Annotated in this window: 102 protein-coding genes and 3 tRNA genes (2 of these 105 cut by a window edge); 42 read left to right on the forward strand and 63 right to left on the reverse strand. The window is 69.8% G+C overall.

All coding sequences use genetic code 11. The features are described 5' to 3' along the window. From SB754_RS13160 to SB754_RS13170, 3 genes are all read right to left on the reverse strand, one after another. Positions 1-47 carry the beginning of an amino-acid N-acetyltransferase gene (locus tag SB754_RS13160; RefSeq protein ID WP_410782753.1) on the reverse strand. It extends 469 nt beyond the left edge of the window, so the window shows 47 of its 516 coding nt (coding positions 1-47); the start codon lies at positions 45-47; its stop codon lies off the left edge, out of view. 113 nt (positions 48-160) lie between these two features. Next, entirely contained in the window at positions 161-2,683 is a 2,523-nt protein-coding gene (locus SB754_RS13165; RefSeq protein WP_410782754.1) for an ATP-dependent Clp protease ATP-binding subunit, read from the reverse strand. Between the two features lie 131 nt (positions 2,684-2,814). Beyond that, positions 2,815-3,237 carry a hypothetical protein gene (locus tag SB754_RS13170; RefSeq protein WP_410782755.1) on the reverse strand — a complete coding sequence of 141 codons (423 nt, stop codon included), beginning with the start codon at positions 3,235-3,237 and terminating at the stop codon, positions 2,815-2,817. Between the two features lie 76 nt (positions 3,238-3,313). Between SB754_RS13170 and SB754_RS13175 the strand changes: the two genes are divergently transcribed. The 3 genes from SB754_RS13175 to SB754_RS13185 all read left to right on the forward strand — a co-directional run bounded on the left by SB754_RS13175 (position 3,314) and on the right by SB754_RS13185 (position 5,122). Next, a complete protein-coding gene (locus SB754_RS13175) occupies positions 3,314-4,288 on the forward strand; it encodes a pirin family protein (protein WP_410782756.1) in 975 nt (324 codons plus the stop codon). A gap of 145 nt (positions 4,289-4,433) precedes the next feature. Further along, a complete protein-coding gene (locus SB754_RS13180) occupies positions 4,434-4,712 on the forward strand; it encodes a hypothetical protein (protein WP_410782757.1) in 279 nt (92 codons plus the stop codon). Next, positions 4,709-5,122, forward strand: coding sequence for a type II toxin-antitoxin system VapC family toxin (locus SB754_RS13185; protein WP_410782758.1), 414 nt, complete (start codon positions 4,709-4,711; stop codon positions 5,120-5,122). The genes SB754_RS13180 and SB754_RS13185 overlap by 4 nt, the downstream gene beginning before the upstream one ends. A gap of 7 nt (positions 5,123-5,129) precedes the next feature. Here SB754_RS13185 and cls read toward each other — a convergent pair whose 3' ends face one another. The 15 genes from cls to tilS form a co-directional block, all read right to left on the reverse strand. Then, on the reverse strand, positions 5,130-6,593 hold the full coding sequence (gene cls, locus SB754_RS13190) for a cardiolipin synthase (protein ID WP_410782759.1): 1,464 nt from the start codon (positions 6,591-6,593) through the stop codon (positions 5,130-5,132). Positions 6,594-6,686: 93 nt separating this feature from the next. Then, a complete protein-coding gene (locus SB754_RS13195) occupies positions 6,687-6,860 on the reverse strand; it encodes a hypothetical protein (RefSeq protein WP_410782760.1) in 174 nt (57 codons plus the stop codon). A gap of 42 nt (positions 6,861-6,902) precedes the next feature. Further along, complete coding sequence (lysS, locus tag SB754_RS13200) at positions 6,903-8,462, reverse strand: lysine--tRNA ligase (protein ID WP_410782761.1); 1,560 nt, start codon at positions 8,460-8,462, stop codon at positions 6,903-6,905. Between the two features lie 42 nt (positions 8,463-8,504). Then, positions 8,505-9,377, reverse strand: coding sequence for a pantoate--beta-alanine ligase (gene panC, locus SB754_RS13205; protein ID WP_410782762.1), 873 nt, complete (start codon positions 9,375-9,377; stop codon positions 8,505-8,507). 39 nt (positions 9,378-9,416) lie between these two features. Next, a complete protein-coding gene (locus tag SB754_RS13210; protein WP_410782763.1) occupies positions 9,417-10,223 on the reverse strand; it encodes a Rossmann-like and DUF2520 domain-containing protein in 807 nt (268 codons plus the stop codon). Beyond that, positions 10,223-11,944: a PH domain-containing protein gene (locus tag SB754_RS13215; RefSeq protein WP_410782764.1), complete on the reverse strand. Its 1,722-nt coding sequence runs from the start codon at positions 11,942-11,944 to the stop codon at positions 10,223-10,225. Before SB754_RS13215 ends, SB754_RS13210 begins: the two co-directional genes overlap by 1 nt. Then, positions 11,941-12,426 (reverse strand): PH domain-containing protein, encoded by a 486-nt coding sequence (locus SB754_RS13220; RefSeq protein WP_410782765.1) that lies wholly within the window; start codon positions 12,424-12,426, stop codon positions 11,941-11,943. Before SB754_RS13220 ends, SB754_RS13215 begins: the two co-directional genes overlap by 4 nt. Next, complete coding sequence (locus tag SB754_RS13225) at positions 12,410-12,889, reverse strand: DUF3180 domain-containing protein (RefSeq protein WP_410782766.1); 480 nt, start codon at positions 12,887-12,889, stop codon at positions 12,410-12,412. Before SB754_RS13225 ends, SB754_RS13220 begins: the two co-directional genes overlap by 17 nt. Beyond that, on the reverse strand, positions 12,886-13,428 hold the full coding sequence (gene folK, locus SB754_RS13230) for a 2-amino-4-hydroxy-6-hydroxymethyldihydropteridine diphosphokinase (RefSeq protein ID WP_410782767.1): 543 nt from the start codon (positions 13,426-13,428) through the stop codon (positions 12,886-12,888). The genes SB754_RS13225 and folK overlap by 4 nt, the downstream gene beginning before the upstream one ends. Next, positions 13,425-13,808, reverse strand: a complete 384-nt coding sequence (gene folB / locus SB754_RS13235) for a dihydroneopterin aldolase (RefSeq protein ID WP_410782768.1) — start codon at positions 13,806-13,808, stop codon at positions 13,425-13,427. Before folB ends, folK begins: the two co-directional genes overlap by 4 nt. Continuing rightward, positions 13,801-14,592 carry a dihydropteroate synthase gene (folP, locus tag SB754_RS13240; RefSeq protein ID WP_410782769.1) on the reverse strand — a complete coding sequence of 264 codons (792 nt, stop codon included), beginning with the start codon at positions 14,590-14,592 and terminating at the stop codon, positions 13,801-13,803. Before folP ends, folB begins: the two co-directional genes overlap by 8 nt. An 8-nt stretch (positions 14,593-14,600) precedes the next feature. Continuing rightward, positions 14,601-15,179, reverse strand: coding sequence for a GTP cyclohydrolase I FolE (gene folE, locus SB754_RS13245; protein ID WP_410782770.1), 579 nt, complete (start codon positions 15,177-15,179; stop codon positions 14,601-14,603). A 13-nt stretch (positions 15,180-15,192) separates the two neighbouring features. Further along, positions 15,193-17,196, reverse strand: coding sequence for an ATP-dependent zinc metalloprotease FtsH (gene ftsH / locus SB754_RS13250; RefSeq protein ID WP_410782771.1), 2,004 nt, complete (start codon positions 17,194-17,196; stop codon positions 15,193-15,195). A 79-nt stretch (positions 17,197-17,275) separates the two neighbouring features. Continuing rightward, entirely contained in the window at positions 17,276-17,827 is a 552-nt protein-coding gene (gene hpt, locus SB754_RS13255; RefSeq protein ID WP_410782772.1) for a hypoxanthine phosphoribosyltransferase, read from the reverse strand. 16 nt (positions 17,828-17,843) lie between these two features. Further along, a complete protein-coding gene (gene tilS, locus SB754_RS13260; RefSeq protein ID WP_410782773.1) occupies positions 17,844-18,917 on the reverse strand; it encodes a tRNA lysidine(34) synthetase TilS in 1,074 nt (357 codons plus the stop codon). A 44-nt stretch (positions 18,918-18,961) separates the two neighbouring features. Here tilS and SB754_RS13265 point away from each other — a divergent pair, with 44 nt between their 5' ends. Next, positions 18,962-19,450 carry an inorganic diphosphatase gene (locus SB754_RS13265; protein ID WP_410782774.1) on the forward strand — a complete coding sequence of 163 codons (489 nt, stop codon included), beginning with the start codon at positions 18,962-18,964 and terminating at the stop codon, positions 19,448-19,450. Between the two features lie 102 nt (positions 19,451-19,552). Here the strand turns inward: SB754_RS13265 and SB754_RS13270 are convergent, their stop codons facing one another. Both SB754_RS13270 and SB754_RS13275 read right to left on the reverse strand, forming a co-directional pair. Next, positions 19,553-20,869 (reverse strand): NlpC/P60 family protein, encoded by a 1,317-nt coding sequence (locus SB754_RS13270; RefSeq protein WP_410782775.1) that lies wholly within the window; start codon positions 20,867-20,869, stop codon positions 19,553-19,555. Then, a complete protein-coding gene (locus tag SB754_RS13275) occupies positions 20,862-22,187 on the reverse strand; it encodes a peptidoglycan DD-metalloendopeptidase family protein (RefSeq protein ID WP_410782776.1) in 1,326 nt (441 codons plus the stop codon). Before SB754_RS13275 ends, SB754_RS13270 begins: the two co-directional genes overlap by 8 nt. Before the next feature lie 301 nt (positions 22,188-22,488). Between SB754_RS13275 and SB754_RS13280 the strand changes: the two genes are divergently transcribed. The 4 genes from SB754_RS13280 (at position 22,489) to SB754_RS13295 (ending at position 23,711) form a co-directional block, all read left to right on the forward strand. Further along, a tRNA-Glu gene (locus SB754_RS13280) sits at positions 22,489-22,561 on the forward strand. Between the two features lie 42 nt (positions 22,562-22,603). Continuing rightward, positions 22,604-22,680: transfer RNA gene (locus tag SB754_RS13285), tRNA-Asp, on the forward strand. A 74-nt stretch (positions 22,681-22,754) separates the two neighbouring features. Continuing rightward, positions 22,755-22,830, forward strand: a tRNA-Phe gene (locus tag SB754_RS13290). A 281-nt stretch (positions 22,831-23,111) separates the two neighbouring features. Beyond that, entirely contained in the window at positions 23,112-23,711 is a 600-nt protein-coding gene (locus SB754_RS13295) for an RNA polymerase sigma factor (protein WP_410782777.1), read from the forward strand. Between the two features lie 32 nt (positions 23,712-23,743). Here SB754_RS13295 and SB754_RS13300 read toward each other — a convergent pair whose 3' ends face one another. The 7 genes from SB754_RS13300 to SB754_RS13330 form a co-directional block, all read right to left on the reverse strand. Further along, positions 23,744-24,223 carry a GNAT family N-acetyltransferase gene (locus tag SB754_RS13300; protein WP_410782778.1) on the reverse strand — a complete coding sequence of 160 codons (480 nt, stop codon included), beginning with the start codon at positions 24,221-24,223 and terminating at the stop codon, positions 23,744-23,746. A 17-nt stretch (positions 24,224-24,240) separates the two neighbouring features. Next, positions 24,241-25,359 carry a glycoside hydrolase family 5 protein gene (locus tag SB754_RS13305; RefSeq protein ID WP_410782779.1) on the reverse strand — a complete coding sequence of 373 codons (1,119 nt, stop codon included), beginning with the start codon at positions 25,357-25,359 and terminating at the stop codon, positions 24,241-24,243. Then, the gene (locus SB754_RS13310; protein ID WP_410782780.1) at positions 25,356-26,627 is read right to left on the reverse strand and encodes an enolase C-terminal domain-like protein; all 1,272 of its coding nucleotides are present in this window, start codon (positions 26,625-26,627) and stop codon (positions 25,356-25,358) included. The genes SB754_RS13305 and SB754_RS13310 overlap by 4 nt, the downstream gene beginning before the upstream one ends. Then, a complete protein-coding gene (locus SB754_RS13315) occupies positions 26,620-27,516 on the reverse strand; it encodes an NAD-dependent epimerase/dehydratase family protein (RefSeq protein WP_410782781.1) in 897 nt (298 codons plus the stop codon). The genes SB754_RS13310 and SB754_RS13315 overlap by 8 nt, the downstream gene beginning before the upstream one ends. Positions 27,517-27,524: 8 nt before the next feature. Further along, positions 27,525-28,505, reverse strand: coding sequence for a carbohydrate ABC transporter permease (locus tag SB754_RS13320; protein ID WP_410782782.1), 981 nt, complete (start codon positions 28,503-28,505; stop codon positions 27,525-27,527). After that, a complete protein-coding gene (locus SB754_RS13325; protein WP_410782783.1) occupies positions 28,505-29,467 on the reverse strand; it encodes a carbohydrate ABC transporter permease in 963 nt (320 codons plus the stop codon). Before SB754_RS13325 ends, SB754_RS13320 begins: the two co-directional genes overlap by 1 nt. Before the next feature lie 67 nt (positions 29,468-29,534). Continuing rightward, complete coding sequence (locus SB754_RS13330; RefSeq protein WP_410782784.1) at positions 29,535-30,896, reverse strand: extracellular solute-binding protein; 1,362 nt, start codon at positions 30,894-30,896, stop codon at positions 29,535-29,537. Positions 30,897-31,231: 335 nt separating this feature from the next. Here SB754_RS13330 and SB754_RS13335 point away from each other — a divergent pair, with 335 nt between their 5' ends. Then, complete coding sequence (locus tag SB754_RS13335) at positions 31,232-32,263, forward strand: LacI family DNA-binding transcriptional regulator (protein WP_410782785.1); 1,032 nt, start codon at positions 31,232-31,234, stop codon at positions 32,261-32,263. 57 nt (positions 32,264-32,320) lie between these two features. On the opposite strand, the gene SB754_RS13340 is transcribed toward SB754_RS13335, so the two are convergent. Both SB754_RS13340 and SB754_RS13345 read right to left on the reverse strand, forming a co-directional pair. Then, complete coding sequence (locus tag SB754_RS13340; protein ID WP_410782786.1) at positions 32,321-32,854, reverse strand: AAA family ATPase; 534 nt, start codon at positions 32,852-32,854, stop codon at positions 32,321-32,323. A gap of 138 nt (positions 32,855-32,992) precedes the next feature. Then, a complete protein-coding gene (locus SB754_RS13345; RefSeq protein WP_410782787.1) occupies positions 32,993-34,750 on the reverse strand; it encodes a fascin domain-containing protein in 1,758 nt (585 codons plus the stop codon). A 404-nt stretch (positions 34,751-35,154) separates the two neighbouring features. On the opposite strand from SB754_RS13345, the gene SB754_RS13350 reads away from it, so the two are divergent. The 4 genes from SB754_RS13350 to SB754_RS13365 are packed head-to-tail and all read left to right on the forward strand — an operon-like array spanning position 35,155 to position 41,131. Next, positions 35,155-37,302: a chitobiase/beta-hexosaminidase C-terminal domain-containing protein gene (locus SB754_RS13350; RefSeq protein ID WP_410782788.1), complete on the forward strand. Its 2,148-nt coding sequence runs from the start codon at positions 35,155-35,157 to the stop codon at positions 37,300-37,302. A gap of 2 nt (positions 37,303-37,304) precedes the next feature. After that, positions 37,305-37,967 (forward strand): bifunctional 4-hydroxy-2-oxoglutarate aldolase/2-dehydro-3-deoxy-phosphogluconate aldolase, encoded by a 663-nt coding sequence (locus SB754_RS13355; protein WP_410782789.1) that lies wholly within the window; start codon positions 37,305-37,307, stop codon positions 37,965-37,967. Continuing rightward, entirely contained in the window at positions 37,964-39,028 is a 1,065-nt protein-coding gene (locus SB754_RS13360) for a sugar kinase (protein WP_410782790.1), read from the forward strand. The genes SB754_RS13355 and SB754_RS13360 overlap by 4 nt, the downstream gene beginning before the upstream one ends. A 6-nt stretch (positions 39,029-39,034) precedes the next feature. Then, positions 39,035-41,131, forward strand: coding sequence for a DUF6259 domain-containing protein (locus tag SB754_RS13365; RefSeq protein WP_410782791.1), 2,097 nt, complete (start codon positions 39,035-39,037; stop codon positions 41,129-41,131). Between the two features lie 53 nt (positions 41,132-41,184). On the opposite strand, the gene SB754_RS13370 is transcribed toward SB754_RS13365, so the two are convergent. Further along, positions 41,185-41,727 (reverse strand): putative immunity protein, encoded by a 543-nt coding sequence (locus SB754_RS13370; RefSeq protein ID WP_410782792.1) that lies wholly within the window; start codon positions 41,725-41,727, stop codon positions 41,185-41,187. Between the two features lie 4 nt (positions 41,728-41,731). Then, the gene (locus tag SB754_RS13375; RefSeq protein WP_410782793.1) at positions 41,732-42,172 is read right to left on the reverse strand and encodes a DUF6194 family protein; all 441 of its coding nucleotides are present in this window, start codon (positions 42,170-42,172) and stop codon (positions 41,732-41,734) included. A gap of 61 nt (positions 42,173-42,233) precedes the next feature. Here SB754_RS13375 and SB754_RS13380 point away from each other — a divergent pair, with 61 nt between their 5' ends. Beyond that, positions 42,234-42,971: a MerR family transcriptional regulator gene (locus SB754_RS13380; RefSeq protein WP_410782794.1), complete on the forward strand. Its 738-nt coding sequence runs from the start codon at positions 42,234-42,236 to the stop codon at positions 42,969-42,971. Positions 42,972-42,989: 18 nt separating this feature from the next. On the opposite strand, the gene SB754_RS13385 is transcribed toward SB754_RS13380, so the two are convergent. Further along, a complete protein-coding gene (locus tag SB754_RS13385; protein ID WP_410782795.1) occupies positions 42,990-43,577 on the reverse strand; it encodes a GNAT family N-acetyltransferase in 588 nt (195 codons plus the stop codon). 208 nt (positions 43,578-43,785) lie between these two features. On the opposite strand from SB754_RS13385, the gene SB754_RS13390 reads away from it, so the two are divergent. Beyond that, complete coding sequence (locus SB754_RS13390; RefSeq protein ID WP_410782796.1) at positions 43,786-44,541, forward strand: class I SAM-dependent methyltransferase; 756 nt, start codon at positions 43,786-43,788, stop codon at positions 44,539-44,541. A 95-nt stretch (positions 44,542-44,636) separates the two neighbouring features. Here the strand turns inward: SB754_RS13390 and SB754_RS13395 are convergent, their stop codons facing one another. Continuing rightward, the gene (locus SB754_RS13395; RefSeq protein WP_410782797.1) at positions 44,637-45,527 is read right to left on the reverse strand and encodes an NAD(P)H-binding protein; all 891 of its coding nucleotides are present in this window, start codon (positions 45,525-45,527) and stop codon (positions 44,637-44,639) included. An 85-nt stretch (positions 45,528-45,612) separates the two neighbouring features. Here SB754_RS13395 and SB754_RS13400 point away from each other — a divergent pair, with 85 nt between their 5' ends. Further along, the gene (locus SB754_RS13400; RefSeq protein ID WP_410782798.1) at positions 45,613-46,239 is read left to right on the forward strand and encodes a TetR/AcrR family transcriptional regulator; all 627 of its coding nucleotides are present in this window, start codon (positions 45,613-45,615) and stop codon (positions 46,237-46,239) included. A 1-nt stretch (position 46,240) separates the two neighbouring features. Here the strand turns inward: SB754_RS13400 and SB754_RS13405 are convergent, their stop codons facing one another. Next, positions 46,241-46,819: a TetR/AcrR family transcriptional regulator gene (locus tag SB754_RS13405; RefSeq protein WP_410782799.1), complete on the reverse strand. Its 579-nt coding sequence runs from the start codon at positions 46,817-46,819 to the stop codon at positions 46,241-46,243. 79 nt (positions 46,820-46,898) lie between these two features. Between SB754_RS13405 and SB754_RS13410 the strand changes: the two genes are divergently transcribed. Next, positions 46,899-47,873 carry a zinc-binding dehydrogenase gene (locus SB754_RS13410; RefSeq protein WP_410782800.1) on the forward strand — a complete coding sequence of 325 codons (975 nt, stop codon included), beginning with the start codon at positions 46,899-46,901 and terminating at the stop codon, positions 47,871-47,873. On the opposite strand, the gene SB754_RS13415 is transcribed toward SB754_RS13410, so the two are convergent. From SB754_RS13415 to SB754_RS13430, 4 genes are read right to left on the reverse strand one after another with little or no spacing between them, the layout of a single operon-like run. Further along, a complete protein-coding gene (locus SB754_RS13415) occupies positions 47,813-49,924 on the reverse strand; it encodes a beta-galactosidase (RefSeq protein ID WP_410782801.1) in 2,112 nt (703 codons plus the stop codon). The two genes, SB754_RS13410 and SB754_RS13415, sit on opposite strands and share 61 nt — an antisense overlap. Positions 49,925-49,945: 21 nt before the next feature. Next, positions 49,946-50,842 (reverse strand): carbohydrate ABC transporter permease, encoded by an 897-nt coding sequence (locus SB754_RS13420; RefSeq protein ID WP_410782802.1) that lies wholly within the window; start codon positions 50,840-50,842, stop codon positions 49,946-49,948. Positions 50,843-50,860: 18 nt separating this feature from the next. Next, entirely contained in the window at positions 50,861-51,799 is a 939-nt protein-coding gene (locus tag SB754_RS13425; protein ID WP_410782803.1) for a carbohydrate ABC transporter permease, read from the reverse strand. Then, positions 51,799-53,130, reverse strand: a complete 1,332-nt coding sequence (locus SB754_RS13430) for an extracellular solute-binding protein (protein ID WP_410782804.1) — start codon at positions 53,128-53,130, stop codon at positions 51,799-51,801. Before SB754_RS13430 ends, SB754_RS13425 begins: the two co-directional genes overlap by 1 nt. A gap of 166 nt (positions 53,131-53,296) precedes the next feature. On the opposite strand from SB754_RS13430, the gene SB754_RS13435 reads away from it, so the two are divergent. Next, complete coding sequence (locus SB754_RS13435) at positions 53,297-53,914, forward strand: TetR family transcriptional regulator (protein ID WP_410782805.1); 618 nt, start codon at positions 53,297-53,299, stop codon at positions 53,912-53,914. A 45-nt stretch (positions 53,915-53,959) separates the two neighbouring features. Here SB754_RS13435 and SB754_RS13440 read toward each other — a convergent pair whose 3' ends face one another. From SB754_RS13440 to uidA, 6 genes are read right to left on the reverse strand one after another with little or no spacing between them, the layout of a single operon-like run. Then, the gene (locus tag SB754_RS13440) at positions 53,960-54,793 is read right to left on the reverse strand and encodes an SDR family NAD(P)-dependent oxidoreductase (RefSeq protein WP_410782806.1); all 834 of its coding nucleotides are present in this window, start codon (positions 54,791-54,793) and stop codon (positions 53,960-53,962) included. 49 nt (positions 54,794-54,842) lie between these two features. Continuing rightward, positions 54,843-56,456, reverse strand: a complete 1,614-nt coding sequence (locus SB754_RS13445; RefSeq protein WP_410782807.1) for a hypothetical protein — start codon at positions 56,454-56,456, stop codon at positions 54,843-54,845. Next, complete coding sequence (locus SB754_RS13450) at positions 56,453-56,998, reverse strand: gluconokinase (protein WP_410782808.1); 546 nt, start codon at positions 56,996-56,998, stop codon at positions 56,453-56,455. The genes SB754_RS13445 and SB754_RS13450 overlap by 4 nt, the downstream gene beginning before the upstream one ends. Then, positions 56,988-58,361: an MFS transporter gene (locus SB754_RS13455; RefSeq protein ID WP_410782809.1), complete on the reverse strand. Its 1,374-nt coding sequence runs from the start codon at positions 58,359-58,361 to the stop codon at positions 56,988-56,990. Before SB754_RS13455 ends, SB754_RS13450 begins: the two co-directional genes overlap by 11 nt. 53 nt (positions 58,362-58,414) lie before the next feature. Beyond that, entirely contained in the window at positions 58,415-59,653 is a 1,239-nt protein-coding gene (manD, locus tag SB754_RS13460) for a D-mannonate dehydratase ManD (protein ID WP_410782810.1), read from the reverse strand. Then, a complete protein-coding gene (gene uidA / locus SB754_RS13465) occupies positions 59,650-61,500 on the reverse strand; it encodes a beta-glucuronidase (RefSeq protein WP_410782811.1) in 1,851 nt (616 codons plus the stop codon). Before uidA ends, manD begins: the two co-directional genes overlap by 4 nt. Positions 61,501-61,626: 126 nt before the next feature. Between uidA and SB754_RS13470 the strand changes: the two genes are divergently transcribed. Next, on the forward strand, positions 61,627-64,260 hold the full coding sequence (locus tag SB754_RS13470) for a family 78 glycoside hydrolase catalytic domain (RefSeq protein WP_410782812.1): 2,634 nt from the start codon (positions 61,627-61,629) through the stop codon (positions 64,258-64,260). Here the strand turns inward: SB754_RS13470 and SB754_RS13475 are convergent. The 4 genes from SB754_RS13475 to uxaC form a co-directional block, all read right to left on the reverse strand. Then, entirely contained in the window at positions 64,238-65,038 is an 801-nt protein-coding gene (locus SB754_RS13475; protein ID WP_410782813.1) for an SDR family oxidoreductase, read from the reverse strand. The two genes, SB754_RS13470 and SB754_RS13475, sit on opposite strands and share 23 nt — an antisense overlap. Before the next feature lie 424 nt (positions 65,039-65,462). Next, entirely contained in the window at positions 65,463-66,680 is a 1,218-nt protein-coding gene (locus SB754_RS13480; RefSeq protein WP_410782814.1) for a glycoside hydrolase family 1 protein, read from the reverse strand. Further along, positions 66,677-68,113, reverse strand: coding sequence for a mannitol dehydrogenase family protein (locus tag SB754_RS13485; RefSeq protein WP_410782815.1), 1,437 nt, complete (start codon positions 68,111-68,113; stop codon positions 66,677-66,679). Before SB754_RS13485 ends, SB754_RS13480 begins: the two co-directional genes overlap by 4 nt. After that, on the reverse strand, positions 68,110-69,540 hold the full coding sequence (gene uxaC, locus SB754_RS13490; RefSeq protein ID WP_410782816.1) for a glucuronate isomerase: 1,431 nt from the start codon (positions 69,538-69,540) through the stop codon (positions 68,110-68,112). The genes SB754_RS13485 and uxaC overlap by 4 nt, the downstream gene beginning before the upstream one ends. A 182-nt stretch (positions 69,541-69,722) precedes the next feature. On the opposite strand from uxaC, the gene SB754_RS13495 reads away from it, so the two are divergent. Then, on the forward strand, positions 69,723-70,760 hold the full coding sequence (locus tag SB754_RS13495; protein WP_410782817.1) for a LacI family DNA-binding transcriptional regulator: 1,038 nt from the start codon (positions 69,723-69,725) through the stop codon (positions 70,758-70,760). Here SB754_RS13495 and SB754_RS13500 read toward each other — a convergent pair. The 3 genes from SB754_RS13500 to SB754_RS13510 form a co-directional block, all read right to left on the reverse strand. After that, positions 70,717-71,547, reverse strand: a complete 831-nt coding sequence (locus tag SB754_RS13500; RefSeq protein WP_410782818.1) for a GNAT family N-acetyltransferase — start codon at positions 71,545-71,547, stop codon at positions 70,717-70,719. The two genes, SB754_RS13495 and SB754_RS13500, sit on opposite strands and share 44 nt — an antisense overlap. Beyond that, complete coding sequence (locus SB754_RS13505; protein ID WP_410782819.1) at positions 71,544-72,506, reverse strand: NAD-dependent epimerase/dehydratase family protein; 963 nt, start codon at positions 72,504-72,506, stop codon at positions 71,544-71,546. Before SB754_RS13505 ends, SB754_RS13500 begins: the two co-directional genes overlap by 4 nt. A 573-nt stretch (positions 72,507-73,079) precedes the next feature. Next, on the reverse strand, positions 73,080-73,955 hold the full coding sequence (locus SB754_RS13510; protein ID WP_410782820.1) for a helix-turn-helix transcriptional regulator: 876 nt from the start codon (positions 73,953-73,955) through the stop codon (positions 73,080-73,082). A 193-nt stretch (positions 73,956-74,148) separates the two neighbouring features. On the opposite strand from SB754_RS13510, the gene SB754_RS13515 reads away from it, so the two are divergent. Next, positions 74,149-75,456: an O-acetylhomoserine aminocarboxypropyltransferase/cysteine synthase family protein gene (locus tag SB754_RS13515; protein ID WP_410782821.1), complete on the forward strand. Its 1,308-nt coding sequence runs from the start codon at positions 74,149-74,151 to the stop codon at positions 75,454-75,456. A 156-nt stretch (positions 75,457-75,612) separates the two neighbouring features. Here the strand turns inward: SB754_RS13515 and SB754_RS13520 are convergent, their stop codons facing one another. The 3 genes from SB754_RS13520 to SB754_RS13530 form a co-directional block, all read right to left on the reverse strand. After that, positions 75,613-76,791, reverse strand: a complete 1,179-nt coding sequence (locus SB754_RS13520) for a MalY/PatB family protein (protein ID WP_410782822.1) — start codon at positions 76,789-76,791, stop codon at positions 75,613-75,615. Positions 76,792-76,873: 82 nt separating this feature from the next. Then, entirely contained in the window at positions 76,874-77,500 is a 627-nt protein-coding gene (locus SB754_RS13525; protein ID WP_410782823.1) for a TMEM175 family protein, read from the reverse strand. An 81-nt stretch (positions 77,501-77,581) separates the two neighbouring features. After that, positions 77,582-78,004, reverse strand: a complete 423-nt coding sequence (locus tag SB754_RS13530) for a hypothetical protein (RefSeq protein ID WP_410782824.1) — start codon at positions 78,002-78,004, stop codon at positions 77,582-77,584. A gap of 268 nt (positions 78,005-78,272) precedes the next feature. Between SB754_RS13530 and SB754_RS13535 the strand changes: the two genes are divergently transcribed. From SB754_RS13535 to SB754_RS13565, 7 genes are all read left to right on the forward strand, one after another. Beyond that, positions 78,273-79,502 (forward strand): ROK family protein, encoded by a 1,230-nt coding sequence (locus SB754_RS13535; protein WP_410782825.1) that lies wholly within the window; start codon positions 78,273-78,275, stop codon positions 79,500-79,502. A gap of 320 nt (positions 79,503-79,822) precedes the next feature. Further along, positions 79,823-80,758: an N-acetylglucosamine kinase gene (locus SB754_RS13540; RefSeq protein WP_410782826.1), complete on the forward strand. Its 936-nt coding sequence runs from the start codon at positions 79,823-79,825 to the stop codon at positions 80,756-80,758. After that, positions 80,755-82,053 (forward strand): extracellular solute-binding protein, encoded by a 1,299-nt coding sequence (locus SB754_RS13545; protein ID WP_410782827.1) that lies wholly within the window; start codon positions 80,755-80,757, stop codon positions 82,051-82,053. The genes SB754_RS13540 and SB754_RS13545 overlap by 4 nt, the downstream gene beginning before the upstream one ends. After that, positions 82,050-83,027: a carbohydrate ABC transporter permease gene (locus tag SB754_RS13550; protein WP_410782828.1), complete on the forward strand. Its 978-nt coding sequence runs from the start codon at positions 82,050-82,052 to the stop codon at positions 83,025-83,027. The genes SB754_RS13545 and SB754_RS13550 overlap by 4 nt, the downstream gene beginning before the upstream one ends. Next, positions 83,024-83,872 carry a carbohydrate ABC transporter permease gene (locus SB754_RS13555; RefSeq protein WP_410782829.1) on the forward strand — a complete coding sequence of 283 codons (849 nt, stop codon included), beginning with the start codon at positions 83,024-83,026 and terminating at the stop codon, positions 83,870-83,872. Before SB754_RS13550 ends, SB754_RS13555 begins: the two co-directional genes overlap by 4 nt. 39 nt (positions 83,873-83,911) lie before the next feature. Beyond that, positions 83,912-84,943, forward strand: coding sequence for an SIS domain-containing protein (locus SB754_RS13560; protein ID WP_410782830.1), 1,032 nt, complete (start codon positions 83,912-83,914; stop codon positions 84,941-84,943). 61 nt (positions 84,944-85,004) lie between these two features. Then, on the forward strand, positions 85,005-85,163 hold the full coding sequence (locus tag SB754_RS13565; RefSeq protein ID WP_285115406.1) for a hypothetical protein: 159 nt from the start codon (positions 85,005-85,007) through the stop codon (positions 85,161-85,163). Positions 85,164-85,324: 161 nt separating this feature from the next. On the opposite strand, the gene SB754_RS13570 is transcribed toward SB754_RS13565, so the two are convergent. Next, complete coding sequence (locus SB754_RS13570) at positions 85,325-85,663, reverse strand: hypothetical protein (RefSeq protein ID WP_410782831.1); 339 nt, start codon at positions 85,661-85,663, stop codon at positions 85,325-85,327. Continuing rightward, positions 85,660-85,881: a hypothetical protein gene (locus tag SB754_RS13575; protein ID WP_410782832.1), complete on the reverse strand. Its 222-nt coding sequence runs from the start codon at positions 85,879-85,881 to the stop codon at positions 85,660-85,662. Before SB754_RS13575 ends, SB754_RS13570 begins: the two co-directional genes overlap by 4 nt. Before the next feature lie 171 nt (positions 85,882-86,052). Between SB754_RS13575 and mgrA the strand changes: the two genes are divergently transcribed. Continuing rightward, positions 86,053-87,090 (forward strand): L-glyceraldehyde 3-phosphate reductase, encoded by a 1,038-nt coding sequence (gene mgrA / locus SB754_RS13580; RefSeq protein WP_410782833.1) that lies wholly within the window; start codon positions 86,053-86,055, stop codon positions 87,088-87,090. A gap of 214 nt (positions 87,091-87,304) precedes the next feature. Then, positions 87,305-88,867: a hypothetical protein gene (locus SB754_RS13585; RefSeq protein WP_410782834.1), complete on the forward strand. Its 1,563-nt coding sequence runs from the start codon at positions 87,305-87,307 to the stop codon at positions 88,865-88,867. A 53-nt stretch (positions 88,868-88,920) separates the two neighbouring features. On the opposite strand, the gene SB754_RS13590 is transcribed toward SB754_RS13585, so the two are convergent. Next, positions 88,921-89,640, reverse strand: coding sequence for an SOS response-associated peptidase (locus SB754_RS13590; RefSeq protein ID WP_410782835.1), 720 nt, complete (start codon positions 89,638-89,640; stop codon positions 88,921-88,923). A 396-nt stretch (positions 89,641-90,036) separates the two neighbouring features. On the opposite strand from SB754_RS13590, the gene SB754_RS13595 reads away from it, so the two are divergent. The 3 genes from SB754_RS13595 (at position 90,037) to SB754_RS13605 (ending at position 95,531) form a co-directional block, all read left to right on the forward strand. Continuing rightward, positions 90,037-91,554 (forward strand): sugar transferase, encoded by a 1,518-nt coding sequence (locus SB754_RS13595; RefSeq protein WP_410782836.1) that lies wholly within the window; start codon positions 90,037-90,039, stop codon positions 91,552-91,554. A gap of 23 nt (positions 91,555-91,577) precedes the next feature. Beyond that, positions 91,578-92,759, forward strand: coding sequence for a DUF1972 domain-containing protein (locus SB754_RS13600; protein ID WP_410782837.1), 1,182 nt, complete (start codon positions 91,578-91,580; stop codon positions 92,757-92,759). Between the two features lie 228 nt (positions 92,760-92,987). After that, positions 92,988-95,531, forward strand: a complete 2,544-nt coding sequence (locus tag SB754_RS13605) for a right-handed parallel beta-helix repeat-containing protein (RefSeq protein WP_410782838.1) — start codon at positions 92,988-92,990, stop codon at positions 95,529-95,531. Positions 95,532-95,600: 69 nt separating this feature from the next. Here SB754_RS13605 and SB754_RS13610 read toward each other — a convergent pair whose 3' ends face one another. Beyond that, the gene (locus SB754_RS13610; protein ID WP_410782839.1) at positions 95,601-96,227 is read right to left on the reverse strand and encodes a hypothetical protein; all 627 of its coding nucleotides are present in this window, start codon (positions 96,225-96,227) and stop codon (positions 95,601-95,603) included. Positions 96,228-96,336: 109 nt separating this feature from the next. Here SB754_RS13610 and SB754_RS13615 point away from each other — a divergent pair, with 109 nt between their 5' ends. The 6 genes from SB754_RS13615 (at position 96,337) to SB754_RS13640 (ending at position 103,991) form a co-directional block, all read left to right on the forward strand. Then, complete coding sequence (locus SB754_RS13615; RefSeq protein WP_410782840.1) at positions 96,337-97,512, forward strand: glycosyltransferase family 4 protein; 1,176 nt, start codon at positions 96,337-96,339, stop codon at positions 97,510-97,512. Between the two features lie 62 nt (positions 97,513-97,574). Next, positions 97,575-99,119 carry a polysaccharide biosynthesis tyrosine autokinase gene (locus tag SB754_RS13620; RefSeq protein WP_410782841.1) on the forward strand — a complete coding sequence of 515 codons (1,545 nt, stop codon included), beginning with the start codon at positions 97,575-97,577 and terminating at the stop codon, positions 99,117-99,119. Between the two features lie 47 nt (positions 99,120-99,166). After that, positions 99,167-100,225: a glycosyltransferase family 4 protein gene (locus tag SB754_RS13625; RefSeq protein ID WP_410782842.1), complete on the forward strand. Its 1,059-nt coding sequence runs from the start codon at positions 99,167-99,169 to the stop codon at positions 100,223-100,225. Continuing rightward, positions 100,222-101,583 carry an oligosaccharide flippase family protein gene (locus SB754_RS13630; protein WP_410782843.1) on the forward strand — a complete coding sequence of 454 codons (1,362 nt, stop codon included), beginning with the start codon at positions 100,222-100,224 and terminating at the stop codon, positions 101,581-101,583. Before SB754_RS13625 ends, SB754_RS13630 begins: the two co-directional genes overlap by 4 nt. Positions 101,584-101,637: 54 nt before the next feature. Next, positions 101,638-102,939, forward strand: coding sequence for a hypothetical protein (locus SB754_RS13635; RefSeq protein ID WP_410782844.1), 1,302 nt, complete (start codon positions 101,638-101,640; stop codon positions 102,937-102,939). Further along, positions 102,936-103,991: a glycosyl transferase gene (locus SB754_RS13640; protein ID WP_410782845.1), complete on the forward strand. Its 1,056-nt coding sequence runs from the start codon at positions 102,936-102,938 to the stop codon at positions 103,989-103,991. Before SB754_RS13635 ends, SB754_RS13640 begins: the two co-directional genes overlap by 4 nt. Here the strand turns inward: SB754_RS13640 and SB754_RS13645 are convergent. Further along, complete coding sequence (locus SB754_RS13645; protein ID WP_410782846.1) at positions 103,967-104,914, reverse strand: glycosyltransferase family 2 protein; 948 nt, start codon at positions 104,912-104,914, stop codon at positions 103,967-103,969. The genes SB754_RS13640 and SB754_RS13645 overlap by 25 nt on opposite strands. Here SB754_RS13645 and SB754_RS13650 point away from each other — a divergent pair. After that, the gene (locus SB754_RS13650) at positions 104,913-105,863 is read left to right on the forward strand and encodes a glycosyltransferase family 2 protein (protein WP_410782847.1); all 951 of its coding nucleotides are present in this window, start codon (positions 104,913-104,915) and stop codon (positions 105,861-105,863) included. The two genes, SB754_RS13645 and SB754_RS13650, sit on opposite strands and share 2 nt — an antisense overlap. Here the strand turns inward: SB754_RS13650 and SB754_RS13655 are convergent. The 3 genes from SB754_RS13655 to SB754_RS13665 all read right to left on the reverse strand — a co-directional run bounded on the left by SB754_RS13655 (position 105,857) and on the right by SB754_RS13665 (position 112,198). Beyond that, on the reverse strand, positions 105,857-110,611 hold the full coding sequence (locus SB754_RS13655) for a PKD domain-containing protein (protein WP_410782848.1): 4,755 nt from the start codon (positions 110,609-110,611) through the stop codon (positions 105,857-105,859). The genes SB754_RS13650 and SB754_RS13655 overlap by 7 nt on opposite strands. A 148-nt stretch (positions 110,612-110,759) precedes the next feature. Beyond that, entirely contained in the window at positions 110,760-111,449 is a 690-nt protein-coding gene (locus tag SB754_RS13660; RefSeq protein WP_410782849.1) for a hypothetical protein, read from the reverse strand. Then, a complete protein-coding gene (locus SB754_RS13665) occupies positions 111,449-112,198 on the reverse strand; it encodes a CDP-alcohol phosphatidyltransferase family protein (RefSeq protein WP_410782850.1) in 750 nt (249 codons plus the stop codon). Before SB754_RS13665 ends, SB754_RS13660 begins: the two co-directional genes overlap by 1 nt. 230 nt (positions 112,199-112,428) lie before the next feature. Between SB754_RS13665 and SB754_RS13670 the strand changes: the two genes are divergently transcribed. Continuing rightward, positions 112,429-112,851, forward strand: a complete 423-nt coding sequence (locus tag SB754_RS13670; RefSeq protein ID WP_410782851.1) for an adenylyltransferase/cytidyltransferase family protein — start codon at positions 112,429-112,431, stop codon at positions 112,849-112,851. A gap of 1 nt (position 112,852) precedes the next feature. Here the strand turns inward: SB754_RS13670 and pip are convergent, their stop codons facing one another. Next, on the reverse strand, positions 112,853-113,839 hold the full coding sequence (gene pip, locus SB754_RS13675; RefSeq protein WP_410782852.1) for a prolyl aminopeptidase: 987 nt from the start codon (positions 113,837-113,839) through the stop codon (positions 112,853-112,855). Between the two features lie 83 nt (positions 113,840-113,922). Between pip and SB754_RS13680 the strand changes: the two genes are divergently transcribed. Further along, positions 113,923-114,400: the start of a malate dehydrogenase gene (locus tag SB754_RS13680; protein WP_410782853.1), read on the forward strand. Its footprint extends 551 nt past the window's final position; 478 of the gene's 1,029 nt are visible here — the first part of the coding sequence; its start codon is at positions 113,923-113,925; the stop codon falls past the right edge of the window.

Below are 114,400 nucleotides of genomic sequence, written 5' to 3' on the forward strand. Positions count from 1 at the left end.
CCGGTACGCGCCCGCCGGATGGTGAACCCTTGTTCGTTCTCGCCCACGCAACAACCCTACCGAGTGCGCGGAGGTCGTCCTGTCCGGGTGGACATGCGCGGACGCCGAGAGGGCCGGCCCCCGAAGGAGCCGGCCCTCTCGCGCTGATCAGGATAGAGCGTCAGTCGTTCGCCGCCAGGTCCGGCGTCGCCGGACCGGTGCCGATGGCGGCTGCCGAGTTGATGCCGGCGCCGATCGGCTCCTTGCGGGCGGTCGTCGTGAACACGAAGTCGCCGTCGGCGAAGTCGACGTGGACGTGGTCGCCCGCGTTCAGCTCGCCGTGCAGGATCTTCTCGCTCAGCCGGTCCTCGATCTCGTGCTGCACCGCGCGGCGGAGCGGGCGGGCGCCGAGCGTCGGGTCGAACCCGACCTCGATCAGCCGCTCCTTCGCCGGGACGGCCAGCTCGATGGTCATGTCTCGGTCGAGCAGGCGGGTCGACAGGCGCTTGATGAACAGGTCGACGATCTGCAGGAGCTCGCTCTTGTCCAGCTGCGGGAAGACGATGATCTCGTCGACGCGGTTCAGGAACTCGGGCTTGAAGTTCTTCTTCAGCTCCTCGTACACCTTGCCGCGCATCCGGTCGTACCCGGTCTGCGGGTCGCCTTCGATCACGAACCCGACGGGGCCGCCGGAGATGTCCTTCGTCCCGAGGTTGGTGGTCATGATGATCACCGTGTTCTTGAAGTCGACCACGCGACCCTGGCCATCCGTCAGGCGTCCCTCCTCCAGGATCTGGAGCAGCGAGTTGAAGATGTCCGGGTGCGCCTTCTCGATCTCATCGAAGAGCACGACGCTGAACGGCTTGCGGCGGACCTTCTCGGTCAACTGGCCGCCCTCCTCGAAGCCGACGAACCCGGGAGGGGCGCCGAACAGCCGCGAGACGGTGTGCTTCTCTCCGTACTCCGACATGTCGAGCGAGATCATCGCCGACTCGTCGTCGAACAGGAACTCGGCGAGCGCCTTGGCCAGCTCGGTCTTACCGACACCGGTGGGGCCGGCGAAGATGAACGAGCCGGAGGGACGCTTCGGGTCCTTCAGGCCGGCGCGGGTGCGGCGGATGGTCTTAGAGAGGGCCGAGATGGCCTCCTCCTGACCGATGACCCGCTGGTGCAGCGCCTGCTCCATGTAGACGAGTCGAGCCGACTCCTCCTCGGTGAGCTTGAACACCGGGATGCCGGTCGCCTGGGCCAGCACCTCGGCGATGAGGCCCTCGTCGACCTCCGCGGTGGTCTTCACCTCGCCGGAACGCCACTGCTTCTCGAGCCGCAGCCGCTCGCCGAGGAGGTTCTTCTCCTCGTCGCGCAGGGAGGCGGCCTTCTCGAAGTCCTGGTCCTCGATCGCGGCCTCCTTCTGGGAGCGGACGGCGGCGATCTTGTCGTCGAACTCGCGCAGCTCCGGCGGGGCAGAGAGGATCGACAGGCGCAGGCGGGCGCCGGCCTCGTCGATCAGGTCGATGGCCTTGTCCGGCAAGAAGCGGTCCTGGATGTAGCGGTCGGCCAGGTTCGCAGCCGCGACGATCGCACCGTCGGTGATGGACACCTTGTGGTGCGCCTCGTAGCGGTCGCGCAGCCCCTTGAGGATGTTGATCGCGTGGGGCAGCGACGGCTCGGCCACCTGGATGGGCTGGAACCGGCGCTCGAGGGCGGCATCCTTCTCGAAGTGCTTGCGGTACTCGTCGAGCGTGGTCGCACCGATGGTCTGCAGCTCACCGCGGGCGAGCAGCGGCTTCAGGATGCTGGCCGCGTCGATCGCGCCCTCGGCAGCGCCCGCACCCACCAGGGTGTGGATCTCGTCGATGAAGGTGATGATGTCGCCGCGGGTGCGGATCTCCTTGGTGACCTTCTTCAGGCGCTCCTCGAAGTCTCCGCGGTAACGGGAACCGGCGATGAGGGAGCCGAGGTCGAGCGTGTAGAGCTGCTTGTCCTTCAGCGTCTCCGGCACGTCGCCGCGGACGATCGCCTGGGCGAGGCCCTCGACGACGGCGGTCTTGCCGACGCCGGGCTCACCGATCAGAACAGGGTTGTTCTTGGAGCGGCGCGACAGGATCTGCATCACGCGCTCGATCTCCTTCTCGCGCCCGATGACCGGGTCGAGCTTGTTGTCGCGCGCGGCCTGGGTGAGGTTGCGGCCGAACTGGTCGAGGATCTGGCTACCGGCCTGCGCGGTGGTCTGATCGTTGCCGCCGACCTGGACCTGCTCCTTGCCCTGGTAGCCGGACAGGAGCTGGATGACCTGCTGGCGCACGCGGTTGAGGTCGGCGCCCAGCTTCACGAGCACCTGGGCGGCGACGCCCTCGCCCTCGCGGATGAGGCCGAGCAGGATGTGCTCGGTGCCGATGTAGTTGTGGCCGAGCTGAAGGGCCTCGCGGAGGCTGAGCTCCAGGACCTTCTTGGCGCGCGGCGTGAAGGGGATGTGGCCGGTCGGCTGCTGCTGGCCCTGGCCGATGATGTCCTGCACCTGCTCGCGCACGGCGTCGAGCGAGATGCCGAGCGACTCGAGCGCTTTGGCAGCGACGCCCTCGCCCTCGTGGATCAGGCCGAGCAGGATGTGCTCCGTCCCGATGTAGTTGTGGTTGAGCATCTTGGCCTCTTCCTGGGCCAGGACGACGACACGGCGGGCGCGGTCGGTGAATCTCTCGAACATGTCTACTCCTCGGCGACACCGTTGCAGGTTCGGCGTCGATACAAAGAGAGTAACCACCGCTTCCCCGCCTGCGTGGCCCTGTTCGCCGTCGGCGTGACGCGTCGTGGCGGGACCGGGCGGATTGCGCCCGATCAGCCCCGGCCGGCAGGCAGCGTGAGCGTCGCGTCGGGCAGGACGACCTTCACTTCGGAGGTCGTGCTCAGCTTCTCGGGGGTGGTGAAGACCGTGGTGTGGGGGACGTAGTCGCGCGTGCAGATGCCCCCGGGGGCCGGCGCGAGCGTCGCCGTGATGGTGTCGTCCTTGGTGAGCGAGACGTTCTGCACCTTCGGCGGGCATGAGGAGCTGCCGTAGAGGACGATGGCGAACTGGCTGCCGTCCTCCAGCCACGCCGCCCAGGAAGCCCCTCCTGCGCTGCTGGCGGGTGCCGGGACGCCCTTCGGTTCACCGGCGTAGTCCTCGACCGGCTTACCGGGGGATGCGCTGCATCCTGCGAGGCCCGCGACGATCGCCAGCGCGGCGAGGACGGCGACGGGGCGGGCGGCGGTCTGGGGCACGAGACCATTGTAGGAAGCGCACCTGCGTGGGATCTGCCGGGGCGCGGGAAGGCGCGCCGCCGCTTAGGATGCCGCTATGAGCAACCTGGAGCGCGACCCGGTCGAACTGGTGGCCGGCTCCACGGCGCTCGCGGACGCGGATGTCGAGATCCTGGAGCCGCGGGACGTACCGCTCGGCGGACCGCGGGCGATGACCGTGCGGCGCACCCTCCCGCAGCGCCGCCGCTCGCTCATCGGCGGCTGGTGCTTCATCGACCACTACGGACCGGACGACGTGTCGGAGAGCGGCGGGATGCGCGTCCCGCCGCATCCGCACACGGGCCTGCAGACGGTCAGCTGGCTCTTCGAAGGGGAGATCGACCACCGCGACAGCGTCGGCAGCCACGCTCTGGTCCGACCGGGCGAACTCAACCTGATGACGGCGGGTCGCGGGATCAGTCACTCGGAGGTGTCGACAGGCCGTACCTCCCGCCTGCACGGCGTGCAGCTCTGGGTGGCGCTGCCGTCGGAGTCGCGGGACATCGCCCCGTTCTTCGAGCACCACACTCCCGTCGCCGGCCGGATCGGCGCTGCGACGGTGAAGACCTTCGTCGGGTCGCTAGCGGGAAGCGGCACGGAGGCGACCGTGTTCTCGCCGCTCGTCGGAGCCGAGCTCCTCGTCCCGGCGGGAGCGAGCATCGAGGTGCCGGTCGATCCGGCATTCGAGCACGGGATCCTGGTGGACACGGGTTCTGTAACGGTCGCCGGGGCGGGTGTCCCGGTGTCGCACCTCGCCTACCTCGACACGGGGAGGGCGAGCGTCGTCATCGAGGCGGCATCCGATGCCCGGCTGGTCCTGCTCGGCGGCGAGCCGTTGGGAGAGCAGATCGTCATGTGGTGGAACTTCATCGGGCGCAGCCACGACGAGGTGATCGCGTTCCGCGCCGCGTGGCAGGGCGAGGTGATCGCCGGCGGCGATCCCTTCGGCCGCTTCGGCTCCGTGGACGGGTACGGCGGCGCGCCGCTCCCGGCACCTGAACTGCCCACGGTACGGCTGCGGCCGCGCGGCTGACGCCTATCCGTCCACAGCGCCGCTTCTCCGCCGGTTCTCCACAGATTCCGAACGATCCTGACGCATCGTCCCCCCGCCGCGAGAATAGGCGAGAGATGCATGCAGATACCTTGTATCTGCATGCACGACCATCTACCCTCGACGTATGGGAGTCACCGTGCAAGTTAGAGACCTGGATCCGGCCGTCAATGAGCGCCTGAAGGGTGCAGCGGCAGCCAAGGGGCTGTCCTATTCGGAGTACCTCCGGCGTGAACTGACGCGCATCGCCGAGAAGCTGCGCATCGAAGAGCGCTGGCGTGATCTGACGGCCGAGCACAACGAACGGTCGCAGGCTCAGCTGGAGGGCGCGCCCGTCCTGCCCCGTCTACCGGTCCGCACCGAAGAGATCGTGCGCGGCATCCGCGAAGACCGGAACAGCCGATGATCGCCGCGGTGATGGACTGCAGTGCACTGGTCGCCCTCCTGGTCGACGGCGGCGCCGAGGCGGTGCAGCAGAACGCCGAGCTGGCCGATTGCCTCCTGATCGCGCCGCACCTGGTCGATCCCGAGTTCCTCAGCGCGATGCGCCGTCTCGCGCGGCTCCATCCCGACTACGAGAACGCGTGCGAGCGTGTGATCCTCGATTACTACCGCCTGCAGATCATGCGGGTGGAGCACGAGCCGCTCTGGCCTGAGGCCTGGCGATGGCGCGACAACCTGAGTGCGTACGACGCCATGTACGTGGCGCTGGCGAGGCTCATGGAGCTTCCACTCGTCACGGCAGACGATCGACTCGCCTCAGCCGCCGAGCCGTGGTGCGAGGTCCGGCGGCTCAGCGAGCTGCAACCCGCCTGAGGGGCGGTTACTGCAACGCCGAGGTGAGGCGCGCCAGGTTGTCCAGCACGGTGCCGCGCAACGGCTGCTTCATCCACTCCGCGAGAGTGAGCTCGCGGCTGTCACGCCGATAGCCGGCCTCCACCCTGCGCATCTCCTCGACGAAGGAGCGGCCTCGGACCATGAGCGAGACCTCCATGTTCAGCTGGAAGGAGCGCATATCCATGTTGCTCGAACCGATCACGGCCACGTCGTCGTCGATGGTGAAATGCTTCGCATGAAGGATGTACGGAGCCTTGTACATCCAGATGCGCACGCCGGCTCGCAACAACGCCTCGTAGTACGACCGCTGCGCGTGATACACGAGCGCCTGGTCGCCGATCTCCGAGACGAAGAGCTCGACCTCGATACCGCGCTGGACGGCGGACGTGATGGCCATGAGCATCGACTCGTCGGGAACGAAGTACGGGGACGTGATGACGATGCGCTCCTGCGCGTAATAGAGCAGGGCGAGGAAGAGCCGGAGGTTGTTCTCGCCGGCGAACCCGGGTCCCGAAGGGACGACCTGAGCATCGAGCTCGTTCTCCTCGATCTCGTCCGTGATCGGCTCGGTCTCCCGGCGGAGCAGCTCGTCCGTCTCGCTGTACCAGTCCGTGATGAAGATTGCGTTCAGACCGGCGACGATGGGGCCTTCCAGACGAACGATCAGTTCCTTCCACTTCAGGCCGCGACGAATGTTCGACCTCTTGTTGTAGCTGCGGTCGATCACGTTCTGCGACCCCATGAAGGCCGCACGCCCGTCCACGATGAGGAGCTTGCGGTGATTGCGCAGGTCCGGCCGCTGATAGCGGCCGCGGAACGGCTGGATCGGCAGCATCAGCTGCCATTTCGCACCCATGGCCGTCAGCCGTTTGATGGTTCGCCTGTAGTCGGGAGTGCGCAGCGACGCGATGTGATCCAGCAGCACTCGGACCGTGACTCCGCGCTTCACGGCGTCCTCGAGCGCGTCGAAGAACGGTGCGGTCGTCTTGTCGAGGGTCAAAATGTAAAACTCGACGTGCACGTAGCGGTGGGCCTTGCGGATCTCATCGGCCATCGAGGTGAGCGAACCCTGGTAGTCGCCGTTCAAGGTCGCACGGTTGCCGCCCACGAGCGGCATGGCGCCGAGCTTCCGGTTCAGCTCGACGACACCCTCGAGCCAGGGCGGCCAGGGGTGATCGCGGCGGACGCGCTCGATGCCCTCGGTGCTGTCGATGATGAACCGGTTGATCTCCTCCTGCTTCCGCCGACGCCGCTTCGGGAGCTTGTAGCTGCCGATGAGCAAGAAGAAGAGGATGCCGATGTACGGGATGAGGAAGATCGCGAGCAGCCAGGCGGTGGCCGACGTCGGCTTCCGGTTCCGCGGAACGATGATGATGGCGAGCACACGGATGACGAAGTCGACGAGCAGAGCGAGCACGATGGAGAACGAGACCCAGAACCCCGTCTCCATCTACACGTCCCTCCGGTGATCGCAGAGGGACGCTGCGGCGTCCCCAGAGCTACCGTAGCGGAGAGCTACCGTGGCGCAGGCCAGAAGGCCGGGTCAAGACTTGGGTGCGAGTCCGCGCCGAGCCCGCTCCTCGGCCTCCATACGGGTGTACGCCTTGCGCTCGTTGCGATCGGCACGCACGATCGCGCGCATGATCGCCCAGAAGAGCAGCCCGACCAGGACGGTCGGAGCGAGAGCCCAGACGATACCGCTGATGACGTCGTTCATATCGCCACCATGCTAACCCGCTCCCCTGGGAGGCGGCGCACGCTACTTGACCAGCGGGAACAGGATCGTCTCGCGGATCCCGAGCCCGGTCAGCGCCATGAGCAGCCGGTCGATGCCCATGCCCATGCCGCCGGTCGGCGGCATGCCGAACTCGAGGGCCCGCAGGAACTCCTCGTCGAGGCGCATCGCCTCATTGTCCCCAGCGGCGGCGAGCTTCGCCTGCTCGACGAAGCGTTCGCGCTGGACGACCGGGTCGACCAGCTCGGAGTAGCCGGTGGCGAGCTCGAAGCCGCGCGTGTACAGGTCCCACTTCTCGACGACGCCCTCGCGCGAGCGGTGCGCTCGGACGAGCGGGCTGGTGTCGACAGGGAAGTCCATGACGAAGGTCGGACGCACGAGGTCGGTCTTGACGTAGTGCTCCCACAGCTCCTCGACGTACTTGCCCGCCAGCGGGTGCTCGATCTCGATGCCCGCGTCTGCGGCGAGCGCACGCAGCCGCTCGATCGGGGTCGCCGGGGTGATCTCCTCCCCGATCGCCTCCGACAGGCTGTCGTACATGCGGATGCGATCCCAGTCGCCGCCGAGGTCGTACTCCGTGCCGTCGGCCCACGTGACGACGCGCGATCCGGAGATCGCGACCGCGGCATCCTGGATGAGCTTCTGGGTGAGGTCGGCGATCGAGTTGTAGTCGCCATACGCCTGGTAGGCCTCGAGCATCGCGAACTCCGGCGAGTGCGTCGAGTCGGCGCCCTCGTTCCGGAAGTTGCGGTTGATCTCGAACACGCGGTCGATTCCGCCGACGACGGCGCGCTTCAGGTAGAGCTCCGGCGCGATGCGGAGGTACAGCTCCGTGTCGAACGCGTTCGAGTGGGTCACGAACGGCCGCGCCGAGGCCCCGCCGTGGATGACCTGCAGCATCGGCGTCTCGACCTCGACGAAGTCGCGCTCGGCGAAGGTGCGGCGCAGACTGGCCACCGCCTTCGCGCGATCGATGACCGTCTTGCGGGCCTGCTCGCGGGCGATCAGGTCGAGGTAGCGGGCGCGGACCCGGGTCTCCTCGCTCAGCTCGTTGTGGAGGTTCGGCAGCGGGAGCAGAGCCTTCGCTGCGATGCGCCACTCCTGCGCCATGACCGACAGCTCGCCGCGGCGACTGGAGACAACCTCGCCGGAGACGAACACGTGGTCGCCGAGGTCGACGAGCTCCTTCCAGGCGACCAGCGACTCCTCGCCGACAGCCGCCAGCGACACCATGACCTGGATGCGCGAACCGTCCCCGGCCTGGAGGACCGCGAAACAGAGCTTGCCGGTGTTCCGGAGGTGCACGACCCGGCCGGCGATGCCGACGATCTCGCCGGAGCCCTCGTCGGGCTGCAGCTCATTCCACTTCGCCCGCACCGCGGGGATCGTCGTGGTGACCGGAACCTGCACCGGGTACGCCCCGCCACCGGCGTCGGTCGACTCGGCCAGCAGCCGGTCGCGCTTGCTCAGCCGGACCGCCTTCTGCTCGCTGATCTCGTCCTCGCCGAGCTGGCCGTCGCCCAGCTGGCTGGTGCCGAGCTGGTCGGTGCCGGAGTCGGCCGCGGTGGTCTGCGCGTCGGTCATCGGTGTCTTTCCGTTCGAGGTGGCGTCGTGTGGTCGCTCAGGTCACACGGCGAGGCGCTGATTGTCGATCAGCCGAGTCGTTCCGACCCGTGCGGCGATCAGCATCAGGGCCGGACCGTGGTGGTCGGGCGGCGTCTCACGGAAGGTCTCCGGGTCGACGATCGCCAGATAGTCAAGCTTAACCGCAGGGTCGGCGTCGATGCGCGCCTGCGCCGCCTTCAGCGCAGCGGCGACACCGCCCGCAGCGTCCTCCGCCGCAGCGCGCAGTGCGCGCGACAGCGTGACGGCCGCGAGCCGGTCGTCCGTACCGAGGTAGCGGTTGCGGCTGGACAGCGCCAGGCCGTCCTCCTCCCGGACGGTGTCCACAGCGACGATCGACACGGGCAGGTTCAGGTCGTCCACCATCCGGCCGATCACGTGCACCTGCTGAGCGTCCTTCTGACCGAAGACGGCCACGTCCGGCTGCACGATGTGGAAGAGCTTGCTCACGACGGTGAGCACGCCGTCGAAGTGGCCGGGACGCGACGCGCCCTCGAAGAGCGTCCCGGACTCCCCCGCCGTCACCCGCGTCTCCGAAGCGCCGTACGGGTACATCTCGGCGGCGGTCGGGGCGAAGACCACGTCGGCGAACCCCTCCAGGGCCGCCACGTCGGCGTCCAGCGTGCGCGGGTACCGGTCCAGGTCCTCCCCCGGGCCGAACTGCAGCGGGTTGACGAAGATCGAGACCACGACGAATCCGCCGAGGTCACGTGCGCTCGACACGAGTCTCAGATGGCCCTCGTGCAGTGCACCCATCGTCGGCACGAGGACGACGCGCCCGACCGGGGCGTCGGAGGAGCCGTCCTGCCGGGCCGCAACCCGGGCCTGCCCGACACGGGCCCGCAGCTCGGCGATGGTGGTGATGATCTCTGGCATGCCCGTCCCTCCGGCCGCTCGGTGGCGGCCGCATCCAGGCTACTCGCCGTGGAGGAACCAGCCCCGCCCGTCGTCACCGGGATCGGCATCCGGCTCACTCCCCAGGGCGTCGATGACATCCTCGACCTCGAGGCGCGTCGGTGCGCCGGCCCGCGTGAGGGCGTTGTCGACCGTCGAACGGATCAGCGAGCTGAGGTACGAACCAGGGTTCTCGACGCCGATGGTTCGCAGGAGACCGGTCGACTGCTCCACGATCGAGCGCGAGAACGAGGTGGCGGTCGCGATCGCCTCGGCGTACGCCGGTCGATCGGCCTCGGCGACGACCACCGGCTCACCGCCCATCTCCACCACGAGGGCCTGCGCGATCGGCAGAACCGGAGCGGGCGCGGTGACGGCGAAGTAACTCTCGGCCAGACGGGTCAAGTCGAGGCTCGTCCCGGTGAACTCGAGCGCTGGATGCACCGCCAGCGGAATGGCCCCGGCCGCGGCGGCAGGCTGCAGCACGTCGATCCCGAAGCCGGGGGCGGTGTGGAGGACGATCTGGCCCGGCTGCCAGGTCCCCGTGGCGGCGAGGCCGGCCACCAGTCCGGGGAGCTCGGCGTCCGGAACGGCCAGAACGACCAGCTCGCTGCGCTCCACCACCGTCGGCACGTCGAGGATCGGCACGTGGGGCAGCATGCCCTGGGCGCGCTCACGGCTCCGCTCCGACACCGCAGAGACACCGACGATCGCGTGGCCTGCTCCGGCGAGCGCCAAGCCCAGAATCGGGCCGACGCGGCCGGCGCCCACGATTCCGAGGCCGAGACGTCCGGAACGCTGCGACGGCGGGCGGGCGGACGGGAGCATCAGTGTTCCTCCTCGATGGGGGTGGACGGTGCCGGTGAAGGTGCCGGTGAAGGTGCCGGTGCCGGTGCCGGCGTGGGCCCAGAATCGGTCCCCGGTTCCGGATGGCTGCCCCAGCGATGGCTGCGGTCGGCAGCGGCGGCGGCGACGGCTCGCGCGGACACCTCCTGGAACAGCGTCACGGCGGTCGGCCCGTCGATCGCGCCCAGGCGCGGCCGGACCGGGCCGGACACGGTGTGGAACCGGGCCTTCGCCAGCGTCAGGGCTGCGTCCAGCGGTCCCTGCTGCACCTCCAGGCTCTGCAGACGCGCCAGCGGAACGATGGCCAGACTGCGCCACACGAAACCACGACGAAGGAGGATGACATCGCCATCCAGCCGGAAGCCGGTGCGCTTCCACGAGAACGGGCGGATCCACACGGCCCGGTGCGGGCTGCCGGTGAAGTCGTCATGACCGCCCGAGACCATGCCGGCCTCGATGATCGCGCGGTGCTCGTCCGTCGCGAACCCGGGCAGGACCAGCGAGAGCACGCGGGAGACATCCGCCGCGTCGCCGACGGGCAGCATCGTGGTGTTCGGCTGCCCCGCGGCGCCCTTCTCGCGCGAGTGCCCGGCGGTGTCGATCCGGATCTGCCACCAGCCGAACGGCCGCCACAGCAGCGGCTGCAGCACCTCGACGGCGTGGATGCGGCCAGGCGGCAGGGTCTCGTTGCTCGTGCTCAGGAGACCGAACCCGACACGCACCCCGTCGGGAGTGCCGGCGACAGAGTAGCGGAGCGACTTCGTGAAGCGGCGGATGTAGAAGCTGGCGGAGCCGATCAGCCCCGGCAGCACGACGATCAGGAGCCACAACGCCCCGCTCGCCGCGCCCCACATCAGGAACGCGACGACGACGAGCACGAAGACGGTGAACCCGCTGAGCACGAGCGAACCGAACAGACGCAGCGGCGGGATCTTCACGACCGACTCCGGGGGCGCCGCGTTCGGGTCGAGTTCGGGGGCGAGGAACTCGTTCACCCGTCGCCCCACCAACTCGCCCACAGCTGCGGAGCGCGACGCGGCACCTGGCCCGGTGGCGGCCACCCCGGCCGCCCCGTCCACCCCGGCCGCCACCGCACTACTGCCGCCGGCCGCGGCCTCCGCCGCACGGACCCCCGACGCCAGCCGCAGCACGTCACCGCGCAGTCCGTCGGCCAGGGTCGACCCGAGGTAGGCGAGCTGCACGTTCGCGTCATGACCGGCCACCGAGATGTCCAGCTTGGCCGCGCCGACCAGTCGGGCCAGCAGCGGGCGGACCACGTTGATGCCCTGGATCCTGTCCAATCGAGCCTTGCGCTGGGTACGGAACAGGATGCCGCTGCGCACCTCGACCGCGTCGCCGGTGATCCGGAAGCTGTGCATCCTCCACGACAGGTAGAACGCGCCGAGGCAGAGCAGCAGCACGACCGCGACGCCGAGGAGCGCCCAGCCCTCCCAGCCGTGGTTGTAGATCGCGTCAAGCGGGTCTCCGCCGTACTGCGGCGCACCGACGAAGAAGTTGATCAGCCGCTCACGCAGGTTGGACAGCACGAACCCGAACACGGCGATGAACACGATGCCGCCGCGCAGCAACGGTGTCGCCGGATGCAGCCGGTGCCACTCGCCGTCGGTGTACCGCTCGGCCGCGCGCTCCGCCGACGACAGGCTCGACGCCGGCCCCTGCGCCGACGGCTGCGGCGCGCTCACAGTCCCGCCCGTCTGCTCTCCGCCAGCTCGACCAGACGGTCGCGCAGCTCGGCCGCGTCCGGCTCGGGCAGCCCGGGAACCATGACACCGGTGGACGCCGCCGCGGTGACGAACTTCAGGTCCGCCAGGCCGAGCATCCGGCTGACCGGGCCGCGGTTGATGTCGATCAGCTGCATCCGCCCGTACGGCACCGAGACGAAGCGCTGGAACATGATGCCGCGGCGGAACAGCAGGTCGTCGTCGCGCAGCAGGTACCCGATCGACCGCGCCCGGCGCGGCGCGATCACGAGCGCGATCACGCTCACCACGACGACTGCAGCGAGGAGCACCCAGCCGAACGTCCACCCGCCGACCAGCCACAGGAAGAGACAGCCGGCGGACAGCACCAGTCCGCTGATGATGGTGCTCGCGATGACCACGAGCACGTACTTCGGCGAGACGCGACGCCAGTCGCCGACGCCGAGGTCAATCCGATCGGACATGGACGTTCTCCGTGCGCTCGTCGTCATCACCGGGAGGGAGGGTGCAGAACAGCTCCGCGACCAGCCCGGCCACGAGGAGGATGACCGCGCCTGCCGTCGCAAGGGCCGTCAGCAGGATCGCGTTGCCACCGGGGAGCACATCCCTGCTCAGCAGATAGGCGCCGACGCCGATGCCCGCTCCGACCAGCAGCGCTCCGCTCAGGCTGCAGGCCTTCGCCAGCACCACGATCCGCGTCGCCTGGAACGGGTCGATCCGCCGCACACTGCGACCGCGGACCGCCCGGCGGATGGGCACCGCGAACGCCACGACGATGACGGCGACGGCCACCAGCGTGATCGGGAGGGTCAGCGGTGGGATGAAGACGGCGACGCCCATCCCGGCCGCTGCCAGTTCGGCGAGGAACCCGATCGCCAGGCCGGCGACGCCGAGTCCGATGAGCGCGGTGGGGCCGGTGCGCTTCACGAGCGGTCCTCCCAGAGCTGTACCGGATCGGTCGCACGGGCCGCCAGGTCGGCGACCGCCCCACGGCCCGCGAGCCGCGCGCCAGGGTCGACGTCGAGCCAGGGGACGAGCACGAACGCGCGCTCGTGCACGCGAGGATGCGGGAGCACGATGCGCGGGTCGTCATCCGACATGATCCCGTCGAAGTCGACGATGTCGATGTCGATCGTGCGGTCGCCCCAGCGCTCCTCGCGCACGCGGCCCAGGTCGTCCTCGACGGCGTTCACGACGCCGAGGAGCCCCAGCGGCTCCAGCAGCGTCCGGACCAGCGCAACGGCGTTGAGATATGCGGGCGCCTCCTCGTCGATCCCCGCGGGCTTGAGCGCCGGCGTCTCGTACAAGCGCGACACGGCCCGCACGTCGATCCCGGGCTCCTCGTTCAGAGCCGCCACGGCGGCGCGGATGGTGGCCGCCCTGTCCCCCAGGTTGCTGCCGAAGGCCAGCACGGCGGGAACACCGACGCGCATCCGCACCGGCTTGCCGATCGGCGCCGCGTTCACGGCCGGCTCCGGACGATCCGCACGGCCACATCACCGAACGGCACGCTGATGGGAGCCTGCGGTTTGTGCACTGTCACCTCGACGGCATCGACGGGCTCGTGAGCGAGCACCGTCGCGGCGACCCGCTCGGCGACCGTCTCGATGAGGTCCACCGGGTCCCGCTGCACCGCGGCCGCGACCTCCTCTGCCAGCTCGCCGTAATGGACCGTCGCCGCCAGGTCGTCCCCCGCCGCCGCCGGAGACAGGTCGAGCCACGCCGTCACGTCGACCACGAAGTCCTGCCCCTCCGACCGCTCGAACTCGAAGACACCGTGGTTGGCGCGCACGCGCAACCCGGTCAGGACGATCGAATCGGTCGGCCGCGAGTGGATGCTAGTCATCGCGTCCAGCTTGCCACGCCCGGGTCACGTCGAGCGCGAGCCGCGTCGACGGCACGTCGTGGACGCGCACCGCCCACGCCCCCGCCTGCGCGGCCAGCGCGGAGATCACCGCGGTCGGCGCGTCGCGGTCCTCGGCCGGCGCACCCTCCGGGAGGAGCGCTCCGAGGAACCGCTTTCGCGACGCACCGATGAGCACCGGGTAGCCGAGCGTCTCGATCTGCGGCAGGCCGGCGAGCACCTGCCAGTTGTGCCGGGCGTTCTTGGAGAACCCCAGACCCGGATCCAGGATGAGCTTGGCCGGGTCGACGCCGCGCTGCAGGAGGTCGGTGATACGTGCCGACAGCTCCGTCCGCACCTCGGCGACCGTGTGGCTGTAGACGGCACGCGAGTCCGCGGCGTCGAGGCGTCCACGCCAGTGCATGACGACGTACTGGGCACCTGTGTCGATGACGGCATCCGGCATCCCGGGGTCGCCGAGGCCTCCAGACACGTCGTTGATGATCGCGGCTCCCGCTTCGACGGCTGCGCGTGCGGTGGAGGCGTTCAGCGTGTCAACGCTCACGGTCACACCGTTCGCCGCCAGCTCGCGGATGACCGGGACGACGCGGTTCTGCTCCTCGACCGGATCGACGCGCACCGCCCCCGGTCGCGTCGACTCTCCGCCGACATCCACCAGGTCGGCGCCCTGCGCGACCAGCTCCAGACCGTGCTCGATCGCCGCCCCGGGCTCCAGCCAGAGCCCGCCGTCGCTGAACGAGTCCGGCGTCACATTCAGGACGCCCATGATGAGGGTCACTCGGAGCCACGCCCGATCAGCGCCATGAGCTCCGCGCGGGCGGTCGGGTCGGTGTAGGCGCCCCGCGCGGCGACCGTGACCGTGGTGCTCCCCGTCTGGCGCGGCCCCCGCGTCGTCACGCAGGAGTGCGAAGCGTCGAGGACGACCAGCACGCCGCGCGCGTCGGCGCCGCGTTCGATGGTGTCCGCGATCTGCTCGGTCAGCCGCTCCTGCACCTGCGGGCGCGCGGCGAGCGTCTCGATGACCCGAGGGATGCGCCCCAGGCCGATCACGGTCTCGCCCGGCAGGTAGGCGATGTGCGCCACGCCGACGAACGGGAGGAGGTGGTGCTCGCAGACGGAGCGGAACTCGATGTCGCGCAGCAGCACGGTCTCGGCTTGCCGGTCTCCCTCCAGCGGAACAGGCTCACCGAGGTCGTCCGCCGCATCCCGGCCGAGACCGGCGAAGAACTCGGCGTAGGCGTCGGCGACACGCGACGGCGTCTGCGCCAGCCCCGGACGCGCCGGATCCTCGCCGATGGCGGCGAGGATCTCGGCGACGGCCGCTTCGATGCGCGGACGGTCGATGCCGGTCATGCGCGCGGCGGCCCTATGCGGTGGCCGGCCGCGGCTTGATGGCGGGCGCGCGCTTCGGCTTCGCCGCGGGCGGCTCGGAGTCCACTCCACCGTCGACCGCGCCGGCGTCGATCGGCGCCTTGGGGAACGGGATCGGGGGCACATCCGAGATCGGACGCTTGTCACTGGACAGCCACTGCGGGCGCTCCGGGAGCTTCTTCACGTCGGCGAAGATCTCGGCGATCTGGTTGTGGTCGAGCGTCTCCTGCTCGAGCAGAGCAGCCGCGAGGCGGTCGAGCACCGCGCGGTTGTCGTTGAGTACCTCCCACGCCTCGTCGTGCGCCTTCTCGATGAGGGCGCGCACTTCGGCGTCGACGCGCTCGGCGATCCGCTCCGAGTAGTCCCGCTGGTGGCCCATGTCGCGGCCGAGGAACATCTCGCCGTTCGCCTGGCCCAGCTTGACCGACCCGATGTCGGCGCTCATGCCGTACTCGGTGACCATCTTGCGGGCGATGGAGGTCGCCTTCTCGATGTCGTTCGACGCACCGGTCGTCGGGTCGTGGAACACGATCTCCTCGGCGACACGGCCGCCCATGGCATAGGCGAGCTGGTCGAGCAGCTCGTTGCGGGTGACGGAGTACTTGTCCTCCAGCGGCATCACCATCGTGTAGCCGAGGGCACGGCCGCGCGGCAGGATGGTGATCTTCGTGACCGGATCGGTGTGACGCATCGCCGCGGCGGCGAGCGCGTGGCCGCCCTCGTGGTACGCCGTGATCAGCTTCTCCTGGTCCTTCATGACCCGGGTGCGCTTCTGCGGACCCGCGATCACGCGGTCCACGGCCTCGTCGAGGGCGCGGTTGTCGATCAGCTGCGCGTTCGAGCGCGCGGTCAGCAGTGCGGCCTCGTTGAGGACGTTGGCCAGGTCGGCGCCGGTGAAACCGGGCGTCTTGCGTGCCAGCACCTCGAGGTCGACGGAGGCCGCCAGCGGCTTGCCGCGGCCGTGCACCTCGAGGATCTTCTTGCGGCCGAGCATGTCGGGCGCATCCACGCCGATCTGACGGTCGAACCGGCCCGGGCGCAGCAGCGCGGGGTCGAGGATGTCGGGACGGTTGGTCGCGGCGATCAGGATGACATTGGTCTTCGGGTCGAAGCCGTCCATCTCGACCAGCAACTGGTTGAGGGTCTGCTCGCGCTCGTCGTGACCGCCGCCCAGGCCGGCGCCGCGGTGGCGGCCGACGGCGTCGATCTCGTCGATGAAGATGATGGCGGGGGAGTTCTCCTTGGCCTGCTGGAACAGGTCGCGGACGCGGCTGGCGCCGACGCCGACGAACATCTCGACGAAGTCCGAACCCGAGATCGAGTAGAACGGGACGCCCGCCTCACCCGCGACAGCGCGGGCCAGCAGCGTCTTGCCGGTGCCAGGAGGGCCGTACAGCAGCACGCCCTTCGGGATGCGGGCGCCGACCGCCTGGAACTTGGCCGGCTCCTTCAGGAAGTCCTTGATCTCCTGCAGCTCCTCGATGGCCTCGTCCGACCCCGCCACGTCGTCGAAGGTGACCTTGGGGGTCTCCTTCGTGACGAGCTTCGCCCGCGACTTGCCGAACTGCATGACCTTGTTGCCGCCGCCCTGCATGCCCGAGATCATGATCCAGAAGAACACGCCGATGAGCAGCGCAGGGATGAGGAAGCCGAGGATGTTGACGAACCAGTTCGGCTGCGGGACCTCGTCGTCGTAGCCCTTGGGGAGGTTCGCGTCGTCGACCGCCTTGACGACATCCTGGCCGCGCGGCGTCACGTAGTAGAACTGCACCTGGTTGCCCAGATTGCCGTCCGCCTCTTTCAGCGTCAGGTCGACGCGGTTCTCACCGTCGACGATCTTCGCGCTCGACACCTTGTCCTGGGAGAGGTACTCCAGGCCCTTCTGGGTGGAGACGCTCTTGAATCCCGACATCGTGATCAGGCTGGAGCCGATCCACACCGCGATGATCGCGAGCACGACGTACAGGATCGGGCCGCGGAAGATCTTCTTGACGTTCATGGTGCGACCACAGTACCGCCTCGGCGCTGTGGGCCTCCTGCGTGTTCGCTCTGGGCGCTCTGCGTGCGCGAGGGCTGCGTCAGCTGTACACGGCGGGGGCCAGGATGCCCACTCCGCGGAGGGTGCGGTAGCGCTCGTCGTAGTCGAGGCCGTAGCCGACGACGAACTGGTTGGGGATGTCGAAACCGACGTACTGGACGTCGATCTCGACCCGCGCGGCGTCCGGCTTGCGCAGCAGGGTGAAGATCTCGATCGACTCGGGGCCGCGGCTGCGGAGGTTCGACAGCAGCCACGACAGCGTCAGGCCGGAGTCGATGATGTCTTCGACGATCAGGACCGTCTTGCCGCTGAGGTCGGTGTCCAGGTCTTTCAGGATGCGCACGACCCCGCTGGACTGCGTGCCGCTTCCGTAGGAGCTGACGGCCATCCAGTCCATCGTGACGGGGATGCGGAGCTCGCGGGACAGGTCGGCCATGACCATGACCGCCCCCTTGAGCACGCCGATCAGGAGCACGTCCTTGCCTGCGTAGTCGCGCTCCACCTCCCGGGCCAACTCGGCGATGCGGGAGCGGATCTGCTCCTCGGTGATCAGAATCTCTGTGAGGTCGTCCTGAACGTCCGTGAGTTCCATGGGGGAGGCGCTGTCCTTACGTGGTGGGGTGAAACCTGAGCAGGCCGTTCTGCCTGACAACTCTAACGCCTGGCAGATCGACCGGACCCTGCCCGTGCCAGTCGGTGATCAGCGACGTGACGGCCAGCGTGTGGGCGCGCGTCAGGGACACGCCGAACTCGGCGGAGACCACCAGCCGGACGATCCGCTGGCGGAGCGCGGCGGGATCCGCGGCGAGGCCGCGGACGTCCAGCTCGACCGCTCCGTCGTCAGCCTGGCCGACCAGCTCCTGCGCCCACTCGAGGGCGAGGCCGTCAAGCGCCTCGTCGTCCTCGCGCACCTGTTCCGCGGTGCGCGCGAGCGCCTCCGCGACGCCCGGGCCCAGCTCGTGCTCGAGCATGGGGAGGACGGCCTGCCTCACGCGCACGCGCGTGTAAGAGGGGTCGTCGTTGTGCGGGTCGTCCCACGGCTCCAGGCGGCTGTCGGCGCAGAAGGCGCGCGTCTCCGCCCGGCGCAGGCCGAGGAACGGGCGGAGGAGGCGGCCGGTGTCCGGCAGCATCCCCTGCAGGCTGGACGGGCCAGAGCCGCGGGCGAGGCCGAGCAGGACGGTCTCGGCCTGGTCGTCGAGGGTGTGGGCGAGCAGGATGCGCTCGGCGCCGGTCTCCGCACGGGCGCGATCGAAGGCGGCGTGCCGCGCGGCGCGCGCGGCAGCCTCCGGGCCGCCCGTCGCGGCGACCTCCACCCGGTCGATCCGCACGGGGTCGAGCTCGAGGGAGCGCGCCTGCTCTGCAGCCCGTGCGGCCACCGCCTCCGAACCGGGCTGGAGGCCATGGTCGACGATCACCGCGCCCGCCCGGAAACCGGCGCGAGGCGCTTCGAAGGCGGTCGCCGCCGCGAGCGCGAGCGAGTCCGCTCCCCCACTCAGGCCGACGAGGACGAGGGCGCCAGCCGTCAATGGTGCAGGGCGGGCGGGACCGTGGTCGTCGTGCGGGTCGACGCCCGGAAGCGCGGCGGCGGCGGCGAGGGCCGTCCGGACCGCACGGCGCGCGTCCGCGATCGCGGGAGTCAGGCGCGGGCGGCGCTCCGGGGCGGGGGAACCGTTGAGGGGCACCTAGTAACGTTAGTGCGGAATCACGACCACAAAGGAGCACCGGCATGGCCGAATACGACGTCGTCATCGAGATCCCCAAGGGGAGCCGCAACAAGTACGAGGTGGACCACGAGACCGGTCGCGTGTACCTCGACCGCGTGCTGTTCACCAGCTTCGTCTACCCGACGGACTACGGCTTCTTCGAGAACACCCTCGGCGACGACGGCGACCCTCTGGACGCGCTCGTCCTGCTCGAGTACCCGGTCTTCCCGGGTGTCGGCGTGAAGGTGCGCCCGGTCGCCGTCCTCAACATGAGCGACGAGGCCGGCGGCGACGCGAAGATCATCGCCGTGCCGTACAAGGACCCGCGCTGGCTGCACATCCAGGACGTCGACGACATTCCGGAGCAGACCCGCAAGGAGATCGAGCACTTCTTCGCCCGCTACAAGGACCTCGAGCCGGGCAAGTTCGTCAACATCGAGGGCTGGGGCGACGCCACGGAGGCCGAGACCATCATCCAGAAGGCGATCGCCAAGCTAGCCGACGAGCACTAACCCCCTCCCTCCCCACCGTCGAGTACACGAAAACTGCACGGATTCGGCGCGAATCCGTGCAGTTTTCGTGTACTCGACGGTGGGGAGGTCGGGCGGTGGGGGTCAGGCGCTGGGGCGCGCGACCAGGCGGTAGGGGGAGCCCCAGACGGACTGGATCTTGACGACGTCGCCCTCGGTGGGCGCCGCGATCATCATGCCGCCGCCGATGTAGATGCCGACGTGGTAGAAGTCGCCGGGGCCGGAGCCCCAGAAGATCAGGTCGCCCGCTTGCTTGGCGCTGTACGACACGAGCTGACCGCGGCCGGCCGCCGTGTAGTACTGGTTGTTCACGGAGTGGGAGCCGATGTAGAGGCCGGCGTACGCGTACGCCTTCATGGTGAGGCCCGAGCAGTCGTAGCCGGTCGGGCCCTCGCCGCCGAAGATGTACGGCTTGCCGAGTTGGGCTCGGGCGTACGCGATCGCGGTCTGCACGACGTTGCCGTTGGGGGCCGCGGGAGCGGCCGGAGCAGCAGGGGCAGCGCCGCCGCCTCCCCCACCACCGGACGACGCCGGAGGCCGCGCCGCCTGCTGCTGCTGTTGCTGCTGCGCCGCCTGCTGACGCCGCTGCTCCTCCTCGGCCGCCTTGCGGGCCGCCTCCTGCTGCGCCTTGATCTGCTCGCCCTGGAGGTACGCGGCCTCGGTCTGCGCCGACGTGTTCTTCAGCGTCGCGAGCTGCGCGACGAGCTCCGTCGACTTCTGCTGCTGCGTGGCCAGGGCCGCCTGCGCCTGGCTCTGCGCTGCCTGCGCCGCCGCGAGCGCCTTGTCGGCCTCGGCCGCGAGCGCCTCACGCTCGGTCTTGGCGGCCTTCGCCTGGGCGGTCAACGCGTCTGCGGTGTTCTTGTCCTTGGTCGCCTGATCGTAGACGGCCTTCGACTGCTCGGTCAGCTTGCTCATCGTTCCGAGCTGGAACAGGAGCTTGTCCGCGGCCGAACCCGAGCCTCCGCCCTTGAGCATGAGGTCGGTCGTCACGTCTCCGCCGCCGGACTTCGCCAGGTGGGAGGCGAGGAGACCGGCGCGCATCTTCGACGTCTTGGCCTTGTCCGCCGCGTCGGACGCCTGCTTCTGCAGGTCGTCGGCCTTGGCCGTCGCCGCTGTCAGCGCGTCCTTCGCCTGGAAGTACGCCTCCGCCGCCTTCTCGGAGGCGACACGGGCCGCATCCACACTCGACTGCAGCCCCGAGATCAGGGAGGTGATGTTGTCGATCATCGCCTGCTGGTTGGCCACGTTGTTCTTGGCCTGCTGCACGTCGTTCCACGACGGGTAGTCGACCGCCTGCGCGGGGGTCACGATGCCGATGGAGGCGGTGACCGCTCCCATGACGCCCGCGCCGATGGCGAGGCCCGGGCGGATGCGGCTGCTCTTCTCGTTCTCGTTAGCCAAGGGGTGCCTGCCTGTCTCTCATGAACGGGATGCCGTCGATCTTCGTGTCGTTGATGCGCACCTCGTAGTGGAGGTGGCAGCCGGTGGACGCCCCCGTCGTTCCGACGCGCGCGATGGGCTGACCGGCGCTGACGTGCTGCCCGATTCCGACGAGGATGCCGCCGTCGCGGATGTGCGCGTAACCGGTCTTGACCGCGCTGCCGTTGTCGAGGAGGACGAAGTTGCCGTACGAGCCGTTCGGGCCGGCGTAGATGACCGTGCCGTCGTGGGCCGCGTAGATGGGCGAGTTGCACGAGGCGCCGATGTCGATGCCCAGGTGGTACGTGCTTCCGACGCCTCCCGGGGAGGGACGGGCGCCGAAGCCGTCGGTGATCGGTCCGGCGGCCGGAACCGCCCACCCCTGTGGACCGACGTAGCCGCCCGGCAGTCCGCCCGAGCCGCGGGCTGCCGCCGCTGCAGCGGCCGCGGCGACGCCGGCTTCGTAGCCGGCGACGGTCTTGGCGGTGGCGTCCTTGAGGGCGGCGACCTGCGCCTGCATGATCACGATCTGCTTCTGCTGCTCGGCCAGCTTGTCCTGCGCGGCCTTCGCCGCTTCGATGGCCGCCTGCATCGCGGCCTCGGCGACGACCCGGAGTCGCTCGCGCTCGGCCTTGGCCTGGTCCGCCTGCAGGGAGAGCGACCTGGCCGTGTTCTGCGCGGTCTTCGCGTCGGTGTAGACCTTGTTCGACTGCTCCACCAGCTTCGACATGCTGCCGAGGCCGGAGAGCAGCTTGTCCGGGCTCGTAGAACTCGCGTTGTTGCCGCTGAGGAAGAGGTTCGCGGTCAGATTGCGGCCACCGGTGCGGTAGAGCTGGGCGGCGAGCTTGCCCGCCTGCTCGCTCGCGTCGTCCGCCTTCTTCTTGCTCGCGGCCGCCTGCGACTCGAGGTCGAGCGCCTTCATCGTCGCCGTGTCGAAGTTCGCCTGCGCGACCTCCAGCTCTTCGCCGCGCTTCACGGCAGCGGCCTGCGTGTCGGCGACCTCCTGCTTGAGGGAGGAGATGAGGCCGTTGATCCGGTCGACCTGGGCAGTGGCGGCGGACTCGTTCGCCTTGGCGTTCTGGACGTCCTGCCAGGACGGGTAGTTGTCCGCATATGCCGGAGCAGCGACAGCGCCGACCGCTGTCACGGCGGCGACGGCGAGGCCGGCGAGGGCAGCGCGGACCGCCCGGCGGCGGGGGCCGCTGGGCCTGTTCGTGGGAACCTCTCGGCTCGACGTCTGGCTTCTCATCGTGTTCTCGACCCGCTCACTTCTCGCGTCGACATCGGTCACATGCGTCACAGATGAACCGCAGTCAACATGCGCAACTTTAGCAACACGGGGTCTGCGGGCCAGGGTCGGATGGCCGTAATGCCGGATCGGGGGCGTGCGTCCGCACGGGCGGCCGGGGGGACCGCCTGGCTCGCAGACTATGCGTCCGCATACGGCGGTCGGGGGATTTCCGCGTGGCGTTGCGCGAACCGAGGCCGCGCGCGACCGCTCGACCCGCCCGGGATCCGGGCGCGATTCGCATTCTCGACGACACTTCCGTATGCTTATGCGTCGGTGGTCATCGGAAAGCGAAAGCGATTCGGGACGATCCGGCCCCATCGTTTAGCGGCCTAGGACGCCGCCCTTTCACGGCGGTAGCACGGGTTCGAATCCCGTTGGGGTCACGTCCAACGGCGTCCACTACAATTCAAAAAGCACCACAATAAGGCCCTGTAGCGCAGTTGGTTAGCGTGCCGCCCTGTCACGGCGGAGGTCGCGGGTTCAAGTCCCGTCAGGGTCGCCACGGCGACAAGCCCTTCCACTCGGAAGGGCTTCCGTCTACGTGGACGAGGGCGCCTCGGGCGCCGCGAGTCCCACGGCTCTGTAGCTCAGTTGGTAGAGCGTTCGACTGAAAATCGAAAGGTCACCGGATCGATGCCGGTCGGAGCCACCAAGAAAGCCCCCGGTCCCGAACGGAGTCCGGGGGTTTTTCGTTGACGCTACCGGCTGGTGAACCGGCGGTACGCCCACACGAGGACGGCGGTCAACGCTGCCACGACGATGAGCCCGACGGCGAACAGCGCAGTCCAGAGCGCGACCGGTGCCACGATTCCTCCTTGTCTGTGCGCTTGTCCGGTGCCGCGTGGGCGTGCGTCGCGATGGCGTCTCACTCGCCCGCGGAGCCCGTCAGTGCCTCGTGTTAGCCTCTGTCCGACCAGATTCGGGGGTGTCGGCGTGGGGGAACCGGACACCGATGCTGCACTGTGGCTGGAGGTCACCTCCGGCACCGAAGGTTCGTTCGCTGTCTTGCTCGATCGTCATCGGACGAGTGTGTTCGGCACGGCGTACGCGCACCTGAAGAGCGCGCACGATGCGGACGACGTCGTCGCAATGGTCTTCCTGGAGGCGTGGAAGAACCGCGACACGGTGTGTATCGTCGACGGTTCCGTCCTCCCCTGGCTCCTGAGTGTCACCGACGACGTGTTGCTCAAACGCACCCACAGCACGAGAAGGTGGCGTCGCCTGCTCGCAGACCTCCCCGAATCGGAGGAGCATGCCGACCACTCCGCCGACGTTCGCACCGACGCGGTCCGTGACACCCTGCTGACCCAGGTGCGCACCGAATCGAGCCGGCAGCGCCACGCGGTGCGGCGACGGTCCGCGATCTGGGGCGGCATCGGGCTGCTGGTCATCGGAGGTGCCGCAACCCCCGCCACCGCTATCGTCCGAACGCAGCCCGTGACCGACTCCGACATCGTCTACTGCCTCGCTTCGCCCCACCGGGGCGCGGACGGCAGTTCAGCTATGCCGCGGCCACACAGCCGATCGACATGACCCAGCTCATCGATCGGGCCCCTCACGCAGCGTCAGTAGACGCCGCCCGAATCAACTTCAGGGGCGACGCGTCGGGAGAAGAAGACCCGCTCGAATCCGTTGTCGGTGCGACGGCCGGTCTCCACGAATCCACGGCGCGGGTAGTACGCGAGATTCTCGACCATCGTGACGTGGGTGTAGAGCCGCACCTCGCCGACGCCGGCCGCGCGGGCATGCTCGTCCGCGATGGCGAGAAGCCGTGACCCGAGGCCGGCGCCGCGGTCCGACGCGGCGACAGCGACGTTCTCGACGAGCACATGGTCCGCATGCACCGAGAGAATCAGCAGCCCGACGATCACCCCGCCTCGCCGAGCCACAAGCGCCCGGCCATCGGCGACGATCGCACTGTAGTCGTCCAGCAGCGGGCCGGGCTTGCTGCCGATGCGCTCCACGTACGGCTCATACGCGTCACGGACGAGCTGCTCGATCGCAGGGACATCCGCTTCGACGGCTGGGGTGACCTCCACATCCATGCGGCCCAGGGTAGGGGTCAGCCGAGGGGTAGGCCACCGCGGACGCCCACCGACTTGGTGGACCCCGCGTCGGCCACGACGACGGCGAGCAGGTCCCGCTCGAAGCGCGGCGGCCCCATCGGATCAGCCGAGTAGGTCCCCCGCTCAGTGTCCGCAAGCCCGAAGGGGCCGCGCAGGTTCCAGAGGGCCCAACCGATCCCGTGCTCGCCCAGGACGCCCAGCGTCGCCTCCAGCCATGCCACCCGCACGGCGAGCGGAGCGCCGGAGTACGCGCCCATCTCGCCGACGTGCACCGCACCGCCGGCGTCGACGATGTCGATCCACGGCTGCAGAAGTCGCTCGATCGCCGCCGCGTCCCACGTGGCGGTCGTCTCGCCCGGGAGCGGAACGTAGCCGTCCCGGAGCGCGGAGGCGAGGTCCGTGCGCAGCGGCCACACGGGCTCCGCCGCCGTCGGCGCCACCCAGGGCGCTCCGTGGTGGGTGATGTCGAACGGCTTGTAGAGGTGCAGCGACGTCACGACCTGCGGGTGCAGCGTCCACTCCCGGGGCGGAGGGCGGAGGCCGGCGTCCCAGCCTTCGAGCACGACCAGCCGCTCCGGGGTGACCCGCCAGATGTCCTCCGCCGCCCGGCCGAACACGGTCCCGAAGGCCGCGTCGTCGATCTCCGGAGGCTCGTTGAGCAGGTCGAAGCTGAGCTGCTCGGGCGGCACGTCGGCGTAGCGCTCGGCCAGCGCCGTCCAGTATTCGCGGAACAGCGCCTGACAGGAGGGATCCGAGAACAGGTCTCCCTGCTCTGCGATGTCGAAATGCGAGCGCGAGTTCACGCAGTAGCCGGGCGCCCGGTGGAGGTTGAGGCTGACGTGGATGCCGTACGCGCGCCCCAGCTCCACCGCGCGATCGACCAGGGCGAAGCGGCTGTGGTCGATGGTGCGGCCGTATGGTCCGATGCCGAACCAGAGGTACGAGAGCGGGATGCGCGCATACGTCAGACCGAGTTCGGCGAGCGCCGCGAAGTCGGACTCCTGGATGCCCTGCCCCAGCCGGATGGGGAACTCCTCCGCCCAGCGGACGCTCGTCGAGAACAACTCGATCAGGTTGACGCCGCGCCAGTGCGCGGTCGAGGGCCCATCGGTCACGGCGCGAAGAGCCCGCCGTCGAGCCCGCGCACCCCGGCGGCCCACTCGTCGTGGCCGGACAGGCCTGCCGGGAAACGCGCAGCGGCAGCCTCGTCGATGTCGATGCCCCAGCCGGGCGCCTCGTTCGGGGTGAGCCAGCCGTCGACGATGCTCAACGTCCCCGGGAAGACCTCGTGCGTGGCGTCGTTGTAGACGTGGCCCTCCTGGATGCCGAAGGCGCTGGTGGTCACATCCACGGCGACGTTCGCCGCAGCCCCGACCGGGGAGGTGTCGCCCGGCGCGTGCCACGCTGTCCGTACGCCGAAGAACTCGGCCAGCGTGGCCAGCTTCTTCGCGGGCGTCAGCCCGCCGATGGCCGAGATGTGCGCGCGGATGAGGTCGACGCCGCCTCCGGTGATGAGCCGCGCGGCGTCGGTCACCGACGTCGCCAGCTCTCCGACCGCGATCGGAACCGGCGACTGCGAGCGCACCTCGGGGAGGCGGTCCCAGTGCTCGGGGGCGATCACGTCCTCCAGGAAGAACAGGCGGTACGGCTCGAGCGACCGTGCCAGCACCACGGCCTCCTTCGGCGTGAGCCGCGAGTGGACGTCGTGCAGCAGCTCCACGCCGTCACCGAGCCGGACCCGCGCCTCCTCGAACAGCTCGGGCGTCGCGGCGAGGTACGCCCGCGCGTCCCAGCCGTGAGGGTAGGGCGCTCCTGCCCGCGCCGGACCATCGACCGGCGGGGCGCCGTACGTGCCGATGCCGGCCTGGCCGGTCTGCAGCCGGATGTGCCGCCAGCCCTGCGCGACGAACTCCTCGGCCTGATCGAGGGTGCTCCGGATGTCCGGCCCACCCGCGTGGATGTAGGTGTCGGCCGCCGCGCGCACCTTGCCGCCGAGCAGCTCGTGCACCGGGAGGCCGGCCCGCTTGCCCGCGATGTCCCACAGGGCCATGTCGAGCCCGGAGAGCGCGTTGTTCCCGACCGGGCCCTCCCGCCAGTAGCCGGAGTACCGCGCGAGCCGCGTGAGGTCGCCGATGTCGCCCGGGTACCTGCCGACCACCAGCGGAGCGAGGTGCTGCTCCACGAACGCGACGACGGCGTGCCAGCGCTGCGTGAACGTCGCGCAGCCGAGACCGTACAGACCGTCCACGTCCGTGTCGACGCGCACGACGACGAGCGGCGTGCCCTCCGGCGCGGTGACGATCGTCCGGATGCCGGTGATGCGCACATCGTCCGGGGCCGTCCACGGTTGATCGAAGGTGCGAAACGTGGCGGTGTCACGCATGGAGCGCTCCCAACTCGAGTTCGTCGCCGGCGGGCTCCGGCCGGTGGATGGAGTACAGCGGTTCGAAACCGAGCAGGTCGCGGGCGCGGCTGGTGTCGACGAGCGGTCCGTGCTCGCCGACAGGCGACCGGAGTGGCACCGTCGGCGCGTAGGTGCGCAGCAGCTCCTCGGCCGGGCGGTCGATCAGCAGGTCGGCCGCGCTGAGGCTCACGACGTGCGCCCCGCTCAGCGGCGCGATCAGCGAGCGCTCGATCGCCCGGACGCCGTCCCGGATGTCCAGGTAGGCCCAGCCTTCGCGCGCCATGGAGGCGGGATCGCGCTCCACGGACGCCGCCGAACGCCGCAGGGTGTCGCTGTCCTTGATCAGCGGGAACCGGAGCGCCACCACGTCGATGCCCCACCGGCGCCACGCCATCCTCGCCGACGCCTCGTCGGTCTGCTTCGAGAGGGAGTACGCGTCGTCGATGTCGGCGGGGGTCTCCTCGTCGAGCGGATAGTAGGCAGGCTGCACGTCGTGGCTGTTCATCGGGACGCCGAACGCGTTCACGCTGCTGGCGATGACGGCCCGGCGCACCCCCGCCTGGCCGGCCTGCGCGAGCACGGTGAAGGTCGCGACGACGTTCGTCGCGAATACGGTCGCCGGCGTGCCGAGCGACGGATGCGGGATGGCGGCGAGGTGCACGACCGCGTCCGCGCCGTCCAGTGCGCGGGCGACGACGCCCTCGTCGCGTGCGTCGCCCTCGATCGTCCGGTCGGCCCGGCTGTCGTCGTCGAACACGAGAGACAGGGCCGTGACGTCGACGCCCAGCTCGACCAGCCTCCCGGTGATCGCGCGGCCGATGGACCCGTCTGCGCCCGTCACCAGGACACGTTTCGGAAGGTCGCTCATCCTGTCGCTCATCCCTTCACCCCTCCCGACATCCCCACTCCGCGCAGGAACGACCGCTGGAACACGATGAACAGCGCGACCGGGATCAGCAGCGCGAGGAACAACCCGGCCAGCTGGATGTTCAGCTCGCTCTTGGCCGCCAGCTTGGGCAGGGCGACCGACACCGGCTGGAGGTCCGGGTTCGGCAGCACCAGGAGCGGCCACAGGTAGTCCTTCCACGACGCGATCACGGCGAGCAGCGCGACGACGCCGAGGATCGGACGGGAGAGCGGCAGCACGACCGTCGTGAAGACGCGGAGGTGGCCGGCGCCGTCGATACGCGCCGCCTCGAAGTACTCCCGCGGGATCGCGTCGAAGAACCGCTTGATCACCAGCACGTTGAACGCGCTGGCGGCTGCGGGCAGCCACACCGCCCAGTAGGTGTTGGTGATGTCCGCTCCGATGACCGGCAGCTTCAGCACGGTGAGATAAAGAGGTACGAGCGACACGATGCTCGGGATGAACAGCGTGGCGAGGATCGCACCGGAGAGGAGCGGTCCCCACTTCGGCCGCAGCACGCTCAGCACGTACGCACCGGTGGTGCAGACGAACAGGTTGGCGATCATCGAGCCGAGGGCGAGCACCGCCGTGTTGCCCAGGTAGAAGCCGATGTGGCCCTGGTTCCACGCCGTCGCCAGGTTGTCCCACTCGACGACGCCCGACGGGAAGAGCGCCAGGGGGTCGCGGAGGGTGTCCTGCGTCGGCGAGATGGCCGCCTTCAGCAGCCACAGCAGCGGACCGAGCCCGGCGATCAGCAAGCCGATCAGGATCAGGATCTGCACGAGCGTCAGCGGGACGCGCACGCCCCGCCGCTTGCGGTCGGCGGCGGAGATGACGCTCCGCTCGCCGGTGTCGCGCGCGCGGCGCGTGCGGTGCCCGCGTTCCGCGACCTCGGGGAGGATCGGTTCGTCCAGCCGGGCCTGCTGGTCGGCCGGCAGCAGTGTGCTCATCAGTCGGAGCTCCATTTCCGTGTCGCCAGCTGGTACACCGCGGACAGGATGCACAGCCCGAGCGCCAGCAGGACGCTCAGGGCGGTCGCCGCCCCGTAGTCGCCGCTGACGAACGCGTAGTTGTAGATGAGGAGGAGGATCGTGGTGGTCGAGCCCTGCGGGCCTCCCCCGGTGAACAGGAACGGCTCGGTGAACAGCTGGGTCGTGCCGATCACCTGCAGCAGCAGCATCACGAGGATGATGCCGCGGATCTGCGGGAGGGTGATGTGCCAGACCCGCGACCAGATGCCCGAGCCGTCGAGCTCCGCGGCCTCGTAGAGCTCTGCCCTGACGGATGTCAGCGCGGCCAGGTAGATGATCACCGCGCTCCCCGCCCCGGCCCAGGTCGCCTCCAGGACGATGGAGGGCATGGCCGTCGCGGGCGAGTCGAGCCAGGGCTGCGGCGGGATGCCGACCAGACCGAGGATCGAGTTGAACAGCCCGCTGGGCGACGAGTCGTAGAACACCTTCCACAGCAGGATCGCGACCACCGGCGGCACGATCACGGGGAGGTAGGCGAGCGTCGTGTAGAGCCAGGAGCGGCCCTTGAGCTCCGCCATGAACACCGCGAGGAAGATCGGCAGCGGGAAGCCGAACACGATCGCCAGCAGCGTGAAGTAGAGGGTGTTGAGCGTCGCCTGCCCCAGCGACGGGTCGGCGAGCACGTAGGTGAAGTTGCTCAGCCCGACCCACTGCGCGGGGTCGACGAGATTGGTCTTCTGGAGGCTCATCACGAGCCCGTTGACGATCGGCCCCCACGAGAAGTAGAGGAAGATCAGAACGATCGGCACCGCGAACAGGACGACGGTGAGGCCGCCCTGCCGGTACCAGACGATCAGCCGGTGGGGACGCCGGGTCTGCGGCCGCGCCGGCCGCGCCGGCCGGGCATCGGGGATGGTGGGGGCCTGCTCCCTGATCACCATGGTCACTCCTTACGGGACTTCGCGGCCCGGCGCCCACGGCTGACCGTGAGCGCCGGACCGCCGGCGATCAACGGCCGAGTTTCGCTTGGACCGTGCTCGCCGCCTTCTTCAGCAGCGACGGGATGTCGGCGTTCTGATCCGTGAGCACAGCCTGCACCACCGGGTCGAGGGCAGCGTAGACCTCCTGTGCCTGGGCAGCCGGCTCCGGGATGATCTTCTGGTCAGCGGCGACCTTCACGTACGGCGCGAAGTTGTCGATCGGCACGTTCACGTACGGCTTGATCCACGCGTCGTACTTCGCCTGCTGTCCTGCGCTGAGGACGGGCAGTCCGGGGAGGCCGACCGGCTGCTTGTCGGCCGCGGAGGCCTTGGCCGTCGCCACGGCGGTGTCCTCGTCGCGGTACTTGTTCAGGTAGTAGAACTCGATCCACTTGAGCGCTGCGACCTTCTCCTGCTCCGTCGCCTTGGGGCTGACGACCTGCACCGAGCCTCCGGAGAGTGTGCCGTGCTCGCCGCCGCTCTGCGGGAGCCCGCCGACGCCGAGCAGCTTCGGGTCCATCCCGTTGGTCACGACCGAGGCCGAGTACTGGTCGGGCGCCGACATGAACATACCGACCTTGCCTGCCGCGAACTGCTGGGCCATGCTGTCGAGGTCCCAGAGGGACGTCGTTCCCATCGACTGGTCGGTCCACCGCATGTCGTGCACCGTCTTCAGCGCGTTCTGCGAGGGCGTGTCATCGAAGGTCACCTTCGTGCCGTCCGCGTTCTCGACCGTGCCGCCGAAGGCGTACGTCTGGGTGGTGAACATCCAGCCGCCCTGGCCCTTGGTGCTGAGCTGGGCGTAGCCGACGGCGCCGGTCTTCTCGGCGATCTGCTTCGCGTCGGTGCGCACCTCGTCCCACGTCGTCGGCGGCTTGTCGGGGTCGAGCCCGGCCTTGGTGAACAGGTCGCGGTTGTAGATGAGGCCGACCGAGTAGGCCGACGTGGGGACGCCATAGGTCTTGCCACTGCTGTCCTGGGCGACCTTGAGGACGGTCGGGTTGAGCTGACTGATCAGCTTGGTCTCCTTGAGCGCGTCGGAGAGGTCGGCGACCTGCTTGCGGGCGATCAGCCCCTGCGGCTCGGTGAACGGCACGCTCTGAACGTCGGGCAGGTTGCCGCCGGCGACCAGGGCCTGGAACGTCTGGGCGTCCCAGGCGGTCTCCGTGGGCTTGAGGTCGATGGTGGGGTTGGCCTTCTCGAAGGCCTTCACCTGGCTGTCGTAGTAGGCGCGGTTGTCCTTGTCGGAGGACGGGGGCCGGTCGCCGATCGTGATCGAGACCTTGCCGTTGTCGCTGCTCGACGGCGAACTCGAGCATCCGACCAGCGCGGCGAGCACGGCGACGCCGGTCACTACGGCGACGGTCGCCTGACGTGATGGTTTCATCATTGAAACTCCTTGATTGCTGCGGCGTGAGCGGCCGCGATTCTCCGGGTGTGAAATGGATGGCGCAAATGCTTTCGCATCCGCAGTCTGCCTCATCCCGACGCCGCAAGCAAGCGAAAATCTGAATTGCGCAATCAATTGCGCAATTCGGCGTCTTTGCGCTGCTGGATTGGCTGAGGCCCGATGGAAGAGTTTGCGCTGGGCCGCGCCGTTGGGTCCACATCCGCCTCGCGCGGCCGGGCCCTCCGCGGGCCACCTCGCGGAATCGCTTACACTCGGGTGACGCGCATTTGCCCGTGCCACTAGCGTAGGGTGAGCGCCGTTCTCGAGGAGGATGCATGACCAAGCGGGCCAGCATGAGCGACGTCGCTCGCGCGGCGGGCGTCTCGCTGACCACGGCGTCCCGCGCCCTCGGGGGGGTCGGCCGCGTGTCGCCCGAGACGCGGGCCAAGGTGATCGCGACCGCGGAGCGCCTCCAGTTCCAGCCGGACATGATCGCCCGGTCGTTCGTGACGGGCCGCAGCTTCATCGTCGGCGTCCTCGCCGAGCACGGGCAGGGCCGCTTCAGCATGCCGCTCATCGTCGGCGCCACCGACCTGCTCGGTCGAGAGAACATCGCGGCGGTCACGCTCGACGCGCACGGCACGCCGCGCGTCCTCACCGACTACCTCAAGCGGCTGCGGTCGCGCCGCATCGACGGCATCCTCGTCGTCGGCGACGACCCCAACCGGGCGAGCCTCGTCCTGTCCGATGACTTCGCGGTCCCCGTCGTGTTCGCCTCCTCGTCCGCCACGCCCGAGACCGACTACGTCGTCGCGCCGGACAACCGCGGCGCCGGCCGGATCGCCGCCGAGCACCTGATCGGCCTCGGCCGCCGGCACGTCGCGCACGTGACGGCTGCCGTCCACGAGCCGGCCGTCGATGCCCGCGCCGCCGGCTTCGCCGACGCGATGGAGTCCGCAGGGATGCGGCCGGCTCTGGGCGGCCCCCTCTACGGCAGCTACCTCCAGCGCTGGGGCACGGACGCGGCCGAGCGGATCATCGCGAGCGGCGAGCCCGTCGACGCGATCTTCGCCGCGAACGACGAGATCGCCATCGGACTGTTCGCGACCTTCCACCGTCACGGCATCCGAGTGCCCGATGACATCGCGATCGTCGGCTACGACAACCGTCTCGCCGGGGTCGCCCGCCCCGACGACCCGCTCACCACCTTCGACCCGCAGCTGACCAAGGTCGGCGAGAGAGCTGCCGAGCGCCTGCTCGCGGCGATCGGTGGAGACGGCGAGCCGGGCATCGAGTACGTGGAGCCGAAGTTCATCGCGGGGCGCTCCACGGTCGGCCCGACGCTCGAGCCCTACGACGTGCTCTGAGCGCTCACGCGCTCGTCCTCGGTGAGCCAGCCGGATCCCTTGCGTGCGACGGCACCGTCAGTTGGTGAGTCGGTCCGCGATCCTCACGGCGATATCCGTGGCGGCAAGACTGGTGGTGTCGAGAACCAGCTCTTCCGCGAACTGCGCGCGTTCGAGGATCCCGGCCAGTTCCGGATGTCGTCTTTCATGCCACTCAAGGTCTCGTGCGTTCTCGCCGTGCCGAATCCCGAGCCGAGCCAATGCCACGTCGGTGTCCAAAACCAGTCGCACCAGCAGCGGGTTCCCGGATCCGAGTGCCGCCACGCAGCGGTCGAACTGCTCGGCTGTCTCCACCACGCCGGCAGCCACGATCACCTGCGCGCCACGAGCACGCAACTGCGCGGCGACGGCCCTCATGTTCGCCACGGCCAGTTCGAACTGGAACGGGTCTTCTCGTGGAGCTGGCCAGGCGCGGCGGAGCCAGTCGACGTCGATCACCGCACCCGGAACGCCGCGCTTCTCAAGCTCTTCACCCAGCTGGTCCGCGGCCGTGGTTTTGCCCGCGCCGACGCTTCCGTTGATCCACACGGCGTCGTAAGCAAGACGGGTCATACGCGAAACCATACCGAACGCACTCGAGCCGAGCCGTGGTGGCCGGGTTCGGCAGTCCCGCGGCTCGAGTGGTGAGTGGGTGCCCGAATTCGGGGCGAGTGGTGACGTGATGTCGCTACTCGGCCGACGGCGGGAGGCTCACGCGGTCGCCCACTGGAACGTCTCCCAGCCCAGCAGCCGGGGCGCGCTCGCCTGCACCGGAACACCTGCCGTGTTCTCCTGCGCGCTCGCGAAGTCGCCGGCGGCGAGCGAGAGGAGGCCGACGCCGCCGTCGCCCGTCGGGACCCAGCGGAAGGTCTCCCAGTCGTCGAGCACGGTGACGCCGGCGATCAGCGGCGAGCCGGCGGTCGCCAGCCACGCGCTGACGTAGCCGTCGTTCGCCTCGGCGCGCAGGCCGATCATCCCGTCAGCTGCATCGACGACCGTGAAACGCTCCCAGGAGTCGACGACGGTGGCGACAGCGGCCAGCGGTGCGGTGCCGTCGTCCTGCTTGCGTGCGCTGACGTACAGACCGTTGGACGCCTTCAACGAGATCGTCGAGCCGATCGGAGCCGGGTTCGCGACGCCGTCCGGGTGGGCGAACACGTAGTCCTGATAGGCGGAGTAGGGCGGGTCGAGCGGAGTGCCGTCCCCCTCTGTCACTCCCCACTTGGTGCCCTCGTCGAGGTCGTAGTACATCGCCGATTGGAGCCCGACGGTGGTCCGGGCGGTCCGGAACTCGTCGAGCTGCGTCGGGATGTAGGACGCACGGTGAGCAAGTGTCTGATTCGGGTCCGAGTTCCACTCCGTCACCATGAACGGCGTGCCGTACCGCGCCTTGGCGTAGACGGGGAGGTTGAACGACGGGCCGGCTCCGTCGGTGCCGATGCGGAAGAGGTCACCATCCCCCTCGTAGTTGTGCCACGTGGTGATGTCCCAGCGCACCGGGGTGTAGCCTCCAGAGCCGTCCGGCTGCAGACCATCCCAGAGGGCGTCCGCGGCGCCGATGTCCGACCGGCAGAAGTTGATGCCGCACAGCGCCGAGGGCTGCACCTGCTTGACCCCGTCGATGAGGCCCAGCATGAAGCCGCGCATGATCGGCCAGGTGCCGTTGTCCCAGTCGACGGCCTTCGTACCCGCGTCGTTGGTGTGATCCGCGGCGACGACGTACGGGTCGCGGGTGAGCTCGTTCCCGCACTCGTACATGGTGACGCCGAGCGGGGCCATGGCCGTCGCCACCCGCACGGCGACATCCTTCGCGGCCGCGTACGCCTGGGACTCGGAACTGAAGAGGAGGTTGTGGTTCTGGTCCTGGAGTCCGGCGTCGATCACCGGGAGCACCGTCTTCCCCGCGGCGATCACCCGTTGAGCGATCGCTGCCGCGTCGGCGATCGTGCCGGCGTCGGCCCCGGTGTTGACGCGCAGCATCGTAGCTCCGAGCGCGCCCAATGCGGCGGCGATGTCCGTCGGCGAGAGCGCAGTGTCGTGGTGGGTGTTGATGCCGTACATCAGGCCGGCCGGGGCGGACAGCGGGATCCGCGGGTCGGTGACCTTCAGCCAGACGCCGTTGGGGCAGACGTACCACTGGCCGCCGGTGCCGCGGTGGTAGACCATCCCGCCGTACCAGAGCACCACGGTCACGTTGTAGGTGTTGCCGACCGTGGCGCCGTTCCGGTAGACGACGCCGTTGGAGAGCGTCCACGTGTTGCCGCCGTTGTCGATGATCGACGTCGCCGAGGGGATGGTCGTGCCGTCCGGCGACGCGTTCGGGGAGTCGGTCAGCGGGCGCACGCCGAGTGGTCCCGCCGATGCCCTGAGCGGCGGTCCGCCGGCCGCGAGGGCGAGGGAGGCGGTCGCCGCAGCAGCAGCGGCTGCGCCGAGGAAGGTCCGCCGCGGGATGGGCGCAGGTTCGTTCATGTTCGTGACTCCCGAATTCGTCACGGCGCGCACACGTCGTCGTGAGGCTGTTGCAGCGCAATCGCTTGCACAGCACAGGATGGGGCAATCCGGCCATCCGCGCAAGTCCCCCGCACTGAGATCCGTGCGGCGCGAATCCGCGATTGACACTCCCATCGCCGCGGGCCTAACCTGGCCGGGCCGCGCGATTCCGCGCCTCGGCATCCCATTTCGAACGATGGAGTTCACAGGTGAAGATTCGATCGTTATCGATCGCGACCGCGCTGGTCATGCTTGGCGTCGTCGCGATTCCGACCTCCGCGCAAGCATTTGCGCAGAATGGTTCGCGCGGAGGGGGCGCATCAGCCGCCGCGAAGCCGCCGGCGGACTGCCCCGCCGCCACGGCCAACCCCACGACCGACAACGTGACCGACTACCGCCTCGACTCCAACGTCGTGGGCGCCGGACGCTGGTCCTACGAATCCATCGACGGCGACGCGGTCGGCCTGCTTCAGAAGGGCGGAACCGGAGCCTTCGCTGCGGACGAGTGGGCGGCCGACACCAACAAGCCGGAGCACGCCTGGTTCGTGAAGGCCGACGGCTCGATCGGCACCGACTACCGGTCGATCGCCGAGACGTACACCGTTCCTGCGGTCGCCGACGGCAAGAACGTGCACATCTCCGGTTCGTTCACCTCCCCGGGCGGTCGCTTCCGCGTACTGCTCTCGCACGACGGAGACCCGGACACCATCGGCAGCCCGAGTGCCTTCACCCAGCTCTTCACCTACACGGGCACCTCGACGACCTTCGACCTGAACGTCACGGCGGCGGCCGGCGATGACATCCTCTTCGTGGACGACTCCGTGTCGACCTGGTGGGTTCCCGGCACGCTGAAGGCGTCGGTCACGACGCAGCTCTCCACGCCACCCGCGGTGGTGAAGGCCACCCCGGGGGCCGGTGCCATTCAGGCCGGGGATGCGGTGAAGCTGTCGAGCGCGACGGCCGGTGCGTGCATCGCCTACACGACCGACGGCTCAGACCCGACGACGTCCGCTACGGCGAAGACGTACACCAAGCCGATCACCATCACGGCCGACACGGACGTCAAGGCGGTCGCGATCTCGTCGACCGGCGCGCCGAGCGCGGTCTCCGACCTCCCGTACGTCCTCACCGAGCCGTTCCGCGCGTTCGCCGGCATCAACCAGGCCGGCACCACCGGTCTGACGGCCGGCGTGCAGTGGTCGCGTCAGGACTTCGACTGGGGCACCGTCGAGCCGGCCAAGGGCCAGATCGACAAGGCCGCTCTGGCCGAGTACGTCCGGCAGTTCACCGAGGCGAAGGCGCACGGCGAGACGATCCTGCCCGTGCTCGACTACACCGCGGGCTGGGCAGCCAACCGCACCGGCTACACGTACGACTTCCACGGGAAGACGTACGTCTACGGCCCCGTGATTTCGGAGCAGAACGGCAACTTCACGCGCCAGCTCGTCACCAAGGACGCGAAGGGCGTCGTGCTCTCGACGGAGAACGTCCAGACGAACATCGGCCGCACTCCCCCGCAGGACCCGGCCGACTGGACCGCCTTCGTGAAGCTCGCCGTGGACACGCTCAAGCCGCTCGGGATCACCTACTTCCAGGTGTGGAACGAGGCCTACCCGGGCTCCGGCTTCTGGGAGGGCGGCATGGACCAGTACATGCAGGACATCCAGCTCCCCGCGGCCAAGGTCATCCACGCGGCCGGAGTGAAGCTGGTCTACGGCGGCTGGATCTGCGGCGCACCGCTCAGCGAGTACATCGCGCTGCTGGACAAGTGGAACGCCTGGAAGAGCATCGACGTCTACGACATGCACTACATGCCGATCGGGACGATGCAGACGATCTACGCGGCGGCTCAGAAGCGCGGCATCAAGAATCCGTCTGTCTGGCAGACGGAGATCGGCTTCACGACCGAGGACAAGTTCATCGCCGACATCTATCCGCGGGTCTTCCAGTGGGAGCTGTCGAAGGGCGGGACGAACATCGACCAGACCAAGCTGATCTACTTCGCCGACTGGTCGCCCAACGATCCCGCAGCCTTCGGCTACAACCGCACGATCCGCAGCGGTGACGGCCTGAGCACCAAGGGCAAGACGCTGGTGACGCTCGCCAACCTCCTCCGCGGCAGCAAGGCGGAGGTCTACGACGACTTCACCACGACGCCCGGGCTGAAGCCGGAGCTGAACGAGGCACTGTCGACGGCGAACGGCTTCCGGCTCGATGGCAACCGCGTCGTGCTGGCGATCGACCTGAAGCGGCAGAACCAGGCGGACATCTTCGAGGACCAGAACACGGGTGACACCATCCACCTGAACTTCGGTGACCCGACGATGACCGTGACCCTGCGCAACGTCCACGACCTGAAGTCCCTCAACCGCGTCGACCTGTTCGGCAACACCACGCCGCTCACCTGGAAGAGCACCGGCAAGAACACCATCCAGGTGGAGGTGCCGATCATCGACGCCGACCCGACGGTGCACGACCTCAACCAGACGGAGAACGAGGACGTGTTCTACCTGTCGCTGCAGCAGGGCTGAGCATGCTGATCGACACGCTCCACCAGGACCGGGCGCTCGCCGTCATCCGCGCGCCGAGGATCGACGACCCTGTCGCCCTCTGCCGGGCCCTCTCGCACGGGGGGATCCGGACGGTCGAGTTCACGTTCACGACCCCCGGGGTGGAGCGTGTCATCAGCGAGGCGACCGCCGGCGCCCACGATGCCCTCGTGGGCGCCGGGACGGTCACCGATCAGGGCGCCGCCGAGCGGGCGATCGCGGCAGGCGCGCGGTTCCTGGTCACTCCCGGCCTGCAGGAGCGGGTGGCCGCCGTCGCGCGCGAGGCGGGCATCCCGCTCCTGCTCGGTGCGCTGAGTCCCAGCGAGGTGATGCGGGCGGTGGAGCTGGGCGCGGATGCCGTCAAGATCTTCCCCGCCTCGCTCGTCGGCCCGGGGTATCTGCGCGACCTGCGCGGTCCGTTCCCCACCGTGCCGTTCGTCCCGTCCGGCGGGCTGGATGCGTCGAACGCCGGCGCATGGACGGCGGCCGGAGCGCTCGCGGCGACCGCCGGATCGAGCGTCGTGAGCGCCTCCGACATCGAAGCCGGCGATTGGGACGCCGTGACGGAGCGGGCGCGTCTCTTCGCCGCCGCGGCCGCCGCAGCCGCCGGCGGCGAGCTCGCCGGACGAGCACGAGCGATCCGATGATCCATTCGGGAGGCGAACCCGCGGTGGTCACCGTCGGCGAGGCGATGGTCGTTCTCTACCCGCACGACCACGCGCCGCTCGCGACCGCGGACACGTTCGACTCGGACGTCGGCGGCGCGGAGCTGAACGTCGCGACGACAGTGGCGCGCCTCGGCGTCCGCTCGTCCTGGATCTCCCGGCTGGGCGCGGACGGGTTCGGCGACCGCATCCTGGCCACGGCATCCCGAGCGGGCGTCGACACGTCCGCGGTCGAGCGCGACCCGTCCCGCCCCACCGGGATCTACGTGAAGGAGACGACGGTCGGCGACGCCGGGGCGCGGACCAGGATGCACTACTACCGCCGCGAATCCGCGGCCTCCGCCCTCGCGCCCGAGGACCTGCGCGCACCCGAAGCCGTCCGGCTTCTGCGGGGCGCCTCAGCGGTGCACACCACCGGCATCACCGCCGCGCTCTCCCCCACCGCCGCTGCCGCCGCGGCCGGCCTCCGCGGCCTCCTCCGGCCAGGGGCCACGTTCAGCGTCGACCTCAACTACCGCCCGCAACTGTGGCGGGACCGGGATGCCGAACCGCTCCGCGCGCTGATCGCCCAGGCCGACCTCCTCTTCACCGGACGCGACGAGGCCGAGGAGTTCTTCGGCCACGGCGACCCGTGGCGGTTGCTCGAGGAGCATCCTCGCCTGCACACCGTCGTCGTCAAGGACGACGCGCTCCGCGCCTCCGCCTACACCCGCACCGGGACCGAGACGCACGTGCCGTGCCTCCGGGTCGACGTGGTGGAGCCGGTCGGCGCCGGTGACGCCTTCGCCGCCGGCTACCTCGGCGCCCTCGCGCGCGGACTCGACGGCGTCGCGCCGCTCCGCCTCGGGCACGCGCTGGCATCGCTCGCCCTGATCAGCCGCGGCGACCGCCCCGACACCGTCCCCTCGCCCGAAGAGTGCGACCGCATCGCGCAGGTCGCCGACGACGAGTGGGCCCGCTGGATCGTGGCACCGCAGGGAGGCGGAGCCGCTGGAGCACCTCCCTGGCTTCAGGAGCGCACCGGCTCCGCAGGACCGATCTGAGTCCCGATGACGAACACCCGCACAATCGTTTTGGACGACGGCCGGACACGGGCCACCTTCGACGGCGCCACCGGCGCGCTGACCGGACTGGTGAACGAACGCGGCTGGAACGTGGTCGCTCGTCCGGAGCTCGGCTCCGCGTTCCGCCTTCTCGTCCCTCTCGACGGTCGCCGCAACAACGTGGTGGAGGGCACCGCTCAACGGCCGCCGTCCGTGGAGCACACCGAGACGACGGTCGCCTTCACCTGGCGCAGCGTCGTGAGCGAGCACGGGGGCGCCCACGACATCGGAGTCCGGCAGGCGTACGAGTTGACCGACGGACGGCTCGTGGTCCGGACCACCATCGACAACCGCTCCCCGCTCGTGGTGGAGAACGTCTACGCGCCCGTGCTCGGCGACCTTCGGCCACCGACCGTCGACGGCACGCTGACCGCCTACCGCCACGACTACGGGTCCGGGATGGCCCAGCCGATGTGGCCGCAGTTCCAGAACTCGGCCGGCTACCACGGGGTCGACGTCCCTACGCAGCTGGCGCAGCAGTGGATGGCGGGATACGGCACGCCGGTGGTCCCGTACACGCTGCTCCAGTCCGACGGCCAGGGCCTCTACGTCGGCGTCGAGGAGCCGACGGTCGAGTTCGTCGCGTGGCATGCCGAACTGTGGCCGGGCTACGCCGACTCGCTCGAGGCCAGTGTGCCGTTGACCGACGAGCTCGCCGGCGTCCCGGTCCGCACGCGGTTCGCAGCGGTGCACATCCCGTACCTTCTCGCCGGGCAGTCCCGGACTCTCGTCCCGCTTGCCCTGGAGTTCTACGAGGGCGACTGGCACGCCGGAGCCGATGTCTACTCCCGGTGGCGCGAAACCTGGTTCGCACCAGCGGCCGTGCCCGCATGGGCGCAGGAACCCCACACGTGGCAGCAGCTGCAGCTCAACTCCCCCGAGGACGAGCTGCGCTTGTCGTTCTCCGAGCTGGTGGAGGTCGGGAGGGAGGCGGCCGCGGCAGGAGTCAGCGCGATCCAGCTGGTCGGCTTCAACGAGGGTGGGCAGGATCGCGGCAACCCCTCCCACTGGCCCGACTCCCGGCTGGGCGGCTTCGACGAGCTCAGGCAGGCGATCGCCGATATCCAGGCGCTCGGAGTGCGAGTCGTCCTCTTCGCCAAGTTCAACTGGGCCGACCGCTCTCGTGACGACTTCACGACCACGTGGCTGCAGCACGCGGTCAAGGATCCCTACGGCGACTACTACCTGTACCCCGGCTACCGGTACGAGACGGCGACGCAGCTGTTGGATATCAACACGCGCCGGCTGGTGACGATGTGTTTCCTGTCCGAAGCGTACCTGGAGGAGTGCCTGCGCCAGTTCGACGTCCTGGTGGCGCTCGGCGCCGACGGCATCCTCTACGACGAGTGCCTGCATCACTTGCCGTCCTGGTGCTGCTTCGACGAGTCGCACGGCCACCGGTACGGAGCGCCGACGTACGCCAATGACCTCGAGCTGGTCCGGCGCTTCCGCGAGAGGCTCGGCGATCGACCGGACTTCCTCTTCGCCGGCGAGGCCGTCTACGACCGGGAGTTCGAGGCCTACGGACTGTCGTACCACCGGAGCGAGAACCGACACCATCTCCCGCTTCACCGCTACACGGCTCCTGCGCAGCAGATGATGACGGCCGTCACCGGATTCGACGACCGCAACATGGTGAACCAGGCCCTGCTGTACCGATACATCGTCAGCCTGGAGCCGTACAACTTCACAGGTCGGCTCACGGACTTCCCGGCGACCGTCGCCTACAACCGGCGCATGCACGAGCTCCGCGTCGCCGCCCGGAAGTGGGTGTGGGACGGGCGCTTCTCGGACACCATCGGTGCGACCGTCACGGATGAGGCGGGCAGCATCGCGCATCCGTACACCGTGTTCAGCGCCGCCGATGGAAGTCTGGCGGTGTGCGTCGCCAACTACGGGACTGCCCCGGTGACCTGGACCGTCAGGATGGATGGCGCGCCGGACTCATACCGTGTCCGCGCCGTCGATGACGACGAGTGGTCCGACACGGACGGCCGGGTGACTCTGCCGCCGCGCAGCGCCGCGGTGATCGTCCGCGCCTGATCCGGACCCGGGTTGCTCCACGTGGGTGAAGCGGGCGCCGCAGCGCTCGATCGTCATGCCTGCCGCTGCGCGAGGCGGTCCTGAATTTCGCGGATGATCCTCCCCAACTCGCCGGAAGCCAGGAGGCCCGCACCGAGCGGCCCGGCGGAGTCCTCGCCGAGCCGCGGGAGGCGACCGAGGGCGTCTCTGCCCGGCACGGACAACCGCTCCAGCTGCCAGGCGACCTCCTTCTCGGCGGCATCCGGGTCTTCCGGGTGAGCAAGGGCGACGGCGTGCGCCGCGTAGGCCGCGGCGCCGAGGGCGTGCGCCCCCATGTGCGCGACGCCCGCCGCTTGTCCTGCCGCGCGGGCTGCCGCCTTCGCCGCGGGACTGCTCGCCGAGCGGGCGGCGCGTCCCGCGACGAAGCGCCGGCTGATCTCGCCGGCGGCGGCCAGCTCGCCGCGCGCGAAGGCGCGAGCCCGGGCGATGGCATCGCGGGGCCGGTCGTCGTCGGCCGCTTCGGCCTCGAACACCGGGAGGACCCGCTCCGCGCAGTCCGCCGCCCACGCGGCCAGCACCCTCCGGTCCGGGAGGGTCAGGGTCTGAGGGGAGGCCATCGGTTCACCTCCGCTCCTGGCGGCGCAGCGCTCGAGCCCGCGCGGCGTCATGGGCGTCGGAGAGCAACGCCAGAACACGGTCGGCGGTCCGGGACCCGGGGTCGACCACCGCCACCCAGCCCGCCTCTCCATACAGTGGATGCGCCACGAAGGTGTCCGCCTCAGAAGGGTCGTCGCCCTCCACGAGGCGCATCGCGTCCCGACCGACGTGGATGTTGACCCGGAACCGGCCGGGACGGTCGAGGTCCGACCGGGTGTCCTCGGGATAGTTCTTGGTGACGATGGTGCCGTAGGGCTGCGTGCGCTCGGGCATGACCCCGTCGGGCGCGTAGTAGAAGAACGCGTCGCCCCAGGCGAGCTCCGGGAGACCGCTCCCCTCGTCGGGCTGAACGACCAGCGCGCCCTCGAACCTCCTGACTGCTTCGATGATCTGCTGCATGTCCATGTTCCCAGGATGAGGCTGAAGTGCTTATGTGGACTTCTCCCCCGAAATACGAGGAAATCACGTGGCAAACCCTCCAGAGCAGCTGTTCACGACCGTCGAGCTCGGTCGGCAGGTGGGATACTCCGCGCAGCAGGTCCGGGACTTGGAGCGGCTCGGCGTCATCCCGGAAGCCGCACGTGGCGCGAACGGCTACCGTCGCTACCGTCGGGAGCACCTCGTCACCCTCCGGGCGTACCGGGCGCTGGCGGCCTCCGTCGGTCCGGTGCCGGCCCGACGGCTGATGCCCCGACTGGTCGCAGCGCCGATCGACGAGGTCGCAGAGAGTATCGATGAGCTGCATGCGACGCTCGCCGGGGCACGTGCACGCGTCCGCGGAGCGCGTCGGGCCATGGAGGCCGTCCTCGGGGATTCGGGCGACGTCTTCGCCGCCGACGACGCGATGACCATCGGCGAACTCGCTGACGCGCTCGGGGTGCGGCCGTCCGCGCTGCGCCACTGGGAGCACGAGGGGCTCGTCGCGCCCGGCCGCCTCGTCACCGGCGCCCGCAGCTACGGAGCCGGCGCGATCGCCCAGGCCCGGCTCGTCGCCGTGCTGCGCGAAGGCGCGTACCCGATCCCCACCATCGGCCGCGTGCTCGACCAGCTCAGGACCGGTCGGTCCGGCGTCGGTGCGTCGCGGCTCCTCGACGCGCGCCTGGCCGACCTGACCCGTCGGAGCGTTGCGCTGCTCGAAGCGGCCGGGCACCTGCACGCGTTCCTGCTCGGGAAGTCGGAGAGGAGCGAAGTCGCTCGTGGATAGCTCACGTGCGCTCGACGCTCAGTTCGGCGCGCAGAGGTCGAGCTCGCAGCTGATGCACTCGGCCGACGGCGCCGCCTCCACTGGACCGACGGCGTCGAACGGAGCGGCATCCGTCAGGAAGGTCACCTTGCGCCCGGTTTGCGCAACGCGCGCGAACCCGAGCCGGCGGGCGACGGCAATCGATCGCTCGTTGTCCGCATCGATGACGGCGCTGACCCAGCGCGCCTCCACCGCGTGGAAAGCGAAACCCAGCAACGCCCGGGCCGCCTCCGTCGCATAACCGTGCCCGCCGTGCTGCGCCTTCTGCAGCCAGCCCACCTCGACCGTGCGCGAGCCGGGGGCCGCATCCCGCAGGTGCATCGACACGTCGCCGATCAGGACGCCATCGTGCTCGACGGCCAGGGCGAGGAAGTCATCGACCTGCCAGAGCCGGGTGCACCGGGTCCGGGCACGCAGGTGCTCCAGTATCTGCGGTTCATCGCGTACGGGCCCGTGCAGGCCGTCCCGAACACCGGGATCCTGCTCGATGCACAGCCAGGCCGCCGCGTCGCTCAGCCGATGAGGCCGGAGCACGAGCCGCGGAGTCCGCAGGACGGCAGCGCCCACGGGCGACTCCAAATGACCCTGATCGGACCGTGGCCCGGAAATCACATCCATGCGTGAACCTCCCTGCTGAAGGACTTCAGCATGTTCACGAAAGATCGGCGAGCTCCAGCCGGTGGCTATGCTCACCCTGCACGGACCCTGTGACGCCGGTGTGGATCGCATCTGCCACCTCGCAGACGGGAGGTGGAGCCGTGACAGGATGAGGCGCATGACTGAGCCCGGCACGAAGCGCGCGACCGATGGCGACCGCGCGGGAAGCGCGGCGTACGACGAGATCGCGGAGGGGTACGCGGCGCTCAACGAGTCCAGCCTCCTGAACGAGTACTACAACCGCCCGGCCATTGTGGAGCTCGCCGGGGAGGTGACCGGCCGCCGCATCCTCGACGCCGGATGCGGGTCGGGTCCGATCCTCTCCGACCTGCGCGAACGCGGAGCGCTCGTCACCGGCATCGACGGCAGCTCCGGGATGCTGGAGCAGGCCAGGCAGCGCCTCGGCGCCGGGACCGAGTTGCTGGTCGCCGACCTCGCCGAGCCGCTCCCCTTCGCGAACGGCAGCTTCGACGATGTGATCGCGTCGCAGGTGCTGCACTATCTGAAGGATTGGGCGCCGACGCTGACCGAATTCCGCCGGGTACTGAGGCCCGGCGGCCGACTGATCGTGTCCGAGGAGCACCCGGCCGCCACCTTCCTCGGCGATCGCCTCTCGGGCGGCACGTCGGAGTACTTCGGCGTACGGCCGCGAACGGAGACCTGGGCTCTGGGCGATGGCAGCGTGGACCTGACGTTCTGGGATCGGCCGCTCTACGCGATGACGGACGCGTTCGCCGCCGCCGGCTTCCGGATCACGGCGATCAGCGAGCCGGCGCCCTCCCCCGCCGCCTACGAGCGGTTCCCCGAGGAGTTCGCCGGCCGGCCGAGTGGGCGGTTCCTGGCCTTCCTGCTGTTCGTGCTGGAGGCGGTGTAGCGCCGCGGCGCGCCGAAGCGTCGACGCAGGTCGGGGAGCTCACCCTGGAGTTGTAGCGCCGCTCATCGAGGCCGCCTTGCGGCCAACGGACCCCCTCAACTCCTGACGGACGTCGCTTCCATCCGGGGCTTGAGCACCGTGCGGCACCAGGTGGCGAAGTCGGTTGCGCCCGTCTCGGCCACGGCCCAGTCGGCGTCGTAGATGCCGGACGCCTGCGCCGCGAACATCTCCGTCGTGTCGCTCACCGCGCGCTCGCTTGCGCCACGGCTTCTGATGCCCGCGGCGAGCGCTTCGATCGTCATCGGCGCGAAGGCGATCGGCTTCCCCAGTTCCCGGCTCATCACGTCTGCCATCTGGTCCGGCGTCAGGCGGTCGGGGCCGAACAGGGGAACGTTCTGCTGACCCTCCCAGTCGAGGTCGGTCAGGAGGTCGGCTGCTGCCTGTGCGATATCGGCGACCGCGATCGCCGGGAACGGCTGGTCGGCGGGAGACGCGAGCGAGAATGCGCCCTGACGCACGATCGGATCGAGCTGGCCCAGAAGGTTCTCCAGGTAGAACGGCAGCGACAGCGCCCGGTAGGCGGCGCCGGTCGCAGCGAGCACCTCATCCATCGCGAACGCGGCGGAGAGCACCCCGGCCGGCTCGCTCCAGCCGTGCCCCGCGCTCGTGACTCCGACGATGTGCCCGACGCGCTGGCGGCGGATCGCGTCCGCTGCTGCACGCGCGAACGCGAGGTAGTGCTCCAGTGCGCTCGGCGCCGACCGGTCCGGCGGGATCAGCCAGAACAGTCCCTCGGCGCCGGCGAAAGCTTCGTCGAGAACGGCCGGGTCGCCGTGGCTGCCGACCACGACCTCCACCTTCTCGCGCACCTCCTGATCCAGCCGGGAGGGGTCGCGGACGATGACGCGGACGCGCTGGCCCCGATCGAGGAGGGCAGGAACCAGTGCGCTGCCGATCTGACCGGTGGGGGTTGTGACGACGATCATGATGCATCCTTTCGGTAACCGGAATCGGAATTCCGCTTCCAGATAATACACGAACCCGATGGACGGTCAACTACACTGGGGCGCCATGAGCGCACCGAGCCGACCGCTGCGCGCGGACGCCCGCCGCAACCGGGAGGCGATCCTCGCCTCCGCCGCCGAGCTCTTCGGCGAGCGCGGCGAGAGCGCCCAGATCGAGGAGATCGCCGCGCACGCCGGACTCGGGGTCGGGACGGTCTACCGGAACTTCGCCGACAAGCAGGCGCTGATCACGGCGATCGTCGCGCACCGGTTCGAGGCGGCGACGGAGCTGGCGCGGGAGGCCGAGCAGCGGAAGGACCCGGCGGAGGCGTTCGAGACGCTGCTCTACGGATACCTCGAATCCGTGCACGGGGATGCCGCCTTCCGCCGCGCGCTGCTCGGACCGGAGGAGCCGCGATGGGAGGCCATCGGGCCGCAGAAGGACGCCTTCCGCACCATCGTCGGGCGGATCGTGGCGCGGGCCGTCGAGGCGTCTCTGCTCCGGCCGGACTTCGGCGCGGACGACTTCATCCTCATCACGCGCGGTGCGATGGCCAACATGGCGGCCGTCGACGATTGGCGGCGGCACATCGAGCTGCAGCTCGACGGCATCCGTGGGACCGCGACCAGCGCGACGCCGTCGAGCGCGACGCCAACGAGCGCGACGCCAACGAGCGCGACGCCAAGCAGTTAGCTCACGCTGCGCCGGAGCGCGCGCGGAAGGCGTCGATCGCGAGGTCGGCGAAGCGGTCGGCCGCGGCCGCCAGCCCGTCGCGGCTCCGCGCACTGAGGCTGCGGCCCGCGGAGAGGACCAGCACCAGGTCGCCGATCGTGAAGTCGGCGCGCAGCATCCCCTCGTTCTGGGCGCGCCGAGCGAGCCCGCCCAGCAGGCCGAGCAGTTCGCGGCGGTGCCGCACGAAGACCTCGGTCGGAGTGGTGGAGACCAGCGCGTCGACGAATCCGCGGTTCCGGACATTCATGGCGAGAAGCCTCCGTACCGCCCCGGTGAAGCCGCGCCAGGCATCGGGGTCCGCACAGGCGTCCACGACGATCTGCCGGCACGCCTGGAGCTCGACCGAGAACGCCTCGTCGATCAGCGCCTGCCGGGTCGGGAAACGGCGGTAGAGCGTCGCAGGGCCGACCTCTGCGCGCCGCGCGATATCGCGCATCCCGATGTCCAGGCCGCGCTCCGAGAACAGCTCGGCCGCAGCGGCGAGGATGCGGTCGCGGTTCTCCTGCGCATCCACCCGGAGCCGAGTCAGTTCGGTCGTCATCTCTCCCACTTCCCGCAAACGGACGCAGGCGTCCACTACCGTTCCGAAGGTACACCGACGAGCAACAGAAGGAGGAATCGTGCGGGCAGTGGCGATCGAGGAATTCGGGGATCCGAGCGGGATGCGTGCCGTGGAGCGGGAGGCGCCGACGCCCGGATCAGGGCAGCTGCTCATCCGGACCGAGGCGATCGGGGTCGGCGGAGTGGATGCGGTCATCCGGCGCGGAACCATCGGCTCGGTCTCGCAACCGGGGATGATTCCCGGCAGCGAGGTCGCCGGTACCGTGGTCCAGGTCGGGTCCGACATCGAGCCCTCGTGGATCGGGAGGCGAGTGTGGGCCTTCACCGGAGTGTCGGGCGGGTACGCCGAGTTCGCGGTCGCCGAGCAGGACGACGTGACCGCCCTCCCGGACGGGCTGTCCTCCGTGGATGCGGTGACTCTCGGCAGCGCGGCGACGGTGGCGCACTTCGCACTGGACCACGCCCGGTTCTCGGCGGGCGAATCGGTGCTGGTGCGCGGCGCGGCGGGCAGTATCGGCCTCGCCGCGGTCGAGCTGGCTGCTCGGGCCGGTGCGAGCGCGGTCGCCGTCACGACGTCGTCCGTCGAACGAGGTCACCGGCTCCGGGCGCTCGGCGCCACGCACGTGCTGGACCGGGCAGGCGACGCGGAGGCGGACGCGGACGCGCCCGATGCGTATGACGTGATCATCGACATCGTGGGCGGCGCCGCGCTGCCCGCCTTTCTCGACCGGCTGGCGCCGAACGGCCGGCTCGTCCTCGTCGGGGTGGTGGCGGGCTACCCGCCGGCCGACTTCGGCATGTCGCTGTTGCGCTCCTTCCAGCAGTCGCGGTCGTTCGCGACGTTCAGCCTCGCCACGGTTCCGGTCGCCGAGAGGAACCGGGTCAGGGCGGAGCTGTTCGCGTCGGCCGCTCAGGGCGGGATCTCCCCCGTGGTCGACGCTGTGCTGACTCTCGACCAGGCGGCGGAGGCGCATCAGCGGATGGACGATGGAACGGTCTTCGGGAGGATCGTGCTGGTGCCAGGCGACAGCTGAACGTCGACGTTCGCCGCGGCGATGACCGCCACGCCGTGCTGCGGCAGCAGCATCCCGAGCGAGGCATCTCCGCTGAGGAGGTCGGTGCCCTCGACGGCGAGCGAGACCGGCGCGGCGCCGTGGTTGATGACGAACAGCAGGTCGCCGCGCCGGACGGACTCCACGAAGCCGCATCCCGGCTCCAGGACGGGCCGCTCGACCCGCACGCCGCTCTCGGTGATGAGCCGACGGACGAGCGCCGCGCGGCCGTCCGCGTCGGGCCGGGTCGCGAGGTACCAGGCCGCACCCGCACCCCGGGTGTTGCGGGTGAGTGCCGGCCAGCCGTCCAGCGCACCACCCACGAAGACCGCCTGCACCTCGGCCTCGCGGACGTGCACGGCCTCCGTCCACTCGGCCGCGGTCGCGCGTCCGTCCACGAAGACTGCGCCCGCCACACCGACCGTCGGCGCGATGGTGGCCTCCTCGGCGACCGGGATGGCGCCGGGCCGTGCCCACGCACCGGCGAGCGGCCAGAACTCCTCGATCCACACGCCGAGGGTGGACTGCAGCTCGCCGAGGTAGCCGCCGAGCCGCGCGCGCAGGTTCTCGTCGACGATCCCGGTCTGGTCGGTGACCAGCACGCTTGACCCCGCCCGGGCCGCGGCATCGATCGCCTCCGCCTGCGCGTCGGTCATCACGAACAGGCTCGGCACCACGACGATCGGGTACGCCGTCAGGCCGGCGTCGGCCTGCACGAGGTCGACGGTCAGTCCGGCCTCCGTCAGCGCGGCGTGCCAGCGGGAGACGAGAGCCAGGTACGAGGTGGCCGCTGGGAGGCCGCGCTGCTCGATCGCCCACCAGCTGTCCCAGTCGAAGACGAGTGCGGCCTGCGCCCGCGTCGCGGTTCCCATCACCGCGCCGAGGCCGCCGAGCTCGCTCCCGAGGCGCTCGACCTCCCGCCAGACGCGCGTCTCGGTTCCGGCGTGCGGCAGCATCGCGGAGTGGAACTTCTCGGCGCCTGCCGCCGACTGGCGCCACTGGAAGAACAGGATGCCGTCCGCGCCACGCGCCAGCGCCTGGTACGACAGCGCGCGCATCTGCCCTGCCGCCTTCGGCGCATTCGATGGCCGTGTGTTCACCGCCCCTGCCGCCTGCTCCATCAGGATCCACGGACGCCCGCGGCCGAGCGACCGCATGAGATCGCGGGCCATCGCCGCCGCGCGCGGGCCGGCGGGGTCGGCCGGGTCGGGGTACAGGTCGTCGGAGACGACGTCCACATGCGGAGCCCACGACCAGTAGTCGACGCCGCGGAACACGCCCATGAAGTTGGTGGTGACCGGGAGGCCGGGGGTGACCTCGCGCAGGATCGCCTTCTCGCTCAGGTAGCAGGCGAGCAGTTCGTCCGAGCTGAAGCGGTCGAAGTCGAGCGCCTGGGTGGGGTTGGCGTAGGCGGGTGTCGTTCGCGGCGGCAGGATCTCGGCGAAGGAGGAGAACCGCTGCGACCAGAAGGCGGTCCCCCAGGCCTCGTTGAGGGCGGCGATGCTGCCGTACTTGGCCTCCAGCCAGCGCCGGAAGGCGGCCGCGGACTCGTCGCAGTAGCAGCGCGAGACGTGGCAGCCGTACTCGTTGTTGATGTGCCAGAGCACGACGGCCGGGTGGTCGCCGTAGCGTTCCGCGAGAGCCCGAACCAGCCTCCCGGCGCTGCGGCGGTACTGCGGAGAGCTCGGGCAGTACTCCTGTCGCGACCCCGGCGAGAGCCGGACCCCGTCGATGGTGAGGGGCAGCGACTCCGGGTAGGCGTGCGAGAACCACGGAGGAGGCGACGCCGTCGCGGTCGCGAGGTCGACCTTCAGCCCGTTGGCGTGCAGCAGGTCGAGCACGTCGTCGAGCCAGCCGAACTCGTAGCGGCCCTCCTCGGGCTCGAGCAGCGACCACGCGAAGACGCCGACGGTGACCAGGTTCACGCCGGCCCGGCGCATCAGGTCCACATCCTCCTCCCACACGGCCTCCGGCCACTGTTCGGGGTTGTAGTCGCCGCCGAACCAGGGGGACTGTGCGAAGGGGGAGTTCATTGCGTGGAGTGTTCCTTTCGGCTATTTGATCGCGCCGGCGCTGATCCCGTCGACGATCTGGCGCTGCGCGAACAGATAGAAGACGAGCACGGGCACGATCGAGATCAGGGTGGCGGCCAGCAGGATCTGCGGCTGCGGCGTCTCCGCCGAGACGAAGCTGGTCAGTCCACGCTGCACGGGCATCAACGACGTGTCGTTGAAGATGACGAGCGCCATCAGGTACTCGTTCCACACCGCGAACGCCTGGATGACCGCGACGGCGGCGAGACCGGGTTTGGCCAGGGGCAGCATGATGCTGAAGAAGGTGCGGAGGGCCGAGGCGCCGTCGAGCGACGCGGCCTCCTCGAGGTCGACCGGCTGCGAGGCGAAGAAACTCCTCATGATGAGGGTCGAGATCGGGATGCCCGAGGTGATCAGGATCAGGATGTAGCCCTGGCGCGTGTTGGCGAGGTCCAGAGCGAGCAGCACCTTGTACTGCGCGAGGAACATCGCGGGCGCGGGGATGATCATCACGGCCAGGATGAGCGCCGTGAAGATCGCCTTTCCGCGGAACTGGATGCGCGCGAGCGCGTACCCGGCGAGGCTCGACACCAGCAGAATGCCGGCGACAGCGCAGAGCGTATATACGACGCTGTTCGTCAGATAGACGGCCAGGTCACCCTTCACCCACGCTGTCGCGAAGTTCTGCCATTGCGGGACGGCGGGCAGCAGCGAGTCGCCCTTCAGGAGTTCCGGCAGGCTTTGCATCGAGCCGGAGATCATCCACAGGATCGGGAAGATCGCGCTGAGCGCTCCGGCGACCAGCAGCGCGTAGAGGGCGACCCGTCCGGGGCGAAGCGGGCGCCGCCGGGTGCGCTCGGCGGGCGGCGCACTGTCGCGCAGTGCGACGTACTCGGGCGCGTTCGTGGTGGTGGTCATGGTGGTCGTTCCTTCGGTTCAGCCGTTCGCGCGCCGGCGGGAGAATCCCAGCTGCACCAGCGACAAGAGGATGAGGGCGCCGCCGAAGATGACGGACATGGCGGCGGCCTGGCCGTAGTTGTTGTACGTGAACGCCTGCGTGAAGATCTGCAGCGTCGGCACCATGGTCGTGTAGCCGGGACCGCCGTTGGTCAGCACCTGCACCGTCCCGAAGATCTGGAGGGCGGCCAGCAGCGTGAGCAGGCTGACGACGGTGGTGACCGGGGCGAGCTGCGGCCAGGTGATGTACCGGAACTTGGCCCAGCCGCGAGCGCCATCCAGTTCAGCCGCCTCGTAGAGGTACTTCGGGATGTCCTGCAGGCCCGCGAGGAACAGGATGAAGCCGAAGCCCCAGTGCAGCCAGAGGAAGACGGCGATGACGGCGAACAGCGCGACGTTCGGGTCGTTCAGCCAGTTGTGCTGCAGGAAGGGCAGCCCGACCCAGCCGAGGATCTTGTTCACGACACCGGAACGGGGGTCGAGCATTGCCGAGAAGACCATGCCGACGACGACGACCGACAGCACGCTCGGCAGGTAGTAGACGGTGCGGAAGAAGGTCCGTCCCTTGCGGATGGCGTTGACCGCCAGGGCCATGACGATGGCGACGCCGTTGCCGACGACGAAGCCGACGACGCCGAAGATGACGACGTTCTTCATCGACGCCCAGAATGCGACGTTCTTGAAGGCGGCCTGGTAGTTGAGCGCTCCGACCCACGGAGTGTCCGGGCTGACGCCGTCCCAGGTCTGGAAGCTGAGCAGGATCGACTCCACGAACGGCGCAAGGGTGAACACCGCGATCAGCGCGACCGCGGGAAGCAGGAAGAGGTAGCCGGTGAGCGACTTCCGGCCGATGCGGCGCCGCCTGCGCGGCGCTCCGATGGAGCGCCGCGCAGGGGTGGTGCTGAGAGCGGTGGTCACTAGCTGGCGTCCTGTGCGCTCTGGACGTCCGCGAGAAGATCCTTGACCGTCATCTGCCCGAGCACGAGGCTCTGCACGTCGCGGTTGATCGCATCCGTGACCTGGGCACTGAAGGTGTTCGGGATCACCTGCTGGTTCTTGGCGGCCGCCGCGAAACCGGTGAGCGTGTCCGGCAGCTTCGAACCGCTCAGTAGCGACGGGCTGGTCGGGATGATGTACGCCTCCTTGGCGAACACCGCCTGCTGTGCCGGGTCGGTGAGCCACTTCACGAAGTCGAGCGACGCCTGCACGTGCTCACCGCGGGGGTTGATGACTGCGCCCTTTCCGGGAACGCCCGGGGAGCGGGGGCTGTACTTGGCGTCGGACGCCTTCGGCAGCGACAGCGAGAAGAACGAGGTGTAGTCCGGAGCTGTCTTGTGGGCCACGGAGACGCCCGGCGATGCGTCGAAGATCGTTCCGACGCTGTGCTTCGTGAAGAAGTTGGTCTCCACGGTGGGGTTGTCCGTCGAACCGCCCGGGATGGAACCGCCCTGGATGGCGCCCGCCTTCTTGAGGTCGGCGATCACCTGGAACGCCTTGGCCCATCCGTCGGACGTCCACTTGTAGTCGCCGGCGAAGGTGTCGTTGATCTGCTTGTCCGTCAGCCAGTTCGAGGCCAGGTACTGAACGAACTGGGGCGTGAGGGATGCGGCGACCGAGAAGCCGCCGTTGGGGTTCTTGTTGCTGGCCGCCAGCTGCTTGATGAGGTCGGAGACCGTCTTCGGCGGCGTCGATGCCTCGATCCCGGAGTTCGCCGAGTCGGAGATGAGGCCGTACGCCTGGTTCTCCCAGTGCACCGTGTAGATGCCCGGCTTCACTCCGAGGTTGTTCCCCTTCGCGAACGTGGCGAGCTTGATCACTTCGGGGGTGAAGTTCTTGCTCCAGTCGCCCTTGAGGTCCTTGGTCAGGTCGAGCGCCCAGCCTGCCTTGTAGAACGGCGCCATGGACACCGGATTGAAGGACGAGTAGATGTCCGGCATCTGCTTCGCCTGCGCGTCCGCCTGCAGCTTCGGCAGGTAGTCGACCGGCCCGGGGGTGTCGATGGTGACCGTCACTCCGGTCTTCTCGCCGTACTTCTTCGCGAGCTCGTTCAGCACCGCCTCCTGCCCGCGGGACTGGTTCAGGAAGGTCAGGTGGACGTCCTTCTCGGCGGTCGCCGTCGCGCTCGCGGTCGTCGCCGACCCGGCGCTGCTGCAGCCGGTCAGCAGCAGCGCGGTCGCCGCGACGGCCGCCCCCAGAGCCAGCGCGGAACGCCGACGCCGCTTGTATCGATTCACTGTGCGTGGATGCATTGTCCTCACCTTTGAAAGACACCGGGGCGTCGCCTCGGTCGTTGGAATGGATGCGCTAACTCTGAGTCTCTTATAGAGTTCGCACCCTGGATGCTAACCAGCCGACGGCGCTCGTGTCAATTCTTAATGGGCAATAGTTTTGAGAAATGTGAGCTATCGTGTGGCCATGGTGAAAACTGCCACGGTCCGCGGCCCCCGCGGCAGCTATGCCAAGACGGCGGAGCGCCGCCGGGCGATCGCCGAGGCCGCCCTCGAGATCGTGCTCGAGAAGGGGCACAGATCCCTCATCACGGCCGATGTCGCCCAGCGCGCGGGCCTCAGCGAGCCCGGCGTGCTGTACCACTACCCGACCAAGGACGACCTCCTGCTGGCCGCCCTGCGCCTCTCGGACGAGTACGAGTGGGAGACGATGCCGCTCGGCGAGTCGGTTCGGAGGGCGCCGGCCCGCGCGGCCGAGAGCCTGCGGCGGATCAACGTGGTCCGCCTCCACACCGCCATGTTCGGCGAGTCGAGCGACCCGGCGCACCCGGCGCACGAGTACTTCAAGCAGCGCTGGCGCGCGGGTGACGAGCGCATGGTCGAGAGCATCCGCCGCCTCCAGGAGGCCGGGGTCGTCGACGCCGCGATCGACCCGTTCCGCGCCTCCCGCTGGATCCACACGGCGTGGGAGGGCCTCCAGCTGCAGTGGCTCGCCGAGCAGGACTTCGACATCGCCACGGAGCTCGCCTCGCTCATCGAGCGCATCCTGGGCGTCTCGATGCGGGAGATCGAGCGCGCCGGCTGAGCCGGGCCCGCCGGCCGGGACCGCCGAGCCCGCGCCGGGCGGCCGCTACAGCGTCTCCCCCGCGTCCGCCAGCAGGGTGCTGCCGGTCATGACGACCGAGAGGTCGCTAGCGGCGAAGAGCACCACGCGGGCGATGTCGTCGGGCGTCCCGAGCCGGCCGATCCGGCTCTGGGTCATCACGTCGAGCGGCGGGATCTCCACACCGGCGGCCGCCGCCTGCTCGGCCGCGGCCTGAGCGGCCGCGAGGTTGCCCTCGGTCGGGACGAAGCTCGGCGCGACGCCGAGAACGCGAACCCCCAGCGGCGCGAGGTCGACGGCCAGCGACTTCGTCAGTCCCCGCGCTGCGTGCTTGGAGGCGACGTAGGCGGCCATCCCCGGGAACGCCACCTGGAAACCGGCGGTCGAGATGATGTTGACGATCACGCCGCCCGAACCGTCGGCGGCCATGCGCCGCGCGGCTTCGCGGGACCCCAGGAACACTCCTCTGGCGTTGACCGCGAAGACGCGATCCCACAGCTCGTCCGGCATGTCGAGCACCGGCGCGTTCGGGAAGAGCCCCGCGTTGTTGATCCAGATGTCCAGGCCGCCGAGCTCGCTGACCGCCAGATCGGCGGCCGCCACGACGGAGGCCGTGTCTGAGACGTCGGCGCGCGTCCCGATCGCGGTCACGCCGTACCGGGCCGCGAGGTCGGCGGCCGCCGCACGCGCCGGCTCCTCGTTCAGGTCGACGATCAGCAGATCGGCGCCCGCTTCGGCGAGCCGTGCGGCGATCGCCTTACCCAGGCCCTGGGCGCCTCCGGTGACGACGGCGCGACGACCGCGCAACGAGACGAGTTCGGCGATGGTGGCGTTCGAGACGTCGGGGAACGGGTAAGGCATGACAACCTCCATGTCGTAGGAAATGACTCGTGACGGACGCCGATGCGCCCTATTCGACCAGCTCGTCGACCCGGGCGACGGTGTCGCCGAACCGTGCGAACCCGAAGCTCTGGGGCCTGCCGTCCTCCGCGGTGCCGAACTGCAGCCGCGTCCCCTCGTTCAGGCCGGACCACGTCGCTCGCAGGTGCATCTCGCCGCTGACGTCGCCCACGAGGACGACGTCGGCCTCGTACACCGCACCGGTCGCCATCGACCCGCTCGATCGCTCGACGCCGTCGTAGACGTTCCGCCCGTCGTCGCTGAAGCCCACGTAGCGGGAGGTCGCGGACCAGGTCCCCTGTCCGTCCGACGAGCGCTGGAACTCGATGTGGCCGGAGTGCGCGCCCGCGATCCTCCCCGCCGGTACGACGTCGATCCGCCGCCGCAGCCGCTCGCGGGCCTCCTCGCCGCCGATCGCGTACGGCGGGACGGGAGGCGTAGCTACGGCAGGCACGGTCGGCCCCGGTGCGTGCTCCGGCAGCCGGGCGACGCGGATTCGGAGGTCGGGACGGCCCTGCTCGCCCGAGCCTCGACGCTGCTCCATCCACATCGCGCGCGTGCCATCGGGATGCCACGACATCGGAGAGACGTAGACCCAGGACCCGTCGGCGCTGTTGAGCGGGAACCCTTCGTATCCCGGCTCCGCCTTCGATCGCTCGGCGTCGATCAGGACGGGGCCGATGTTACCGGGCCGGAACCGCCGCACACCGTCGACGGCGTAGACGTACAGCACCCACGCCAGGTCCATCGTCACGAGCTGCGCGTGCGGACGCGGGAGGAGTCCCAGGAACCGGGGATCGGTGCCGCGGGACGCCCGCGACGTCATGACGATGCCGAGTCGTTCGTCCGGCGACAGGATGGTCGTCTCGTCGTAGCCCGGCGTCCGCGTGATCGGCTCGATGCGCTCCTCGGTGAGGCTCTGGATGACCGAGTCCGTGAGCGCGCCTCCCCCGTCTCCGACGGCGGAGATCGCGGAGCCGCCGCGCACGAACTGCTTGACCTCGCCGCCGAGCATCGGCCGCATCGTGAACCAGCCGTCGCGCTCCGGATCGGGGACGAGGGGGTCGCTGCTGCTGATGATGACCGGCTCCTCGATCGTGTACCGGTCCGCGCCGCGCTCGAGACGCCCGAGCGCGACGATGGCGGACATGTCGGTCCGCAGGATCGTCCAGGCGATGTGCCGGTCGTCCGGCGACACGATGATCTCCGACCAGTGGTGAGAAGTCAGCGGGTCGGAGGTCAGCCGCCACGGATACTCCACCGGCACGAGTTCGACCGTCGTTGCGGTGCGGAGGTCGGGAGTGGCCTCCAGGACGTAGTCGCCGAGAAGCACTCGACGGCTGTCACTGAAGGGCATGTGCCGGATGCCGTTCGCCGTCGGGCTCTGCGGAATGGACCCGGAGAAGATCTCCCGGAAGCGCGCGCCGTCGTCGCCGACGACCGCGATGCGGAACCAGCCCTCGGGGTCGTCGGCGCAGTGGAAGAGCACGAAGACCTCACCGGACGGCAGGTACGTCGCGCTCGACGCCCGGGCCCCGTCCGGAAGCGGCACGGTGGTGAGCTCGACGCGGCCGAACGGGCTGTCACGCGTCTCCGTGTCGGTGTCCACCGCTGTCTCGGTCATGCGAACGCATCCTCTCGGGCGATCCAGTCGTGCATCCGTGCCGCAATCAGCTCCGGGGCGTCGTGGACGGAGAACACCGAACCCTGCTCGTCGGGATGGAGCGTCTCCAGGGTCTGCAATTGGGAGGTGAGCAGCGCCGGGGGCATGAAGTGGTCGCTGCGCGCGCCGATCCGCTCCCTGAGCAGGTCGGCGGAGCCATCGAGTTGGGCGAACGTCACGGGGCCCTCCGCGTTGCGACGGATCGCATCGCGGTACGTGCGGCGCAGCGCCGAACAGGCGACGACGACACCGTGACCCGCGCGGAGCTCGCCCGCGACGGCCTCCCCGACGGCGGCCAGCCAGGGCCACCGGTCGTCGTCGGTCAGCGGGGTCCCGCCGGCCATCTTGTCCCGGTTGGCCTGCGGATGGAGGTCGTCCGCATCCAGGAAGGGCACCCCCAGGCGTTCGGCGAGCAGCCGTCCGACCGTCGTCTTGCCTGAGCCGGACACGCCCATCACGACGACGGCCGAGGGATCGCCGTGCGTAGATGCGTCAGCGGACACTCTTCACCTTGGTGAAGATGACCAGGCCGCCGATCAGGGCGAACACGGCGCCGATCAGGTAGAGGACCGTGTAGTTCTTGTCCGCGCCGACCGCACCGATCGTGATGATAGCCGGGGCGATCAGCGGAGCGATGGCACTCGGGATCTTCTGCGCGAAGGCGACGACGGCCAGGTAGCGTCCGGCCTCCGCGCGGCTGGGCAGCACCGCGAAGACGATCGCCTGGTCCACGACGCTGAACGCCGCGATCGCCAGCTGCATCAGCACCGAGCCGACGATGAGCGGGACGAGCGAATGCGCGAAGGCCTCGACACAGGCCCCGGCGACGAACAGGAGCGCGCCGATCATGGTGAAGAGCTTGCGGCGTCCCAGCTTGTCCGAGAGGAAGCCGCCGAGGATCGCACCGCCGGTCGCGGCCAGCACGCCGATGATGCCGATCGCGGCGACCACGCCCGCGACCTGCACCACCGGGATGCCGAGACGCTGCGCGTAGAAGAAGGTGCCGAAGGTGGTGTTGAAGTACAGACCCATGAAGAAGATGAACCGGCCCAGCCAGTTCCAGCCGAAGTCGGGGTACTTGCGCGGGTTGAAGACGTAGCTGCCGAACAGCGCCTTGGCGCTCACGGTGTCGTTGCGGACGATGTCGCGCGAACTGCCCTCCCGCTTGATCAGGACGAACGCGAGGATGAGCACCAGGCCGACCAGGGCGGGCACGAGGAAGAGCAGCAGGGTCGACTTCACGACCGCGTAGGCGACGCCGATGCCGATGACCGGCGCGATCTGCGTGGACACCCCGGTGAGGGCGGAGGCGCGTCCGCGCTGCTCCTCCGGCACCCGGTCGGCCAGCAGGGTCTGGATGCCCTGGCCGGCGGTCGCCCATCCCAGCAGACCCACGACCCAGCCGGCCCCGATGAGCAGGAGGTTCGGCGACAGCGCGATGAACACGACGGCCAGGAGGCCCAGGAGGGCGCCTCCGACAACGAACGGCGTCCGGCGCCCGAACGGCGAGCGGAGCCGGTCGCTCCACACGCCGAGCAGCGGGCTCAGCACCAGGTACACCAGCTGCGCTGTCCCGGTGATGTAGCCCAGGACCTCCTCGTGTCCGGGATCCAACTGCGAGACCCGCACCGCGAGGGAGTAGGTGAGCGGCACCATCAGCGCCAGGCTGGCGCCGAAGTTCGCGACCGTGATCCAGAACAGGTAGCTGGCGCTCACCCGGCGGAGCGGCGGGGCGACCAGGTCGGGGCCGTTGACGTCCTGGTTCTGGGGACCGGCGGCGGGGCCGGCCGAGGTCGGCAGGACCGTCGCGGCCTCCACGGTAACGGCACGCGAGGACTTCGTGTCGAGGTTGTTGTACTTGCGCATCGGGAATGACTCCTTCGTCAAACGCAGAAAGGGGTTGGGGGAAGGGGAAGGGGTTACCAGTCGTGGACGGTGCCGTCGGCGAGCCGGTTGTAGGGCAGGTAGGCGCGGATGTACGGGTATTTCCCGGCCTCGTCGACCTCGAGCTCGACCCCGAGTCCCGGCTGGTCGCCGGGGTGGAGGAAGCCGTCCTTCCAGGTGAAGGACTGCTGGAAGACGCTGTCCGTCTTCTCGCCGTGCTTCATGTACTCCTGGATGCCGAAGTTGTGGATGGCGAGGCCGAGGTGCATGGCCGCGGCCATCCCGACGGGCGAGATGTCGGTCGGGCCGTGCATCCCCGACTTGATCTGGTACTGGGATGCGTAGTCGAGCACCTTCTTGAGGTGCGTGATCCCGCCGGTGTGGGTGACGGCCGAGCGGACGTAGTCGATGAGCTGCTCGCGAACGATCTGCTGGTAGTCCCAGACCGTGTTGAAGATCTCCCCGATCGCCAGCGGAGTGGTGGTGTGCTGGCGGACCAGTCGCAGAGCCTCCTGGTTCTCGGCGGGCGTCACATCCTCGAGCCAGAACAGGTCGTACGGCTCCAGCGACTTGCCGAGCTTCGCGGCCTGGATGGGCGTCATCCGGTGGTGGCCGTCGTGCAGGAGGGGCAGCTCAGGCCCGAACTCGGCGCGGACGGCCTCGAAGACGGTCGGGATGTGGCGGAGGTACGACCGGGTGTCCCAGTCCTCCTCGTTGGGCAGACCGCCGCGCTGGGCGGGTTCGTGGTCGTAGCGGACGCCGGTGTTGGCCTCGTAGGTGGCGTTCGACGCGATGCCGTAGATCGACTTCAGGCCAGGAACCGCCGACTGGATGCGGATGGCCCGGTAGCCCTGCTCCAGGTGCTCGCGGACGCTGTCGAACAGCTCAGGCAGGTCACGTCCGGATGCGTGCCCGTAGGCGAGCAGCCCGGTGCGCGAGGCTCCGCCGAGCAGCTGGTAGACGGGCATCCCTGCGGCCTTGCCCTTGATGTCCCAGAGCGCCATGTCGACGGAGGCGATAGCGGCCATCGTGACCGGGCCGCGGCGCCAGTACGCGCTGCGGTACAGGAACTGCCAGGTGTCCTCGATGCGGGACGCGTCCCTCCCGATCAGCAGCGGGACGACGTGCTCGGTGAGGTAGGCGACGACCGCCTGCTCCCGCCCGTTCAGCGTCGCGTCGCCGAGACCGGTCAGGCCGTCGTCGGTCGTCAGCTTGAGGGTGACGAAGTTGCGGTCCGGGCTGGTGACGATGACCTCGGCCTTGTCGATGATCATGAGGCGGTCCCTTCTGTCGCTGCTGCGTCGGTCGCAGCCGGGTCTCCAGCATGCGCCGAGCCGGGCTTGCGCCCCTCCAGGCCGCGCCAGCGACCGCGAAGCGAGAACGCCGCGCCCTTGGGCTTGCGGTCGCGCGTGAAGACGCCCTTCTTGTTGCCGTCGACCCGGTGGATGCCCGGGCCGGTCATGAAGTCGGCGAAGTTCCAGATGTGCTCGCCCACGAACTCCGGAATGCGGTCGAACACCCGGTGGTACGCCGCCAGCAGGTCGGTCTGGTACTCCTCGGTCCACGGCATGTCCCACACCGAGTGGAGGCCGGGCTGCGTGTCCGCACCGTACTCCGACATCATGATCGGCTTGCCGAAACGCTGCACCCATCCGCGCAGCTCCTGCTCGAGCACGCTCTCGGCGGTGGCCAGGTCGCCGGTGAAGACATACCAGCCGTAGTACCGGTTGATCGAGAGCACGTCGAACAGGTCGGCGATGGTGTCGTTCGTCGGATTGGCGAACATCACAGCGGCGTAGGTCAGCGGACGGGTCGGGTCGAGATCGCGCGCCAGGTCGACCAGGGGCTCGAAGTATCCGCGGGCCCCCTCCTCGTTGGAGGCCGGCTCGTTGGCGATGCTCCACATCACCACGCTCGGGTGGTTCTTGTCGCGGGCGATCAGCTCGCGCAGGTGCTGGGCGTGCACGTTCTTCGTCTCGCCGCCGAAGTTCTCCTCGGCGAAGGTCGGTGTCGGCGGGATGCCGGTCAGGCCTCCCTGGACGCCCAGGTTGAGGCCCACGGCGGCGGTCTCGTCGACCACGACGATGCCGTGGCGGTCGGCGAAGTCGAGCACCTCCTCGGCGTACGGGTAGTGGCTGGTGCGGAACGAGTTCGCTCCGGTCCAGTCCAGCAGCTGGAAGTCGTGCACCAGGTAGGCGTCGTCGTGGCCCTTGCCGCGGACCGGGGTGTCCTCGTGCTTTCCGAACCCGGTGAAGTAGAAGGGCTCGCCGTTGATCAAGAACTGGGTCCCCCGCACCTCCACCGTCCGCACGCCGAACGGGAGGGTGTAGCTGTCGACCAGCTCGCCGTCGCGGGTCAGCTCCACGACCAGGTCGTAGAGGTACGCGGCGCCGGGCTGCCACAGCCGGACGTCGTCGATGCGGATGCTGCCGGTCTCGCCCTCTGCGGTGGCGACGGTCACGCCGTCCTCGTCCAGCACGCGGAGCCGGACGTCGTGTCCGTCTGTGCCAGCGGCCTCCACGGTGTAGTCGACCGTGCCCGACGTTCCGTCGATGCCGGTCACCACGGTGATGTCGCTCACGTGAGCGCGCGGCGTGCTGGCCAGCTTCACCGAGCGGGCGATGCCTGCGTAGTTGTAGAAGTCGTGGAAGTAGCTCTGCTTCAGCCGGCCGTCCGGGAGGGTGTCGACGCTGCCCGGCGGGATGGTGATGTTCGTCAGGCGGTTGTCGACGGCGACAGTGAGGCGGAACTCCTGACCTGCCGCCACGACGTCCGTCAGGTCGGCCTCGAAGGGTGTGTACCCGCCGACGTGCTCGGCGACGAGCGTGTCGTCGACGTACACCTGGGCGGCGTGGGTGACCGAGCCGAAGCGCAGGACGACGCGCTCGCCGGCCCAGCCGCGGGGCACGCGCACCTCGCGCTGGTACCAGACGACGCCGACGTGGTCGCGGATCGCCGGGTCGACGAACAGGTCGTTGTAACTCGCCGGCACGGGAGCTTCGAGGGTGGCCGGGATCCGGCTCGTCCACGGCTCGGGGCCGGCGGTGGTGTCGAGCGCGAAACGCCACAGACCGTCGAGGCTGACGACGTCGCGGGTGGGGGTGGTGCGGGTGCTGAGCATGCTTCTCCTACGCGGCACTGCGGGGACAGTGGACCAAGTACACCAGGTTTTGCCGATTTCGGCAAGCGATTGCCATAATGGAGCGTCCGACACCGTTCGAGACGCGAAATGGAGGCGATGACGCCGATGACCGAAACAGCTCCGACTGGGCTCCGCATCGATGCAGGAGGCGACCAGTTCCCGGTCGCAGGACCGTCGCCCCGGCTCTCCTGGTACCCGACCGCCGGGTCATCCGAGGGCTACGAGTTGTCCGCCTCCATCGACGGGGTCGACCTGCCGTCGGCCATCGTGACCGGGCATCGACTGGTGGAGTGGCCGTGGCGGCCGCTGCGCAGCGGCGAGCGCGTGCAGTGGCGCGTCCGGCGGGCGGGAGGCTCCTGGAGCGCCGAGCACGCGTTCGAGGCGGGCCTGTTCGACGAGGACTGGACGGGCGCGTGGATCTCGCCGGCCGAGCCGGACACCGGCGAGCGCGGGCAGCGCCCCGGTCACCTGCTCCGCGGAGATTTCACAGTGGAGGCGCCGGTCGTCCGCGCGCGCCTCTACGCGACCGCGCTCGGCGTCTACGAAGCCTTCGTCAACGGCGAGCGCGCCGGCACCGCCGAGCTCTCGCCCGGTTCCACCTCCTACGACACCACCGTCTACGCGCAGGCCACGGACGTGACCTCGGCGCTGTCAGCCGGCGCCAACCGGCTGGAGCTGCTGCTGACCGACGGCTGGTTCCGCGGCCAAGTGGGCGCCTTCCACGCGCCGGCCGCCTGGGGCGAGCAGGTCGCGGCGCGCGCCGAACTGCACCTGACCTTCGCCGACGGCAGCCGCCGTGTCATCGCGACGGACGGCACCTGGACCGACTGGACCTCGCCGCTCATCCGGGCGGACCTGATGGACGGGCAGGCCTCCGACCTCACCCGGGAGCCGGAACTCCTGGGGCCGGTGCGCGTCGACGTCGTGGCCGCCCCTCCGATCTCCTGGTCGCCCGCTCCCCCGGTACGCCGCGTCGAGGAGCGCGCCGTCCAGTCCCTGACGCGCACGGCCTCCGGGGCCTGGATCGCCGACTTCGGGCAGAACACCTCCGGCTGGCTCCGCATCGCCGACCTCGGACCGCGCGGCGCCCGCACCGTGATCGAGCACGGCGAGCACCTGGACCCGTCCGGCGACCTCGACATGTCGCACCTCGACTCCGAGCGCGCCGGCGACGGCCTCGTCGAGCTCGACCAGCGGGACGAGGTGGTCTCGGACGGCGCGCCCGGCACGGTGTTCGAGCCGCGCCACACGGTCCACGGCTTCCAGTACGCCCGCATCACCCGCGACGACGACCGGCCGCTCGCGCCGGAGAGCCTCACCATGGAGGTCGTCCAGACCGACCTGGACGCCGCGGGCAGCTTCCGCTGCAGCGACGACGACCTGAACCGCCTCCACGAGGTGTCCGCCTGGAGCTTCCGCGGCAACGCCGTCGACGTCCCCACCGACTGCCCGCAGCGCGAGCGCCTCGGCTGGACCGGTGACTACCAGGTCTTCGCCTCCACCGCGGTGCGCCTGTTCGACGTGCACGGCTTCACCCGTAAGTGGCTGCAGTCGGTGCGCGACGACCAGCTGGACGACGGCCGCATCGCCAACTTCTCGCCCGACGGCCGGCAGGTGAAGCACCATCCCGAGCTGCAGATCGCGCAGATGACCGGCTCGGCCGGCTGGGGCGACGCCGTCGTGCACGTGCCGTGGGTGCTGTACGAGACCTACGGCGACGAGGGCGAGCTCGCCGCGAACTGGGACGCCATGGTCCGCTGGGTGGAATGGGCGCTGGAGACGGCCCGCACCAAGCGGCATCCCTCGCGCCTCCAGCGGTCGGCCGAGCCGCTGCCGCACGAGCAGTACCTGTGGGACGGCTCCTTCCACTGGGGCGAATGGTGCGAGCCGAAGGTCCGCACCGCGGACGGCGGCTTCATCGACCCGGTGCAGGACGATCCGATGGCGTGGTTCATGGAGGACAAGGGCGAGGTCGGGACGGCCTACCTGTACCGGTCGACGTCGACCCTGGCCCGGATCGCCGCGGTGCTCGGGCGGGAGGGCGACGCCGCGCACTACGCGGACCTCGCCGGGCGGATCCGCGACGCCTGGCGGACGGAGTTCCTCACCCCGGAGGGCCGGACGGTGAAGGACACGCAGGCCGCGTACGTGCGCGCGCTGAGCTTCGGCCTCATCCCCGAGGACCGCCGATCGTCGGCGGCGGACCGGCTGGTCGAGCTCATCCACGCCGCCGGGATGCACCTCGGGACGGGCTTCCTCTCCACCGCGGACCTCCTGCCGACGCTGGTCGAGACCGGCCACGCCGACGTCGCGTATCGCCTGCTGTTCCAGCGGACGTCGCCCTCCTGGCTCGGGATGCTCGACCGGGGAGCGACCACCATCTGGGAGGACTGGGACGGGGTCGACGAGGAGGGCCGCGCCCACGAGTCGCTCAACCACTACAGCAAGGGCGCCGTCATCCGCTTCCTGCACACACACCTGCTGGGCCTGGATCAGGCGCCGGACTCGGTGGCGTGGGAGTCGTTCGTGCTCCGCCCGGTGCCAGGCGGCGGTGTCACCTGGGCCGAGGGCACCCACACGACGTCGCAGGGCACGATCGAGGCGTCCTGGCGGATCGCGGACGGAACCATGACGATCAGCGGGCGGGTCCCGGCGGCGACGCGCGGCGTCGTCGTGCTGCCCGACGGCCGCACGGTCGAGGTGGGGCCGGGAGCGTTCACGGTGTCGTCCGCCGCCTGACGGCCGGGACCGCCGGCATGGCCGCCTCTTCTGCGAGGAAGTCCGCCCATCCCCGCCGCCCGCGCACCGCGGACGCGTCCGCCAGATTGTCGCCGGCGCGATAGGCGCGACCGGCGGCGCCCGGGATCCGCAGCGGGAAGCGGGGATACCGGCGACCGTGGGGTTCGGTGTACGCGTCCAGCAGGTGCGGGATGTCGAGCACCTCCGGCCCAGCGATGTCGGGGACGCGGCCGGCCGGATCGCCGAGGGTGACCTCCACAAGTCGTGCAGCGACCTCCTCGACGTGGACCGGTTCGACCCGGAGGCCGCGGGGCACCGGCGTGAGCGGTAGGCGCGCGAGGCCACGGATCACGGGCAGCACGAACTCGTGCAGCTGTGCGGCCCTGAGCACGGTCCACGGCACGCCGGACTCCGCGACGGCGCGCTCGGAGGCCGCCTTCGCACGGTAGTAGCCGACCGGCACCCGGTCGGCGGCAACGACGGAGATGACGACCAGATGGTCGACCCCTGCAGCGCGCGCGGCCTCCGCCAGGTTCCGCGTGGCCACCTCGTCCCCCTTCGGGCCTCCGGCGAGGTGCAGCACGGTGCGGACGCCCGCCAGAGCCTCCACGAGGCCGGTGCCTGCCACGATGTCCCCCTGCCGGTGCTCCACTCCGGGTGCGTCCTGCCCGGGATGGCGGGTGAGGATGCGGACGTCCTCCCCCGCAGCCAGGAGCAGGGGGACGACCCGCTGCCCGATCGTGCCTGTTCCGCCCGTCACCAGGATGGGTGCGTTCATGATGCTCTCCCGTCGGTCATGTCAGATCGGGGCTGGAGGCCCGTCGATAGTGTGACGCGGGAAAACCGGAGATTGTGACATGGCGGGCCAGGAGACCCTGGCAGGCGCCGGCCCGCGCTCGGCTCCGCCACCGTAGGAGATCGGGCCTGAAATCTCCGACCGACCGCGGTGCGGAAGGAGCTTCGGGGCGTCTCGGTGGGCACGCAAGCAGTGGCAGAAACGGCGACGGAGTGGGAGACTGTGGGAGATTGCCCCAGACCCCGGCGATTCGTTGTTTCCGATTGCATCGAGACGTCCGCAGGGGGGTGGTTCGGCCCGGACGGTCGTCTATCGGGAAGACGATCGCCCGGGCTGTGCCGTGGAGGCGAAGAACTTCCACGAGGCGAGAGCCGGTGACCCGACACCGGCCCTCGCCGGACAGCTCTCAGGCGGCGGCGGCTCGCGCGTTGCGCCGGGCGACCTCGCCCAGCCAGCCGAGGCTCGGCTTCGGGGTACGGACGAAGGTCTCCCGGTCGACCTCGACGAGGCCGAACGTCGGCTCCCAGTGGCCCCACTCATAGTTGTCGAGCAGAGTCCAGTGGAGGTAGCCGCGCACGTCGATCCCATCGGAGATCGCTGTACCGAGGTGGCGGAGAGCCTCGTCGGTGTACGCGATCCGCCGGGAGTCGTCGTGCGTCGCGATGCCGTTCTCGGTGACGACGATGGGCACGCCGCCGGTCACCTCGGCGGTGTGGCGGACGGCGATGCCGAGGGCGTCCGGGCGGTACGCCGTCCCGACGAGCGTATTGTCCGGGTGGGGCGGGTACGGCTCGATGCCGTCGGCGCCAACCCACTGGGCCGAGTACGACTGCACGCCGACGAAGTCGTCGCCGCGGGAACCCTCGAGGTACAGGTCCTCCCAGATGTACTCCAGCTCGCGGCGCTTCTCCTCGCCCCCCGGACGGGTCTCGAAGGCGCGATTCGCGACGGTCCAGCCGACCTTCGCACCTGTGCGCTCGCGCACGATGTCGCGGACGGCGTGGTGCGCCTCCACGAAGATCCGGCCGATCTCCGGGCTCGGCGCGGGGAGGGCCGGACGGGGGCCGTCGGTCTCCACGGTGGGGCTCTGCCAGCCGTCGCCCTGCTGCTGCGCCTGCTGCATCAGGGCGGCCATCCCGGTCATCATGGCGAGCATGTTCGGCTCGTTCATCGTGGCCACCCACTCCACGCCGTCGAGGATGGTCGTCGCCGTCTCGACGTAGGAGCGGAACCGGTCGATCGCGTCGGGAGCCATCCAGCCGCCCCGCTCGGCGAACCAGCGGGGGTTGGTGAAGTGATGGAGGGTGACGAACGGGGTCAGGCCGAGGTCGGTCGCGGTGTCGATCATGCGGCGGTAGTGCGCGAGCTCGGCGCGCGAGATGAGTCCGGGCTCCGGCTCGATGCGGGCCCACTCGATCCCGAAGCGGTAGCTGTTGAGGCCGGCGTCGGCCAGCAGCTCCATGTCCTCGCGGTACCGGTGGTAGCTGTCGCACGCGTCGCCGCTGCGCTCCATGCCGGGGACGCGGCCCTCGTTGGCCCAGAAGTCGCTGTTCAGGTTGTTGCCCTCGATCTGGTGCGGCGCGGTGGAGGCGCCCCAGAGGAATCCGGCGGGGAAGCTGTTCATCGGGTCGGGTGTGCTTTCTCTCGGTGACGTTCGGTCAGGGTGGGGAGGATGCGCTGGACAGTCCGGACGAACTCCTCGTCGGCCGCCAGCTCGGGAGACAACTCAGCGAGGGCGCTGCGGTCGTCGACGGCGTCGGCGTCCTGCAGGATCCAGGCGGCCAGGGCTGTCGCGCATCCGGTTGCCGGGCGGCCCTCGGCGCGCTCGGCCAGGGCGACGGGCACGATGCGCAGACGCGCCTTGATCGCGGAGCCTTCCGCGATCTGCGCGAGCCGGTGCACGATCCGGGGGTTGGAGAACCGCTCCGCGAGCGCCTGCCGGTACTCGGCGGTCTCGACCGCGGCGAGGTGGCGGGTCGCCTCGTCCCAGAACTGCTCCACTTCGGCACGGCAGGCCGGATCGGCGAAGGCCTCGGCGACCGTCTCGTGGCCGCACAGCCGCCCCGCGGAGGCAAGCAGCGTGTGCGCGCCGTTCAGCATCCACAGCTTCCGCGCCTCCCACGGGGTGATGTCGTCGACGAATCGCGCACCCGCGGTCTCCCACTGCGGGCGGCCGGACGGGAATTCGCCGGACAGCACCCAGTCGGAGAACGGCTCCGCGACCACCGGGCACTCGTCGCGCCGGCCGGTGCTCGCGGCGACCAGCTCCCGGTCGGCGGGGTCGAAGCGCGGCGTGATCCGGTCCACCGAGGTGGAGACGAAGGACGTCCCATCCGGGAGCCAGGCGGCGAGCGCCGGGTCGACGTGGGAGGCCAGCTCGGTGAGCGCGCTGCGCACGCGCGGGCCGTTGTCGGGCAGGTTGTCGCACGGGACGATCGCGACGGGCGGGGCGCCGGCGCGTCGGCGCGCGTCGAGACCGAGGACGAGGCGGGCGAGGACGGTGCGGGGAGCCTGGGCGGCGCCGGGGTTCGCGACGTCACCGGCGTCGTCGGCGTCGGCGTCGTCGGCGTCACGGGCCTCGCCGACGAGGCGACGGAGCAGCCCGATGTCGATGACCGTGTCCGAGTCGGCGAGGTCGAGCCTCCCTGACGCGTCCGTCCGGTACCCGGCTTCGGTGACCGTGAGCGTGATGACCGCGACGTCGTGCGCCGCCACCGTCTCGACGAAGGCGGCGATGTCGTCTCCGGCGGAGGCCGCGACAATGCTGCCGATCAGCTCGAACCGGTCCTCCTCCGCGCCGCGCTCGACCAGCGTGTAGACGCCCTCCTGGGCGTTCAGCAGGTCGGCCGCGTCGGGACGGCGACCGGTGAAGGCGGCGATCCCCCAGCGGTCGGCGTCGACGGCATGGGCCGTGTACCAGGCCTGGTGCGAGCGGTGGAAGGCGCCGAGCCCGAGGTGGACGATCCGCACGGGCGGGACAGGCGGGACGGGCGGGACAGCCGTCGGATTCGCGAGTGCGTCGCGGCCGAGCAACGGCGCGGTGGATGCGCCGGTCACAGCTTGAACACCCGCTTCGGCAGCGGGCCGACCAGTTCGTCGGCGATCCGCTCGGCAGCATCCAGGGTGATGCGGCCCTCGGCCACATACCGCGCGAGGAATGCCGCGTCGGCCCGGCGGGCGGTGTCGTGCCGGACCGGGATGGACAGGAAGGCGCGCGTGTCGTCGATGAAGCCGGAGCCGCGGAAGAAGCCCGCCGTCTCGGTGACGGCCGACCGGAAGCGCGCGATCGCGTCCGGCGCATCCAGGAACCACCACGGCGCACCGATGTGGACGCTCCGGTAGAAGCCGGCCAGCGGCGCGATCTCGCGCGAGTACACGGTCTCGTCGACGGCGAACAGCACCAGGTGGAAGCCGTCGCTGTTGCCGAAACGCTGCAGAAGCGGCCGCAGGCCGTGAACGAAGTCGGTGCGGGAGGGGATGTCGTGACCGGTGTCCGCCCCGAAGGCGTGGAACGTCGGGGTGTGGTGGTTGCGGACGACGCCGGCGTGGACCGTCATGACCAGCCCGTCCTCGACACTCATGCGCGCCATCTGGAACAGCATGTGCCCGCGGAAGACGCGCCGCTCGTCGGCGTCGGCGGCCCCGGCGAGGACCAGCGAGAACAACCGCTCGGCGTCCTCCGGCTCCAGGTCGAACGTCACCGGCTCCTCCACGCCGTGATCGGCGGAGACGGCGCCGTGCTCGATGAAGTGGCGACGGCGCGCCTCGAGGGCCGCGAGGTAACCGGCGAAGGTGGTGGGCTGCCCGGTGGCGCCGAGGAGGCGCCCGACGTTCTCGGCGAAGCCGCGGACGTCCGGATCCAGGTACCGGTCGGGACGGAACGTCGGAAGCACCCGGCCCCCGAGGCCGGAGTCGCGAAGCGCGTCGTGCGCACTGAGGTCGTCGAGCGGGTCGTCGGTGGTGGCCAGGACCTCGATGCCGAACCGGCGGAACAGCGCGCGCGGACGGAACTCGGGCTCCGCGAGCCGCGCGGCGATCTCGTCGTAGACGTCGTCGGCCGACTCCGGGGTCAGCGCCTCGTCGATGCCGAGCACGGTCGCAAGGCCGTCCTCCAGCCAATAGCCGGAGGCGGTGCCGGCGAAGAGATGCCAGTGCTCGGCGAGCAGGCGCCAGATCGCGCGGGGGTCGGCGGCCGCACGACCGTCGGCCGCTGCGCGCGGGTCCGTCTCCGTTCCCACGCCCAGGTCACGGAGGTCGACTCCGGCGGCGTGCAGCAGGCGGGTGACGTAGTGGTCGTGGGTGACCAGCAGGTCCGCCGGGTCGCTGAACGGACGGTCCTCGGCCAGCCACTCGACCGGCACATGACCGTGCGGCGAGATGATCGGGGCCGCGGCCACCCGCTGGTAGAGCTCACGCGCCAGCCCCCGCGTGGTCGGATCGGCGGGCAGGAGGCGGTCGGGGTCGCGACGTCGCGGCTGGAGCATACGGCCATTCCACCGTTTCGCGCCGAGTTTGTCAACCGGTTGCCGTACGCGTGCCCGGCAGCGGCTCCCGGTGTGGTGGAGCCGATTCGCGGATGCGGCTTCGCCCGGAGTATCGGGCTCGGCCGCTAGACTGTGCCAACCGTTTGCCGCATCGCGGCGACGGCGTCCGGAAAGGGGATCGCATGAGCGAGGTCGAGACCGCCGAGCCCGCGCGGGTGACCGTCCGCCGGCCTCCGGCTACGATCTACGACGTCGCCAAGGCGACCGGGGTCAGCCCATCCACCGTCTCGCGTGCCCTCAACAAGCCCGGCCGGCTCAACGCGGCGACCGAGCAGCGCATCCGCGAGGCGGCGGACGCCCTCGGTTACCGCATCAACCCGATGGCCCGAGCGCTGCCGACCGGCAAGACGGGCACCCTCGCGCTCCTCCTGTCCGACATCACCAACCCGGTCTACTTCGATCTGGTGCGCGGAGCGGAACGGGTCGCCACCGAGAACGGCCTCACGCTGGTGTTCGCCGAGTCGCAGGAGTCGCCCGAGCTGGAGCTGGCGACCGCCGAGCGCATCCAGACCTCCGTCGACGGGCTCTTCCTCGTCGCGTCGCGCCTCGCCGACGAGCAGATCGCCGAACTCGCCGCCGCCAAGCCGCTGGTGGTCGCCAACCGGCAGGTCCCCGGCGTGCCGGACATCATCCCGGATCCGCGTCCCGGCATCTCGTCCGCGCTCGACGAACTGCGCGAGCGCGGGCACCGGCGCATCGCCTACCTCTCGGGCCCCGAGACGTCGTGGATGAACGAGGTGCGCTGGCGGACGCTGTTCCAGTACGCACTCGACCGGGAGATGTCGATCGTCGAGATCGCGTCCGTCGCCCCCACGCTGGAAGGCGGAGGCGAGGCGCTGCCGCGCGTGCTGGCCGCCGACGTCAGCGCCGTGTTCGCCTACAACGACCTCCTCGCCCTCGGGCTGCTGCGCGCGGCGCGCGACCGCGACCTCGATGTGCCGCGCAAGCTCAGCGTCGTCGGCTTCGACGACATCTTCGGCGCCGACCTCACCACGCCGGCCCTCAGCACGATCAAGAGCCCGCTGCGCGAGGCCGGGGCTGAGGCGGTCCGCCGCCTGCTCGAGGAGATCTCGGGCAGCTCCGAGGGCGCCGCTCCCAGCCTGCCGACCCGTTACATCAGCCGCGAGTCGGTCGCCGACCTGCGCGAGGGTCGCGCGTGAAGCGCCGCACGGTGTCGCGCTCGACGAACCCCAGACGCCGGTAGATCGCAGCACCGTCCGGCGACGCGGTCAGGACGGCCGTCGCGGCTCCGAGACGCCGGCCGGTCTCCAGGGCGGCGACGGTGAGGCGAGTGCCGATGCCCTGCCTCCGGTGGGAGGCTGCGGTGACTATGTGCTCGACGGCCACGGCGTCGCCGGCGACCACCGCCGCCGCGCAGCCGACCGCGACGCCGTCCACCTCGGCGAGCAGGTGGGTGACAGCGCGCCCATCGCCGAGCCCGACAGCGGCAAGCGCCTCGACGATCCGCCGGTCGGGATCGGCGCCGGTCCACACGCGGGCCCAGGTGGACAGGTCCTGCTCGTCGTCGACGGCGCGGATGCGGACCTGCGGGTCGGGCTGCAGAGGTCGGCGGGACTCCCCGAACTCCACGGGCAGCGGGGACAGCCGGCCGGCGGGAATCGGCATCGACATGACCGGCTCCTCCTCCACGAACCGGAACCCGCGTGCGCGCAGGGCCGCCTCGACGTCGAACGCCTCCCTCCCCGGCCAGGAGTGCCACAGGGCCGGGACGTCGCCCATCGTGGCGAGCGCATCATCCACTCGGTCGGGACTCGTGACGAGGACGCCGTTGAGCTCCTCATGCGGAGCCCCGGTGCGGAACCACGCCAGGTCGCCGCGTGCTTCCGAGGACTGCGCCCTCACCGTGTGGGTACGGACGAACGGGGGGAGGACGTCGTGCGTGATGGCGGCTCCTTCGGTCGAATGCGTCCAGCACTCTACCGTCACCGAACACTGCGGAGCACCGCCTCCTCCTCGGTCGCAGTCAGGCCGGAACGCCGCTCCCGATCCACGCCGCGAGCGCGCTCGTCGGCGATCACGTCGGTCAGCGTGTCCCTCAGCGGTCTGAGCCGCCCGCCGGCTTCGAGAAAGGCACGGTTCGAGCGCTGGGCGAACCCGGTATCCGACAGCGGCAACCACAGCGGAAGGGATCGCGGGCCGGCCCAGTAGCGCACGTCCGCCGCGAGCAGCGCGCCGTCGGCGACCTCCCGCAGCTCGCCGTCGTAACCGGCGACCGCCGTCGCAGCGCTGAAGAACTCGTCCATCGGCAGAACGTTCCCCACCGCGTTGACGACGCCGACCGTCCCGTCGCGCCCCGCCCTCGCGATCCACACGGCGAGGTCGGCGACGTCGATGACCTGGACGAAACGACCTTCAGGGGTCGGGACGAGCGCCGGGCCTCTGCGGCTGAGCCGCGCCGGCCAGTACCCGAACCGGTCGCTCGGGTCGCCGGGGCCGACGATGAGTCCGGGTCGCACGATCAGGAGGCGCTCACCGAGCCGGACCGCTGTGGAACGCTCGGCGGCGACCTTCGCGTCGGCGTACTGCGTCAGGTCGGACGGCTCCACGAGCGCGGCGGACTCGTCAGCGCCCGGCTCGTCATTGCGGGCGTAGACGGAGACGGTGGAGACCAGCGTCCAGTGCGCGGCATCGTCCGCGAGTGCGCCGAGGGCGGGCTCGACCAGTTCGGGATCGTAGGCGATTTCGATCACCTCGTCCCACTCCGCGCGCACGCCGTCGTACGCGCCAGGGGCACGACGGTCGACACTCACCAGGCGCGCTCCGTGCGGGACGTCCCCCGACTCACCGCGGGCCAGACAGGTCACCTCGGCGTCGCCCGCGAGCAGCTCCCGGACGATCGCCCGCCCCAACCACCCGGTCCCGCCGAGCACCAGCACACGTCGCATCCCCCCATCCAACCGTTCGCGAGGTCCTGCGGCCACTGCGTCTGCTCCCCGCGAACTCACGCCCGTGGCTCGGCGCTTCTCCCGCGACTCCCACAGGGCTCGCCCTACCCCCGTCGAGTACACACTTCTTGCACGTTTTCGGCGCGAAAGCGTGCAAGTTCTGTGTACTCGATGTTGGGCGCAGCCGGTTGGGGGTGGGAGGCGAAGGTGCGCGTCAGAGTGTCAGAGCGTCAGAGCGTCAGCGACCAGGCGACCTCGCGCTGGAGTTGACCGCTTTCGACGAAGAGACGCACCTGATGCGCGTCCGGCAGCGCCGACGCCAGCTCGTCCCGATCCGCGCGCGCGAATCCGAGCTTCTGCCAGAACGGTCCGGAGCGGTTCAGCTCGAACCCGGTGCTCCCGACGATCTGCCCGGCCGCATCCCGCTCGATCCACAGCTGCCCCTCGTTCTCGCGTCGCCGCCCACCGTCGAGTACACAAATCTTGCACGTTTTCGGCGCCAGAACGTGCAGAAAGTGTGTACTCGACGGTGGGCGGTGGGGACTCGCCGGACCCGCCCCGCCGAGGGGCGGCTCAGGTGGCGGTGCCGGTGGGGGTGCGCTCGGCGGCCCAGGAGGCGAGGAGGCGGAGCCGCTCGGCGGACGGCGAGCCCGGCTCCGCCGTGTAGAGCAGGAGGACGTGGCCGGGTTCGGCGGTGATGGCCAGCTCCTCGAAGGCGAGGGTGAGGTCGCCGACCACCGGGTGGTGGAAGCGCTTCGTCCCGGTTCCGTGCGTGCGCACGTTGTGCGCGCCCCACAGCCGGCGGAACGTGTCGCTCTGCGTCGACAGCTCCCCGACGAGGTCCTGAATCGCCCGGTTGTGCGGGTCACGCCCGGCCTCCGCGCGCATGACCGCGACGCACATGTCCGCGAACAGGTCCCAGTCGGGGTAGAAGTCGCGCGACGCCGGGTCGAGGAACTGGAACCGCGCGAAGTTCGGGGTCCGGCCCCCATCGCCGATCATCGGCGAGTAGAAGGCGCGGCCGAGCGCGTTGAACGCGATCACATCCGACTGGATGTTGCGCACGACGGCGACACCCTCGGTGATGGCCTCCAGCGCCCAGTGGAGGCTGGGACGGGTCGCCGGGTTTCGCGTCACCCGCTTGCGCTGCCGCCCCGAGAGCGGGATGCCGTCGGCGGCCCGGGCGAGGTCGAACAGGTGCGCACGCTCGGTGTCGTCCAGCTGCAGCGCCTGCGCGACCGAGTCGAGCACGGCGCTCGACACGCCGGCGATCGCACCGCGCTCCAGCTTCGCGTAGTACTCGACGCTTACATCGGCCAGCATCGCCACCTCCGAGCGGCGCAGCCCGGCGACGCGGCGGCCCGATCCGGCGCTGAGGCCCGCCTGCTCCGGCGTCACCTTGGCCCGTCGCGACATGAGGAACTCGCGGACCTCTGCTCGGTTGTCCATGCGAACGAGAGTAGGCCGCCCATCCTGAGCCGAGGGATGCCCTGTCAGTACACCTCTCACCAGGGACTCCCTGCTCCTTGCTCGCCGGGCGAGGGTGGATGGCGTGACGACGACAAGCCCGACGGCAAGGAATAGCGTCGTCGCATGGCGCAACATCCTGGCACGGGTCGCCCGCTCTCACTACAGTGACCCCATGCCAGGCCTCTCCCCGCGCCCGCTCGACTTCGAGACCCGACAGATCCACGCAGGAGCGGTGGTCGACTCCGAGACCCGTTCCCGCGTGACCCCGATCTACCAGACGGCGGCGTATGTCTTCGACAGTTTCGACGACGGCGAGGACCGCTTCGCCGGGCGCAGCGCCCACCGCGCCTACTCGCGCAACGAGAACCCGACGAACGCCGTCGCCGGGCAGCGCATCGCCGACCTGGAGGGCGGCGTCGACGGCATCGTCGTGGCCAGCGGCCAGGCGGCCATCGCCACGGCGATCAGCGCCCTCGCAGCCGCCGGGGACCACATCCTGGCCACCCGGTCGCTCTACGAGGGGACGCGCGAGATGTTCCGCGGCGTTCTCGCGCGGCAGGGCATCGAGTTCGAGTACGTCCCCGACGACGCGGACGACGCCGAGTGGGCCTCCCGCTTCCGTCCGACCACGAAAGCTGTCTACACCGAGACGCTCCCGAACCCGCTGGGCCAGGTGGTCGACATCCAGCGACTGGCCCGGCTGGCGCACGACGCCGGCGTCCCGCTGGTCGTCGACAACACCGTCCCGACGCCGTACCTGTGGCGGCCGATCGAGGACGGCGCCGACATCGTCATCCACTCGACCTCGAAGTGGCTGTCCGGCCATGCCTCGGTGATCGGCGGCGCGATCGTCGACGCAGGGAGGTTCGACTGGGCCGCGCACGCGGAGCGGTTCCCGCAGCTTGCCGCGCCGCCGCGGGAGGGCGTCCCGTCATTCTCCGCGCGCTTCGGGGCCGGCGCGTACCTCGCCTACGTGCGCAGCGTCATCGTGCTGGAGTACGGGCCCACGGTGCCGCCGACCAGCAGCTTCCTGCTCCTCCACGGCATCGAGACGCTGTCCGTGCGGATGGATCGGCACGTCTCGAGCGCACAAGCCCTCGCCGAGTGGCTGGAGGGACGCCCCGAAGTCGCCGAGGTGCACTACCCGGGCCTCCCGTCGAACGCGTACCACGCGCTGGCGCAGCGCTACCTGCCGTCCGGGGCGGGCTCCATCGTCTCGATCGAGCTGGCCGGAGGACGGGAGGCGGCACGCCGCTTCATCGACGCCCTCGAACTGATCTCGCCGATGACGCACATCGGCGACGTCCGCACGCTCGCGATCCACCTCGCCAGCACCATCCACGCCAAGCTGACCCCGCAGGAGCGGGCGGAGGCGGGGATCGGCGAGGGACTCATCCGCCTGTCGATCGGGCTGGAGAGCGTCCGCGACCTGGTCGACGACCTGGACCGCGGTCTGACAGCGGCCGGCACGCGCGCCTGACCTGACCTTCCGTCGGAGATCCGCCGCCCAGCGTCGGAGATACGCCGCCCAGCGTCGGAGATACGAGCCGATACGGGCTACATCTCCTGCTGCACCGCGGTCGGTCGAAGATTCGGAGTCCCGTCTCCGACGGTAGGTTCGCGACGCGGCCGCGGCTCAGCCGGCGAGCAGAGCGCCCGACCGTGCGGCGGCGACCGTCACGGCGATGCGGCGCACCGCCTCCACGACGGTCGACGGGTTGCAGGCCAGATTGATGCGGGCGAACCCGCGCCCGGGGTCACCGAACGCGAGTCCTGAATTCAGGGCCACCCGGCCCTGCTCGATGAGGACGCGGGCCGGGTCGTCACCGAGCCCGGCGTCGCGGAAGTCCAGCCACACCAGGTAGCCCGCATCGGGACGGATCGCCCGCACTGAGGGCGCCTGGGCGGCCAACTCGGCCTCCAGCAACTGAAAGTTGGAGACCAGCAGCTCGACCAGATCGTCCCGCCAGGCGACGCAGGAGAGGGCGGCCACGTTGGCGTGGAGGCCGAGGATGCTGGTGCGCGCCGCGAGCTCCTCCGGCAGGGCGGTCAGCAGCCGGGCTGACCAGTCGTCGGCGGCGACGACGACCGCGCACTTGAGGCCGGCGAGGTTCCAGGCCTTGCTTGCGGAGGTGACCGTCACCGAGCGGGCGCCCGCGGCCCGGGCGATCGGCGCGAAGGGGGTGAAGACGGCACCAGGATGGGCGAGCGGGGCGTGCACCTCGTCGCTGACGATGAAGACGCCGTAGCGGGCGGCGAGCTCCGCCAGCGCCTCCAGGACGATGCGGCTGTGACATCGCCCGGTCGGGTTCTGCGGGTTGCAGAGCAGCAGCGCGTCCGCCCCCGTCGCGAAGGCACGCTCGATGCCGGCGAGGTCGAGGGACCAGTCCTCGTCTTCGAGCAGCGGCACCGCGACGGCGACGGCATCCGCCTCGTCCACCATCTCGAAGAACGGCGGGTAGACGGGAGGCGTCAGCACGACTCGACCGCCGACCTCCGGCAGCGCGAGCCGCAGCGCCTCCACCACGCCGACGGTCACGTCGGTCGCCAGGTGCACGGTTTCCGGGTCGACGCTCCAGCCCCACTCGCGTTCGGCGAAGGCGGCGAAAGCGGGCGCGAGCGGGCCGGCGGAATCGAGGTAGCCGGTGTCCGAGTGGCGCAGCGTCTCGGCAACGCGGTCCAGGATGGCCGGCTCGACGTCGAAGTCCATCTCGGCGACGAAGACGGGCAGGACGTCCGCCGGGTAGCGGCGCCACTTGATGCTCGATCTGGTCGCGAAGAGCTGCTCGAGGGAACGTGCCGGTCCGAAGCTCATTGGGACACTGTGCCGCAGTGCGCGGCATCCCGCGACTAGCGTCGTCAAAAACCGTAGCGAAAGGGATGCGCGCCCGCGCCGATCAGGGCTGCTTCTCGCCCAGAGCGGGGTCGTCCTCCCGCGCGCCGGTCTGATTGAACAGGTAGTAGAGGCTGAGAGCGGCGGCCAGCGCGAGCATCGCGGGCGCGCTGACCAGCCCGATCGCGGTCATGGCCGGGTACAGCACCGTGCCGGCGCCGAAGCGGATGAGAGAGCGGCGGCGGCCAGCCGCATCCAGGCGGCCGGAGGCCACCTCCTGCGCAGTGATCCGGCCGTGCAGGAGGGTGAAGGCGATCGCGACGCCCGTCATGGCCCCGCCGTACAGCACGACCGCGAGCCGGATGTCGCCCGGGTCTCCGCCGGCCAGCGCAGCCGAGAGCGTGGCAGTGGTGAACGGCAGCGTGGTGACGAACATCAGCAGCATCAGGTTCCAGAACAGGAGCAGCCGGTCGACGACCTCCACCAGCCGCACGACGGCGTGGTGGTTGACCCAGATGACGCCGATGACTAGGAAGCTCACCACGTACGCGACGAACGACGGCCACTCGGCGGCGAGCTGCGCAAAGAGGCCGCCCGGCCGACCGGGGTCGACGTGCAGGTCGAGGACGAGCAGCGTGATGGCGACGGCGAGCACGCCGTCGCTGAACGCTTCGAGTCGCGTCTTCGACATCCTCGCCCCTCCTCGGCGGGAGGGTGTGCTCCCGGGCACGATCATGCCGCACAGGACCGCCCGCCGCACCCCGTGCGCGGCTCAGGAGGCGAGCGCGACCTGACGGAACCGGATGACGGACGAGTCCACGCCGCGGTCGGCTCGGTCGTAGGCCGCGCGGATCGGGTTCACCGACCGGCCGTTCGGCAGGAGGACCTCGAGGCCGGCGTCGTCGCGGTCCCCGGCTCCGCGACGACGAGCCGCCGCAGTCCAGTGGCCGCCGTCCGTCCGCACCAGGATCTCGCCGATCAGGCAGCCGAGGCTCTGCAGCGTGAAGTCGTCGCCGACGAAGCCCTCTTCGGCCTGGAGCTCGGTGAACAGACGCTCGACGTAGACCAGGTCCTCGGGGACGTAGGTGACGGTGTGCCCGTAGATGTCGCGGATGCCCCCGGCCATGGCGCCGGCCAGCAACGAGCCGACGGCGGGATCAGGCCGCCGGCTCGTCACACGGGGGAACCGGAACATGCCGCCACGGTAGGCCCCCGATTCCGGCGGGTGCTCGCCCCAGTTCGAGTGCCCCCGCTGCGGGTCACGCTGCAGGTCGGGCTGCAGGCCAAGCTGCGGGACGCGCTCCGACAGGCGCGCACGCCGCGCCTCCGCCGCGCCCGTCGGTAGGCTGAGGCCGACGACAGGGGATCGTGCAGGACGGATGACGGCACTGGCGCATATCCATCCAGTCCGATAGTAAAGTTTCCGCAGGCCGCCCCGCGGCCCCAGGGATGAGGAGGCGCCGGTGGCGAAGCGGACGCGTGCGACGGCGACCACGAGCACCCTCGCGCGCGTCAACCAGACGGCCATCATCGAGGCGCTGCGGGAGTCGGGCGCCCTCTCCCGTCAGCAGCTCGGCGCCAAGACGGGCCTCAGTCCGGCGACCATCAACCGGCTCACGGCCTCCCTCATCGAGGACGGTCTCGTCGTGCCCGCCGGACAGGAACCGAGCACCGGAGGCCGCCCCTCCGTGCTGCTGCGCTACGCCGGCAGTTCGCGGCTGGTCGCCGCCATCCAGCTGCGCGCCGAGACGGTCACCGGCATCCTCGTCGACTTCGACGGGAAGGTGGTGTTCCGCAGGTCCGTCGCGCTGGGAGCGCGTCGGCCGGAGCAGACCGGGGCGGCAGGCGACGGAACCGCGCCGCCGGAGCAGGACCGCGAACTCCGCAAGGTGTTCCGGCTCTTCGACGACCTCATCGCGACCGCCGACTCCATGGGGACGCCGTGCCTGGCGGTCGGTATCGCCGTTCCCGGCGTGGTGCAGCAGCCGGACGGGATCGTGGGCACCATGCCGGAGTTCGGCTGGGCGGGAGTCCCGCTCGGCGCGCTCCTGCGGGAGCGCACCGACCTGCCGGTGGTGGTGGAGAACGACGCGAACGCGCTCGCCTACGGGGAGCTCCACGGCGGAGCCGGGCGGGGCCTGTCGAGCCTGGTCGCCCTGTTCCTGGAGAACGGGCTCGGCGCCGGCATCGTCGCAAACGGAGAGCTGCACCGCGGAGCGCGGGCGGAGGCGGGCGAGATCGGGTACCTGCTGATGGAGCGGTCCTCACTGGAGCGCTCCTACGACGCACGCGGCGACCTCGAGGATCGCATCGGCTCGCTCGCCCTGACGCAGCGGGCCCGGGAGCGGGGGATGCCCATCCCGGCGACCGGCACGCTGACCGCCGAGGACGTGTTCGAGCTGGCCCGCGACGGCAACGCGGACGCGCAGGAGCTGGCCGATGAGATCCTCGACATGGTGGCGATCGCCGTCGCCGCCCTGGTGATCGTGCTCGACCCGGAGCTGGTGGTCGTCGGCAGCAGCTTCGTCGGGAGCTCGGACATGGTCATCCCGGGCATCCAGGAGCGGCTGCGCGGCCGCATCATCCGCGTCCCGCGCATCGAACCGGCGACCCACCGCGAGGATGCCGTCCTGCTCGGCGCTGCCGAACTCGCCGCCGCCGAGGTCAACGGCTTCGCCTACCTCGCCTTCTGACCGGCTCTCCGCCTCCTCCCGCTCTCCCCTTTGCCCGATTCGTGACGAATGCGGCGTTCGGGGCGGCGAAAGCACCGATTCGTCACGAATCGGGAACCACCCTCCCGCTCTCCCCCTTGCCCGATTCGTGACGAATGCGGCGTTCGGGGCGGCGAAAGCACCGATTCGTCACGAATCGGGAGAAGGGCGGGAGCGAGGAGAGGGCGACGAAGGGGAGGGACGGCTCTTGACAGGAGGCGGAAGCGCACCCTAGGTTTATCGCAACTTCTTCTCACTCCGATAGGAAAGAAGAACCCCTTCAACGACGCAGAGGAGCAGACGTGATCGTCGGAATCGACATCGGCGGCACCAAGACGCACGTGTGCGTCGAGGACGACGCCGGCGCCGCGCTCCTCGACCGGTCGGTGCAGAGCGCCGACTGGCAGCATGGAGGCCACCTCCACTCGGAGGACAACGTCCGCAGCCTCCTCGCCCTGCTCGACGAGGTCCCCGGCGCCGACCGAGCGCCCCTCGTCGTCGGCGCCCACGGGCTCGACAGCGACGCCCAGACCCTCGCCTTCTCCGAGACCCTCGCGGCCCTCCACGACGGACCGGCCCTCGCGGTCAACGACGTCGAACTGGTCGGCCCGGCCGCCGGATTCGACGAGGCCATCGCGGTGATCGCGGGCACCGGGAGCAAGGTCGTCGGCCGCCGCGCCGACGGCACGCTGGTGAGCGCCGGCGGCTACGGCTACATCCTCAACGACCCCGGAAGCGCGCCCGCCCTGGTCCGGGATGCGGTGCGCACCCTGTTCGACGCCGTCGACGAGGACGAGCCCCGCGACCTGCTCGCCGACGCCCTCTACGCGCACTTCGGCGTGGACGAGATCGTCGGCCTCTCCAACGCCCTCACCCTGCGTCCCCGCGTCACCGCCTGGGGCGCAGCGGCGCCGCTGGTGTTCGCCGCCGCCGACGCGGGCAGCGTCCGCGCCGCGCGGGTCGTCGAGACGGCCGCCGACGAGCTCGCCCGCAGCGTGGAGCTCGTCCACCGACGCGGAGCCGCCGGCGCCGACGTGGTCTGCGCCGGCGGCGTGATCAGCCACCAGCCGCGACTGTTCGACGCCCTCGGCGAGCGCCTGCGCGCCCGCGGGCTCACCCACTCCATCCACCTGCTGGATGTCGCCCCGGTGCGCGGCGCCCTCGCGCTCGCCCGGCGGCTCACGGAGGCGGCCACTGTCGTCCCCTTCGCACCATCGAACACACGGAGGAAGTCATGAGAATCACATCCACGGGGCGCCGCCGCGCACTCGCGGCCCTCGGGCTCGCAGCCACCGCGGCCCTCGCCCTCAGCGCGTGCAGCGTCACCGGCGCCGGCGGCTCGTCGGGCGGGGAGGGCGACGGCACGGGCACGATCAACGCCCTGTTCATGAAGCAGGCGGGCTACTCGGAGTCCGACGTCAACACCATGATCAAGGACTTCGAGGCGAAGAACCCGAAGATCACGGTGAAGCCGACGTTCGTGGCGTACGAGGCGCTGCACGACAAGATCGTCACGTCGGCCCCCGCCGGAACCTACGACGTCGTGCACCTCGACGTGATCTGGCCGGCCGAGTTCGCCTCCAAGAACATCATCACCGACGTCACCAAGCGCTTCCCGTCCTCGTGGAAGAGCGACATGCTCGGCGGCGCGCTCACCAGCGCCGAGTACAAGGGCAAGTACTACGGAGTCCCGTGGGGCCCGTCCACCAAGCTGTTCTTCTACAACAAGGACATGCTCGCCAAGGTCGGCGCCACCGCCGACGACGTGAAGACCTGGGATGGCGTGCTCGCCGTCGCGAAGAAGCTGAAGGACGCGGGCGTCGTCCAGTACCCCATCGCGTGGAGCTGGTCGCAGGCCGAGGCCCTGGTGTGCGACTACGCGGAACTCCTCGGCGCCTTCGGTGGCCAGTTCACGGACTCCAGCGGCAAGCTCGACATCAACAAGGGCGCCGGGGTGCAGGCGCTCGAGTTCATGAAGAAGTCGCTGGACGAGGGCCTCACCGACCCCGCCTCGACGACCTTCCTGGAGGATGACACGGACAAGTCCATGGCGTCGGGCAAGACCGCCATGGAGCTCAACTGGGAGTCGACCTTCCGCGACCAGAACGACCCCTCCATCTCGCAGGTGGTCGGGAAGATCGCCGTCACCGTCCCGCCGGCGGGCCCGAGCGGTGACAACCCCGGCGTCAACGGCTCGATGGCGCTCGCGATCGGCGCGAAGTCGAAGCACCAGCTGGCGGCCTGGAAGTTCATCGAGTACATGACCAGCGAGGCCGTGCAGGACAAGTACGTGAAGAGCTCGATGACCAACTGGAAGGCGAGCTACACCAAGCCGGCCATCACCGAGACGAACCCGGAGGTCTTCGCCGCCGCCGGCAAGGCGTACGACTCGATGATCCTGCGGCCGCCGGTGCCGAACTACAACACGGTCTCGCAGGCCATCCAGGTGGAGCTGCAGAACGCGCTGCTCGGCAAGAAGACGCCGCAGCAGGCCCTCGACGACGCGGTGAAGGCCGCGAACCAGAACGGATGACGGCCGTGTCGGTCGCCGACATCGAGACGGAGCGGCGCACCCCGGGAAACCCGGGCACTCCGGTCCCCCGGGGGCGCCGCACCCGCCGCAGGCGCGACAACCAGGGCAGGCTCGCCTTCTGGCTGCTGCTGCCGGCCGCGGTCGCGGTGTTCGGAGTGATCGTCTACCCGATCCTCCGCACCCTCCTCATCTCGTTCTTCGAGGTCAACTCGGCGCTGGCGACCGACACCCCGTTCGTCGGGCTGCAGAACTACCTCGACGTCCTGTCGTCCTCCGGCTTCTGGGCGGCGATGGGCCGGACGCTGTACTTCACGCTCGTCTCGACGGCGCTGGAGCTCGTCCTCGGCCTGATCGTCGCGGGGCTGCTCAACGCAAAGCTGCGGGCGCGCTGGCTGTTCCGCGCGGTCGTCATCATCCCGTGGGCGATCCCCACCATCGTGAACGCCGCGATGTGGAAGGGCATCTTCAACGCGCAGTACGGCGCTCTGAACGCCGCCCTCACGCAGCTGGGCATCATCCACGAGTACCAGGCGTGGCTCGGCGACCCGACCCTCGCCCTCAACATGGTGATCGTCGCGGACGTCTGGAAGACCACGCCGCTCGTGGCGTTCTTCCTGCTCGCCGGGCTGACGTCCATCCCGAGCGAGCTGTACGAGGCGGCGAAGATGGACCGGGCGAGCTGGCCGCGCATCTTCCGCACCATCGTGCTGCCGATGCTGGTGCCCTCCATCTCCATCGTGCTCGTGCTGCGCACGGTGGAGGCGTTCAAGGTGTTCGACATCATCTACGCGATGACTCGCGGCGGGCCCGTCAACGGCACCCAGACGATCGCCTACTACGCCTACACGACGGCCTTCTCGGACCAGAACTTCGGGATGGGCGCCGCGCTCTCGTACATCATCGTGCTGGTCATCCTGGTGCTGACCTTCATCTACCTGCGCATGCTGCGCCGATCCGAGATGAGCCTGCTGTGAAACGCGCCACCCGCAACTCGATCCTCGTCCACCTGGCCGCGCTCGTCGTCGCCGTCGTCATCCTGCTGCCCTTCGGGTGGATGGTGATCGCCAGCGTCACGCCGCAGCGCATCCTCATCTCCACACCGCTGCAGTGGATCCCGGACACGCTCGACTGGAGCCGGTACGAACTGATCTTCCGCGGCGGCGCGGAGAGCGTCGGCGCGACGTTCCGCGCGGCGCTCGCCAACACGACGATCGTCGCGGTCGGGACGGTCGCCGTCTCGATGGTGGTCGGCATCCTGGGCGCGTACGCGTTCGCCCGGCTGCGGTTCCGGTTCCGTCAGGCGGTGCTGATCCTGTTCCTGGCGACGTACATGCTGCCGCAGATCGCGTTGCTCATCCCGCTGTACCTCATCCTGAACTCGCTCGGGCTGCTCGACAGCGTGATCGGCCTGATCATCGTCGACTGCTCGCTGGTGGTGCCGTTCGTGCTGTGGATCCTCAGCAACTACTTCCTGACGATCCCGGAGGAGCTGGAGGAGGCTGCGCGGATCGACGGCGCCTCACGGCTCGGCGCGCTGTTCCGTGTGGTGCTGCCGGCCGCCCGGCCGGGCATCTTCGCCGCGATCATGTTCGCGTTCCTGCTGGCCTGGGACGAGTTCATGTATGCGCTCATCTTCACTTCGTCGAACGCGGCGAAGACGCTGCCGGTCGCGATCAGCGAGTTCGCCGGCCGGTACACCACCGACTTCGGGCTGGTGGCCGCCGGTGGCATCATCGCGGCCCTCCCGCCGATCATCGTCGCGATGATCTTCCAGCGCTACGTCGTCAGCGGCATGGCGGCCGGCGCCGTCAAGGGATGATCCGCCCTTCCGACCGACCCTGCAACCGTAAGGAAAGAAATGGAACCGAAAGCCTCCTTCGTCGACGCCATGCGCGCCCAGCCGGAGAACCTCGCCCTCGCCCGCGAGACCGTGCTGCGCGACCTCGCCGCCGCCTCCCTCGCCCGCTGGGGCGCCGACGAGAGCGTCGCGGTGCTCGCGATGGGCGCCTCCCTCAACTCGTCGCACGCCCTCGTGGCGGCGCTGGCCGCCGCCGGTCGCCCGGCGTGCGGTGTGGTCGCGTCGGACGTCGCGGACGGGCTGGCCGTGGTCCGCGCCCACCACAGCATCGTCGTGTCCGAGTCCGGGCGCAGCCCCGAGCCCCTCGCGGCCGCGGGCAGGCTGACGCCGGGCACGCGCATCGGGATCAGCAACTTCCCGGCGCAGCCGATCGCCGAAGCGGTGGATGCGGTGCTCGGCCTCGGTGGATTCCCGGACTCCCCCGTGTACACCAGCGGCTTCACGGCGACGATCCTCGCCTACGCCCTGCTGCTCGACAATGTCGGCGCGCTGGATGCGGCCGCCCAGGCGGAGCGGATCCCCGGGCTGGTCGCGGACGCGCTCCGCGACTACGCCGAGGTGGCCGAGCGGGTGGGCCGGGTGCTGGCCGGCGCGACCACGATCGACGTCGTCGGCCGCGGCGGCTCGCTGACGGCGGCCTCCGAACTGTCGCTCATGGTGCGGGAGGGGCTGCGCACGCCGAGCACCTCGTTCGAGACGTTCCAGTACCTGCACGGTCCGATGGAGGTGCTGTCCTCCGACGACGCGCTCGTCGTGTTCGGCGATGGCCGGGAGGTCAGCATCCCGTCCTCCGTGCTCGACGCAGGGGTGCCGGTCGTCCTGGTGACGGCGGCCGACCCGTCCACGATCCCGGGCGCCGGCCACGCCGGTCTCACCATCGTCCGGCTCCCCCAGGGGCTCGGGGTGTTCGAGCGCGCCGTGGTCGAGACCGTGATCGGCCAGCTCGCCATCGCCGCGGCCATCGAGCACAAGCCGTTCCCCCTGGAGGATTTCCTCTACCACCAGGACGACACCAAGCTCCCGGTGCGCTGATTCCGTTGCAGTTCGGCTGGCAGCAGTTGACGAGCGCCTTTCCTGGGAGTCTGATGGACGCATGATAGCTCTCATCGTGATTCTGCTCGTGATCTGGGCGGTGCTCGCCATTCTCGGCTTCGCCATCAAGGGACTGCTGTGGCTCGCCATCCTGGGGCTGGTGTTCTTCGTCATCACCGCGATCGTCGGCTGGATGAGACGAGGCGCCAACCGGACCTGACCGTCCCCGACCTCGAACGGCGGCCGTGCTCGTGGAGCACGGCCGCCGTTCTGCGTGTGGAGGACGGTACCGAGCGCCGCCGTTCGTCACCATGGAGGCTGCGCGAACCGCGGCGCTCATGACGGCCGGGTGCGTGCGGCTCGGAGGCCTCGTCGGTCGCGTCAGCGCAGCGTGGAAGCCGCAACCAGAAGTACCGTGCCGAGGGCGACCACCGCCATCGCCCCGAACAGCACGGCCAGGGTGACGAGCCGCGCTCGCCGGCGCGGGACCGCCGCGCGCACCACGCCCATCCCGATCAGCAGGAGCAGTACGACTCCCGCCCCGACGAGCGCGATGTCGGGGTGCATCCCGCTCAGTGGGAGCAGGACCGCAAGGCTGACCAGGGCGAGGAGTCCGCCCAGCAGCAGCCATTCCCGGCCGCTGGAGGTCGTGAGCGCCGGTTGTTCGCGGACGCGGGTCGGGTCGCGGCGCGGCGCCGTGGCGGAACCGTGGTGGGTCATGGCTGCTCCTCGTCGAGGAGGGCGTCGTTCTGGAGGGTGTCGGCCGTTTCGTCGTCCGCCGGGAGGTCGTTCTCGCCGTCGAGCGCACCACCCGCCGGCGCCTGGCCGGCCGCGGTCGGCTGGTCGTGCACGGGAGTGTCGGTCGGTGCCGGAGCGCCCTGCGGCTGCTCCGGAGCGGTGGGGTCGTTGCTCGGGGTCAGTTGCTCGTCGTCGCTCATGCGACCAGCCAGCGCCCGGCCCCTGTTGCGGACAAGGGCTTGACAGCTCGGGAGGCCCGTTGCCGGATCGAGCGGCGCCGGGTCGAGCCGCGCCGATCGAGCAGCGGCGGCGATGAATACCATCCACGTCGTCTGTTGGACTTCGCGGACGGCACGGAGCAGGGTGGAGGAATGGCCTACATCCCCGACCCCGCACGATACGACGACATGCTCTACCGCCGGACCGGGCGCAGCGGACTCGACCTGCCCGCCCTGTCGCTCGGTCTCTGGCACAACTTCGGCGACGACCGGCCGCTCGACGGGCAGCGCGCCATCATCCGCCGCGCCTTCGACCTCGGCGTGACGCACTTCGACCTGGCCAACAATTACGGCCCGCCGTACGGCTCGGCCGAGAAGAACTTCGGCCGCATCCTGCAGGAGGATCTGGCCGCCCACCGCGACGAGCTCGTCATCTCGAGCAAGGCGGGGTGGGACATGTGGCCCGGCCCGTACGGTCAGGGCGGCGGCGGCCGCAAGTACGTGCTCGCCAGCCTGGACCAGTCGCTGAAGCGCCTCGGCGTCGAGTACGTGGACATCTTCTACTCGCACCGGCCCGACCCCTCCACTCCGCTGGAGGAGACCATGCAGGCGCTCGACACGGCGGTGCGCTCGGGTCGGGCGCTGTACGTCGGCATCTCGTCCTACAGCGCCGAGGAGACCCGCCAGGCCGCGGAGATCCTGGCGGACCTGGGGACGCCGCTCCTCATCCACCAGCCGTCGTACTCGATGCTGAACCGGTGGATCGAGACGGAGGGGCTGCTCGACACCGTCGACGAGCTGGGCGTGGGCGTCATCGGCTTCACGCCGCTCGCGCAGGGGATGCTGACGGACAAGTACCTGAACGGAGTTCCGGAGGGCTCCCGGGCGAGCCGGGGCGACTCCTTCGACGCGAGCTGGCTCACGGACGAGGCGGTCGGGCACCTCCGTGCGCTCAACGACATCGCCGCCTCGCGGGGTCAGACCCTCGCACAGCTCGCGCTCGCCTGGGCTCTGCGCGACGACCGGGTCACCTCCCTCGTGATCGGGGCGAGCAGCGTCCGCCAGCTGGAGCAGAACATCGGGGCACTCGGCAACCTGTCCTTCACCGACCAGGAACTGGCCGCAATCGACGAGCACGCCGTCGACGCCGGCGTGGATCTGTGGGCGGGAGCGCGGCGCGGCGAGGTCTGACCGGTCGCCATCCAAATGCGTCGACTGGTGAGTAGATGCGCCAATTCTCGCCGGATTGCGACATCTGCTCACCGCTCGGCGAGCTAGGGGTGCCGGGATGGCGACGCCGGGGGTAGGCGTGGGCTGTGAGTTTCCGTAGTGCTCCCCCACGCGTCCCCCAGGGTTCAGTGGTTGGCTCGGAGGTGTTCCCGTCCGCCGTCTAGAACCGGGTGGTATGACCCTCCTCGTCGAACCGGAAGTCCGGGTCGGAGCGCCGCTGCGTGCGGTCCGCCCATGGACGATCGCGGCCGTTTTCGGGGTCCTCGCCACGGTGCTCTGTGCGGCGGCCAGCTGGATCCCCTCGCTGTGGGGTGACGAGGCGGCGACCCTGCTCTCGGCGAAACGGCCGGTCGGCAGCCTGATCGGGATGCTGTTCCACGTCGACGCGGTGCACGGCCTGTACTACCTCTTCATGCACGGCTGGATCCGAGTCGCCGGCGAGAGCGCCTTCGCCCTCCGGCTGCCGAGCGCGCTGGCGGTGGGCGCGGCCGTCGCGGCAGTGACCCTCATCGCGGGACGCAGGGGAGGCGGCCGGGCTGCCATGGTCGCAGGGATCGTCGCGACCGTCCTGCCCCGGCTGACGTACGCGGGCGAGGAGGCACGGTCCTACGCGTTCACGGCGGCAGCGGCCGCCTGGCTGACGCTGCTGCTGCTCTGGCTGATCGACGGAGGCGGGAGGCGACTGGCGCCTGGCGCGCGGCGGCTCGCCTGGCTGCTGTACGCAGCGGGGATGGCCCTCTCGTCGTACCTCTTCCTCTACTTCGCGACCCTCCTCGTCGCACACGGAGCCGTGCTGCTCGCCAGCCGGGCATCCCGGTCGACGATCCGCCGGTGGACGGTCTGCGCCGCCGGCTGCCTGGTCTCCCTCCTGCCGCTCGCCCTGGTCGCGTACTTCGAGCGCAGCCAGATCGCCTACCTCAGCGGCACACCGGACGACCCGTCGATCTGGTACTACTTCCTCTGGTTCGGGATGCCGTGGGTCGCGATCCCGGCGTGGGCGCTCGTCGCGCTCGCGCTGTGGCCGGCCTGGCGGGCCTGGCGGACGCGGCACACACGCCCGGCCACGGAGGGCCCGCGCGGCGTCTCCACCCGGCTAGTCGCGGCGACCTGGCTGTTCCTCCCGACGGGGCTCATGCTCGCCGTCAATCTCCTCTACCCCATGTACACCGGCCGGTACTCCACCTTCGCCGCACCGGCCGCCGCACTGCTCGTCGCCGAAGGCATCCTGGTCCTGGGCCGGATGCTGGGCGGCGACCCGCGGCGCACGGTCGCGGCGACCGCCGGCGCGACCCTCCTCTTCGTCGCCCTGTGCGCGCCGGTGTATGTGCTGCAGCGCGGCCCCTATGCCAAGAACGACAGTGACTGGGCCGAGGTGAGCGCGGTGATGGGGGCGAACGCCGGGCCGGGGGACGCCGTGGTGTTCGACGAGTCGGCCAGACCGTCGCAGCGTCCGCGCCTGGCGATGCGCACCTATCCGGAGGGCTTCCGCGGTGTACGGGATGTGACCCTCCGGACCCCGTACTACCGCAACGACTGGTGGGGGGACCGCGCCTACTCGGTCACCCAGGCGGCGCAGCGCGGGCGGTTCGACGGCGTCGACCGAGTCTGGCTGATCGAGCTCGACGGCCAGGGAATCCAGGACACGTGGGGCCTCCCCGAGTTGCAGGCGCTCGGGTTCGCGCAGACCGGGCGGACGATCTCCACGCACCGCAGCGTCGTCATCGAGTTGACCCGCTGACCTGCGACCCGTTGACCCGCCCCCTAACGCGCTGACGGCGCGAACCGCGACTGTCAGGCGGCGTCGACGGGCTCGATGAGCTGCGGCCCGTCATCGTCGGTGCGGAACGGGCGCACCTGGTCGAAGCGCAACGTGCTCGCCTCCGCCACCCCGGCGCGCACGGCCTCGTCGACGAGCGCCTGGTCGCCCACGATGGACGGGTCGAGCCAGTGCTGCCACAGCTCCTCCGGCAGGATGACCGGGTTGCGGTCGTGGATGTCCGCCAGCGTCTGGACCGCGTCCGATGTCAGGATGGTGGCCGTCAGCACCCAGCGGTCCGGGTCGTCCTCATCCTTGCTCTTGTCGCGCCACCAGGAGTAGAGGCCGGCGAAGCCCATCAGCCGGCCCTCCGGGTAGCGGATGAAGAAGGGCGTCTTGTGACCCTTCGGCCCCTGCCACTCGTAGTAGCCGCGAGCGAGCACGATCGCGCGGTGCGACTGCACGGGCTTCCGCCAGGTCGCCTTCTCGGTGATCCCCTCGGCTCGCGCGTTGAAGGTCGGGAACTTCGGCTTCAGCGTCTCGGACCACGACGGCACCAGCGACCAGTGCGCGCGCTCGAACCTCAGCTCGCGCGTCTTGGCCGAGTCGATGAGCACGGGGATGTCGTCGGTCGGCGCGATGTTGTAGTCGGCCTCCCAGTCGGCGCGCCACTCTTCGGGGAGCCGGCCCGTGCGCTCCACGAACTCGGTGATCTCGGCGTTGACCTTGTCGTCCATCGCGAACCTGCCGCACATGACGCCAGCATAGGCGCGCCCACCGACACCATAGGAAATGAGGATTATTCACCCCCAAACGCGGGTGTCGCCAACCTGAAAAAACGATGTATTCTCAGTTTTGTGAATTGGTGAGGAACAGTCACTTTACGGTACTGGAACTCCAGACGTTCACACCACCCGAATGCACAACCCGACCCGCAGGTGACCCCACGTGTACCCGATTTCGCCGCGCCGAGCGCTTCCCGCACTCAACCCCATCCCAACGGGGAGCACTCGGCGCGCGCGGACCCACGGAGGTCGCCCCTCGAGCGGAGCCGGCGGCGGTGAAGCCGTTCGAGACCACGGTTTCCCCCCAGCCGCCGTCGGCTCTCCGATGGGACGCGATGCCGGACGCGCAACGGCGGAGGTCGCGGCATGACCGTCGTCCGCCCCCGGCTGCCCGGCATCGTCGCCCCGACGGCGCTCCGCGGACGCAGCTCAGAGCTCACCTGGGCCAAGCTCTACCGCTACCGCCTCCTCGCGACGGACACCGCGATCATCCTCATGACCACCATCGGTGCCGTGTTCGTGCGCTTCGGCTTCGACGACGCCGCCGCGCCGACGTCCGGCTTCCACCTCGACTACCTGTACCTGTCGCTGATCATCGCGGCGACCTGGCTCTTCACGCTGTCCGTCTACCACACCCGGGACCCGCGGGTGATCGGCCTCGGCGTCTCCGAATACCGGCGCGTCGTCTCGGCCACGGCCATCACCTTCGGCCTGCTCGCCATCCTCTTCCTGGTGGCGAAGGTCGACATCGCGCGCGGTTACTTCATCGTCGCACTGCCGGCCGGGATGGCCGGCGTGCTCTTCTCGCGCTGGCTGTGGCGGCACTGGCTGATCCGCCAGCGCAGCTTCGACCACTATCTCTCGCGCGCCCTCGTCGTCGGCCGGTTCGACGACGTCGACTACGTGGTGCGCCAGATCCATCAGAACTCGGGGGCGGCCTACAACGTCGTGGGTGCCGCCCTCGACACCGGAAAGCGCAAGGGACAGAAGAAGGACGCCGAGCTGCGGCGCCGGATCGCTGCGCCCGGGCGCGAGGTACCGATCGTCTCCGACCTGTCGGGGGTTGCGGACGCTGCGGCGCGGCTGGGCGCGGACACGGTTATCGTGGCCGGCCGCGCCCTCAGCTCCGGAGATTTCGTGCGCACGCTCGCCTGGAACCTGGAGGGAACGGCCACCGAGCTGGTCCTCGCCGCTCCGCTGACGGACGTCGCCGGGCCGCGCATCCACTTCCGCCCGGTGGAGGGACTCCCCCTCATCCACGTGGAGATCCCGCAGTTCGAGGGCGGCAAGCACGTGCTCAAGCGCGCCTTCGACTTCTTCGCGTCGGGCCTCGCGCTGCTCCTGCTCTCGCCCCTCTTCATCGCGATCGCGATCGCCATCAAGATCGACGACAACGGGCCCGTCGTCTTCGCGCAGGAGCGCGTCGGCCGCAATGGCGAGCGCTTCCGGATGTACAAGTTCCGTTCCATGGTCGTCGACGCGGAGGCGCGGCTTGCCGCGCTGCAGGCGAAGAACGACGGCCAGGGGCTCCTGTTCAAGATGAAGAACGACCCGCGGGTCACCCGGGTCGGCCACTACCTCCGCAAATTCTCGCTCGATGAGCTTCCGCAGCTCGTCAACGTGTTCCTCGGGGATATGAGCCTGGTGGGCCCGCGCCCGCCGCTCGCCTCCGAGGTCGCCGGCTACGAGAACCACGTTCACCGTCGCCTCTACATCAAGCCGGGACTCACCGGGATGTGGCAGGTGAACGGTCGTTCCGATCTCTCCTGGGAGGAGAGCGTCCGCCTGGACCTCTACTACGTGGAGAACTGGTCGCTCACCGGCGACCTCGTCATCATGTGGCGCACCGTCAAAGTGCTGACACATCCCGTGGGGGCGTACTGATGCCGCGTCCCAAAGGTCACGCGATGCGCGTGGCGATGATCGGCACGCGGGGCGTCCCGGCAGCATACGGCGGCTTCGAGACCGCGGTCGACGAGATTGGCCGCCGCATGGCCGCGGCCGGCGCCGAGGTCACGGTCTACTGCCGGTCCAAGAAGGGAGCGCCGAGGCCCGCGGAGTACGCCGGGATGAAGTTGGTCCACCTGCCCGCCCTGCGGTCCAAGACACTCGAGACCTTAAGCCACACCGGCCTGTCGGTGCTGCACGCCGTCCTCCGTCGCCGGTACGACGCGGCCTTCGTCTTCAATGCCGCCAACTCCCCCTTCCTGCCCGCGCTGCGCATCGCTCGCGTGCCGGTTGCCGTGCACGTTGACGGTCTGGAGTGGAAGCGCGGCAAGTGGGGCCGCGTCGGCCGCAAGTACTACCGCGTTGCCGAGTCGCTCTCGGTGCGCTGGGCGGACGCGCTGATCGCGGACGCGCAGGGGATCGCCAACTACTACGAACGCGAGTTCGGCGTGGAGACGCGCCTGCTGACCTACGGGTCGAAGCGGATCGACGCGGTGGGGAATCCCGGGCTGGACGGGCTCGGCCTCACTCCGGGCGCTTATCACCTGGTGGTCGCGCGGTTCGAGCCGGAGAACCACGTGGACGTCATCGTCGACGGGTACCGGCGCAGCGGCGCCCGCATGCCACTGGTCGTCGTCGGCTCCGCGCCCTACGCGGCCGCGTACTCGCAGCGGATCACGGAACTCGCCGAGTCCGACGACCGCATCCGGTTGCTCGGCGGGGTGTGGGACCAGGATCTCCTCGACCAGCTCTATGCCAACGCGCTCACCTATGTCCACGGCCACTCGGTGGGCGGGACGAATCCGTCGCTACTCCGGGCGATGGGGGCGGCCACCGCGGTGATCGCGTACGACATCGATTTCAATCGGGAGGTCGCTGGCCCGGACGCCCGGTATTTTGCTGATAGCGTTGAGGCGGGGCAGCGGGTGGAAGAGGCGGAGCGCGTCGTCGAAATCACAAAGTCTGCTGGGAGCAGGCTGCAAGCCAGAGCCCTTGAGCGGTACAATTGGGGTCGTGTAGCAGCTGGGTACACAGAACTGGCTGTTCACCTCATTTCGGGGCACAGTTCCGCAGGAGCGCAGGGTAGACGACGTGGTTCAGAAGCCATTCGTGAGGGAAATTCTCGGCCCGTTGAGGCGTGAGACTCTCCGCATGTAACAGTTCGACAACGGCGTTGCAGTAGTGAATACTTCCTACAGCGCCGCTCTCGGACCCCCATTCCGCCACATCCGGCTGCCATCCCTACCCGAAGCGGCGGGAAATTGAACCCGCTTATGACGAGCAAATCCCGCGATTTCGACAAGAACCACGGTCGGCACGTCGCCACCACTGAAAACCCCCGACACAACAAAAAAATCCGCGTACGGAACGTGGCCTTGGCCACCGCCCTCACCGCTGCGCTCGCCGTCCCCGTCGGCGTCGGCGTCGTCGGAGCCTCCGCGGCAACGGCACCCCTGGTGTCCGACTCGTTCACGCGAACGGTCGGCAGCGGCTTCGGCTCCGCATCCACCGGCGGCGCATATACGGCGACGAACCCCTCCGCGACCTCGGTCGCTTCCGGGGCCGGTGTCTTCAACCTGAAGCCGGGCATCAGCGCCAGCTCTGTGCTCCGCTCGGTGTCGGCCACCGACGTGACCGCGTCCGCAAAGTTCACCGTGCCCACTCTGCCCACGAAGGGTTCCGGTGTCTACGCCTCACTGCAGGCACGCATCTCCGGAAACCACCGCTACGATGCAACGATCCGATTCACCGCCTCGAAGACGGCGACGCTCCAGGTGCGCCGCATCGACGGTTCGGCCTCGACCCAGATCGTCGCCGAGCGGACGGTCGCCTCCGGCATCACGGCGGGCACGGCCTACACGCTCGACTTCAGCGTCACCGGCTCCTCGCCGGTCGCCCTGAAGGCACGTGTCAGCCCGGCGGGAACCACTGCAGGCACCTGGCAGGCCTCCGGCAGGGACTCTAGCGTCAAGCGGCTGCTCTCCGGCTCGCTGGCGGTCTGGGGCTACCTGTCGCGGTCCTCAACTGCGGCGCAGCTCAAAGTCGACGACCTCGTTGCGACCGCGGGCGGGAGCCTCGTCTCGCCGACGGCTCCTGTCACTACTGCGCCGGCGAAGCCGACCACCTCGCCGACGGCCACTCCGACGACGACGCCGACCACTCCGACGACGACGCCGCCGACCGCGGCGCCGGCGCCGACCACGCCCGGGACGTCGACCCCCGCACAGACGACGTCCAACGGTGTCTCCGCCAGCGGCGCACGCCACAGCGTCGGCTCCGCGCCCATCGGCTCGACCAGCTACGCGGTGCCGTCCGGTGCAGTCTTCGCTGCCGCGGGCGCGGCCGCGGGCGGCAACGGAACGCAGGCGAAGCCGTACTCGACCGCTCAGGCCGCGGTCACCGCGGCACCGAGCGGCGCCACCGTCGTGCTGCGTGGCGGCACATACCACGAGACGCTCGCGGTGCCCTTCAACAAGAAGCTGACGATTCAGTCCTACCCGGGCGAGGCCGTCTGGTTCGACGGCAGCCAGGCCTGGGGCAGCTGGAGCGCGTCGGGCTCGACCTGGGTCTCCGGCGGCTACGGCTATGCCTTCAACAACAGCCCGTCGTACTCCGGTAACCTGAGCGACGCCTCCCGCTACCTCGATCCGAATTACCCGATGGCGGCAACTCCGGATCAGATGTTCATCGACGGCGTCTCGCAGCGTCAGGTCTCCTCACGGAGCGCCGTGACCGCCGGAACGTTCTACGTCGACAAGGGCGCCCAGCAACTGGTTCTCGGCAGCAACCCCAACGGGCACTCCGTGCGGGTGAGCACGCTGCAGGAGGCGATGAGGATCCAGGGCGCGGGCACGACCGTTCGCGGCATCGGCGTTGAGCGCTACGCCACCTCTGCGATGCAGATGGGCGCGGTCACCGCGCAGGTCCCCGGGATCACTCTGGAGAACATGGCGATCATCGACAACGCGACCATCGGCCTCTTCGCGTGGAGCACCAACGCCACGCTGAGCCACCTGACGATCGCTAGGAACGGGATGCTTGGCTTCGGCGGCAACTCGGCCTACGGGCTGAAGGCCACCGGACTGCTCGTCGCCGACAACAACAACGAGCACTTCAAGAAGGAGCCTCTCTCCGGCGGATTCAAGATCACGCGCAGCCGGGGAATCTCGATCACCGACAGCGCGTTCCTCCGGAACGCGACCACGGGCCTCTGGCTGGACGAGTCGGTGTACGACGCTGCTGTGACGGGCAACGACTTCGTCTCGAACGGAGGCGACGGCGTGGAGGCGGAGATCTCCGCTCACGTGACCATCGCCAACAACGTCGCGCGCGACAACGCAGGCAACGGCATCCGGCTGTTCGACACCTCGGACAGCTCCATCTGGAACAACACGTCCGTCCGCAACAACCGCAATATTGCCCTGATGCAGGACGCGCGTCGGGAGACGGACCTGTCGGTACCCGGCCACGACCCGAAGCGTCCGCAGCCGGATCCCACGTTCTCGTGGATCCTGCAGAATGTGACGGTCTCGAACAACGTCCTCGCCGACGCGACGGGCCTGGCCCAGCTGACCGTCGAGGACCAGGCCCACAAGCTGGACGGCGCTGCGATGCACCTGACGATCAACGGCAACCTCTACCAGCGCACGACTGCGGGCAAGCCGTCCATCGACATCATCTGGATGCAGACCACCAGCGCCACGAAGGGCTACGCCACCGCTGCGGCGTTCTCGGCGGCGACGGGTCAGGACGCTAGCTCGAAATCGGTCACCGGCACCGGTACCCTCGGCTCCGATCTGACGCTGACGAGCTCCGCGCAGGCGCAGCTCGCCTCGACGCCTAGGGCGCTGCCCGCCTCGGTCGCGAGCCTGATCGGCAAGCCTGCCGGTACGCTCCCACTCGGCTCCTGGTGATCGCCTGAGCGGACCCACCGAGAAGGCCCCTCCCCGCTTCGGCGGGGAGGGGCCTTCGTCGTTCGCGGATCACGCCGGCACGAGGCCCCCTTCCAGCAGCATACGGGAGAGCGTTTCCGAGACGGCGGCGACCGAGTGGACCACGTCGGAGTGCGACTTTGGACCCATGCCATGGCCGTCGCTGATATCGAGCGAGTTCCGGCGCTTCCCGCTCCCGCCGAAGCGACGACCGCGACCGCTGGCGGGCATGACGATCGAGGCACGCATGGTGTTGAGCCGGTCCACGGCATCGGCGAAGGTCGCCGGCTCCGTGCGGAATTCACCATGCCGCGCTGCGCCTTGCAGTAGGAACGCCGCCTCGCGCAGCGTGAACGTGCGTGAGCGTGCGGCAGAGGAGAGCTGCGCGACGGCGGCGCGCTGTGAGATGTCAGCGGTAAAGATGAGGTCGGCCGTCTCGACGAGCCCGACATCGAGCATGCCGGCCCGCGATCGCTCCGCAAGGTGAGTGGGGACGCGGCGGCCGGCGAGCACGCGCGAGGCGGCCGAGCAGACATCCTCGTCGTTCGCGGCGACGATCCCGGCGCTCAGCACAGTTAGGCTCCCCGGGTACGCGGACCGCAGGCCCACGGTGAGGATGGCCGCCGCAAGCGGCGATCGGCAGACGTTCGCCGTGCAGACAACGAGGATGACAGGCATCTCATTTGCTCCCTATACTGAAGATCACTCATGATTGTATGCGACGATCCGCCCGCAGCCCATCCCGCGCTCGGGGGCCACCGGAATCCGCCACGACGAAGGAAACGACATGGTCACCGGACGGCAACCCTCCGTGCTCGTCGCACACCCGGGGGCGGAGCTGTACGGGTCCGACCGAGTCATGCTCTCGACCGTCAGTGCGCTCGTGGGTGCCGGTTATCGGGTGACGGTCGCCGTTCCCAGCGACGGTCCGCTGCTGGCGGAGATCCGCAAGCGCGGAGCCGCCGCCGAGATCATCGCCGCTCCGGTACTCCGCAAGCGGCTGCTCTCCCCCACCGGGCTCTTATCCCTCGTGGCCCAGATGCCGGCCGCACTGGCACGAGCCGTCGCCGCGATACGGCGAATGGATATCGACACCGTGTACGTGAGCACTCTGACCATCCCCTCGTGGCTGCTGGCGGCCCGGCTCGCCGGCCGCACCGTGATCTGCCACGTGCACGAGGCTGAGCGCAGCCCGAGGCCGCTCGTCAAGCGGGCGCTGGCGACCCCATTGCTGCTCACCGACGCCATCGCAGCAAATAGCGCTTTCTGCGCCAGCGTGCTCGCCGAGCCATACCCGACCCTCGCCCGCAGGACCACCGTCGTCCTCAACGCGGTCGCTGGGCCGCCGACGGCCACCCCGCCGAGGGAGGGCCTGGGCAGCCGCGTCCGCCTCGTCTACGTCGGTCGGCTCTCCGAACGCAAAGGGGTCGATCTGGCCGTGGACGCAGCCGAAATCCTATGGGCACGGGGCCGTGCGGTCACGCTCGACCTCGTCGGAGGAGTGTTCGACGGTTACGAGCCTTTCCGCTCTGCACTCGAAGAGAAGGTCGAGCGGTCCGACCTCGGCGACGCGGTACGCTTTCTGGGCTTCCGGCCGAGCGTCTGGGAGGAGTTGGCGTCCGCCGACATCGCGCTGGTCCCGTCTCGCGCTGACGAGAGCTTCGGCAACGCCGTCGTGGAAGCCGTGCTCGCCGAGCGCCCCGTCATCGTCTCCGACAGTTCAGGACTCCGCGAGGCCGCCGCTGGCTACGACACGACAGTGCTGGTGCCATTGGGCGACGCCGCGGCCATCGCGGACGCAGTGGAGCGGATCGCCGACGATTGGGCATCATACAGAGCCGCTGCCGCCGCTGCGAGGGCCGAGGCGGAGCGACGGCACGCGCGAGAGCGTTATGACGCCGCAATTCTCGCGGTGATCGAGACGGCTGACCAACAGCGTCCCCACGACGGGGGACAAATCTGAGCTTTACTCAGCGTTGGTCCTGGGCCTACCGTTAAGGCACCCGACCGAGAGGACCACCGACCGTGGACCTACACCAGTACCTCAGCGCCATTCGCAAGCGCTGGATCACCATCGTCGCCCTCATTCTCGCCGGGGGCGCGCTGGGATTCGTGGTGGCGTCCCAGACGACCCCGATCTACCGCTCGACCTCGAGCGTCTTCATCTCCACCAACCAAGGCGACAGCACGACGGAGCTGCTGCAGGGCGGCACCTTCGCGCAGAACGTCGTGCAGTCGTACACCGCCCTCGTTCCCACGGCGAGCGTGCTGCAACCCGCCATGGAGGACCTCAGCTACTCAGGCTCGCTGTCGAGCTTCGCCTCGAAGATCACCGCCGAGTCGCCGGTGAACACCGTGATCATCGACATCTCGGCTCAGGACCCGGACCCGCAGCAGGCTCAGCGGATCACCTCGGCGGTCACCGGGTCGCTCGGGAAGGCAATCGCCGGAATCGCGCCGAAGGACAAGGACGGCAAGGCGTCTGTGACGTCGTCCGTCATCGCGGCCGCCACGCTGCCGAGCACGCCCATCTCGCCGAACCGCACACTCGACATCCTCATCGGCATTGCCATCGGCATGGTGGCCGGCCTCACCTACGCGATCTTGCGCGAGCTGCTGGACACGCGCATCCGCACCGGGGAGGACGTACAGCGCGTCGCCGAAATCCCGATCCTCGGGCGCATCCCGCGCGGACGGCGCCGCGCCGACCCGCTCGCGGTGCTCGCCGCGCCGGGTTCCGCCGAAGCCGAAGCGTACCGCGGGCTCGTCTCGAACCTCGAGTTCGCCGACCTCGACAAGCCGATGCGTGTGGTCGTCGTGACCTCGCCGTCCGTCGACGACGGCAAGAGCACCGTCGCGATCAACCTCGCGCTCGCCATGGCCGAGCGCGAGCAGCGGGTGCTGCTCGTCGACGCCGACCTGCGCCGACCCTCCATCGCCGGCTACTGCCAGATCGAAGGCTCGGTCGGGCTCACGACGGTGCTGGTCGGCCGGTCCACCCTCGAGGACGCCGTCCAGGAGTGGGGCGTGCCCCACCTCGACGTGCTAGCGGCGGGCGCGATGCCGCCGAACCCCAACCAGTTGCTCAGCTCGGCGGCCTTCGCGGACCTCGTCACAACGATGCGTGAATACTACGACTTCGTCGTGTTCGACTCGGTGCCACTGTTGGCCGTCACCGACACCCTCCCGCTCGCGCGGCTCACCGACGGCACTTTGGTGACCGTCCGCCACAACGGCACGACCCGCCACGACCTGCGGCTCGCGGTGGAGTCGTTGCAGGGCGTCAACGCGCCCATCCAGGGCGCTGTGCTGAACTTCGTGCCGCCCGCCGCGCGCAATCCGTACCACGGCTACGTCGCGTCGGCCGTCCCCGCCCGTCGAACGCTGCCGCCCTTCCGCCGCGTGGCGACGACGCCCGTTCCCAAGGCCCCGCAGCCCACGACGGAGGAGGCCTTCGTCGGCGAGCCCGACGGCGCCCGTGACCGTGCCTCGTCGGGGTCCATCACCTCGCTGTTCGACCCTAAGCGCGACGAGGTCCGACAGGACGCGGTCGGCTCCGGGCGCGAGTGACGATGGCCGCGCGGCGACTGAGGCACCGATCGGTACGCCTGTACGACGTGGCGCGCACGGCGCATCTGGAGCGGGCCCACGAGTTCTCCCCCGCGAGCATCGTGTACCGCAAGAAGCGCTACGACTACGACCCCGGGCTCGAGGCCGGTCTCGACATCGTCCGGGCGGGCGACGTACGCGCGGCGCTGCTGCTGGCACGCTCAGGCGTCGAGACGCTGGAGGTGAACGAGCCGCTGATGATCTCGGCGGCCGCGCGCTCCGCTCTGGCGATCGCCGCGGTTCGCGTCGCCGGCGCGCTGCGCCGCCGCCGTACGACTGTCGTGTCCTACGCCATCGAGAACCTGTACCCGCCGGTCCCCGCATCCCTCAAGGGACGCGTCGGTCGCCGGGCGCGGCTCGTGCTTGCCCGCTTCGTGCACGCGAACCTGGACCGGCTAGCCTTCGGCACCGACGTCTCCCGGGAGCTGTACCGCCGGGTGTTCGGATCGGGCGGCGCGACCGCGACCACGATCCCGGCCCTCCCCTCTGCCGTGCACCCCGCCCTGACGCCGGGACGACCGCCGATCGCGGCCTTCCTCGGCGCCTTCGAGGAACGCAAGGGCCTGCCGCTGCTCCTCGCCGCCTGGCCGCTGGTGCGCGAGCGTCGTCCGGACGCCCGCCTGCTCGTGATGGGCAAAGGCGCCCTCGAAGTGCTCGCCCGGGAGGCCGTAGCGATCGACGCCTCGATCGAGCTGTTGGTGGATCCGTCGCGCGACACCATCTCGGGCGCGCTGGCCGGAGCGAAGGCCCTCGTGCTGCCGTCGCAGCGGCGGCCGCGCTGGCGCGAGCAGGTCGGTCTCCCCATCGTGGAGGGCCTGGCCGCGGGATGCGTCGTCGTCACCACTTCCGAGACGGGACTCGCCGACTGGCTCACCGAGGAGGGCCACTACATCATCCCGGCCGACGCCGACGCCGCGACCCTCGCCGAGGCCGTGGCGGGCGCGCTCAGCGACAGGCGAGCGCCCGCGGACCTGCTCGCGGCGCTCCCGGCCACCGACGGCCGCCGCGCCGCAGACGACTGGCTGTTCGGCCGCCGTCCCGCCCACGACAGCGTGACGGCGACATGAGCGCCAAGCGGGGCGCCTTCCGCGCCGTCTCGTCGACCGCCCTCATCAAGGTGCTCGTCATGGGTGGGTCCGGCATCCTCGGCATATTCACCAGCCGGTTGATCATCAGCCACTTCGGCACCGACGCGTACGCTCAATACGGTCTCCTCTCGACGCTGTCGACGCTGCTGCCGTTCGCCGACCTGGGGATGGCGGCGGTTGTCATCAACGCCATCGCCGGCTCCGGGGACCCGCGAAGCGATCCGTACGTGCGTCGCGCTGTGACGACGGCGTTCCGCATCCTGATCGGAACCGGCGCAGCGATCCTCCTCATGGCGCTGGGGATCACGCTGCTCGGCTGGTGGCCCACGCTGCTCGGTGCTGGTCTGGCCCCCGGCTCCGGCGACCTCGCCGCCTTCCTCTGCCTCGGGATCTTCGGGCTCGCCCTGCCGCTGACGGTCGGGCAGCGCATGCTGGTGGGGCTGGAGCGGACGACGCTACAGGTCGCGACCCAGTTCGTGGTCGCTCCGTTCATGTTCCTCTCGGTAGGCGCGGTTGCGCTGTTCGCGCTTCCGTCCGGCGACTATCTCGCGGTTTTCTCCTACATCGCAGCAGCCCTGGTCTCAGTACTGTGCCTGCTCTTCGCCGCCCGGCTTCTGAAACCCCAGGTCGGCCACGCGATCCGCGACATCCCGCGCGTGAGGAATGTCCGGAACGTCGCCGCCTTCGGCCTCGCCTGGCCGATGCTCGCGCAAATGCTGGCGCTACCGATCGCGATGCAGACCGACCGCCTGCTGCTCAGCCATCTCACCTCCGGGACTGAGCTCGCCCAGTACAACCTGGCGACGCAGCTCTTCGGGCTCATCCTCCAGACGATTGCCGCGGCGGGCGTCGCGCTGTGGCCGGTTTTCGCGCGGGCCCGGTCGGCGGACCGCGTAGTGACGCCGTGGCGCGCGACGCTCGCCTTCGCCGGCGGCGGACTGGCGACCGCCCTGGCCCTGGCAGCACTGCTGCCCTGGGTAGCGGCATTCGTCTCCGACGGCAAGCTGCAGCTCGACGGCTGGCTGGTCGGCGGCTACATCGCCTTCGTCGCGGTGCAAGCCGCCAAATACCCGATCGGTATGTACATGACCGACCAGCGCGGGCTCACGTTCCAGGTGCTGCCAATCGTAATCATGGTGCCGATCAACCTCGGCCTCTCCTGGTGGCTGACGCTGCTGCTTGGCGCGGGTGGCCCGATTATCGGGTCGGCCATCGCCGTGCTGCTGTGCCAGGTCATCCCGAACCTCTGGTATGTCCGCCGGGATCTGGCTCGCCGACGGGCTCAGGCACGTGAGACCGCAGCGCAGGAGCCGACACTGACCCCTATGGGGGACTAGGGCGGCGTCCTGACTTCATGAGATAATCTCAGAATCAGCCGAAAGGATGCGCAGATGGCCGTGGCCGACCCGTCGCCCCTCCGCTTCACAGCAGGGTCCGCGATCGGCCGCACCGTCAGGCCCGACGCCTCGTCCGACTCGCACGCGGACGCCTGGCGAACGATCTCGCGCGTCGTCGCCGCCCTGTCCCTCGTCATCATCGGCGCCCGCATCCAGCTCCCGCAGGGGCTGACGGTCGGTTACCTCGTGGCGGTGCTACTGCTCCCGGTATGGATCTCTGTGCTGCCGCGGTACCGGGGCGGCGTTCTGCTGATGGCGCTCGGCGGCGCAGCCGCCCTGAACGGCTACCTCCTCACCGGGCTTGCCCGCGGAAGCGCGCACACCGGCAACGGCCTGGCGCTGCAGAACACCTTCGTCCTCGTCGGCACCATGCTGGCGATCGGCGTCATGCTCTGGGCCCGCACGCTGCTGCCGCTGTGGAGCGTGGGACTCTTCTTCGGGATCGGCCTGTTGGTGGGCATAGACCCGCACGGCATACTCGCTGGAGGCAACCCCTGGAAGTTCGTGTTCGCCGTCCCGGTGGCCGTCATCGCCCTGAGCATCGCCATGGTCCGCAAGAGCCGGGGCCTGGAGCTCGTCATCGTGGTGGCGCTGGCGGCGCTCTCCGCGGCGAGCGACGCCCGAAGCGGTTTCGCCATACTGCTGCTGACCGGCGTGCTCGTCGTCTGGCAACTGCGGCCGACGTCGAACACTAAACGCGCGTCGACCGCCCGTGTGCTGCTCGGGCTCCTGCTCGTCGCCGGGATCGCCTACAACGTCGGCCAATCGCTCATCGTCGACGGCGCGCTCGGCGAGGCGACCCAGCAGCGGACGATCGCCCAGATCAACACCTCCGGCTCGCTGATCCTCGGCGGCCGGCCGGAGCTCGCAGCCACCGCTGCACTGATGCAGCACTACCCCTTCGGCTTCGGCTCGGGAAGCTACGCCAGTTCGACACAGGTTCTCGTCGCCAAGCAGGGGATGATGGCGATCAACTACGACCCGAACAACGGCTACGTCGACAACTTCATGTTCGGCACCGGGTTCGAGCTGCACTCGATGATCGGCGACCTCTGGGCGAACTACGGGATCGGCGGCCTCCTTCTCTCGGTCGGACTGCTCTGGTACGTGCTGCGGGGCCTCGGTCACAGCGTCGCCCACCGTGCGGCGAGCGCACTCCTCATCTACCTGGCTGTGCGAACGCTGTGGTCGCTCTTCTTCGGCCCCTGGTACTCCTCGGCGACCCTGCTGACCCTGCTGATCGGGATGACGCTGCTGCCGCGGCTCGGCGCGGGCGAGAAGGAGTCCACGACATGACCATGCGCCGGCTCACCGTGCTGCAGTCCTTCCCGGAGCCCCGTGCGACGACCAACCCTTACATCGTCATGCTGGCGGCCGCAATCCGCGAGCAGCCAGACGCCAAGCTCCTCACCTTCTCGTGGCGCACCGCCCTCACCCACCGGTACGACGTGTTCCACATCCACTGGCCCGAGATTCTGCTGGAGGGCCGCACGCCCTTGCGCGCGCTGGCCCGGCAGCTCCTGACGGCGCTGCTCCTGCTCCGGATCGCGGTGCTTCGGACGCCCGTCGTGCGCACCGTCCACAACCTCGACCTCCCGGAGGGGATAAACCGCCGGCAGCGCTTCCTCCTGGAGCGGTTCGCACGCCTGACCACTTTGCGGATCACGCTCAACGACAGGACCACGCTGCCGGAGGGTACCGAGGCGGTCACGATCGTGCACGGCCACTACCGCACCTGGTTCGCGGACGCTCCGCGCCGGAGGCCGGTGGCGGGACGGCTCGCATACTTCGGCCTGATCCGCCGCTACAAGAACGTACAGGCGCTCGTGAAGGCGTTCCGCGGACTGGCGACCGACGCCTCCCTGCAGGTCGGCGGCCGGCCGTCGGCGCCCGAACTGGCCGCCGAGATAGCGGAGCTCGCAGCAGGCGACGACCGCATCTCGCTCACCTTCGCCTTCCTCACCGACGACGAGCTGGTCGGGATCGCGACGGCGGCCGAACTTGTGGTGCTTCCCTACCGTGAGATGCACAACTCCGGCGGTACGCTCGCGGCGCTGTCGCTCGACCGCCCCGTGCTCATCCCCGACAACGAGGTGAACAGGGCGCTCGCACTCGAGGTGGGCGAGGACTGGGTGCGCCGGTACTCCGGCGAGCTGACGACGGAGGTCCTTCGGGAAGCGCTCACCGGCGTGCAGGAGCGGCCGCCCGTCGGCCGCCCCGACCTGTCCGCGCGCGAGTGGGACGCCGTCGGCTCCGAGCACATCTCCGCGTATCGCCGGGCGCTTCAGCTGGCACGCTTTCGTGTGGGCACCACCAGGCCGACTCAACGCCGCCGGTACTCCTGGTAGCGATAGCCGAGCGCGCCCGCCGCCATCCCGAGTCCGCGCGCGATCGTCCGTGCGCCGCGCGCCCGGTGCTGGAGCGACCCGGTCAGGATGCCCACCGCGACGCGCACACAGCCACCCGCGATGCGCACCCCTCCGGAGGCGAGGAGCTGGGGGAGGACGCGCCACCGCTCGGACGTCGTGCGCGTGAGCTTCAGCGATGTCAGAGACCAACCGTTGCCGCTGCTGAACGCCCGCAGCATCACCCAGCGGTGTGTTACCCGGGCGGCGGGGACCACGTCCACCACCATCGCCTCGGCGCACCAGAGGATCCGACCGCCCGCGCGCACGAATTCGCGTGTGAACATCGTGTCGTCGCCGCCGGTGATGCCGAAATCGAGGTCGAACCGCAGCCCATTCGCGCGCACGAAAGCGAGGTCGATGAGCAGGTTATTGGTCGCCGCCACCTCAACCGGCGTCCCCGTCTCCAGCCTGCGGCGCACGAAGAAGCCGCCCGCCTCCATCCAAGCGTCCGGCTGCACCTCGAAGGTAGAGCGCACCGGCCCCACGACCGCCTCGGCGCCGGTCCGCTGCAGGCAGTTCAGCAGGGCGGCCAGCCAGCCCGGCTCGGGGCGCTCGTCATCGTCGATGAAGATGAGGATGTCGTCGTCCGCGGACTCCACCAGCGCGCGGTTGCGCGCCGCGGAGATCCCCGGCTCGCGCTCCACCGCATATCGAATCGGCACCGTCAGGCGGTCGGCAAGCTCGGACACCGCAACTCTCGCGCTCGCGTCCCTGTCATTGTCGACCACCTGGATGCGCACCGAGAACGGCAGCGCCCCCAGGGCTGCGATCTCGTTCCCGAGCGCCGGGAGTACGGCCCGGATGTCGGCGGGCCTGCGGAAAGTCAGCACGGCGATCACAACGTGGTGCACGATGGACATCATGACAGCATCAGGGCTCCCGGACGAGTCGGACGATCTGGCGATCGTGGTGGTGAACTACGGGTCCTCGGCGCTGCTGTCCAACAACCTCACGGCCGTCGCGGCGGATGTCCCCGAGGCGATGATCGTCGTTGTGGACAACTTCTCCACGGCCGCAGAGCGGATGGCACTGCACGCGCTCGCCGAGCCGCTCGGGTGGGAAGTGGTGGAGGCGAAGGACAACCTCGGGTTCGGCATCGGAATGAACGTGGGAGTCGCCCGCGCCCGCGAGCGGGGTGCTCGCCGGTTCCTGTTGCTCAACCCGGACGCGACCATCCAGCGGCCCAGCGTGAGGACCCTCGTGGCGCGTTCCCTCGCCGAGCCGATGACGCTGCTGTCGCCCGTCGTCCGCCGGTCCGACGGATCGACGTGGTCGGTCGGCGCCGACGTCTACCTGCGCGACGGCCGCATCCGCTCCGCCGCCCGGCGCGGTACCGTGCCCGGCGAGCGCGTCCCGTGGCTGAGCGGGGCCTGTCTGCTCGTGACCGACCGGCTGTGGGATGCGGTGGGCGGGTTCGCCGACGACTACTTTCTCTACTGGGAGGACGTGGACCTCTCGCTGCGTGTCACTCGCGCCGGCGGCTCGCTGGCTCTGGTCGAGGACGCCACCGCAGTGCACGACGAGGGTGGCACCCAGAGAACGGATGGACCGCACTCCGGCGTCCGCAAGTCCGGTACGTACTACTACTACAACATCCGGAACCGTCTGCTGTTCGCAGCCAGGAACCTGCCGCCGGAGACGGTGCGGGCGTGGCGGCGTTCGACGCTGCCCGTGGCGTGGGAGATCCTGCTGCAGGGCGGCAAGCGGCAGTTCCTCACCTCCGGCGAGGCGCTCCGCGCAGGATGGCGGGGTGTCCGCGACGGCCTTCGCCTGTCCCGGACACCTCACCATGCTGACGACCCCGACTACTGAGCGGTCTTCGCGCTGAAGTTGTCGAAGGCAACCGTGGTGGTCGCGTCCGTCGCCGACGAGGAGATGTACGTCATGACACCGACGCTGCCAGCGGCCTGCATGGCGGCCGTGGTGCTGGTAGCCGTCACCTGCCAGGCGGTCGGCTCCGGCTGTGACGCGTCCCACACCTTGGTTTTCAGCGTCGTTGTGGTGCCGTCACCCACCGTCGTCATCCGGACGTTGAGCACCATGCCCGGCGTCCAGGTGAGCCCGGCTATGTTCACAGCCTTCAGCGATGTGCCGCCCTCGAGGATCTGGGCCTGGACTGCTCCGCCCGCCTTGATCCAGGCCCGGCCGTAGAACGGGGTGCCGCCGACCTGCCGGCCGATGAGCCCCGCGTACTGGCCGCCGCCGGTCGCCGCCTTGTCGACGGTGAACGACGCCTGCACGTCGGTCGCGGTCGAGGAGACGGCTCCGAGCCGCGCGGTCCGCGTCTGGCCGATCGGCACAGCGATGGACCCGACCCCGTTGCCGACGGAGAAGTTCGCCGCCGTCCCGGTGAGGGTCCAGGGGCCGCCGGTGTCGGCGGTCCCCCAACCGTTCGCCACCGTCCTGCCGAACGCGTCGGCTCCCAGTACGGTCGCGGTGCCCGAGGTGACCGTCACCTGCTTGGTCGTGGTGCCCGTCGCCGACTGGTTGTCGGTGACGGTCAACGTGACCGTGTAGGTGCCGGCGCTCACGTAGGTGTGCGATGCGGTCGCTCCGGTCGCGGTCCCTCCGTCACCGAAGTTCCACGCGTACGAGGCGATCGTGCCGTCCGGGTCGCTCGAGGTCGAGCCGTCCACACTCAGCGCCAGCCCGGTCGAGGACGACGTGAACGCCGCCGCCGGAGGCTGGTTGGCCGCAGCGACGGTCACCTGCTTGGTCGTGGTGCCCGTCGCCGACTGGTTGTCGGTGACGGTCAACGTGACCGTGTAGGTGCCGGCGCTCACGTAGGTGTGCGATGCGGTCGCTCCGGTCGCGGTCCCTCCGTCACCGAAGTTCCACGCGTACGAGGCGATCGTGCCGTCCGGGTCGCTCGAGGTCGAGCCGTCCACACTCAGCGCCAGCCCGGTCGAGGACGACGTGAACGCCGCCGCCGGAGGCTGGTTGGGCGCGGCGACCGTGACCTGCTTGGTCGAGCTTGTCGTCGCGTTGCTGTTGTCGGTCGTCGTCAACGTCACCGTGTAGGTGCCGCCGGCGGCGTAGGTGTGGGTGGCCGTGACACCGGTTCCTGTGGAGCCGTCACCCCAGTTCCACGCGTAGCCGATGATGGTGCCGTCCGGATCGGCGGATGCCGACGCGTCGGTGTTCACCGTCAGACCGCTCGGCGTCGCCGTGAAGGACGACGTCGGCGGCTGGTTCGGCACGGGCGCCACCGTGACCTGCTGGCTCGTCGTCCCTGTGGCGGACGCGTTGTCGGTGACCGTCAACGTGACCGTGTAGGTGCCTGCCGTGCCATAGGTGTGCGTCGCGGTGGCACCGGTTCCCGTCGAGCCGTCACCCCAGTTCCAGGAGTATCCGGTGATCGTGCCGTCCGGATCGGCCGACGCCGAGGCGTCCGTCGACACGACGAGGCCGGAGGACGACGCCGTGAACGACGCCGTCGGCGGCTGGTTCGCCGGTGTTCCGGAAGAGCCGAGCGCGTAGTGGTTCGCGACCGTGGAGGCTGAGAGCTCCGTCGAGTAGACGGCGAACTCGTCGAGCGTTCCGTTGAAGTACGGGCTGCTCGATCCCCACGTGTTGTCCCCACCGAGGCGCCAGTAGCCGTTGTAGCCCTGCGCCTGCGTCTGGGGGTTGGTCCCGACCTTCACGCCATCCACGTACAGCGCCATGCCGTCCGAGGCCTGCGTCGCGGCCACGTAGTGCCAGTTGCCGTCGTTCAGCGGCGTCGGCGACGTGATCGTGTTGGTCTGGCCGGTCCACACTCCGAACACAAGGCGTCCGTCGTTCTGCATGTAGACGTGCCGGTCGTAGTTGCTGGACAGTCCGCTCGGCTGGTCGCCGAACCCGATCAGCTTGCCGCCGGAGGTCGTGGTGGTCTTGAACCACCCCTCCAACGAGTAGGTCGACGGGTTCGACACCTGCTGGCTGCTCACCACTACGCCCGAGCTGCCGTTGAACGCCGTTGCAGCGTTCGCGACACCATTGAGGGCTCCGGTCTGACCGTGGGTGTAACCACCCTGGTAGTTGCCGGTCTGGCCGTAGGGAGAGGAGTCGGCTGCCGTCGTACCGGTGTCCGCCAGACGCCAGTACAGGTCCGGGTCGCTCTGGTACACGGCCGCGCCGTAGGCGTCCGCGGGCGCCGTCGGGGTGTTGAGGTTGTATCCGGCCGCCTGGTACATGGAGGACACCTGGGTGCGACTCAGCACCGTCGGGTAGATCGCCACCTGGGCGATCGAACCACCGAAGTAGTTGGTCGCCGGCTGGTTGGGCCAGCCGTTCAGGTTGTCGCCACCGACGCGCCAGTAGCCGTTGTAGCCCTGACCGGTTGTCACATCGGTGCGGGACGCGACGCGCTTGCCGTCGACATAGAGCACCATGCCTCCGCTGCCGAGCGTCGCCGTGATCTGGTGCCACTGACCGTCGTTCAGCGCCATCGGGGTGTTCAGCGTCTGCACGCCGCCCGGGTAGACACCGAAGTAGACCCGGCCGTTGTTGGCCATGTAGACGTGACGGTCGTAGCTGCCGGAGTCGCCGGTCGGCTGGTTGCCGAAGCCGAGGATCTTGCCACCGCGTGTCGTGGTCGTCTTGATCCACGCCTGTGCCGTGAACGTGTTCGGGCCGTCCTCGTTGGTGGGCGACGGGAAGAACCCGTCACTTGCGCCGTCGAAGCTGGCTGCCGTCGTGCTGTCCGGGTTCAGCGGTCCCGTTCCCGAACGCGTGACACCCCCGTTGAGCGTCGCGTCGTTCCCATTCGCCCAGTCGTACGCGTTGCTGCCCGAGCTCTCGTTCAGCGGCCAGTAGTACTCGGGGCTCGCGTTCAGCACACTGGATGCGTACGGCGTCATGGATCCGGAGTCGGCGATGGTCACCGAGACCGACGAGCTGTAGACCGCGTTGCCGTTGGGGTCCGTTACTCGGATCCGGTAGGACTGGGTCGAGCCCGGCGTCTGCCCGGTATCCGTGAAGACCAGCGATTTCGGTTGCCAGAACGGCGTGGTGACCTTCGTCGTGTAGATCGGGTGGCCGGTCGCCTGGCCGCGGATCACATCGTAGGTCAGGGCCTCGTTGTCCGGGTCCCAGTTCGTCTTCCAGCTGATCCGCGCTGTACCCGCAGTGAGGGAGATCACGTTGGGGGTGTACGACGCTGTAGGGATCTGCGGGCCGATCTTGAGCGGCGCGATGGACGGCATGGCGAATCGCACCAGCCCCTGCTGCGCCTTGCCCTGAACGCGCGTGAACTCGCCGCCGAGGATCAGGTAGTTACCGGCGGACTCGTTGCTCCACGGTCCCTGACTCTGACCGGTGAAGGTGCCGGTGTTGACGTCGGGGTACCAGTTCAGGAGGTCGGGACGCGGGTTTCCCGCGAAGTTGTAGTAGCCGTACGGGTCGTTCGTGACCGTGCCGCGCACGTCCGTGGTGAACGCCAGTGCGCGGTGGAAGGTCCAGTCGGGGCTGGTCTGCGGGAAACCGCCGATGTTGCCGCAGTAGTGCGGGTGGCCCACCGCGTACTCGACGCCCTGCAGCACCGTGATGTCGTAGGTGTCGCCATGGCAGTCCTCGACCCAGACGAGGTCGCCGTTCGTCCAGTCGGCCCGGAACGAGCCCTCGAGGTTTCCGCCGGAGCCGAACACGTAACCGGACCCGTAGAGGCCGGAGGCGTCCGCGTGCAGTGCCTCGATCGCCGCCTGCGTCCCGCCGTTGCGGACGAGGTTGTTGACGTTCCACGGCAGCAGAGTCCCGGTATCAGGAGTGACCGCGGCGAGCCCGTACCCGGGGTTCGACGACCCGTTGACGGACGTGAAGTTGCCGCCGAGCACGATCTTGGACCCGTCCGGCGAGATGGCGAGGTGCTGCGCCGTGCCTCCCGCGATCGTCGGTGCCCACGGCAGGAGAGCACCGTTGCTCGCCGAGAAGGCGGCGGCGTAGGTGCGGCTCTGGTTGCCGGCGGAGCCGAAGGCACCCACCGCGTAGACGGTGCTGTTGGTGGCGACGATGCCTTGCACGCTCGCGTTGAGGACCGGCACGAAACTGGTGATGAGCGCGCCGGTCGCCGTGTTGAACGCCGCGAGGCGGTAGCGGGTCGCACCCCCGATCGTGGTGAAACTGCCGCCGACGTAGAGCCGGGTTCCGTCCGGCGAGACCGCCAGCGCCTTGACCTGCCCATTCGGGCTCGGGTTGAAGGTAGTGTTCAGGGCGCCGGTGGTGAGGTCGAACGCGAGCATGTTCGCGCGCGGCGTCTGATTGGTGCCGGCAGCGGCGCCGGCAGGCCTGGCGTTCGAGAACTGGCCGCCGACGTAGACGGTGTTGCCGACGACCTGCTCCGCCCACGCCACGCCGTCCATCTGGACAGTGGGCAACGGGTCGGCGCTCACGGTGGTGGGATCGCCTGGAGGCGGGGCTGTGTCGGCCACCGCAGGCTGGACGACGACGAGAGATGCGAGGATCGCTGCGGCTGCAGCGACGATGCCGATCGCGGCACGCCGGCGCCGCTGGCTCCGACGTTGCCGACCCGCCATCTCCTGGGGTGTCCCGCCGCCGGCGGGAGATTCGTGCGATGCAGTCACGGTTTCATCCTGTGTTCGGGTTGAGGAGAATCGTCGGTTCGGGGTATTGAGGGGGCTTTATCGACATATTCTCAGTTAATTTGACGCTGAGCTTAGCTCAGTTATCGGGTGAAGCGAGGGCCGGTCCCCCGTACTGGGGGCGTGGAACTCACTTCGGGGCGGCGCCCTGGAAGGCGATGGCGGGCGAGCCCGCCTGATAGTCCACCGTGATGACGACGGACCCACGCTGGTCCTCCGGCACGGTGAAAACGTAGGTCGCCGACGCGTTCGAGTGCGCCGGGATGCTGGCGGGCAGCGCCGTCACTCCCGGGCCGCTCAACGGCGACGACGGGGTGTTGTCCTGCCCGAAGTAGGCGTTCACGACGATCTGCTGGGTCGCATATGCGGCGTCGCCGGCGTTGGCGAAGTCGAGCGTGAACCGGATGGAGGGGCCCGCGGTCTCGCCGACGCCCTGCGCCTCGCCCTTGACAGACTCGAGCTTCGACATCGTCACAGTGACGGCGTTGTCGACGGTGGTCTTCGAGTTCAACGCCACCGGTTCCCGCTGCGGGAGGGCTGCACCGGCCGCGCCGGGGACCGCTGTCGGAGTGGGCTTATCGGCAGGGGCGGATGGCGACGGGGCGGACGCGTCCGGAGTCGCCGTCTTCTGACCCGCCGGTGCGGACGTGGACGGCTGACCGGTGATCGGACCATCGGCGGAGGTCTGCGACGCGGAACCGGCCGCGACCCCCCACCAGACGCCGCCGACGAGGAGGACGAACGCCGCGGCGCCGGCGATCCAGGGCCACTGCGGACGGCGGCGCCCGCCGTCCGGCTCCGGCGTGTTCTCAGCGGACATCAGGACTTCCTTCCGAGTTCGCGCATCTGGCCGAACCATCGCGGCAATGCGATGACCAGTGCGCCGAGATTGGCCACGAAGAACAGGCCGTAGGCGATGGTGAAGAGCAGCGGCCACCCGAGGAGGAGGAACACCAGGCAGAGCACGCCGTAGTCGGTCGGCACCAGCAGGAGGGTCTTGAGCGCCGAGCGCGGACCCGTTGCCCGCTCGGCCGAGCCGCCGCGCGCGGCGCGCAGGAGATCGTTGAGGATCATCCCGAAGAACGTCACGTTCGCGACGATCGCGTAAAGAAGAGGAAGCAGCAGCCACGCCGCCGACGGCAGGTCGAAGAAGCGGAACATCGCGACCGCGACCGCCAGGTGCAGGGCCGAGATCTTGCCGCTGTCGACCACGTGGTCGAGCCACTCCCCCGCGGCGGACCCACCGCCCCGGAGGCGTGCGACCTGACCGTCGGCGGAGTCGAACGCATACCCCAGCGCGAGGAGCGCCCAGACGAGCAGGCCCATCCACGGGGCGGTCGGCAGGAGAGCGATCACGAGGATGCCGGAGAAGGTGAGCGCCGCCGAGATGGCGGTCACGGCGTTCGGGGTGAGCCCCGCCCGGTAGGCCCACGCCGCAATGAGGCGGCCGGCGCGGCGGTTCACGTAGACGGAGTAGGGAGGCGAACCCGGCAGCGACTGCTTCTGCGCACCGGCGAGGCTGCGAACGACCGCGCGATACGACTGCGCTGCGCCTTCCTGCGTCGTCATGGGACCACCCCTCCGCGACCCGACGAGCGAGCGCGCCCCACCCGGGTCAGTGGGACGTCTTCACGGCGGTCGGGCCGTGTCTGCAGTCTAATTGAGAAAGCCTCATAAACAGCCATCCCCGTTCGGGTGACAAGCACCCGTTCGGTCCACCCCAAGATGAGATACTGACAAATCGTCACTATTCATGCAACATAGTGAGGAAATCTCAAAACAACTCGAGGGGGAAGCCCGTGACCCGACGCGTCGGCTACGCCGCAGGGGCGTTCGATCTGTTCCACATCGGACACCTGAACATCCTGAGACACGCCAAGAGCCAGTGCGACCACCTGATCGCGGGCGTCGTGACCGACGAGATGCTCGCGCTCACCAAGGGCATCGACCCGGTGATCCCCTTGGCGGAGCGGCTCGAGATCGTGCAGAGCATCGAGTACGTAGACGAAGCGGTCGCCGAGACCCTCCCGGACAAGCTCGACACCTGGCGGGAACTGCGCTTCGACGTCTTCTTCAAGGGCGACGACTGGCGCGGCACCGAGAAGGGGATGCGGCTCGAGCGCGAGTTCGCCGCCGTCGGCGTCGAGGTCGTGTACTTCCCGTACACGATGACCACGTCGTCGACGCAGCTGCGGCAGGCGCTCGCAGCGCTCGCCGGCTGAGTCACTCCCGCCAGCCGGCTGAGTCCTTGTCCTCGCTCGCGAAGCGATCGGTCGCCTCGATCAGCGCGTCCAGGATGCCCGGCTCGTCGAACGCGTGCCCGGCGTCCGGGATCATCCGCAGCTCCGCCTCCGGGAGCGCCCTGTGCAGGTCCCACGCGGTCATCGGAGGGGTGCAGACGTCGTAGCGGCCCTGCACGATGACGGTCGGGATGCCCTCCAGCTTCGCCGCGTCGCGAATCAGCTGGCCCTCCTCGAACCAGCCGCGGTTCATGAAGAAGTGGTTCTCGATCCGCGCGAACGCGACCGCGTAGGCGTGGACCGTGAACGCCTCCACCAGGTCGGGCCGGGGCAGCAACGTGATGGTGGACGACTCCCAGCGCGACCAGGCGACGGCCGCGGGCTGGTGCACCGCCGGATCGGGGTCGGACAGCAGCCGCTGGTAGGCGCGCATCAGGTGCGAGCGCTCCCCCGACGGCACCGGCTCGAGGAACCCCTCCCACAGGTCAGGGAAGAGCGCGGCCGCGCCTCCCTCGTAGAACCAGTCGAGCTCCTGCGCCCGCAGCGTGAAGATGCCGCGGATCACCAGCTCGGTCACCCGGTCCGGATGGGTCTCGGCGTACGCCAGGGCGAGGGTGCTCCCCCACGAGCCGCCGAAGACCTGCCAGCGCTCGATGTGGAGGTGCTCGCGCAGGCGCTCGATGTCCTCCACCAGGTGCCACGTCGTGTTCACGGCGAGGTCGGCCTCCGGCTCGCTCGCGTGCGGCAGGCTGCGGCCGCACATTCGCTGATCGAACAGCACGATGCGATACCGCTCCGGATCGAACAGGCGGCGGTGCCCCGGGGTGGTCGCGCCACCCGGGCCGCCATGGAGGAAGACGACCGGCTTTCCATCCGGATTGCCGCTGACCTCCCAGTACAGCCGCTGGTCGTCGCCGACCTCCAGCATCCCGCTGTCGTAGGGCTCGATCTCCGGGTACAGGGTCCGCATGCCTCGACAGTAGTGGTCCGGGCGGTCCTCGCGCGCCCGGCGAGGTGGCGCCACCGGACGCTGCCCGGTCTAGGCTCGGCGGCGTGAGCGCATCCACCGCGGCATCGACTCCCCCCTCCCCGCCTCCCGCCTCCCCGTCTTCCGTCACCGTGACCGTCACCGGCGCGGGCGGCCAGATCGGCTACGCGCTGCTGTTCCGGATCGCCTCCGGCCAGCTGCTCGGGAGGGAGACACCCGTGCGGTTGCGGCTGCTGGAGATCCCGGCGGGCCTGCGGTCGGCGGAGGGGACGGCGCTCGAGCTCGAGGACGGCGCGTATCCGCTCCTGCACTCGGTCGACGTGACCGACGACGCCCGGACGGCCTTCGACGGGGTCAGCGTCGCCCTGCTGGTCGGCGCGCGGCCGCGCGGACCGGGGATGGAGCGGAGCGACCTCCTGGAGGCCAACGGCGCGATCTTCGGGCCGCAGGGCGAGGCGATCAACGCGGGCGCAGCGGACGACGTGCGGGTGCTGGTGGTCGGCAACCCGGCCAACACGAACGCGCTGATCGCGAGCGCCCACG

This window comes from Leifsonia sp. SIMBA_070 (genome assembly GCF_046534635.1).
Classification (GTDB): Bacteria; Actinomycetota; Actinomycetes; order Actinomycetales; family Microbacteriaceae; genus Leifsonia.

Bases quoted from the DNA above. Each gene is read 5' to 3' on its own strand.
- SB754_RS13510 (WP_410782820.1), bottom strand. From the start codon at position 73,955: ATGGACAACCGAGCAGAGGTCCGCGAGTTCCTCATGTCGCGACGGGCC.
- SB754_RS13515 (WP_410782821.1), top strand. From the start codon at position 74,149: ATGCCAGGCCTCTCCCCGCGCCCGCTCGACTTCGAGACCCGACAGATC.
- SB754_RS13505 (WP_410782819.1), bottom strand. From the start codon at position 72,506: ATGCGACGTGTGCTGGTGCTCGGCGGGACCGGGTGGTTGGGGCGGGCG.
- cls (WP_410782759.1), bottom strand. From the start codon at position 6,593: ATGGAGACGGGGTTCTGGGTCTCGTTCTCCATCGTGCTCGCTCTGCTC.
- SB754_RS13175 (WP_410782756.1), top strand. From the start codon at position 3,314: ATGAGCAACCTGGAGCGCGACCCGGTCGAACTGGTGGCCGGCTCCACG.
- folP (WP_410782769.1), bottom strand. From the start codon at position 14,592: ATGGGCGTCCTGAATGTGACGCCGGACTCGTTCAGCGACGGCGGGCTC.
- SB754_RS13595 (WP_410782836.1), top strand. From the start codon at position 90,037: ATGACCGTCGTCCGCCCCCGGCTGCCCGGCATCGTCGCCCCGACGGCG.
- hpt (WP_410782772.1), bottom strand. From the start codon at position 17,827: ATGGAACTCACGGACGTTCAGGACGACCTCACAGAGATTCTGATCACC.
- SB754_RS13310 (WP_410782780.1), bottom strand. From the start codon at position 26,627: ATGCGTGACACCGCCACGTTTCGCACCTTCGATCAACCGTGGACGGCC.
- SB754_RS13640 (WP_410782845.1), top strand. From the start codon at position 102,936: ATGACCATGCGCCGGCTCACCGTGCTGCAGTCCTTCCCGGAGCCCCGT.
- SB754_RS13645 (WP_410782846.1), bottom strand. From the start codon at position 104,914: ATGATGTCCATCGTGCACCACGTTGTGATCGCCGTGCTGACTTTCCGC.
- SB754_RS13530 (WP_410782824.1), bottom strand. From the start codon at position 78,004: ATGTTCCGGTTCCCCCGTGTGACGAGCCGGCGGCCTGATCCCGCCGTC.
- uidA (WP_410782811.1), bottom strand. From the start codon at position 61,500: ATGCTCAGCACCCGCACCACCCCCACCCGCGACGTCGTCAGCCTCGAC.
- SB754_RS13590 (WP_410782835.1), bottom strand. From the start codon at position 89,640: ATGTGCGGCAGGTTCGCGATGGACGACAAGGTCAACGCCGAGATCACC.
- SB754_RS13390 (WP_410782796.1), top strand. From the start codon at position 43,786: ATGACTGAGCCCGGCACGAAGCGCGCGACCGATGGCGACCGCGCGGGA.
- SB754_RS13195 (WP_410782760.1), bottom strand. From the start codon at position 6,860: ATGAACGACGTCATCAGCGGTATCGTCTGGGCTCTCGCTCCGACCGTC.
- lysS (WP_410782761.1), bottom strand. From the start codon at position 8,462: ATGACCGACGCGCAGACCACCGCGGCCGACTCCGGCACCGACCAGCTC.
- SB754_RS13300 (WP_410782778.1), bottom strand. From the start codon at position 24,223: ATGGATGTGGAGGTCACCCCAGCCGTCGAAGCGGATGTCCCTGCGATC.
- SB754_RS13335 (WP_410782785.1), top strand. From the start codon at position 31,232: ATGACCAAGCGGGCCAGCATGAGCGACGTCGCTCGCGCGGCGGGCGTC.
- SB754_RS13585 (WP_410782834.1), top strand. From the start codon at position 87,305: ATGACCCTCCTCGTCGAACCGGAAGTCCGGGTCGGAGCGCCGCTGCGT.
- SB754_RS13330 (WP_410782784.1), bottom strand. From the start codon at position 30,896: ATGATGAAACCATCACGTCAGGCGACCGTCGCCGTAGTGACCGGCGTC.
- SB754_RS13615 (WP_410782840.1), top strand. From the start codon at position 96,337: ATGGTCACCGGACGGCAACCCTCCGTGCTCGTCGCACACCCGGGGGCG.
- mgrA (WP_410782833.1), top strand. From the start codon at position 86,053: ATGGCCTACATCCCCGACCCCGCACGATACGACGACATGCTCTACCGC.
- SB754_RS13180 (WP_410782757.1), top strand. From the start codon at position 4,434: ATGGGAGTCACCGTGCAAGTTAGAGACCTGGATCCGGCCGTCAATGAG.
- folE (WP_410782770.1), bottom strand. From the start codon at position 15,179: ATGACCGGCATCGACCGTCCGCGCATCGAAGCGGCCGTCGCCGAGATC.
- SB754_RS13665 (WP_410782850.1), bottom strand. From the start codon at position 112,198: ATGACGACGCAGGAAGGCGCAGCGCAGTCGTATCGCGCGGTCGTTCGC.
- SB754_RS13185 (WP_410782758.1), top strand. From the start codon at position 4,709: ATGATCGCCGCGGTGATGGACTGCAGTGCACTGGTCGCCCTCCTGGTC.
- SB754_RS13550 (WP_410782828.1), top strand. From the start codon at position 82,050: ATGACGGCCGTGTCGGTCGCCGACATCGAGACGGAGCGGCGCACCCCG.
- SB754_RS13365 (WP_410782791.1), top strand. From the start codon at position 39,035: ATGACGAACACCCGCACAATCGTTTTGGACGACGGCCGGACACGGGCC.
- SB754_RS13415 (WP_410782801.1), bottom strand. From the start codon at position 49,924: ATGAACTCCCCCTTCGCACAGTCCCCCTGGTTCGGCGGCGACTACAAC.
- SB754_RS13650 (WP_410782847.1), top strand. From the start codon at position 104,913: ATGACAGCATCAGGGCTCCCGGACGAGTCGGACGATCTGGCGATCGTG.
- SB754_RS13210 (WP_410782763.1), bottom strand. From the start codon at position 10,223: ATGCTCCCGTCCGCCCGCCCGCCGTCGCAGCGTTCCGGACGTCTCGGC.
- SB754_RS13370 (WP_410782792.1), bottom strand. From the start codon at position 41,727: ATGGCCTCCCCTCAGACCCTGACCCTCCCGGACCGGAGGGTGCTGGCC.
- SB754_RS13495 (WP_410782817.1), top strand. From the start codon at position 69,723: ATGAGCGAGGTCGAGACCGCCGAGCCCGCGCGGGTGACCGTCCGCCGG.
- panC (WP_410782762.1), bottom strand. From the start codon at position 9,377: ATGCCAGAGATCATCACCACCATCGCCGAGCTGCGGGCCCGTGTCGGG.
- SB754_RS13440 (WP_410782806.1), bottom strand. From the start codon at position 54,793: ATGCCTTACCCGTTCCCCGACGTCTCGAACGCCACCATCGCCGAACTC.
- SB754_RS13630 (WP_410782843.1), top strand. From the start codon at position 100,222: ATGAGCGCCAAGCGGGGCGCCTTCCGCGCCGTCTCGTCGACCGCCCTC.
- SB754_RS13445 (WP_410782807.1), bottom strand. From the start codon at position 56,456: ATGACCGAGACAGCGGTGGACACCGACACGGAGACGCGTGACAGCCCG.
- SB754_RS13355 (WP_410782789.1), top strand. From the start codon at position 37,305: ATGCTGATCGACACGCTCCACCAGGACCGGGCGCTCGCCGTCATCCGC.
- ftsH (WP_410782771.1), bottom strand. From the start codon at position 17,196: ATGAACGTCAAGAAGATCTTCCGCGGCCCGATCCTGTACGTCGTGCTC.
- SB754_RS13480 (WP_410782814.1), bottom strand. From the start codon at position 66,680: ATGAACAGCTTCCCCGCCGGATTCCTCTGGGGCGCCTCCACCGCGCCG.
- SB754_RS13475 (WP_410782813.1), bottom strand. From the start codon at position 65,038: ATGAACGCACCCATCCTGGTGACGGGCGGAACAGGCACGATCGGGCAG.
- SB754_RS13455 (WP_410782809.1), bottom strand. From the start codon at position 58,361: ATGCGCAAGTACAACAACCTCGACACGAAGTCCTCGCGTGCCGTTACC.
- SB754_RS13570 (WP_410782831.1), bottom strand. From the start codon at position 85,663: ATGACCCACCACGGTTCCGCCACGGCGCCGCGCCGCGACCCGACCCGC.
- SB754_RS13545 (WP_410782827.1), top strand. From the start codon at position 80,755: ATGAGAATCACATCCACGGGGCGCCGCCGCGCACTCGCGGCCCTCGGG.
- SB754_RS13430 (WP_410782804.1), bottom strand. From the start codon at position 53,130: ATGCATCCACGCACAGTGAATCGATACAAGCGGCGTCGGCGTTCCGCG.
- SB754_RS13345 (WP_410782787.1), bottom strand. From the start codon at position 34,750: ATGAACGAACCTGCGCCCATCCCGCGGCGGACCTTCCTCGGCGCAGCC.
- SB754_RS13600 (WP_410782837.1), top strand. From the start codon at position 91,578: ATGCGCGTGGCGATGATCGGCACGCGGGGCGTCCCGGCAGCATACGGC.
- manD (WP_410782810.1), bottom strand. From the start codon at position 59,653: ATGATCATCGACAAGGCCGAGGTCATCGTCACCAGCCCGGACCGCAAC.
- SB754_RS13575 (WP_410782832.1), bottom strand. From the start codon at position 85,881: ATGAGCGACGACGAGCAACTGACCCCGAGCAACGACCCCACCGCTCCG.
- SB754_RS13360 (WP_410782790.1), top strand. From the start codon at position 37,964: ATGATCCATTCGGGAGGCGAACCCGCGGTGGTCACCGTCGGCGAGGCG.
- SB754_RS13435 (WP_410782805.1), top strand. From the start codon at position 53,297: ATGGTGAAAACTGCCACGGTCCGCGGCCCCCGCGGCAGCTATGCCAAG.
- SB754_RS13220 (WP_410782765.1), bottom strand. From the start codon at position 12,426: ATGTCCGATCGGATTGACCTCGGCGTCGGCGACTGGCGTCGCGTCTCG.
- SB754_RS13400 (WP_410782798.1), top strand. From the start codon at position 45,613: ATGAGCGCACCGAGCCGACCGCTGCGCGCGGACGCCCGCCGCAACCGG.
- SB754_RS13525 (WP_410782823.1), bottom strand. From the start codon at position 77,500: ATGTCGAAGACGCGACTCGAAGCGTTCAGCGACGGCGTGCTCGCCGTC.
- SB754_RS13375 (WP_410782793.1), bottom strand. From the start codon at position 42,172: ATGGACATGCAGCAGATCATCGAAGCAGTCAGGAGGTTCGAGGGCGCG.
- SB754_RS13395 (WP_410782797.1), bottom strand. From the start codon at position 45,527: ATGATCGTCGTCACAACCCCCACCGGTCAGATCGGCAGCGCACTGGTT.
- SB754_RS13165 (WP_410782754.1), bottom strand. From the start codon at position 2,683: ATGTTCGAGAGATTCACCGACCGCGCCCGCCGTGTCGTCGTCCTGGCC.
- SB754_RS13610 (WP_410782839.1), bottom strand. From the start codon at position 96,227: ATGCCTGTCATCCTCGTTGTCTGCACGGCGAACGTCTGCCGATCGCCG.
- uxaC (WP_410782816.1), bottom strand. From the start codon at position 69,540: ATGCTCCAGCCGCGACGTCGCGACCCCGACCGCCTCCTGCCCGCCGAT.
- SB754_RS13325 (WP_410782783.1), bottom strand. From the start codon at position 29,467: ATGGTGATCAGGGAGCAGGCCCCCACCATCCCCGATGCCCGGCCGGCG.
- SB754_RS13265 (WP_410782774.1), top strand. From the start codon at position 18,962: ATGGCCGAATACGACGTCGTCATCGAGATCCCCAAGGGGAGCCGCAAC.
- SB754_RS13315 (WP_410782781.1), bottom strand. From the start codon at position 27,516: ATGAGCGACCTTCCGAAACGTGTCCTGGTGACGGGCGCAGACGGGTCC.
- SB754_RS13560 (WP_410782830.1), top strand. From the start codon at position 83,912: ATGGAACCGAAAGCCTCCTTCGTCGACGCCATGCGCGCCCAGCCGGAG.
- SB754_RS13405 (WP_410782799.1), bottom strand. From the start codon at position 46,819: ATGACGACCGAACTGACTCGGCTCCGGGTGGATGCGCAGGAGAACCGC.
- pip (WP_410782852.1), bottom strand. From the start codon at position 113,839: ATGCGGACCCTGTACCCGGAGATCGAGCCCTACGACAGCGGGATGCTG.
- folB (WP_410782768.1), bottom strand. From the start codon at position 13,808: ATGACTAGCATCCACTCGCGGCCGACCGATTCGATCGTCCTGACCGGG.
- SB754_RS13565 (WP_285115406.1), top strand. From the start codon at position 85,005: ATGATAGCTCTCATCGTGATTCTGCTCGTGATCTGGGCGGTGCTCGCC.
- SB754_RS13420 (WP_410782802.1), bottom strand. From the start codon at position 50,842: ATGACCACCACCACGAACGCGCCCGAGTACGTCGCACTGCGCGACAGT.
- SB754_RS13470 (WP_410782812.1), top strand. From the start codon at position 61,627: ATGACCGAAACAGCTCCGACTGGGCTCCGCATCGATGCAGGAGGCGAC.
- SB754_RS13660 (WP_410782849.1), bottom strand. From the start codon at position 111,449: ATGTCCGCTGAGAACACGCCGGAGCCGGACGGCGGGCGCCGCCGTCCG.
- SB754_RS13340 (WP_410782786.1), bottom strand. From the start codon at position 32,854: ATGACCCGTCTTGCTTACGACGCCGTGTGGATCAACGGAAGCGTCGGC.
- SB754_RS13520 (WP_410782822.1), bottom strand. From the start codon at position 76,791: ATGAGCTTCGGACCGGCACGTTCCCTCGAGCAGCTCTTCGCGACCAGA.
- SB754_RS13320 (WP_410782782.1), bottom strand. From the start codon at position 28,505: ATGAGCACACTGCTGCCGGCCGACCAGCAGGCCCGGCTGGACGAACCG.
- SB754_RS13635 (WP_410782844.1), top strand. From the start codon at position 101,638: ATGGCCGTGGCCGACCCGTCGCCCCTCCGCTTCACAGCAGGGTCCGCG.